96 protein-coding genes (2 of these 96 cut by a window edge) are annotated in these 115,343 nt (G+C 65.0%); 68 read left to right on the plus strand and 28 right to left on the minus strand.

The genetic code is table 11. The features are described 5' to 3' along the window. Both zapE and B0E47_RS12945 read right to left on the minus strand, forming a co-directional pair. Positions 1 to 629 carry the 5' portion of a cell division protein ZapE gene (gene zapE / locus B0E47_RS12940; protein WP_077514661.1) on the minus strand. Its footprint begins 490 nt before the window's first position, so 629 of the gene's 1,119 nt are visible here — the first part of the coding sequence; its start codon is at positions 627 to 629; its stop codon lies off the left edge, out of view. A gap of 7 nt (positions 630 to 636) precedes the next feature. After that, positions 637 to 1,326, minus strand: coding sequence for an alpha/beta fold hydrolase (locus B0E47_RS12945; RefSeq protein ID WP_077514662.1), 690 nt, complete (start codon positions 1,324 to 1,326; stop codon positions 637 to 639). Between the two features lie 60 nt (positions 1,327 to 1,386). Between B0E47_RS12945 and B0E47_RS12950 the strand changes: the two genes are divergently transcribed. Beyond that, positions 1,387 to 1,980 carry an ACP phosphodiesterase gene (locus B0E47_RS12950; protein WP_077514663.1) on the plus strand — a complete coding sequence of 198 codons (594 nt, stop codon included), beginning with the start codon at positions 1,387 to 1,389 and terminating at the stop codon, positions 1,978 to 1,980. Between the two features lie 119 nt (positions 1,981 to 2,099). On the opposite strand, the gene B0E47_RS12955 is transcribed toward B0E47_RS12950, so the two are convergent. After that, on the minus strand, positions 2,100 to 2,621 hold the full coding sequence (locus B0E47_RS12955) for a c-type cytochrome (RefSeq protein ID WP_077514792.1): 522 nt from the start codon (positions 2,619 to 2,621) through the stop codon (positions 2,100 to 2,102). Positions 2,622 to 3,095: 474 nt separating this feature from the next. On the opposite strand from B0E47_RS12955, the gene B0E47_RS12960 reads away from it, so the two are divergent. The 6 genes from B0E47_RS12960 (at position 3,096) to B0E47_RS12985 (ending at position 14,444) form a co-directional block, all read left to right on the plus strand. Continuing rightward, positions 3,096 to 4,313 (plus strand): efflux RND transporter periplasmic adaptor subunit, encoded by a 1,218-nt coding sequence (locus tag B0E47_RS12960; RefSeq protein WP_077514664.1) that lies wholly within the window; start codon positions 3,096 to 3,098, stop codon positions 4,311 to 4,313. A gap of 83 nt (positions 4,314 to 4,396) precedes the next feature. After that, positions 4,397 to 7,636, plus strand: a complete 3,240-nt coding sequence (locus B0E47_RS12965) for an efflux RND transporter permease subunit (protein ID WP_077514665.1) — start codon at positions 4,397 to 4,399, stop codon at positions 7,634 to 7,636. Positions 7,637 to 7,795: 159 nt separating this feature from the next. Then, positions 7,796 to 10,939, plus strand: coding sequence for an efflux RND transporter permease subunit (locus tag B0E47_RS12970; RefSeq protein ID WP_077514666.1), 3,144 nt, complete (start codon positions 7,796 to 7,798; stop codon positions 10,937 to 10,939). 144 nt (positions 10,940 to 11,083) lie between these two features. Then, the gene (locus B0E47_RS12975; protein ID WP_077514667.1) at positions 11,084 to 11,380 is read left to right on the plus strand and encodes a LysM peptidoglycan-binding domain-containing protein; all 297 of its coding nucleotides are present in this window, start codon (positions 11,084 to 11,086) and stop codon (positions 11,378 to 11,380) included. Between the two features lie 15 nt (positions 11,381 to 11,395). Next, positions 11,396 to 11,929 (plus strand): hypothetical protein, encoded by a 534-nt coding sequence (locus tag B0E47_RS12980; RefSeq protein WP_077514668.1) that lies wholly within the window; start codon positions 11,396 to 11,398, stop codon positions 11,927 to 11,929. A gap of 289 nt (positions 11,930 to 12,218) precedes the next feature. Beyond that, a complete protein-coding gene (locus B0E47_RS12985; protein WP_077514669.1) occupies positions 12,219 to 14,444 on the plus strand; it encodes an NADP-dependent isocitrate dehydrogenase in 2,226 nt (741 codons plus the stop codon). 27 nt (positions 14,445 to 14,471) lie between these two features. On the opposite strand, the gene B0E47_RS12990 is transcribed toward B0E47_RS12985, so the two are convergent. Next, on the minus strand, positions 14,472 to 15,416 hold the full coding sequence (locus tag B0E47_RS12990; RefSeq protein ID WP_077514670.1) for an aldo/keto reductase: 945 nt from the start codon (positions 15,414 to 15,416) through the stop codon (positions 14,472 to 14,474). 103 nt (positions 15,417 to 15,519) lie between these two features. Further along, the gene (locus tag B0E47_RS12995; protein WP_077514671.1) at positions 15,520 to 15,729 is read right to left on the minus strand and encodes a hypothetical protein; all 210 of its coding nucleotides are present in this window, start codon (positions 15,727 to 15,729) and stop codon (positions 15,520 to 15,522) included. A 120-nt stretch (positions 15,730 to 15,849) separates the two neighbouring features. Here B0E47_RS12995 and B0E47_RS13000 point away from each other — a divergent pair, with 120 nt between their 5' ends. The 4 genes from B0E47_RS13000 (at position 15,850) to B0E47_RS13015 (ending at position 19,626) form a co-directional block, all read left to right on the plus strand. Then, on the plus strand, positions 15,850 to 16,770 hold the full coding sequence (locus B0E47_RS13000; protein WP_077514672.1) for a LysR substrate-binding domain-containing protein: 921 nt from the start codon (positions 15,850 to 15,852) through the stop codon (positions 16,768 to 16,770). A 73-nt stretch (positions 16,771 to 16,843) separates the two neighbouring features. Beyond that, the gene (locus B0E47_RS13005; protein WP_077514673.1) at positions 16,844 to 17,956 is read left to right on the plus strand and encodes an S-(hydroxymethyl)glutathione dehydrogenase/class III alcohol dehydrogenase; all 1,113 of its coding nucleotides are present in this window, start codon (positions 16,844 to 16,846) and stop codon (positions 17,954 to 17,956) included. 244 nt (positions 17,957 to 18,200) lie between these two features. Continuing rightward, positions 18,201 to 19,058 (plus strand): class I SAM-dependent methyltransferase, encoded by an 858-nt coding sequence (locus tag B0E47_RS13010; protein WP_077514793.1) that lies wholly within the window; start codon positions 18,201 to 18,203, stop codon positions 19,056 to 19,058. A gap of 34 nt (positions 19,059 to 19,092) precedes the next feature. Next, the gene (locus B0E47_RS13015) at positions 19,093 to 19,626 is read left to right on the plus strand and encodes a pseudouridine synthase (protein ID WP_077514674.1); all 534 of its coding nucleotides are present in this window, start codon (positions 19,093 to 19,095) and stop codon (positions 19,624 to 19,626) included. Between the two features lie 83 nt (positions 19,627 to 19,709). On the opposite strand, the gene B0E47_RS13020 is transcribed toward B0E47_RS13015, so the two are convergent. Beyond that, the gene (locus tag B0E47_RS13020) at positions 19,710 to 20,507 is read right to left on the minus strand and encodes a TatD family hydrolase (protein WP_077514675.1); all 798 of its coding nucleotides are present in this window, start codon (positions 20,505 to 20,507) and stop codon (positions 19,710 to 19,712) included. Positions 20,508 to 20,950: 443 nt separating this feature from the next. Between B0E47_RS13020 and gspE the strand changes: the two genes are divergently transcribed. From gspE to B0E47_RS16925, 15 genes are all read left to right on the plus strand, one after another. After that, positions 20,951 to 22,684: a type II secretion system ATPase GspE gene (gene gspE, locus B0E47_RS13025; RefSeq protein WP_077514676.1), complete on the plus strand. Its 1,734-nt coding sequence runs from the start codon at positions 20,951 to 20,953 to the stop codon at positions 22,682 to 22,684. A gap of 141 nt (positions 22,685 to 22,825) precedes the next feature. Next, positions 22,826 to 24,043: a type II secretion system inner membrane protein GspF gene (gene gspF, locus B0E47_RS13030; protein WP_077514677.1), complete on the plus strand. Its 1,218-nt coding sequence runs from the start codon at positions 22,826 to 22,828 to the stop codon at positions 24,041 to 24,043. 118 nt (positions 24,044 to 24,161) lie between these two features. Further along, positions 24,162 to 24,581, plus strand: coding sequence for a type II secretion system major pseudopilin GspG (gene gspG, locus B0E47_RS13035; RefSeq protein WP_256363542.1), 420 nt, complete (start codon positions 24,162 to 24,164; stop codon positions 24,579 to 24,581). 83 nt (positions 24,582 to 24,664) lie between these two features. Then, a complete protein-coding gene (locus B0E47_RS13040) occupies positions 24,665 to 25,135 on the plus strand; it encodes a GspH/FimT family protein (RefSeq protein ID WP_077514795.1) in 471 nt (156 codons plus the stop codon). Between the two features lie 92 nt (positions 25,136 to 25,227). Then, positions 25,228 to 25,662 (plus strand): type II secretion system protein, encoded by a 435-nt coding sequence (locus B0E47_RS13045; protein ID WP_254422921.1) that lies wholly within the window; start codon positions 25,228 to 25,230, stop codon positions 25,660 to 25,662. After that, positions 25,659 to 26,318 carry a prepilin-type N-terminal cleavage/methylation domain-containing protein gene (locus tag B0E47_RS13050; protein WP_077514679.1) on the plus strand — a complete coding sequence of 220 codons (660 nt, stop codon included), beginning with the start codon at positions 25,659 to 25,661 and terminating at the stop codon, positions 26,316 to 26,318. Before B0E47_RS13045 ends, B0E47_RS13050 begins: the two co-directional genes overlap by 4 nt. A gap of 8 nt (positions 26,319 to 26,326) precedes the next feature. Then, positions 26,327 to 27,190 (plus strand): type II secretion system protein GspK, encoded by an 864-nt coding sequence (locus B0E47_RS13055; RefSeq protein WP_254422922.1) that lies wholly within the window; start codon positions 26,327 to 26,329, stop codon positions 27,188 to 27,190. Then, positions 27,187 to 28,347, plus strand: a complete 1,161-nt coding sequence (locus tag B0E47_RS13060; RefSeq protein WP_077514681.1) for a PilN domain-containing protein — start codon at positions 27,187 to 27,189, stop codon at positions 28,345 to 28,347. The genes B0E47_RS13055 and B0E47_RS13060 overlap by 4 nt, the downstream gene beginning before the upstream one ends. Beyond that, entirely contained in the window at positions 28,344 to 28,982 is a 639-nt protein-coding gene (gene gspM, locus B0E47_RS13065; protein ID WP_077514682.1) for a type II secretion system protein GspM, read from the plus strand. Before B0E47_RS13060 ends, gspM begins: the two co-directional genes overlap by 4 nt. Beyond that, entirely contained in the window at positions 28,979 to 29,704 is a 726-nt protein-coding gene (locus B0E47_RS13070) for a general secretion pathway protein GspN (protein WP_077514683.1), read from the plus strand. The genes gspM and B0E47_RS13070 overlap by 4 nt, the downstream gene beginning before the upstream one ends. Before the next feature lie 3 nt (positions 29,705 to 29,707). Then, positions 29,708 to 32,350, plus strand: a complete 2,643-nt coding sequence (gene gspD / locus B0E47_RS13075; RefSeq protein WP_077514684.1) for a type II secretion system secretin GspD — start codon at positions 29,708 to 29,710, stop codon at positions 32,348 to 32,350. Positions 32,351 to 32,416: 66 nt separating this feature from the next. After that, a complete protein-coding gene (gene hrpB / locus B0E47_RS13080; protein ID WP_077514685.1) occupies positions 32,417 to 35,089 on the plus strand; it encodes an ATP-dependent helicase HrpB in 2,673 nt (890 codons plus the stop codon). 211 nt (positions 35,090 to 35,300) lie between these two features. Further along, the gene (locus tag B0E47_RS17045) at positions 35,301 to 36,158 is read left to right on the plus strand and encodes a hypothetical protein (RefSeq protein ID WP_217318933.1); all 858 of its coding nucleotides are present in this window, start codon (positions 35,301 to 35,303) and stop codon (positions 36,156 to 36,158) included. A gap of 11 nt (positions 36,159 to 36,169) precedes the next feature. Further along, positions 36,170 to 36,664 (plus strand): RHS repeat-associated core domain-containing protein, encoded by a 495-nt coding sequence (locus tag B0E47_RS17050; protein WP_168171068.1) that lies wholly within the window; start codon positions 36,170 to 36,172, stop codon positions 36,662 to 36,664. Between the two features lie 5 nt (positions 36,665 to 36,669). Beyond that, positions 36,670 to 37,137 carry a hypothetical protein gene (locus B0E47_RS16925; RefSeq protein ID WP_139351462.1) on the plus strand — a complete coding sequence of 156 codons (468 nt, stop codon included), beginning with the start codon at positions 36,670 to 36,672 and terminating at the stop codon, positions 37,135 to 37,137. Between the two features lie 568 nt (positions 37,138 to 37,705). Here B0E47_RS16925 and B0E47_RS13095 read toward each other — a convergent pair. The 4 genes from B0E47_RS13095 to B0E47_RS13110 form a co-directional block, all read right to left on the minus strand. Beyond that, positions 37,706 to 38,413, minus strand: a complete 708-nt coding sequence (locus B0E47_RS13095; protein WP_077514688.1) for a transposase — start codon at positions 38,411 to 38,413, stop codon at positions 37,706 to 37,708. 206 nt (positions 38,414 to 38,619) lie between these two features. Beyond that, entirely contained in the window at positions 38,620 to 39,057 is a 438-nt protein-coding gene (locus B0E47_RS13100; RefSeq protein WP_077514689.1) for a universal stress protein, read from the minus strand. Between the two features lie 60 nt (positions 39,058 to 39,117). Then, positions 39,118 to 39,555 (minus strand): universal stress protein, encoded by a 438-nt coding sequence (locus B0E47_RS13105; RefSeq protein WP_077514690.1) that lies wholly within the window; start codon positions 39,553 to 39,555, stop codon positions 39,118 to 39,120. Positions 39,556 to 39,582: 27 nt separating this feature from the next. Beyond that, the gene (locus B0E47_RS13110) at positions 39,583 to 40,344 is read right to left on the minus strand and encodes a glucose 1-dehydrogenase (protein WP_077514691.1); all 762 of its coding nucleotides are present in this window, start codon (positions 40,342 to 40,344) and stop codon (positions 39,583 to 39,585) included. 222 nt (positions 40,345 to 40,566) lie between these two features. On the opposite strand from B0E47_RS13110, the gene B0E47_RS13115 reads away from it, so the two are divergent. The 7 genes from B0E47_RS13115 (at position 40,567) to fabB (ending at position 48,189) form a co-directional block, all read left to right on the plus strand. Beyond that, complete coding sequence (locus tag B0E47_RS13115) at positions 40,567 to 41,790, plus strand: NnrS family protein (protein WP_254422923.1); 1,224 nt, start codon at positions 40,567 to 40,569, stop codon at positions 41,788 to 41,790. Positions 41,791 to 41,922: 132 nt separating this feature from the next. Further along, complete coding sequence (nirK, locus tag B0E47_RS13120) at positions 41,923 to 43,443, plus strand: copper-containing nitrite reductase (protein WP_077514693.1); 1,521 nt, start codon at positions 41,923 to 41,925, stop codon at positions 43,441 to 43,443. Position 43,444: 1 nt separating this feature from the next. Beyond that, positions 43,445 to 44,206, plus strand: coding sequence for a formylglycine-generating enzyme family protein (locus tag B0E47_RS13125; protein WP_077514694.1), 762 nt, complete (start codon positions 43,445 to 43,447; stop codon positions 44,204 to 44,206). 10 nt (positions 44,207 to 44,216) lie between these two features. After that, positions 44,217 to 44,786, plus strand: a complete 570-nt coding sequence (locus B0E47_RS13130) for an SCO family protein (protein ID WP_077514695.1) — start codon at positions 44,217 to 44,219, stop codon at positions 44,784 to 44,786. Between the two features lie 187 nt (positions 44,787 to 44,973). Next, positions 44,974 to 46,230 (plus strand): alginate export family protein, encoded by a 1,257-nt coding sequence (locus tag B0E47_RS13135; protein ID WP_077514696.1) that lies wholly within the window; start codon positions 44,974 to 44,976, stop codon positions 46,228 to 46,230. A 233-nt stretch (positions 46,231 to 46,463) separates the two neighbouring features. After that, positions 46,464 to 46,979: a 3-hydroxyacyl-[acyl-carrier-protein] dehydratase FabA gene (fabA, locus tag B0E47_RS13140; RefSeq protein ID WP_077514697.1), complete on the plus strand. Its 516-nt coding sequence runs from the start codon at positions 46,464 to 46,466 to the stop codon at positions 46,977 to 46,979. A gap of 1 nt (position 46,980) precedes the next feature. Beyond that, complete coding sequence (fabB, locus tag B0E47_RS13145) at positions 46,981 to 48,189, plus strand: beta-ketoacyl-ACP synthase I (protein WP_077514698.1); 1,209 nt, start codon at positions 46,981 to 46,983, stop codon at positions 48,187 to 48,189. A gap of 24 nt (positions 48,190 to 48,213) precedes the next feature. Here fabB and B0E47_RS13150 read toward each other — a convergent pair whose 3' ends face one another. Both B0E47_RS13150 and B0E47_RS13155 read right to left on the minus strand, forming a co-directional pair. Beyond that, positions 48,214 to 48,651: a universal stress protein gene (locus B0E47_RS13150; protein ID WP_077514699.1), complete on the minus strand. Its 438-nt coding sequence runs from the start codon at positions 48,649 to 48,651 to the stop codon at positions 48,214 to 48,216. 161 nt (positions 48,652 to 48,812) lie between these two features. Beyond that, positions 48,813 to 49,919 (minus strand): pyridoxal-phosphate dependent enzyme, encoded by a 1,107-nt coding sequence (locus B0E47_RS13155; RefSeq protein ID WP_077514700.1) that lies wholly within the window; start codon positions 49,917 to 49,919, stop codon positions 48,813 to 48,815. A gap of 395 nt (positions 49,920 to 50,314) precedes the next feature. Here B0E47_RS13155 and B0E47_RS13160 point away from each other — a divergent pair, with 395 nt between their 5' ends. Further along, positions 50,315 to 50,752, plus strand: a complete 438-nt coding sequence (locus B0E47_RS13160; protein WP_077514796.1) for a hypothetical protein — start codon at positions 50,315 to 50,317, stop codon at positions 50,750 to 50,752. 26 nt (positions 50,753 to 50,778) lie between these two features. Then, positions 50,779 to 51,279, plus strand: a complete 501-nt coding sequence (gene tpx, locus B0E47_RS13165; RefSeq protein ID WP_077514701.1) for a thiol peroxidase — start codon at positions 50,779 to 50,781, stop codon at positions 51,277 to 51,279. A gap of 96 nt (positions 51,280 to 51,375) precedes the next feature. Here tpx and B0E47_RS13170 read toward each other — a convergent pair whose 3' ends face one another. After that, a complete protein-coding gene (locus B0E47_RS13170; protein ID WP_077514702.1) occupies positions 51,376 to 51,786 on the minus strand; it encodes a group III truncated hemoglobin in 411 nt (136 codons plus the stop codon). Between the two features lie 260 nt (positions 51,787 to 52,046). Here B0E47_RS13170 and fdxA point away from each other — a divergent pair, with 260 nt between their 5' ends. Then, a complete protein-coding gene (fdxA, locus tag B0E47_RS13175) occupies positions 52,047 to 52,382 on the plus strand; it encodes a ferredoxin FdxA (protein ID WP_077514703.1) in 336 nt (111 codons plus the stop codon). A 187-nt stretch (positions 52,383 to 52,569) separates the two neighbouring features. Further along, positions 52,570 to 54,870, plus strand: a complete 2,301-nt coding sequence (locus B0E47_RS13180; RefSeq protein WP_077514797.1) for a cbb3-type cytochrome c oxidase subunit I — start codon at positions 52,570 to 52,572, stop codon at positions 54,868 to 54,870. Positions 54,871 to 55,007: 137 nt separating this feature from the next. Here B0E47_RS13180 and gap read toward each other — a convergent pair whose 3' ends face one another. Continuing rightward, positions 55,008 to 56,009, minus strand: coding sequence for a type I glyceraldehyde-3-phosphate dehydrogenase (gene gap, locus B0E47_RS13185; protein ID WP_077514704.1), 1,002 nt, complete (start codon positions 56,007 to 56,009; stop codon positions 55,008 to 55,010). Positions 56,010 to 56,165: 156 nt separating this feature from the next. On the opposite strand from gap, the gene B0E47_RS13190 reads away from it, so the two are divergent. The 4 genes from B0E47_RS13190 (at position 56,166) to B0E47_RS13205 (ending at position 60,229) form a co-directional block, all read left to right on the plus strand. Beyond that, the gene (locus B0E47_RS13190; protein ID WP_077514705.1) at positions 56,166 to 57,002 is read left to right on the plus strand and encodes a S1/P1 nuclease; all 837 of its coding nucleotides are present in this window, start codon (positions 56,166 to 56,168) and stop codon (positions 57,000 to 57,002) included. Positions 57,003 to 57,042: 40 nt separating this feature from the next. Further along, positions 57,043 to 58,515 (plus strand): pyruvate kinase, encoded by a 1,473-nt coding sequence (gene pyk / locus B0E47_RS13195; protein ID WP_077514706.1) that lies wholly within the window; start codon positions 57,043 to 57,045, stop codon positions 58,513 to 58,515. Between the two features lie 124 nt (positions 58,516 to 58,639). Beyond that, on the plus strand, positions 58,640 to 59,080 hold the full coding sequence (locus B0E47_RS13200) for an energy transducer TonB (protein ID WP_077514798.1): 441 nt from the start codon (positions 58,640 to 58,642) through the stop codon (positions 59,078 to 59,080). Between the two features lie 144 nt (positions 59,081 to 59,224). After that, the gene (locus B0E47_RS13205) at positions 59,225 to 60,229 is read left to right on the plus strand and encodes a class I fructose-bisphosphate aldolase (protein ID WP_077514707.1); all 1,005 of its coding nucleotides are present in this window, start codon (positions 59,225 to 59,227) and stop codon (positions 60,227 to 60,229) included. A 114-nt stretch (positions 60,230 to 60,343) separates the two neighbouring features. Here B0E47_RS13205 and B0E47_RS13210 read toward each other — a convergent pair whose 3' ends face one another. Together B0E47_RS13210 and B0E47_RS13215 are read right to left on the minus strand one after the other, a co-directional pair. Next, positions 60,344 to 60,946: a porin family protein gene (locus tag B0E47_RS13210; RefSeq protein WP_077514708.1), complete on the minus strand. Its 603-nt coding sequence runs from the start codon at positions 60,944 to 60,946 to the stop codon at positions 60,344 to 60,346. A 208-nt stretch (positions 60,947 to 61,154) separates the two neighbouring features. After that, positions 61,155 to 61,820, minus strand: coding sequence for a porin family protein (locus B0E47_RS13215; protein WP_077514709.1), 666 nt, complete (start codon positions 61,818 to 61,820; stop codon positions 61,155 to 61,157). Positions 61,821 to 62,016: 196 nt separating this feature from the next. On the opposite strand from B0E47_RS13215, the gene tkt reads away from it, so the two are divergent. Further along, complete coding sequence (gene tkt, locus B0E47_RS13220; RefSeq protein ID WP_256363541.1) at positions 62,017 to 64,098, plus strand: transketolase; 2,082 nt, start codon at positions 62,017 to 62,019, stop codon at positions 64,096 to 64,098. A gap of 95 nt (positions 64,099 to 64,193) precedes the next feature. On the opposite strand, the gene B0E47_RS13225 is transcribed toward tkt, so the two are convergent. Then, entirely contained in the window at positions 64,194 to 64,832 is a 639-nt protein-coding gene (locus B0E47_RS13225; protein WP_077514711.1) for an HAD hydrolase-like protein, read from the minus strand. After that, a complete protein-coding gene (locus B0E47_RS13230) occupies positions 64,832 to 66,013 on the minus strand; it encodes a phosphoglycerate kinase (RefSeq protein ID WP_077514712.1) in 1,182 nt (393 codons plus the stop codon). Before B0E47_RS13230 ends, B0E47_RS13225 begins: the two co-directional genes overlap by 1 nt. 186 nt (positions 66,014 to 66,199) lie before the next feature. Here B0E47_RS13230 and maiA point away from each other — a divergent pair, with 186 nt between their 5' ends. Next, positions 66,200 to 66,874, plus strand: coding sequence for a maleylacetoacetate isomerase (gene maiA, locus B0E47_RS13235; protein ID WP_077514713.1), 675 nt, complete (start codon positions 66,200 to 66,202; stop codon positions 66,872 to 66,874). Positions 66,875 to 66,962: 88 nt separating this feature from the next. Here maiA and B0E47_RS13240 read toward each other — a convergent pair whose 3' ends face one another. Then, entirely contained in the window at positions 66,963 to 68,075 is a 1,113-nt protein-coding gene (locus B0E47_RS13240) for a PilT/PilU family type 4a pilus ATPase (RefSeq protein ID WP_077514714.1), read from the minus strand. A gap of 84 nt (positions 68,076 to 68,159) precedes the next feature. On the opposite strand from B0E47_RS13240, the gene B0E47_RS13245 reads away from it, so the two are divergent. The 5 genes from B0E47_RS13245 to glmS all read left to right on the plus strand — a co-directional run bounded on the left by B0E47_RS13245 (position 68,160) and on the right by glmS (position 73,437). After that, the gene (locus B0E47_RS13245) at positions 68,160 to 68,714 is read left to right on the plus strand and encodes a DUF4398 domain-containing protein (RefSeq protein WP_077514715.1); all 555 of its coding nucleotides are present in this window, start codon (positions 68,160 to 68,162) and stop codon (positions 68,712 to 68,714) included. Further along, positions 68,711 to 69,373 carry a hypothetical protein gene (locus B0E47_RS13250; protein ID WP_077514716.1) on the plus strand — a complete coding sequence of 221 codons (663 nt, stop codon included), beginning with the start codon at positions 68,711 to 68,713 and terminating at the stop codon, positions 69,371 to 69,373. Before B0E47_RS13245 ends, B0E47_RS13250 begins: the two co-directional genes overlap by 4 nt. 356 nt (positions 69,374 to 69,729) lie before the next feature. Beyond that, a complete protein-coding gene (locus tag B0E47_RS13255; RefSeq protein ID WP_077514717.1) occupies positions 69,730 to 69,957 on the plus strand; it encodes a YdcH family protein in 228 nt (75 codons plus the stop codon). A 163-nt stretch (positions 69,958 to 70,120) separates the two neighbouring features. Next, positions 70,121 to 71,491 (plus strand): pyridoxal-phosphate dependent enzyme, encoded by a 1,371-nt coding sequence (locus B0E47_RS13260; RefSeq protein WP_077514718.1) that lies wholly within the window; start codon positions 70,121 to 70,123, stop codon positions 71,489 to 71,491. A 116-nt stretch (positions 71,492 to 71,607) separates the two neighbouring features. Then, complete coding sequence (glmS, locus tag B0E47_RS13265) at positions 71,608 to 73,437, plus strand: glutamine--fructose-6-phosphate transaminase (isomerizing) (RefSeq protein ID WP_077514719.1); 1,830 nt, start codon at positions 71,608 to 71,610, stop codon at positions 73,435 to 73,437. Between the two features lie 88 nt (positions 73,438 to 73,525). Here glmS and B0E47_RS13270 read toward each other — a convergent pair whose 3' ends face one another. Further along, a complete protein-coding gene (locus B0E47_RS13270) occupies positions 73,526 to 76,099 on the minus strand; it encodes a TonB-dependent receptor (RefSeq protein WP_174566987.1) in 2,574 nt (857 codons plus the stop codon). Between the two features lie 48 nt (positions 76,100 to 76,147). After that, positions 76,148 to 78,166 carry a tetratricopeptide repeat-containing sulfotransferase family protein gene (locus B0E47_RS13275; RefSeq protein WP_077514721.1) on the minus strand — a complete coding sequence of 673 codons (2,019 nt, stop codon included), beginning with the start codon at positions 78,164 to 78,166 and terminating at the stop codon, positions 76,148 to 76,150. Positions 78,167 to 78,444: 278 nt separating this feature from the next. On the opposite strand from B0E47_RS13275, the gene B0E47_RS13280 reads away from it, so the two are divergent. The 3 genes from B0E47_RS13280 to B0E47_RS13290 are packed head-to-tail and all read left to right on the plus strand — an operon-like array spanning position 78,445 to position 82,962. Then, positions 78,445 to 79,515: an SRPBCC family protein gene (locus tag B0E47_RS13280; protein ID WP_077514722.1), complete on the plus strand. Its 1,071-nt coding sequence runs from the start codon at positions 78,445 to 78,447 to the stop codon at positions 79,513 to 79,515. Positions 79,516 to 79,564: 49 nt separating this feature from the next. After that, positions 79,565 to 80,878, plus strand: a complete 1,314-nt coding sequence (locus tag B0E47_RS13285; RefSeq protein WP_077514723.1) for an amino acid permease — start codon at positions 79,565 to 79,567, stop codon at positions 80,876 to 80,878. Positions 80,879 to 80,883: 5 nt separating this feature from the next. Next, positions 80,884 to 82,962, plus strand: a complete 2,079-nt coding sequence (locus B0E47_RS13290) for an FAD-dependent oxidoreductase (RefSeq protein ID WP_077514724.1) — start codon at positions 80,884 to 80,886, stop codon at positions 82,960 to 82,962. A 58-nt stretch (positions 82,963 to 83,020) separates the two neighbouring features. Here the strand turns inward: B0E47_RS13290 and B0E47_RS13295 are convergent, their stop codons facing one another. The 5 genes from B0E47_RS13295 to rfbB all read right to left on the minus strand — a co-directional run bounded on the left by B0E47_RS13295 (position 83,021) and on the right by rfbB (position 88,035). After that, the gene (locus B0E47_RS13295; RefSeq protein WP_077514725.1) at positions 83,021 to 84,433 is read right to left on the minus strand and encodes a mannose-1-phosphate guanylyltransferase/mannose-6-phosphate isomerase; all 1,413 of its coding nucleotides are present in this window, start codon (positions 84,431 to 84,433) and stop codon (positions 83,021 to 83,023) included. A 176-nt stretch (positions 84,434 to 84,609) separates the two neighbouring features. Continuing rightward, positions 84,610 to 85,530 carry a dTDP-4-dehydrorhamnose reductase gene (gene rfbD, locus B0E47_RS13300; protein ID WP_077514726.1) on the minus strand — a complete coding sequence of 307 codons (921 nt, stop codon included), beginning with the start codon at positions 85,528 to 85,530 and terminating at the stop codon, positions 84,610 to 84,612. Continuing rightward, entirely contained in the window at positions 85,527 to 86,084 is a 558-nt protein-coding gene (gene rfbC, locus B0E47_RS13305) for a dTDP-4-dehydrorhamnose 3,5-epimerase (protein ID WP_077514727.1), read from the minus strand. The genes rfbD and rfbC overlap by 4 nt, the downstream gene beginning before the upstream one ends. Further along, positions 86,081 to 86,968 carry a glucose-1-phosphate thymidylyltransferase RfbA gene (gene rfbA / locus B0E47_RS13310; protein WP_077514728.1) on the minus strand — a complete coding sequence of 296 codons (888 nt, stop codon included), beginning with the start codon at positions 86,966 to 86,968 and terminating at the stop codon, positions 86,081 to 86,083. Before rfbA ends, rfbC begins: the two co-directional genes overlap by 4 nt. Further along, entirely contained in the window at positions 86,965 to 88,035 is a 1,071-nt protein-coding gene (gene rfbB / locus B0E47_RS13315) for a dTDP-glucose 4,6-dehydratase (protein WP_077514799.1), read from the minus strand. The genes rfbA and rfbB overlap by 4 nt, the downstream gene beginning before the upstream one ends. 233 nt (positions 88,036 to 88,268) lie before the next feature. Here rfbB and B0E47_RS13320 point away from each other — a divergent pair, with 233 nt between their 5' ends. From B0E47_RS13320 to B0E47_RS13350, 7 genes are all read left to right on the plus strand, one after another. Then, a complete protein-coding gene (locus B0E47_RS13320; RefSeq protein ID WP_254422924.1) occupies positions 88,269 to 89,060 on the plus strand; it encodes an ABC transporter permease in 792 nt (263 codons plus the stop codon). Continuing rightward, positions 89,038 to 90,423, plus strand: a complete 1,386-nt coding sequence (locus B0E47_RS13325; protein WP_254422925.1) for an ABC transporter ATP-binding protein — start codon at positions 89,038 to 89,040, stop codon at positions 90,421 to 90,423. Before B0E47_RS13320 ends, B0E47_RS13325 begins: the two co-directional genes overlap by 23 nt. Continuing rightward, entirely contained in the window at positions 90,413 to 91,951 is a 1,539-nt protein-coding gene (locus B0E47_RS13330; protein WP_217318934.1) for a class I SAM-dependent methyltransferase, read from the plus strand. Before B0E47_RS13325 ends, B0E47_RS13330 begins: the two co-directional genes overlap by 11 nt. 85 nt (positions 91,952 to 92,036) lie before the next feature. Next, complete coding sequence (locus B0E47_RS13335) at positions 92,037 to 94,346, plus strand: glycosyltransferase family 2 protein (protein ID WP_077514801.1); 2,310 nt, start codon at positions 92,037 to 92,039, stop codon at positions 94,344 to 94,346. 71 nt (positions 94,347 to 94,417) lie between these two features. Beyond that, positions 94,418 to 95,077 carry a hypothetical protein gene (locus B0E47_RS13340; protein ID WP_139351463.1) on the plus strand — a complete coding sequence of 220 codons (660 nt, stop codon included), beginning with the start codon at positions 94,418 to 94,420 and terminating at the stop codon, positions 95,075 to 95,077. After that, positions 95,074 to 96,177 carry a GSCFA domain-containing protein gene (locus tag B0E47_RS13345; protein WP_077514732.1) on the plus strand — a complete coding sequence of 368 codons (1,104 nt, stop codon included), beginning with the start codon at positions 95,074 to 95,076 and terminating at the stop codon, positions 96,175 to 96,177. Before B0E47_RS13340 ends, B0E47_RS13345 begins: the two co-directional genes overlap by 4 nt. Further along, the gene (locus tag B0E47_RS13350; protein WP_077514733.1) at positions 96,167 to 97,201 is read left to right on the plus strand and encodes a phytanoyl-CoA dioxygenase family protein; all 1,035 of its coding nucleotides are present in this window, start codon (positions 96,167 to 96,169) and stop codon (positions 97,199 to 97,201) included. The genes B0E47_RS13345 and B0E47_RS13350 overlap by 11 nt, the downstream gene beginning before the upstream one ends. Positions 97,202 to 97,243: 42 nt before the next feature. On the opposite strand, the gene B0E47_RS13355 is transcribed toward B0E47_RS13350, so the two are convergent. Together B0E47_RS13355 and B0E47_RS13360 are read right to left on the minus strand one after the other, a co-directional pair. Continuing rightward, on the minus strand, positions 97,244 to 98,110 hold the full coding sequence (locus B0E47_RS13355) for a class I SAM-dependent methyltransferase (RefSeq protein ID WP_077514734.1): 867 nt from the start codon (positions 98,108 to 98,110) through the stop codon (positions 97,244 to 97,246). Then, positions 98,107 to 100,518, minus strand: coding sequence for a CmcI family methyltransferase (locus B0E47_RS13360; protein WP_077514735.1), 2,412 nt, complete (start codon positions 100,516 to 100,518; stop codon positions 98,107 to 98,109). The genes B0E47_RS13355 and B0E47_RS13360 overlap by 4 nt, the downstream gene beginning before the upstream one ends. Positions 100,519 to 100,792: 274 nt before the next feature. Between B0E47_RS13360 and B0E47_RS13365 the strand changes: the two genes are divergently transcribed. The 10 genes from B0E47_RS13365 to B0E47_RS13410 all read left to right on the plus strand — a co-directional run. After that, complete coding sequence (locus B0E47_RS13365) at positions 100,793 to 101,962, plus strand: PLP-dependent aspartate aminotransferase family protein (protein ID WP_077514736.1); 1,170 nt, start codon at positions 100,793 to 100,795, stop codon at positions 101,960 to 101,962. Between the two features lie 89 nt (positions 101,963 to 102,051). Then, complete coding sequence (locus B0E47_RS13370; RefSeq protein WP_254422926.1) at positions 102,052 to 103,419, plus strand: glycosyltransferase family 4 protein; 1,368 nt, start codon at positions 102,052 to 102,054, stop codon at positions 103,417 to 103,419. A 16-nt stretch (positions 103,420 to 103,435) separates the two neighbouring features. Beyond that, complete coding sequence (locus B0E47_RS13375; RefSeq protein ID WP_077514738.1) at positions 103,436 to 104,233, plus strand: ABC transporter permease; 798 nt, start codon at positions 103,436 to 103,438, stop codon at positions 104,231 to 104,233. After that, positions 104,230 to 105,456 carry an ABC transporter ATP-binding protein gene (locus B0E47_RS13380; protein ID WP_077514739.1) on the plus strand — a complete coding sequence of 409 codons (1,227 nt, stop codon included), beginning with the start codon at positions 104,230 to 104,232 and terminating at the stop codon, positions 105,454 to 105,456. Before B0E47_RS13375 ends, B0E47_RS13380 begins: the two co-directional genes overlap by 4 nt. Next, positions 105,453 to 106,976, plus strand: coding sequence for an FkbM family methyltransferase (locus B0E47_RS13385; protein ID WP_168171069.1), 1,524 nt, complete (start codon positions 105,453 to 105,455; stop codon positions 106,974 to 106,976). Before B0E47_RS13380 ends, B0E47_RS13385 begins: the two co-directional genes overlap by 4 nt. 49 nt (positions 106,977 to 107,025) lie before the next feature. Then, positions 107,026 to 110,469 carry a glycosyltransferase family 1 protein gene (locus B0E47_RS13390; protein WP_254422938.1) on the plus strand — a complete coding sequence of 1,148 codons (3,444 nt, stop codon included), beginning with the start codon at positions 107,026 to 107,028 and terminating at the stop codon, positions 110,467 to 110,469. Positions 110,470 to 110,589: 120 nt separating this feature from the next. Continuing rightward, positions 110,590 to 111,624 carry a GDP-mannose 4,6-dehydratase gene (gene gmd, locus B0E47_RS13395; protein WP_077514742.1) on the plus strand — a complete coding sequence of 345 codons (1,035 nt, stop codon included), beginning with the start codon at positions 110,590 to 110,592 and terminating at the stop codon, positions 111,622 to 111,624. A gap of 1 nt (position 111,625) precedes the next feature. Beyond that, the gene (locus B0E47_RS13400) at positions 111,626 to 112,519 is read left to right on the plus strand and encodes an NAD-dependent epimerase/dehydratase family protein (protein WP_217318935.1); all 894 of its coding nucleotides are present in this window, start codon (positions 111,626 to 111,628) and stop codon (positions 112,517 to 112,519) included. A 130-nt stretch (positions 112,520 to 112,649) separates the two neighbouring features. Then, on the plus strand, positions 112,650 to 115,187 hold the full coding sequence (locus B0E47_RS13405) for a phospholipid carrier-dependent glycosyltransferase (RefSeq protein ID WP_168171070.1): 2,538 nt from the start codon (positions 112,650 to 112,652) through the stop codon (positions 115,185 to 115,187). A gap of 10 nt (positions 115,188 to 115,197) precedes the next feature. Then, positions 115,198 to 115,343, plus strand: partial view of a phosphomannomutase gene (locus tag B0E47_RS13410; RefSeq protein WP_077514745.1) — the start only. It continues 1,198 nt past the right edge of the window; 146 of the gene's 1,344 nt are visible here — the first part of the coding sequence; the start codon lies at positions 115,198 to 115,200; the stop codon falls past the right edge of the window.

Here is a 115,343-nt window from a genome sequence, read left to right on the forward strand (position 1 = left end):
CAGTCGCGCGAAGAGGCCAGCTCGAGCACGTGGCAACGCTGCTCGATCAGCGCGATCGCAGGCAGGAAACGGGCGCGCTGCAGACCGTCCCGGTAGAGGTTGGCCGGCGCGGTGTTGGAGGTGGTGACCAGGCTCACGCCACGCTCGAACAGGGCCTCGAGCAGGTTGGCCAGGATCATCGCGTCGCCGATGTCGTTGACCAGGAACTCGTCCAGGCACAGCACCCGGCAGCGCGCGGCGATGCCGGCGGCCACCTCGACCAGCGGGCTCTCCCGCTCGCCCAGTTCGCGCAGGCTCGCGTGCACCTCGCCCATGAAACGATGGAAATGCCGGCGCAGCGCCACCCCGTGCGGCAGGCTGGCCACGAACAGATCCATCAGGAAGGTCTTGCCGCGGCCGACCGTGCCCCACAGGTACAACCCGGGTACCGCCGTGGACGGATCGTTGCCGAGCAGCGACTTCAGCCGGCCGAACAGGCCGTTCCCGCTGGCGGGTTCGACGCACAAGGCAGCATGCATGCGGTCGAACTCGGGCAGCAGTGCCAGCTGGGTCGGATCCGATTCCCAGCGGTGCGCGGTGACGCCTTCTTCGTAACGCGCGCTGGGCGCGAGGCATGGCGTTTCACTCATGGAGGGATCAGGCCTGGCGCGCCGGTGGCAGCCAGCCGCGCACGGCATGCTTGATCGCGCCACGCAGATCCATCAGCCGACGGTGGAAGAAGTGGCTGGTCTCGGGTATGCGCACCAGTTCGGGCTTGTGCTCCAGCGCGTCGACCCAGTCGAACACGGCCTGCGGCTCGACCACCTCGTCCGCCTCGCCCTGCACGATCAGCCACGGGCAAGTCGGCATCGCCACGGTGCTGAAGTCCCATCGCCCCACCGGTGGCGCGATGCTGATCAGCGCATCGACCCGCAACGGCACCGCCTGGGCGATGCTGACATAGCTGCCGAAGGAGAAGCCCGCCAGCCACAGCGCGTCGTGCGGGCGCACGCGACGCGCCCAGGCCACCACGGCGGCCAGGTCCTCGCGTTCGCCACGGCCCTTGTCGTAGCTGCCTTCGGAATTCCCGGCCTCGCGGAAATTGAAGCGCACGGTGTCCAGCCCGGATTCGCGCAGCGCACGCTCGGCCATGGTCACCACCTTGTTGTGCATGCTGCCGCCCTCGCTGGTCAGCGGGTGGCAGATCACGGCCACGCCGCGGCGCGCGTCGGTCGGCTCGGCGATGTCGGTGGTGACCTCCAGCTTGCCGACCGGCCCGGCGAGCATGAAACTGGCGGCAACGTCGGGAAAGCCGGCGGGGTCCGCAGGAAATTCGGTCACGTTCATGCAGAGGATGATAACCGCCGCGCACGTTCGCCGCCTGTGGCCACGTTTCGGGTCGCGCGGATGAACCATCTGGCGCACACCCTGCTTGCCGGTGACGACGAGGACTTGCGCCTGGGCGGCATGCTGGGCGATTTCGTGCGCGGCCGCCCCGATCCGGCGCTGTGGGCGCTGCGGGTGGTCGACGGCATCCGCCTGCATCGCGCCATCGATGTGTATACCGACACCCATCCCGAGGTGCTGGCGGCCAAGGCCAGCCTGCCGCCGCCGTACCGGCGCTACGCCGGGATTCTGCTCGACATGTGGTTCGATCACTGCCTTGCGCGGGACTTTTTGCGCTGGAGCGCGCGGCCGTTGCCGGAATATTCCGTGGCGCTGCGCGCCTTGCTGTGGCGCCAGGATGCCTTGCTGACGCCGGCGTTGCGGCGGTTTCGCGGGTACATGGAGGCCAACGACCTGCCGGCTGGCTATGCCGATCGCGCGGTGCTGGGGCGGGCGCTGGCCGGAATCGGCCAACGCCTTAGTCGGGCCAATCCGCTGGACTCGGCGTTGCCGGTGCTGGTGGCTCAGGAGGAAGAGCTGCAGCGGTGCTTCGAGGTGTTTTTTCCACAATTGCAGGGGTTTGTGCAGGAGTGGGTGAACCGCGCAGGGTCGTGAACCCTCTCCCCAACCCTCTCACCCACAAGGGGACTCCTTCGGTCGCCAGCGGGAGAGGGGGCAAACGAAAACGCCGCCCATGGGGCGGCGTTTGATGACAGCTTGTTGGATCAGGCGAATTACTTCGCCTGATCGACGATCCAGTGCACGGCGGCCTTGACCTGGTCTTCGGTGAGCGCCGGGTTGCCGCCCTTCGGTGGCATGAAGTTGCCGTCCGGGCCGTGGTAGCCCTCGGTGGCGTGCTTGATGAGGGTGTCGATGCCTTCCTTGATGCGCGGCCCCCACATCGCCTTGTCGCCCAGCTTCGGCGCGCCGGCGATGCCGGCGGTGTGGCAGCTGGTGCACAGGTGATCGTAGATTTCCTTGCCGTCGGTGGTGCCGCCGTAGGCGACCTGGGAAGCGGCAGCCTTGGCGGCGGCATCGGCCGCAGCCTGCATCGCGGCGCGGCCGGTATCGCCGGCGTAGACGGCGCCCGCCGGGGCGATCCGCTCGGCGACCTTCGCCGGCTGGTTGGGGTTGGTCTCCCTGGGCTCGTGGTTGTTGATGGCCAGGGCAGACAGCACCAGGATCACGGTCAACACCGCCAAGCCGCCGATCGTCAGCGAGAACTGGCGCAGGAAGCTCTGGTCGGACTTGCTAATGGAACCGCTCACGCACGTACTCCTGTCAGTGGGCGGGCCGGGCCGCCTGATTGCCTGTACTGTCACGCCGGACTGGCGAAATCGTCGCAGTGGGCAGGGTCGAACGCGTCGATGGGCCCCTGTCCTTGCCGCTGGCTGCCGGATCGCGCCGGCGCGCGCCGATGACCAGTCCGGTATTATAAACGAAGCGTGCGGCAAGTTTCAGGCTTGTCGCTTGTTTGCGTCGGCGGCGCTGGCCGGGAACATTGCGTCGTCAATCCGGTCTGGGTTGCATCGGGGGCAAAACCCTGCCATCGGTCATGGCCCACCCCTGTCAACCGGCATTGTTCAAAGGTGTTTAAGTGCCCCTATGCTTTGACCATGCGGGCGCGTTCGCTTGTGTGGTTCAGGGTGGAAGCAGTCAGATCGGTCGCTGCAGGTCGGGCGGCGTGTCCGGATGCTGTTTGAACGCAGGGTTCAATCCAGGAGTTTTGCATGTCGCGTTTTTGGAAGATCGCGTTGATCGTATTGGCCGTGGTCATACTGGCCATCGTCGGCATCCGCTTGCTGCACAAGCCGGCCGGCGCGGCATCGCAGGCCGGCGACGGCAAGGATGGCAATGCGCCGCCGGTGCCGGTCACCGTGGTACCGGTGGTGAAGCAGAACGTGCCGGTCTACCTGACCGCGCTGGGCACGGTGCAGGCGCTGAACACCGTGACGGTGATCCCGCAGGTGGGCGGCCAGCTGCTCAGCATCAACTTCAAGGAAGGGCAGCCGGTCGAGAAAGGCCAGGTGCTGGCCCAGATCGACCCGCGCAGCTTCCAGGCCAGTTACGACCAGGCGGTGAGCAAGCGCAACCAGGACCAGTCCCTGCTGGCTACCGCGCGCAGCAACTACCAGCGCTCGCAGGATCCCAAGTACAGCCAGTACGTGGCCAAGATCAACCTGGTCACGCAGAAGAACACAGTGGTCCAGTACGAGGCTGCGGTGGCGGCCGATGAAGCGGCGATCCGCGATGCCAAGGTGCAGCTCGATTACACCCAGATCCGCTCGCCGATCGACGGCCTGGCCGGTATCCGCGCGGTGGATCCGGGCAACGTGGTGACCACCTCCAGCGCCATCGTCACGCTGACCCAGCTGCATCCGATCAACGTGATGTTCACCTTGCCCGAGCAGAACCTCGACATGGTCCGTCGCGCCGCCCAGGTCCAGGCCCTGCAGGTCACGGCGCTGGATCGCGTCGATGCGCACCCGATCGCCAGTGGCGGCGTGCTCAAGGTCATCGATAACCAGATCGACACCACCACCGGCACGTTCCGGCTGAAGTCCGAGTTCAACAACGAGCACAATGAATTGTGGCCGGGCCAGTTCGTCAACGTGCAGTTGCTGGTCAGCACGGTCGACGGCGGCCTGGTGATCCCGGCGCAGGCGGTGCAGCGCGGGCCCGATGGCGACTACGTCTACCAGGTGCAGGGCGACAACACGGTCAAGATGCAGCCGATCGTGGTCGCCGGCGAAGTGGGCGACAGCCACGTGATGGTCGGCAGCGGCCTCAATGTCGGCGAGAGCGTGGTGACCGAAGGCCAGTTCCGGCTCAAGCCGGGCAGCAAGGTCAACCCGCTCAAGCCGGGCGAAGTGCCGGCCGCGCCGACCGCGGCGGAGCTGCAGAAGGCGAACAAGGACAGCAAGGGTGGCGGTCGTCGTCGCCACTGATGTCCGCGTGTCCCCGGCGCATGGCCGGGGCCCGCGCGCGGCATGATCGCGGCTGAGGCCGCTCCACCTCGTCACGGATAACCATGGGATTCTCCACCCTCTTCATACGCCGGCCGATCGCCACCTCGCTGCTGATGGTCGCGGTGCTGCTGCTCGGCATCCTCGGCTTCCGCCAGTTGCCGGTGTCGGCCTTGCCGGAGATCGAGGCGCCCAGCCTGGTGGTGACCACCCAGTACCCGGGCGCCAGCGCCACCACCATGGCGACCCTGATCACCACGCCGCTGGAACGCAACCTGGGGCAGATTTCCGGCCTCAGCATGATGAGTTCGGATTCCTCCGCCGGCCTGTCCACGATCATCCTGCAGTTCAACATGGGCCGCGACATCGACGTCGCGGCGCAGGACGTGCAGGCGGCGATCAACCAGGCCAAGGGCACGCTGCCCGGCAATCTGCCGTATCCGCCGGTGTACAACCGGGTCAACCCGGCCGATGCGCCAATCCTCACCCTGGCACTGCAGTCGGACAGCCGTCCGCTGCGCGACGTCAACGACCTGGCCGATTCGATCCTGGCGCAGAAGCTGTCGCAGGTGCAGGGCGTGGGCCTGGTCTCGATCGCCGGCAACGTGCGCCCGGCCGTACGCATCCAGGTCAACCCGGCGCAACTGGCCAACCTCGGCCTGACCATGGAGGACGTGCGCTCGGCGCTGACCCAGGCCAACGTCAACGCGCCCAAGGGCACGCTGAACGGCAAGACGCAGAGCTACTCGATCGGCACCAACGACCAGTTGGCCGATGCGCAGCAGTACCAGAGCACCATCATCAGCTACAAGAACAATGCGCCGGTGCGGCTCTCCGACGTGGCCAAGGTCGTCGACGGCGTCGAGAACGACCAGCTCGCCGCCTGGGCCAACGGCAAGCCGGCGGTGCTGCTGGACATCCGCCGCCAGCCCGGCGCCAATATCGTGCAGACGGTGGAGCAGATCCGCAACGTGCTGCCGGAGCTGCGCAGCGCGCTGCCGGCGGACGTGCACCTGGATGTGTTCGCCGACCGCACGGTGACCATCCGCGCCTCGGTGCATGATGTCGAGTTCACCCTGATCCTCACCGTGTTCCTGGTGGTCGGCGTGATCTTCGTGTTCCTGCGCCGATTGTGGGCCACGGTGATCCCGTCGGTCGCGGTGCCGCTGTCGCTGCTGGGCACGTTCGGCGTGATGTCGTTCACCGGCATGTCGCTGGACAATCTCTCGCTGATGGCGTTGACCGTGGCCACCGGTTTCGTGGTCGACGATGCGATCGTGATGATCGAGAACATCGTGCGCTACATCGAGCAGGGCAAGGACGGCAAGGAGGCCGCCGAGATCGGCGCGAAGGAAATCGGCTTCACCGTGCTGTCGCTGACCGTATCGCTGGTGGCGGTGTTCCTGCCGTTGCTGCTGATGCCCGGCGTCACCGGCCGCCTGTTCCACGAATTCGCCTGGGTCCTGACGATCGCGGTGACCATCTCGATGCTGGTGTCGCTGACGCTGACCCCGATGATGTGCGCCTACCTGCTCAAGCCCGACCAGTTGCCCGAGGGCGACGATGCGCACGAGCGCCACGCCGCGGCCGGCAAGCGCACCGTATGGTCGCGCACGGTCGGCGTGTACGAGCGCTCGCTTGACTGGGTGCTCGACCATCAGCGCCTGACCATGCTGGTGGCCGGCGCCGCGGTGGTGCTCACGGTGTTCCTGTACATCGCCATTCCCAAGGGCCTGCTGCCGGAGCAGGACACCGGCCTGATCACCGGCGTGGTGCAGGCGGACGACAACATCGCGTTCCCGCAGATGGAAGACCGCACCAAGGCGGTGGCCGAGGCGCTGCGTGCCGACCCGGCCGTGGCCGGTGTGGCCGCCTTCATCGGCGCCGGCACGATCAATCCCACGTTGAACCAGGGCCAGCTCAGCATCGTGCTGAAGGAGCGCGGCCAGCGCGACGGACTGGACAAATTGCTGCCGCGCCTGCAGAAGGCGGTGGCGAACATTCCGGGTGTGGCGCTGTACCTGAAACCGGTGCAGGACGTGACCCTGGACAGCACGGTGGCGGCCACCGAATACCAGTACTCGATGTCCGAGGTCGATTCGACCGAGCTGGCCAAGTACGCCGAGCAGATGACCCAGGCGATGCGCCAGCGGCCGGAACTGGCCGATGTCGACAACAACCTCGCCGACCGCGGCAATGCGCTCAAGCTCACCATCGATCGTGAAAAAGCCAGCCGCATGGGCGTGCCGGTGCAGACCATCGACGACACCTTGTACGACGCCTTCGGCCAGCGCCAGATCTCCACCATCTTCACCCAGCTCAACCAGTACCGCGTGGTGCTGGAAGTGGCGCCGGAATTCCGCAACAGCGTGGACCTGCTCAACAAGCTCACGGTACGCGGCAACGGCTCCGGCGCGCTGACCGGCAGCAACGCCACCAGCTTCGGCCAGGTGAAGTCGAGCAACTCGGCGACGCCCACCGGCATCGGCAGCACCGGCAACATCGGCATCGCGCTGGGCGGCGGCGGCACCATCCCACTGTCCTCGCTGGCCAGCGCCCAGGTCACCAGCGCGCCGCTGGTGGTCAGCCACCAGCAACAGCTGCCGTCGGTGACGCTGTCGTTCAACGTGGCGCCGGGCTATTCGCTGTCGGACGCGGTGGCGGCGATTCAGCAGGTCAACGCGCAGCTGAAGTTCCCGCCGCAGGTGCGCGGCGAGTTCGTCGGCAAGGCGGCCGAGTTCACTTCTTCGCTGGGCGACGAGGTCCTGCTTCTGCTGGCGGCGATCGTGGTGATCTACATCGTGCTGGGCGTGCTGTACGAGAGCTACATCCACCCGCTCACGATCATCTCCACGCTGCCGCCGGCCGGTGTCGGCGCACTGCTGGCGCTGATCATCTGCGGCATGAGCCTGTCGGTGGACGGCATCGTCGGCATCGTGCTGCTGATCGGCATCGTCAAGAAGAACGCGATCATGATGATCGACTTCGCGATCGAGGCGCGGCGCACCGGCCTGAACGCGCACGACGCGATCCGTCGCGCCTGCCTGCTGCGCTTCCGCCCGATCATGATGACCACGGCCGCGGCGATGCTCGGCGCACTGCCGCTGGCGCTGGGCAACGGCATCGGTTCCGAATTGCGCCGGCCGCTGGGCGTGGCCATTGTCGGCGGCCTGCTGCTGTCGCAGCTGGTGACCCTGTACACCACGCCGGTGATCTACCTGTACATGGAGCGCTTCTCCGAGTGGCTGGCGATGCGCCGCGAGCGGCGCGCCCTGGCCCACGCGCGGGCCGGCACCGCGGCGTGACCCGTTCGTGACGAGATTCAGGGCCCGTCCGGGCCATCGGGGCGGACTCGTCCCATGCCGGTCCGATCAACCTTTTTGCGACTTGCCCGTTGAGGGTGGGATGATCGGGTCGTGCCGCGCCCGGCGTGCCGATGTCTGCCTCACGGTGCCTTTCGATCCATGAATATTTCCGGTCCCTTCATACGCCGCCCGATCGGCACCTCGCTGCTGGCGATCGGACTCTTCGTCGGCGGCATGATCTGCTACTTCCTGCTCGGCGTGGCGGCGCTGCCGAACATGCAGTTCCCGGCGATCTTCGTGCAGGCCAGCCAGGCCGGCGCCGACGCCAGCACCATGGCCTCGACCGTGGCCGCGCCGCTGGAGCGGCACCTCGGCCAGGTGCCCGGCATCACGATGATGCGCTCGCACAGTTCCGAGGGCAGCACCTTCGTCTTCATGCTGTTCGATACCGGCACCGATCTGAATTCGTCCGCGCGCGACGTGCAGGCGGCGATCAACGCGGCCGTACCGGATCTGCCGAGCGGCCTCAACGGCGCGCCGAGTTACCAGAAGGCGAACCCGAACGATGACCCGATCATCGCCTTCGCGCTGACCTCCGATACGCAGTCGGCCGCCGACCTCTACAACGTCGCCGATTCGCTGCTGGCACAGCGGTTGCGCCAGCTGCCCGGCGTCTCGTCGGTGGACATCGCCGGCGCGGCGACCCCGGCGATCCGCGTCGACGTGAACCTGCGTGCGCTGAATGCGATGGGCATTTCGCCGGACGATCTGCGCAACGCGCTGACCGCGGCCAACGTGACCGCGCCGCAGGGCTTTCTCAGCAACGGCCAGACCCGCGTGGCGGTCGACGCCACCACCGCGCTGCACAATGCGGATGACTTCGCCAGGCTGGTGATCGCCAGCCGCAACGGCACGCCGGTGCGCTTGTCCGATGTGGCGCATGTCTACGCCGGCACCGAGGATGCCTACCAGGCTGCCTGGTTTCGCGGCAAGCCGGCGGTGCTGATGTACGTCTACAAGAAGTCCGATGCGAATGTCATCGCCACGGTGGACCTGGTCAGGGCGCAACTGCCGGAGTTGCGCGGCTTCCTGCAGCCGGGGACCGAGTTGACCCCGTTTTTCGACGGCACGCCGACCATCCGCGCCTCGCTGCACGAAGTGCAGGCGACCTTGCTGATCTCGCTGGCGATGGTGATCCTGACCATGGCCTTGTTCCTGCGCCGACTCGCACCGACCCTGATCGCGGCGGTAGCGGTGCCGCTGTCGCTGGCCGGCGCGTTCCTGGCGATGTACATCTTCGACTACACCTTGAACAACCTGACCCTGCTCGCGCTGGTGATCGCGATCGGCTTCGTGGTCGACGACGCGATCGTGGTGATCGAGAACATCATCCGCCACATCGACGACGGCATGGGCCGGATGCAGGCGACCCTCGCCGGCGCGCGCGAGATCGGTTTCACGATCGTCTCGATCACCGCGTCGCTGATCGCGGTGTTCATTCCGCTGCTGTTTGCCGGTGGCGTCACCGGCATGTTCATGCACGAGTTCGCGGTGACCCTGGTGGCGGCCATCGTCGTTTCGGCGGCGGTGTCGCTGACCCTCACGCCGGCGCTGTGCGGCCGCTTCCTCAGCGGTCATCGGGTACCTGCGCAAGCGTCGGCGCAACCCGCGAAAAGCCATGTGCTGGACCGCTTTCATGCCGGCATGCTGCGCGTCTACCGCAGGGCACTGGAGTTCTCGCTGCGCCACGCGCTGCTGTTCGCGCTGACCCCGCTGGCGCTGATCGTGGCCACTTTCTACCTGTTCACCGTGGTCAAGACCGGCCTGTTCCCGCAGCAGGACACCGGCCTGATCTGGGGCCGCGCCAGCTCCAGCGCCACCGTGTCGTTCGACGAGAGCAAGCAACGCCTCGAGCGGCTCACCGCGATGCTGATGGCCGATCCGGACGTGGCCAGCGTCGGCGCGCGCCTGGGCACCAGCCGGCAGGGCACCAGCGGATCGTTCAACATCGACCTGAAGACGCGCGCCGAGGGGCGCAAGGACGACACCTTTGCCGTGCTGGCCCGCCTCGCCGCGAAAGCCGCCAAGTACCCGGACCTGAACCTGCGCCTGCGCCCGGTCCAGGACCTGCCCAGCGCCGGCGGTGGCGGCACCAGTCAGGGCGCGCAATACCAGGTATCGCTGCAGGGCAACGACCTGGCCAGTCTGCAGTTGTGGCTGCCGCGGCTGGTCACCGAGTTGAAGAAGAACCGCCAGCTGCGCGATGTCGGCAGCGATGTCGACGAGGGCGGCCTGCGCCAGAACATCGTGATCGACCGCGACAAGGCCGCGCAGCTGGGCATTTCCGTCGGCGCAGTCGACGGCGCGCTGTATGACGCCTTCGGTCAGCGCCGCGTGTCGACCATCTATTCGGACATCAACCAGTACCAGGTGGTGGTCAACGCCCTGCCTGCGCAGACGGCCACGCCGGATTCGATCAACCGCATCTACGTGAAATCCAGCAACGGCACGATGGTCCCGATCACGGCCTTCACCCGCCAGGAGCCGGGCCTGGCTCCCTCGGAGATCACCCACGAGAACCAGTACACCACGATGGATCTCAGCTTCAATCTCGCGCCCGGCGTGAGCATGGGCCAGGCCTTGCAGATCATCCAGTCGACGGCCAGCAACATGCGCATGCCGGGCGACATCAAGCTCAATGTCGGCGCCGATTTCCGCCGCTTCCAGCAATCGCAGAGCGGCATGCTGTGGCTGGTGCTGGCTGCCGTGATCACGGTCTATATCGTGCTCGGCATGCTGTACGAAAACCTGATCCACCCGGTGACGATCCTCTCCACCCTGCCGGCTGCCGGTGTCGGCGCGCTGCTGGCGTTGTGGTTGACCGGTACCGAATTGTCGGTGGTGGCGCAAATTGCCCTGGTGTTGTTGATAGGCATCGTCAAGAAGAACGCGATCATGATGATCGACTTCGCCCTGGTCGCCCAGCGCGAGCACGGCAAGAACCCGCTGGACGCCGTGCGCGAAGCCTGCCTGGTGCGCTTCCGCCCGATCATGATGACCACCATGGTGGCGATCCTCGCCGCGCTGCCGATCGCGATCGGCCTCGGCGAAGGCAGCGAACTGCGCCGTCCCCTCGGCATCGCCCTGATCGGCGGCCTGCTGATCTCGCAAAGCCTCACCTTGCTGAGCACCCCGGCGCTGTACGTGGTGTTCTCGTGCCTCGCTGAGCGGAGGAAGGCGTGGAGCGCACGGCGGCACGCGGAGAAAGCGTTACGCCAGCGTCAGCGACTGCTGCAGACCTGACGCCGCCACGTCGCGTTGATCTCGTCTACTCATCGCGGCGTGCCCGAGGGTGTCGCCAAACTGAATAGTCTGATCAAGCACTCACAAGCCGTTAACCGGAGTCTGGTTATCACGGACCCTCGTTCCGGAACGGAGGTGCATGCGATGGGCAGTGATGACAACAAGCCGGATTTCTCGGATGTGCAGAGCCGTGTGACGTCCGCCGCATCGGGGGCGCCAGCCAGGGCGGATTTCGGCGACGTGCAGTCGCGAGTCAGCTCCACGGTCGACGAGACCACCACGTACACCGTCGCCGCCGGCGACAACCTGTCGAAGATCGCCAAACGCCTCTACGGCAATGCGAATGCGTGGAAGTCGATCTTCGACGCCAATCGGGATCAGCTGTCGGATCCGGATCGGATCAGGCCCGGTCAGATCCTGAAGATCCCGTCCAAATCCTGAAGCAGGAGACGACCCATGAAGAAAACACGCCAACCCCTGATGATGGCCGCCGCGCTGGCGGTCGCGCTGGCGCTGAGTGCCTGCGGCAAGAGCGGCGAGCCGGCCTCGCCGGTTCCGTCATCGCCTCCGCCGAGTGCTACCGCGATGGCGCCGCCGATGACGGCGCCGACCAGTCCGCCGACTTCCTCCACGGCCGCGATGCCCGCCAGCGGCGCCAGCGCGGCGGTGAGCTTCAGTTCGGTCGAGATCGGATCGAGTGTCGATGCGAACAACAAGATCCTTGCCAGCGGCACCAGCTTCGCGCCGAAAGACAGTGTCTACGCCTCGGTCGAGACCATGGGCACGGGTCACGCCACGCTGGCGGCGAAGTGGACCTACCAGGACGGCCAGACCGTGCACGAGGACAGCAAGATGCTCGATGCGATGGGTCCGCAGACCACCGCCTTCATGATCAGCAAGCCTGATGGCTTTCCCGCCGGCGACTACAAGGTCGAGATCTCGCTGGACGGTCAGCCGGTCGCCAGCAAGGATTTCTCGGTGAAGAAGTAGGCGGTCAGCCGTGCTGCGTTGAAACGGGAAGGGACGCGCTCGCCGCGTCCCTTTCGTTTGTGCAGGTCGTCGAGGCGGCGCGGGGGCACGACGGCATGAAGCGGGGATGGCGCTTTCCCCTGCTGGACGAAAACGCGACAATGGGGGGATTTCGCGAACGCTGATCGCGTTCAGCCCGGGCGCGGGGATCGGCGCCAGCGCACGCATGCGCTGGCGCGCGGCATCCGATCGGCCCGGACAAACAGCATCTACCCAGGGCCACGCGGCCGCAGAGAGGTTCACGCAGACCATGTCCACCCCGACCAAGATCATCTACACACTCACCGACGAAGCGCCGTACCTGGCCACGCAATCGTTGCTGCCGATCATCGCCGCGTTCACCGGCAGTGCCGGGGTCAAGGTGGAGACGCGCGACATCTCGCTGGCCGCCCGCATCATCGCGCTGTTCCCCGAACGGCTGCAGGAGAACCAGCGCCTCGCCGACGATCTCGCCGAGCTGGGCCAGCTGGCCACCACGCCGGAGGCGAACATCATCAAGCTGCCCAACATCAGTGCCTCGATGCCGCAGCTGAAGGCCGCGGTCAAGGAATTGCAGGGGCAGGGCTACGCGCTGCCGGATTATCCGGACGAGCCGAAAGATGAGGACGAGAAAAAGTTCAAGGCGCGCTACGACCGGGTCAAGGGCAGCGCCGTGAACCCGGTGCTGCGCGAGGGCAATTCCGATCGCCGCGCGCCGGTGTCGGTGAAGAACTATGCGCGCAAGCACCCGCACCGGATGGGCGCGTGGAGCAAGGATTCGAAAACCCACGTGGCGCACATGGACGGTGGCGATTTCTACGGCAGCGAAAAATCCACCGTGGTGGCGAAGGCCTGCAATGTCCGCATCGAATGGTTCGGCAAGGATGGCAGCCAGGTCGTGTTGAAGCCGAAGATCGCGTTGCAGGCGGGCGAGATCATCGACGCCGCGGTGATGAGCCGCAAGGCGCTGGCCACCTTCGTCGATGCGCAGATCGCGGATGCGAAGCGGCAGGGTGTGCTGTTCTCGCTGCATCTGAAGGCCACCATGATGAAGGTCTCCGACCCGATCATGTTCGGCGTGGTGGTGGGCGAGTTCTACCAGGACGTGCTGGCGAAGCACGCCGATGTGCTGAGGCAGGCCGGCTTCAATCCGAACAACGGCATCGGCGACCTGTACGCGCGCCTCGGCGCGCTGCCAGCGGATCAGCAGGCGGCGATCAAGGCCGATCTCGATGCGGAGTACGCGCAGCGCCCGGGCGTGGCGATGGTCAATTCGGACAAGGGCATCACCAACCTGCACGTGCCCAGCGACGTGATCGTCGACGCCTCGATGCCGGCGATGATCCGCGACTCCGGCAAGATGTGGAACGCCGAAGGCCAGCTGCAGGACATCAAGGCGCTGATTCCCGACCGCAGCTATGCCGGCGTGTACCAGGCCACCATCGACGACTGCAGGGCGCACGGCGCGTTCGACCCGGCGACCATGGGCAGCGTGCCGAACGTGGGCCTGATGGCGCAGGCGGCCGAGGAATACGGCTCGCACGACAAGACCTTCCAGATCGCCGGCGACGGCGTGGTCAAGGTGATCGACGAAGCGGGAACGGTGCTGCTGCAGCACGACGTCGAGGCCGGCGACATCTGGCGCATGTGCCAGACCAAGGATGCGCCGATCCAGGACTGGGTGAAGCTCGCGGTGAGCCGCGCGCGGCATACGCCGGCGGTCTTCTGGCTCGATCCGCAACGCGCGCACGACGCGCAGATCATCAGGAAGGTGGAGCGCTACCTCAAGGACTACGACATCAGCGGGCTGGACATCCGCATCATGGATCCGGTCGCCGCCACGAAGTTCTCGCTGCAGCGCATCCGCCAGGGCCTGGACACGATCTCGGTCACCGGCAACGTGCTGCGCGACTACCTCACCGACCTGTTCCCGATCATGGAACTGGGCACCAGCGCCAAGATGCTGTCGATCGTGCCACTGATGGCCGGCGGCGGCCTGTTCGAGACCGGCGCCGGCGGTTCGGCGCCCAAGCACGTGCAGCAGTTCCTCGAGGAGAACCACCTGCGCTGGGATTCGCTGGGCGAATTCCTGGCGCTGGCCGCGTCGCTGGAGCATCTGGGCAGTCGCCAGCAGAGCGTTGAACTGGAAGTGCTGGCCAGGACGCTGGACCAGGCCAACGGCAAGTTCCTCGACACCGACAAGTCGCCCTCGCGCAAGGTCGGCGAGCTGGACAACCGTGGCAGCCATTTCTACCTGGCGCTGTACTGGGCCCAGGCGCTGGCCGCGCAGGACGAGAGCGCCGCGCTGAAGTCGAAATTCGCCGCGGTGGCCGCGGCATTGACCCGCGACGAGGCGAAGATCGTCGAGGAACTGAACCGGGTTCAGGGCAAGCCGGTCGACATCGGCGGCTACTATCACCCGGATCTGTCCAAGGTCGGCAAGGTGATGCGCCCCAGCACCAGCCTCAACGCCGCACTGGCGCTGCTGTCGGCATGACGTGCCGTGTGCTGGATCTTGCCGGCGTCAGGCGCTGGCGAGATCCAGTGCGGCGATCTCGTCGACGCTCAGCGCCAGCGCCGTCGCGCCACAGAGTTCCCGCAGTTGCCCGGTGCTGGTGGCGCTGGCGATCGGCGCGCTGATCCCGGGCCGCGCCATCAGCCACGCCAGGGCCACCTGGGCCGGCGTGGCGGAGTGCGCCGCCGCGACATCATCCAGTACGGCGAGCACGCCCAAGCCGTGCGGGTCGAGATATTTCTTCACGCCGCCGCTTCGCGCCGGACTCTTGCCCAGGTCGGCCGTGCTGCGGTACTTGCCGCTGAGGAAACCGCTGGCCAGCGCGTAGTAGCTGATCACGCCGAGGTTCTCGCGCCGCGCCAGCGGCTCCAGTTCGGCTTCGTAATCCTTGCGGCTGACCAGGTTGTATTCGGGTTGCAGGCATTCGTAGCGTGGCAGGCCGTGCTGTTTCGACAGCGCCAGCGCGTCGGCCAGGCGGCCCGCAGCGAAGTTGGAGGCGCCGGTCACGCGGATCTTGCCCGCCTCGATCAGCCGGGCGAATTCACCCAAGGTTTCCGCCATCGGCACGCTGGCGTCGTCCTGGTGCGCAAAATAGAGATCGATGCAGTCGACCTGCAGGCGCTGCAGCGATCCGTCCACCGCCTGTCGGATGTTCATCGGCGACAAGCCGGGATGCTCGGCCCACTTGGCCACCTTGGTCGCGATCAGCACCTGTTCGCGCTTGCCGCTGCGCCGGAGCCACTTGCCGATGATGGTTTCCGATTCGCCGCCACGGTTGCCCGGCGCCCAGGCCGAGTAGACGTCGGCGGTATCGATCAGGTTGCCGCCGGCGTCGACGAAGGCATCGAGCAGGTCGAACGAACGCCTTTCGTCCACGTTCCAGCCGAACACGTTGCCGCCGAAGGCGAGTGGAGCGACGGAAAGCGCGGAGTTGCCGAGCTGACGCATGTGCATGAGGAACACCTGTGGCAATGGAAAGCCAAGAATGCACCCGGAAGCGAAAATTAGTCGTGACGCCAGCCATGTCGTGGCAAGCAGCGTCGCCCGGCGGCGAATCTCAGCGCGGTGCCGCCAGGCGCGGCCAGTGCAGCACACAATCCTTCGGTGGTTTGGCGCCGCCCTTCGCTGCGGGGACGGCGTTGGCGGTGGCGGTTTCGGCGGCTGTTTTCGTGGACGACGCGGGGCCGGCCTGGTCACGCCAGACCAGATCGTCCTTGTGCGCGAGATGGCCATGCAGGAACAGCAGATCTTTCCATAGTGAACTCATGGGAGACTCCTCGGGGAAGCCTGGTGAAGGGCTTTGTGACTTGGATAGAGCTCAAGGTACGCGTGTACCAAGTCGCTAAAAAGCGATATATTCGCAAGTCAGACTTGAGAGGAATTCAAGATGGGCAAGCTGCCCTTGGGTCTTCTGCAACAGTTCGTGCTGGTCGCCCGGCTGGGTAACCTGTCGCGTGCCGCGGCGCAGGCGAATCTGACCGTGAGCGCACTCAGCCACCAGATGCGCCAACTGGAGGAACGGTTGGAGCGACGCCTGTTCCAGCGGGGGCCGCGCGGAGTGACCCTGACCGTCGATGGCTGCAGTCTGCTGGAGGCGGTGGGCGAGCATTTCGACGGCATCGAGCATGCGCTGTCGCGCTACCACCAGCGTCGCCACGACGCGCTCACGCTCAGCGCCAGTCCCGGCATCATGTCGAGTTGGCTGGTGCCGCGACTGCCGCGGCTGGTCGCGGTGCATCCGGATCTGGAGCTCAGCCTGCAGTCGGGTTCGGCGTTGGTGGATTTCGAGCGCGAGCCGGTCGACGTGGGCTTGCGCTACGGCCGCGGCAATTGGCCCGGCCTGCACGGTGAACGCCTGTTCGGCGAATGGATCGCGCCGGTCGCCGCGCCGGCACTGGTGGCGCGGATGGAAGGCCTCGATCCGCACGACCTGTCGCGCTGGCCGCTGCTCGGGGAGCCGAGTCCCTCCACGCGCTGGAACGACTGGTTCGAGCGCACCGGCGGTACGCCACCGAAGCGCTACGTGGCGCAGTTCGACAGCCTCGATGCGCTGCGCCACGCGGCGCTGGAAGGCCTCGGCGTGGCGCTGGGGCGGATGGTGACGTCGAAGTCATTGATCGACGCCGGGCGGCTGCAGGTGCTGGGCGAAAACTACCTGGCGGTGAAGGAGGCGTACTGGCTGGTGTATCCGCCACGCTCGCAGGATCATCGCGGCCTGCAGCTGTTCCGCGAATGGCTGCTGGCCGAGGCGGACGACTATCGCCGGCAGATGTCGGCGTTTCGGCCCGGTGACACGGCGGTCGGCTGATGCGGTTTACCATGGGGGGCGGAGGGCATCAAGTTGCAACCTAATGCCCTCCGTCCCCCCAAGGAGTTGAACCATGAAGTCACGCGCCGCTGTTGCCTGGGAAGCAGGCAAGCCATTGTCGATCGAGCAGGTCGACGTCGCCGGGCCGAAGGCCGGCGAGGTGCTGGTGCGCATCGTCGCCACCGGTGTCTGCCATACCGATGCGTTCACCCTGTCCGGCGCCGATCCGGAAGGGATGTTCCCGGTGATCCTGGGTCATGAAGGCGGCGGCATCGTCGAGGAAGTCGGCGAGGGCGTCACCTCGCTGCAAGTCGGCGACCACGTGATTCCGCTATACACGCCCGAGTGCGGCGAGTGCGAGTACTGCCACTCCGGCAAGACCAACCTGTGCCAGAAGATCCGCGTGACCCAAGGCAAGGGCCTGATGCCCGACGGCACCTCGCGCTTCTCGCTCGACGGCAAGCCGCTGCTGCACTACATGGGCACCAGCACCTTCAGCGAATACACCGTGCTGCCGGAAATCTCGGTCGCGAAGATCAGCAAGGCCGCGCCGCTGGAAAAGGTCTGCCTGCTCGGCTGCGGCATCACCACCGGCATCGGCGCGGTGCTGAACACGGCGAAGGTCGAGCCGGGCGCCAGTGTGGCGGTGTTCGGCCTGGGCGGCATCGGCCTGTCGGTGGTGCAGGGCGCGGTGATGGCGAAGGCCGGGCGCATCGTGGTGGTCGACACCAACCCGACGAAATTCGAGATGGCGAAGCTGCTCGGCGCCACCGATTGCATCAATCCGAGGGACTACCCGGACACGCCGATCCAGCAGGTGATCGTCGAGCTCACCGGTGGCGGCGTGGACTATTCGTTCGAGTGCATCGGCAACGTCCACGTGATGCGCGCGGCGCTGGAGTGCTGCCACAAGGGCTGGGGCGAGTCGATCATCATCGGCGTGGCAGGTGCGGGCCAGGAGATCAGCACGCGGCCGTTCCAGCTGGTCACCGGTCGCGTGTGGCGCGGTTCCGCCTTCGGCGGGGTCAAGGGCCGCTCGCAGCTGCCGGGTTACGTCGAGCGCTACCTGGCCGGCGAGATCCGGATCGACGAGATGATCACCGAGGTGCTGCCGCTGGAGCGCATCAACGAGGCGTTCCAGCTGATGCACGAAGGCAAGGTGATCCGCTCGGTGATCCACTACTGAGTCTGGCGTCCGCGTAGAATGAACACGGGACGCAGGGCATCGGGCCACGGTTCGGTGCCCTGCGTCCCGTCGTGCATTTACCGCGCTTGCACATCTTTTCCGGGATATTGCGCTGGGTCTGGATGGCCTGACGGCCAGGGAGTCAATGATGAACCATGCGATCGCCGCCACCGGTATCGGCAGCCAGCGTCCACGGCGCGTGCTGGTCGTCGCGCTGCTTGCCCTCGGGCTGGCCGTGTCCAACATGGCCATGGCGCAGGCCACGCCGGCTGCATCGGCCGAGCCGGATCAGCCGACCAATGCGCTGGTGCCACCGACCAGCGCCAGCGATTTCACCGCCTCGCAACTGGACGATGTGCTGGCCGGCAACTGGCGCCTGCCAGCCAACAGCGCGCGCGACGTCTACCGTCACCCCAAGGCGACCCTGCAGTTCTTCGGGGTGCGGCCGGATCAGACGATCGTCGAGATCACCCCCGGTGGCGGCTGGTACAGCGAAATCCTGGCGCCGCTGCTCAACGACAACGGCCACTACGTCGCCGCCGTGGCCGCACCGAAGAACGGCGACGAGGCCCGTCGCGACGACAGCACATTGCAGCGCAAGTTTGCCGCCGACCCCGCCCACTACGGCCATGCGCAGATCGTCCAGTTCGATCCACACGCGCCCGTGTTCGGTGCGCCAGGTTCGGTCGACATGGTGCTGACCTTCCGCAACGTGCACAACTGGGTCATGGCCGATACCGCGCCGGCGATGTTCAAGGCGTTCTTTGCCGTGCTGCGGCCCGGCGGCGTGCTTGGCGTGGTCGATCACCGCGCGGCGGACGACACCACGCTGGCGGCGACAAAGGGCAGCGGCTACCTGCCGACCAGCTATGTGATGAAGCTCGCCACGGACGCGGGCTTCGTGCTGGATGGCAGCAGCGAGATCAATGCCAACCCGAAAGACACCAGGGATCATCCCAAGGGCGTCTGGACGCTGCCACCGACCCTGTCCCTGGGCGACAAGGATCGCGCGAAATACCTGGCGATCGGGGAGTCGGATCGGATGACGTTGCGCTTCGTCAAGCCGGCGGCGCCCGCTTCGATGGGGGACGGAGGACATTAAGTAGCTGCTTAATGTCCTCCGTCCCCGTACCGGCATGCTGATCGCGTTGAACAAACCCTGGGGCGTGCTGTGCCAATTCACCGATCCGCAGGGTCGCCCCACGCTCGCTGACTTCGTCGTGCAAAAGGACGTCTATGCGGCTGGACGGCTGGATCGGGACAGCGAGGGCTTGCTGCTGCTGACCGACGACGGTGCGCTGGCGCATCGCCTGACCGATCCGCGCCACAAGCAGGCCAAGACATATCTCGCCCAGGTCGAGGGTTGCATCGGTGAGGCGGCCTTGCAGGCGTTGCGCCGCGGGGTGACGCTGAATGACGGCCCGACCCTGCCAGCCGAAGCCAGCGTCGTCGGCGAACCGGAGTGGTTGTGGCCACGCGACCCGCCGGTGCGCTTCCGCAAGGCGATCCCCACCAGCTGGCTCAGCCTCACCCTGCACGAAGGGCGCAACCGCCAGGTGCGCCGGATGACCGCCGCCGTGGGCTTCCCGACGCTGCGCCTGATCCGGGTACGGATCGGGGAGCATCGGCTGGATGGGCTGGCTCCCGGCGAAACCCGTTCCCTCGCGTAGGAGCCCGCTCGCGGGCGATGCTCTTTTCGCGGGATTAGGGATTCGCAGGGTCAAGATCAAAAGCATCGCCCGCGAGCGGGCTCCTACGTGTGCCGGGGCAGTCTGAAAAATGCTTCGGCGGTGGCGGTGCTGTTGGCTGCCGTGACCTGCGCATGCTCGCCGCGATCGCGCGCGATCTCTTCGCAGATATGCCGCAGGTACATCGGCTCGTTGCGCCGATGCGACGGCGCTGGCCGTACCGTGCGCGGCAGCAGATAGGGGGCGTCGGTCTCGAGCATCAACCGGTTTGCCGGGATTTCGCGCACCAGCTCGCGCAGATGGGCGCCGCGGCGTTCGTCGCAGATCCAGCCGGTGATGCCGATGTGGCAATCCAGTGCCAGATAATCGCGCAGCGCCTCGCCGGTATCGGTGAAGCAGTGCACCACCATCGCCGGCACCTTGTCGCGATAGAGCTTCAACAATTCCAGGAAGTCATGATGTGCGTCGCGTTGATGCAGGAACAGCGGTTTCTGCACATCCACCGCGGTCTGCAACTGCCGTTCGAATACCTGCAACTGCACCTCACGCGGCGAATAGTTGCGGTTGTAGTCGAGTCCGGTTTCGCCGACCGCGCGAACCGCGGGATCCTGCGCCAGCTCGCGCAGCCGCGCATCGGTGGCGTCGTCGTAATCCACCGCGTGGTGCGGATGCACGCCGGCAGTGGCGAACAGCGTGCCGGCGTGCGCCTTGGCCAGCGCCAGCGCATGCTCGCTGCCGTCGCGTGAGGCACCGGTCACGATCATTTTGTCCACGCCATGCGCAAGCGCCCGCGCAAGCACGGCGTCGAAATCGTGCCGGAACGATTCGTGGGTCAGATTGGCGCCGATGTCGAGCAGTTGCATGGGGGAGTCGTTCTTGCGGGAAACTGGCGAATTGTGACAGAGCGGCCGACAGCGACGAACGCTGTTGCCTCGGGCCGCACCTCCGAGCGGGGCAAGCAGGGCAGGCCACGGATGGGTGCCTCGGGATCTTGCCGCCGGCTTTCCGCATCGGGATCAGGCAGCTGCGTGCCGGAAGCCCTGCGGTTCCGTCGGGGCCGCCGAATCCCGCATGGCGCGACCACGATCATGCCGGCGGCAGGGATCGGGCAATTTTCCTAGTCTGCCGGTGTCCAACCCGAAGGGCGAAGCATTCATAATGAGCGTTCGTCGCGGGCCGGTTCCGTGAACGGGGCCCATGTGATGTTGCTGGCGGTGTTCGCTTGTCGCCGACCGGATGTGATAACTATGGGACTTGTCGTTTTGCCGCGTGGCATCGACGACGTACGCAGCGAGCGGGGTGGAGGATGTCGGCAGCCATTGAGCCGGCGGTCAGCGGGTCAGGCCTGGCGGGAGACGACCGTGAAGCGGAAGTCTGCGCGTGGTTGGTCGCGCGTGGTCGCCTGAAGGACAGTGACCTGAGCCGTGCGCGGCGCCTGCACGAAGAGTCGACCGAGGGCACGCTGACCACGCTGATGGCGCGGCTGGGGCTGGTGTCCGAGCGCGACCTGGCCGAAGCCTGGGCGGAATTGCTGCAGGTGCCGCTGCTGGCTGCGCGCGACGCGCCGGAGCTGCCGCCGGCCGATCTTGAACTTTCGCTGCGCTTCCTCAAGCAACAGCACGTGGTGCCGGTGCGCGACGAGAAGGACGGGCTGGCGCTGCTGGTGGCCGATCCGGCCGATCCGTATCCGCGGCAGGCGGTCGAGCTGGCCGCGGGCCGACCAGTCGCCCTGCGCGTCGGCCTGCGCTCGGAAATCGATGGCCTGATCGAGCGCTACTACGGCAGCGGCCGTTCGGCGATGGGCACCATCGTGGAGAACCTGGACGGCAGCGCCGCCGAGGAAGACGACGTCGAGCACCTGCGCGACCTCGCCTCCGAGGCGCCGGTGATCCGCCTGGTCAACCTGATCCTGCAACGCGCCGTGGAACAGCGTGCCTCGGATGTGCATATCGAGCCGTTCGAGAACCACCTGAAGGTGCGTTACCGCATCGATGGCGTGCTGCACGAGGTCGAAGCACCGCCGTCGTCGTCGACCGCCGCGGTGATCTCGCGCGTGAAGATCATGGCGCGCCTCAACATCGCCGAGCGCCGCCTGCCGCAGGACGGTCGCATCCAGCTGCGCGTGCAGGGCAAGGAACTCGACTTGCGTGTGTCCACCGTGCCGACCAGCTTCGGCGAATCGGTGGTGATGCGTATCCTCGACCGCGAGTCGATCGTGTTCGACTTTGCCTCGCTCGGCTTCACCGACAGCTTCCAGTCGCGCTTCGTGGAGGTGCTGAACCGGCCGCACGGCATCCTGCTGGTCACCGGCCCCACCGGCTCGGGCAAGACCACCACGTTGTATACCGCGCTGTCGCAGATCAACACGCCGGACGTGAAGATCATCACCGTCGAGGATCCGGTCGAGTACCAGATCGAAGGCATCAACCAGATCCAGGTGAAGCCGCAGATCGGGCTGGATTTTGCCGGCGCGCTGCGCTCGATCGTGCGCCAGGATCCGGACGTGATCATGATCGGCGAAATGCGCGATCTGGAGACCTGCCGCATCGCGATCCAGTCCGCGCTCACCGGCCATCTGGTGTTGTCCACCCTGCATACCAATTCCGCTGCCGGCGGCATCACCCGCCTGCTCGACATGGGCGTGGAGGATTACCTGCTCGGCTCCACCGTCAACGGCATCCTGGCGCAGCGGCTGGTGCGCCGGCTCGATCCCGAAACCGCGATCCGCTATGAGGCGCTGCCCGAGGTGGTCGCGCAGTTCGAGCTGGAAAAATACACCGACGAACGCCCGATCAGGCTGTGGAAGCCGGGCAGCAGTGCCGCCAATCCCAGCGGCTATCGCGGTCGCCGCGCGATCATGGAATTCCTCACCATGAGCGAGGCGCTGCGCCGGCTGCTGATGCAGCACGCCAACGAAAGCGACATCGAGAAGCAGGCCCGCAGCGAAGGCATGCGCACCATGTACGAGGACGGCATCGCCAAGGCCGTCGCCGGCATCACCACGCTGGAGGAGGTGTTGCGTGTCACGCAGGAAGGCTGAGAATCGGGAATCGGGAATGGAGAATCGGAAAGGCGGTTCTTCGCCAACCCGTAGGGCAGTGCGCGTCCATTTCCCATTCCCGACGACTGCCAGAAAGTCCCCTTGCGGGATTCTCCATTCCCGGCTCGCGGAGCGAGCCCCGTGAGCCAGTTCAGCTACAAGGCCGTCAGCGACACCGGCGAGACGCTGCAGGGCCAGATGGAAGCGGCCAGCGTCGAGGAAGTGATCGGTCGACTGCAGGATCAGGGCCACACCCCGCTGGAAGCGCGGCCGGCGGATGGTGCGGCGAGCGGCAGCGGCCTGGCTGCACTGTTCAAGCGTGGTCCGTTCACTGGCGACCAGCTGGCCCAGTTCACTCACCAGCTGGCGACCCTGCTCGGCGCCGGCCAGCCGCTGGACCGCGCGCTGACCATCCTGCTGGAACTGCCTGACGGGGAACCGGCGAAGAAGCTGATCGAGCGCGTGCGCGATCGCGTGCGCGGCGGCACTACGCTTTCCTCAGCGCTGGACGAGGAGCATGGCGTGTTTCCCAAGCTCTACGTGAGCCTGGTGCGTGCCGGCGAGGCCGGCGGCTCGCTGGAAGGCACCCTGCGCCGGCTGGCCGACTACCTCGAGCGCTCGCAGGCCCTGCGCGGCAGCATCGTCAACGCGCTGATCTATCCGGCGTTCCTGATGGTGGGTGTGTTCGGTTCGCTGATCTTGTTGCTCGCCTATGTCGTGCCGCAATTCGTGCCGATCTTCCAGGACATGCAGGTGCCGATCCCGTGGATCACCCAGGCCGTGCTGGCGCTGGGCAATGTCCTGCAGGCCTGGTGGTGGCTGATCGCCGTGCTGGCGATCGGCGGCATCCTGGGCTGGCGTGCACGCCTGCGTGATCCGCAGGCGCGGCTGGCCTGGCACACCCGCCTGCTCGGGCTGCGCGTGGTCGGCCCGTTGGTGCTGAAGGTGGAGACCGCGCGCATCGCGCGCACGCTTGGCACCTTGCTCAAGAACGGCGTGCCGTTGCTGAGCTCGCTGACCATCGCGCGCCAGGTCACCGGCAACCTTGCGCTGGATGCGGCGCTGGCCTCGGCACACGAACAGGTCAAGGGCGGCGCCGGGCTCGGCTTCGCCCTGGGCCAGGCCAGACTGTTCCCGCGCCTCGCGCTGCAGATGGTGCAGGTCGGCGAGGAAGCCGGCCAGCTCGACGGCATGCTGCTGAAGGTGGCCGATACGTTCGAACTCGAGTCGCGCCGCACGATCGATCGTCTGCTGGCGGCGCTGGTGCCGACGCTGACCATCGTGATGACCGTGCTGGTGGGCGTCATCATGGCGGCGATCCTGCTGCCGCTGCTTACCCTGACCAGCAGTATTCAATGAGTTGACTGGAGAGATTGTGATGAAGATGTTGATGGGATTCGGGATTCGGGATTCGGGATTTGAAAGAGCGCGAGCGGATGGTCGGCGCGTGCGCGCCTTTCCGAATCCCGAATCCCGAATTCCGAATCCCGGGCGCGCGCAGCGCGCCAGCGGCTTCACCCTGCTGGAAATGCTCGCGGTGATTGCCTTGATCGGCATCATTGCGGTGGCGGTAATCACCAAGGTCATCCCCAGCTTCGACAAGGGCAAGTACAAAACCGGCAAGATCCAGCTGAACACGCTGTCGCAGGACATCGACAACTACGTGCTGGACAACGGCTCGCCACCGCAGCAGCTGCAGGACCTCGTGACGAAGCCGGTCAGTGCGCCGAACTGGCAGGGTCCGTACGCCAAGGAATCGCAATTGAAGGATCCCTACGGGCATGACTTCGGCTACCAGTACCCCGGCCAGCACGGCAAGTACGACCTGATCTTCTACGGCGAAGACGGCAAGCCGGGTGGCGACGGACTCAATGCGGATGCGGGCAATTGGCAGTGAGAACGGGATTCGGGATTCGGGATTCGGGATTCGCGAAAGCGACCAGCCGGCGTCTGCGCGCCTTCCCGAATCCCGAATCCCGAATCCCCAATCCCCGGCGCGCGAAGCGCGCCAACGGCTTCACCTTGCTGGAGCTGCTGGTCGTCATCGTGCTGATCGGGCTGGCGGCGGTGGCCGTGTCCATATCGGTGACCCAGGGTCTGGCCAGTGCGCGGGTGCGCGCGGCCAGCAGCGAACTGGCCGGTGCGCTGCGGGCGACCCGCGCGCAGGCCATCGTGCGCGGGCAGGAACAGGTCTTCGACGTGGACACGCGGGCGAACAGCTACGACGGCGCGAAGCACCGCAACGTGGCGCTGCCCAGGGGCCTGCAGGCCAGCATCACCAGCGCGAAGGAGGATCGACCCAACGACCACACCGGGCGCATCCGCTTCTTCCCCGATGGCAGCTCCACCGGCGGCCGCATCACCCTCAAGGCCGGCCGGCGCGAGTGGCATGTCAACGTGTCCTGGCTCACCGGCGACGTGCGCGTCGTCGATACGGTGGCGTCGAGATGAAGGCGGGGAATGGGAAGTGGGAAACGGGAAATGGCAAGGGCTTGCCAGCGCCATGCTTTTCCGATTCCCGACGACTGCCAGGAAGTCCCCTTGTGGGATTCCCGATTTTCCATTCCCGGCATCAAGGCGGCTTCACCCTGCTGGAGGTGATCGCCGCCATCATGCTGCTGGCGATCGCATTCGCCGCCCTGATGCAGGTCGCCGGCGGCTCGATCCGGCTCAGCCAGAATGCGAGTGAGCACAGCGAGGCGGCGTTGTGGGCACGCAGCCTGCTTGATACGGCGTTCACCACCGAGCCGGTCAAGGCGGGCACGACATCGGGGCGCTTCGACCAGCGCTACAGCTGGCAGCTGCAAGTGACTCCCTGGCGTCCTGCCGATGCCGCGCCGAATACGCCACTGCAGTTATACCAGCTGGACCTCGAGGTGATGTGGGGAGCGTCAGTCCACCCGCATTCGGCGCACTTCCGCACCTTGCGGCTGGCTTCGGCAACTCCTGGCGTCGGCAACGCGCAGGTATCGCGATGAAGCGCGCCGCGGGCTTCACCTTGCTGGAGGTCCTCGCCACGCTGGTGCTGCTCGCCCTGCTGCTGGTGGGCGTGTATTCGGGCATCGCCAGCGCCAGTCACAGCGTACGCTCCGGCACGGCCGTGATCGGGCGCATCGACCAGATGCGTTCGGCACAGCAGTTTCTGCGCCGCGAGCTGGCGCAGAGCGTGACCGCGCCGATCGGCCGCACCGACCGTGGCGAGCCGATCTATTTCGAGGGCAGCGCGCACGAGATGCGTTATGTCGCACCACTGCCCGGCTATCTGGGCATGCTCGGACCGCAACTTCAGCAGTTGCAACTGGTCGACGATGGTCACGGTGGCCAGCGCCTGGAGCTGCGCCTGGCGCTGTTGCCGCCGGACGGCCAATCGCCGCAACCGCTTGGCGAGCCGCAGGTGCTGTTCGATCACATCAAGGACGGCAGCTTCAGCTATCGGGGTATCGATGGGCAGGGCGCGCCGGTGCCGTGGTCGCCGGCCTGGGCCGACGGCCGGATGCTGCCCCTGCTGGTGCGCATCGAATTGCAGTCGCAGGGGCGCGACAGCTGGCCGCGGCTCGACGTGCCGTTGCGGGTCAATCCAGTCCAGTCCGGCGGACTGTTGCGGATGGGTCTGCCCGGGCGCGCGCAGTTATGAGGCGGTGCGTGCCGCCAGCGCGTGCCGGCCAGCGCGGGGTTGCCCTGCTGCTGGTGCTGTGGGCGTGCACCTTGCTGGCGATCCTGCTGGGCGGCTATGCCGCGATGGCGCGTACCGAGGGCTTGCAGGCGCGTTTCCAGTTCGCCCAGACCCAGGCGCATTACGCCGCCGAGGCGGGCCTGATGCGCGCGATCTACGGCCTGCAGGATCCACGCCTGAAGCAGCGCTGGATCGGCGACGGCCGCGGCTACACCTTCAAGTACGACCAGGCCACCGTGGTGGTGCACGCGACCGACGAGGGCGGCAAGGTCGATCTCAACACCGACACGCCCGACGTTCTGCGAGCGCTGTTCCGGGCCGCCGGGCTGCCCGCGGACCAGGCCAGTCAACTCGCCGACCGCGTGATCGACTGGCGCAACGCCCCGATCATCGCCGATGCGGCGGACAGCCAGCGGGCGGCGTATGCCGCCGCCGGCCGCCATTACGGCCCGCGCCACGGTCCGTTCGCCACGATCGAGGAGGCGCAGATGGTGCTGGGCATGACGCCGGCGCTGTACCGGCGCATCGCGCCGGTGCTGACGATCTGGGCGGGCAACACCAGCCCGGACCCGAACACCGCGCCGCCGCTTGCGCTGCAGGCGATTCCCGGGATGACGGCGCAGCAACTGGCGACGATCCGCGCCACGCGCCTGAAAAACGCGAATGATCCGAGTCTGGCTCTCAACAACGGAACAACGCATAGTATCCAGTCCGAGGCCACCCTGGCTGACGGGACGCGCGCCGTGCTGAACGCGACGGTTCGCATGCAGCCGGGCCTGGCTGGGGTGAAGCCTTACGCCGTATTGCGCTGGCAGGAGGGGAAGCAGGAATGAGTACGGCGATGCAGTCGCTGCGGCCGTGGTGGGATCGTGTACGCCGCGGTTGGCGCGGTTCGCCGATGCCGGCGTTCCTCGCCTGGTGGGGTGGCGAGTTGCGTGCGCTGCTGCCGCCGCCCTGGCGTGACTGGTTCGGTGTTGGCGCGGACTGGTACCTGCTGCAGGCGGCGGGCGAACGCTGGATACTGCGTCGCCGTGGTCGCGCCGAACCCCTGGCGGCCTGGGACGAGGCTGCCGCGGACGCGCCGGCGCCGGCCTTCCACGCGGCGCTGAAGCACGTCGACCCCGCGGATCTGCGCGTGGCGCTGTTGCTGCCGGCGGCCATCGTGCTGCGGCGTACGCTGCTGCTGCCGCTGGCGGCACGCGACAACCTGCACCAGGTGGTCGGGTTCGAGATGGATCGGCAGACCCCGTTCGGCGTGGCGCAGGTTTATTACGCCGTGCGCGAGATCGGCGTGACGGCGGCGGCCGGGCGTTGCCAGGTCGAACTGGTGGCGGCCACCCGCGCCGCGCTCGATCCACTGCTGGCTCGCGTGCGCGCGCAAGGCATCTCGATCGATGCGGTCGATGTGGCGCAGGCCGATGATCGTCTCGGCGTGAACCTGTTGCCGCCGGAACAGATGCCGCACCGGGCGCACCCGCGGCGGCGCCTCAACCTGATCGTGGCCGCCGTGGCGGTGCTGTTGCTGGTGCTGGTCTGCGGCGAGTGGCTGCACAACCGCGAGGTGGCCCTCACCGGCATGCAGGCCGAGGTGGCCGGCATGCGCGGCGATGCCCAGCAGGTAGCCGCGCTGCGCCAGCAACTGCAGGACAACGCCGGTGCCGCCGGTTTCCTGGCGAAGCGCAAGAAAGATACCGTCAGCATGCTGAGCATCCTTGAGGACACCACCGCACGCTTGCCGGACGGCACCTGGCTGGAGCGCTTCAGCGTCGACAACACCGGCCAGATCGGCATGCAGGGGCAGAGCCAGCAGGCGGCGAAGCTGCTCGATGCGCTGAAGGATTCGCGGCTGATCACCGATGCCGGCTTCCAGGGCAGCATCCAGCCTGATCAGGCCACCGGCAAGGAGCGCTTCTATCTGACCGCCAGGGTGAAGCAGCCGGCCACCGGCAGGCCCGCGCCGGCCACCGCCGACACGGCGGGTGCGCCATGAAGATGAGCGCACTGAAGCCGCGCGAGAGCCGCATCGCCGCGATCCTGTTGCTGTTGCTGGCCTTGTTGCTGGCCTATTTCGTGCTGCTGCACTGGTGGTTCGTGGCGCCGCTGGAGCAGATTCGCGGCGAAATGTCCCAGTTGCGCGACACCCACAGCCGCTACGCCGCGGCGATCGCGGAGAAGCCGGCACTGCAGCAGCGTCTGGCGGCGCTGGGTGCCGGCCAGGCCGCCAGCGATGCCTTCCTCGCCGCCGACGATCCGAACAATGCGGCGGCCGACCTGATGCAGCAGGTGGTCGACGTGGTCGGCCGCAGCCCCCAGGGCGGACGTTGCGTGGTGAGCCAGAAGATGCCGCTGCCGGCGCCGCAGACACCACCCGGCGAGCCCTATCGCAAGGCCGCGGTAAGCATCAGCCTGAGCTGCGACATCGAGCCGCTGGCGGCCGTGCTGCAGGCGCTGGAGCAGGGCACGCCCTACCTGTTCGTCGACGATCTCAGCATTTACCGCAACCCGGTAGCGGTGCAGCGCGAGCAGGGTGCGCCGCTGGAAGTGCAGTTCACCCTGTCCGGCTATGTGCGCCCGTCCGCCACCCAGTCGGCGAACCCGCCGACCGACGCGGGGGAGTCGCCATGAACGCCTCCCACCAACGTCGGTTGACTCCGCTGCTCGGTGGCATCGCCGTGGTGCTCGGCGTGCTGTTGTTGCTGCTGCTGGGCGGGGTGGGACGTGGCGTGCACTGGAAGGCTGCACGTGCACTGCCGCCGTTGCCGGCGGCGGGGAACAGCGCCGACCTGCCGCGGCCCATACCACTGCAGGAGTTCAGCCTGGTGTGGCAGAAGCCGCTGTTCAATCCGGATCGCAAGCCGATGGCGCACGCCGCCGCGGGCGGCAGCAACCTGGGCGATCTGGAACTGACCGGCATCATCATCACCCCCGACCTGCGCATGGCCCTGCTGCACGACAAGAAAGGCGACAAGGAGATCCGCCTGCACCAGGGGGCCAGCCTGCCCGACGGCAGCGTGACCCTGGTCGAGGTGCACCAGCGTTCGGCGCTGTTCGATTCAGCGGCCGGCCGCACCGAGCTGAAGTTGCCGGCCGGGGCGCCGATCGACCAGCCCAAGGGCGGGCCCGGCGATCCGCGCGACCGGCAGCCGCCGGCACCTGGTGCCGCGATGATGCAGGTGCAGCCCGAAGGCGCGGGGCGAACAAAGTTCGATGCCGGCCCCGGGCGCGCCCGGGGGGTGACGCCGGCCGAGTTGGACCATCCACCTGAATCGGCCCTCGAACGGCTGCGCCGAAGTATCCAGCAACGTCGTGCAGAACGCGCTGCCGCGTCCCACGAAGGAGAGCATTGATCCATGGTCCGCCTATCCAACTCGCGCGTCCTGCGCACCATCATCCTGGCCGGCTTCGTCTGGCTCGCCGGCTGCGCCAGCCTGCCGCAGCCGCACGACGACGGCGCCCTGCAGCGCGAGGCCATGGCCGGTACGCACAACCCGGTGCCGGCACCGCTGCCGTTGAACCGGGATCTGGACAACAGCAGCACGCCGGTGCCGCCCAAGGCCAGCATCAGCGAGGGCAGCGGCCGCTTCGTGCGACCCATCGCCCTGGCCACGCCGCACAAGACCGCCAGCGGCAGCAATGCGGTGACCTTCAACTTCGAGAACCAGCCGGTGCAGGCGGTGGTCAAGGCCATCCTGGGCGATCTGCTGAAGGAGAACTACACCATCGTGCCGGGCGTGGAGGGCAACATCTCCTTCTCCACCTCCCAGCCGGTGGAACAGGATCAGGCGCTGCCGATCCTGGAGACCCTGCTCAGCTGGACCCACAACGCCCTGGTCAGGCGCGCGGGCGGTTACGTGGTGCTGCCGGAAAAGGATGCCGTCTCCGGCAACCTCGTGCCCAGCCTCGGCGCCGCCGCACCCGCGGGCGGGCTGCAGGCGCGGTTGTTCCCGCTGCGCTACATCTCGGCCACCGAGATGCAGAAGTTGATCAAGCCGTTCGTGCGCAAGGACGCGGTGCTGCTGGTCGACCCGTCGCGCAACCTGCTGGTGCTTGCCGGTACGCCGCAGGAGCTGGTCGATGATGAGCGCATGGTGCGCACCTTTGACGTGGACTGGCTGCGCGGCACCTCGGTGGGCGTGTTCAACCTGCAGTACGCCAAGGTCGGCGAGTTGATGCCCAAGCTGGACGCCTTGTTCGGCGAACACGGCAGCACCCCGCTGGCGGGCATGCTGCGCTTCATCCCGATCGAGCGGACCAATGCGCTGGTGGTGATCAGCACCCAGCCCGATTACCTGAGCGAAGTGGGCGACTGGATCGGCAAGATCGACGCCGGCGGCGGCAACCAGCCGCAGCTGTTCGTGTACGACGTGCGCAACCTGAAAGCCTCCGACCTGGCCAGGTACCTGGCGCAGATCTATACCAATGGCGCCGGCAGTGGCGGCGACAACGGCGGCCAGGTCGGGCCGGGCCTCGGCAGCGCCACGCTGGGCAGTGCCGACAATGCCAATGCCACCAGCATGGGCAGCACCGCAGGGGGTTTCGGCAATACCGGCACCGGCCTCGGTTCGTCCGGTGCCGGCGGTCTGAACGGCAGTTCGGGCAGTGGGTTCGGCAGCGGCGGTCTGAGCCGCGACGGCAGCAGCACCGGCACCGGCATGGGCGGGACCGCATCGGGCGGCACCTCGTCGGCATTTGGCAGCAGCGGCCAGGGCAGTAGCGCCGGCGACCAGCAATATGCGTCCAGCGACGGCAGCGTGCGGATCAGCTCGGTCGACAGCAACAATCAATTGCTGATCCGGGCCCGGCCGTCGCAATGGGAAGAGATCAAGAGCGCCATCAACAAGCTCGACAGCGTGCCGCTGCAGGTGCAGATCGAAACGCGCATCCTCGAGGTCAAGCTCACCGGGCAGTTCCAGTTCGGCGTGCAGTGGTATCTGCAGGGCCTGTCCGGGAGCACCAGCAGCACCGACAGCAGCGGCAATCCGGTGATCACGCCGGGGCATCCGACCAACCCGCGCCAGATCGCCCTGGGCCAGGGCGGCAACGCCTACGGTGGCGAGCCGTTCTTCTACTCCTTCCTCAACAACAATCTGCAGGTGGCGGTGCGGGCGATGGAGACCAGCGGCAACACCAAGACGCTGTCGGCCCCGTCGATGGTGGTGATGAACAACCAGCCGGCAACCATCCAGGTCGGCGACCGCATCCCGATCAATCAGACCAGCGTGAACACCGGACTGGGTTCGACCACCAGCTACAACGAGGTGCAATACCTGGATACCGGCGTGATCCTGAAAGTGCAGCCGCGGATCAATCCAGGTGGCCTGGTGTACATGAATGTCAGCCAGCAGGTGAGCCAGCGCGACGCATCGCAGCCGATCGTCAACGGCAACCCGTCCATCTCGCAGCGCCAGCTCAGCACGCAGGTGGCGGTGCAGAGCGGGCAGACCGTGCTGCTCGGCGGTCTGATCCAGCAGGACGAAGGCAACACCGACACGGGCATACCCGGCCTCAACCGGATTCCCTTCATCGGCCGCCTGTTCGGCAGCACCAACCGCAACCGCGACCGCACCGAGCTGATCGTGCTGATCACGCCGCGCATCATCCGCGGCAGCGAGGACGCGCGGCAGATCACCGACGACTACCAGGCCAAGTTCGAGTCATTGGCGCCGCTGCGTCGCGGCAACGAATCGGCAGCGTCGCCCGCGACTGCCGCCGCGACCACCTTCCCGGTGGCGGAGACCGCGCCGGCGCCGATGACGACTGTCAGCTGGCCACAGCAACTGCAGCAACACGCCGAGTCCGCGCTGCAGCATGGCGACTATGCCACCGCGCAGGATCTGGCGATGCAGTCGTGGGAGCAGGGCACGCGGCACGGCGAGCTGTGCGAGCGCAACTGGCAGGTGGTGCTGGATGCGCGCAAGCACAGCGGCAAGCTGGGCAGCGTCGAGGCGGCGCGCAGCCAGCAGGCGGCGTGTCTGAAGCCCGTGACCCAGTAGGAATTTCGACGACGACGGGCCCGTGCGGGCCCGTCGTTTCGACGGCAGCCGTTATCATCTGCACGGATGACTGTCGCCATCCCCGTGCTTCCGCCCAGCTTCCCGATCACCGACGTCTTGCCGGACATCCTGGCCGCGCTGGCCGCACGGCCGCGGCTGGTGCTGGAGGCGCCACCCGGCGCCGGCAAGACCACCCAGGTGCCGCTGGCCCTGCTCGATGCACCGTGGCTGGCCGGGCAGAAGATCGTGATGCTGGAGCCACGCCGCATCGCGGCGCGTGCCGCCGCGCAGTTCATGGCGCAGCAACTCGGCGAGCCGGTGGGCCGGACCGTCGGTTACCGCATCCGCTTCGAGTCGCAGGTGAGCGCGGCAACGCGGATCGAGGTGGTCACCGAAGGCATCCTGACCCGGTTGATCCAGGCCGATCCCGAGCTTACCGGCGTGGGCGCGATCATCTTCGACGAATTCCACGAACGGCATCTGGCCGGCGATCTCGGCGCGGCGCTCGCGCTCGACGTGCAGGCCACCCTGCGCCCCGAGCTGCGCCTGCTGCTGATGTCCGCCACGCTGGATGGCGAACGCATCGCGGCATGGCTGGACGCTCCGCGCATCAGCAGTCCCGGCCGCAGTTTTCCGGTGCGCATCGAGCATCCGCCGGCACGTGCGCAGGAAAGCCTCGAACACCAGCTCGCCCGCGTCGTGCACCAGGCCCTTGAGGAAACCGGCGGCGACGTGCTGGCGTTCCTGCCGGGGCGGCGTGAGATCGCGCGGGCGCAGGCGGTATTGGCGCAGACACTCCCCTCTCCCACCGGGAGAGGGGCCGGGGGGGAGGGTACGTCCGGAGCACGCCACCTCGCTCCGCCCGCACCCTCACCCGCCCCTGAAGGGGCACCCTCTCACCCGCGAGGGGACTCCCTGACGGTCGCCGGGGGGAGAGGGGATCGGATCGAGATCGTGCCGCTGCACGGCGAGCTGTCGCTGGCCGAGCAGCAGGCCGCGCTCGCGCCGGGCGAGCCGGGCACCCGCCGCATCGTGCTGGCCACCAACGTGGCCGAATCCAGCATCACCTTGCCCGGCATTCGCGCGGTGATCGACAGCGGCCTGGCGCGCGAGCCGCGCTTCGATCCCAACTCCGGTTTCACCCGACTCGAAACGGTCACGATCTCGCAGGCCTCGGCCGATCAGCGCGCGGGTCGCGCCGGGCGCGTGGCCGCCGGCACCGCCTATCGCCTGTGGCCGCAAAGCCGGCGACTGGAAAGCGCGCGCGGCGCGGAAATCAACCAGGCCGAGTTGTCCGGCCTGGCACTGGAGCTCGCGGCCTGGGGCGTCGTCGCGGACAGCAACGTCGGACTTGCCTGGCTCGATCCGCCGCCTGCCGGTGCGTTGGCGCAGGCGCGCGAATTGCTGCGGGCGCTCGGTGCGCTGGCCGACGATGGCCGCATCACCGCGCTGGGCCGACGCATGCTCGACCTCGGCGCCACACCACGGCTCGGCGCCGCCGCATTGCGTGCGCCCGAACCACGCCGCGCGCTGGTCGCCGACCTGCTCGCCCTGATGGAGGCGCGCTCGCCCTTGCGCGGCGCCCACGCACGTAGCGATGATTTCCGTGCGCGCGTGGCGGCCCTGCATGCCTGGCGCGACCGCCGCGGTGACTCGTCGCGTGGCGAGGCCGACAGCGGTGCGCTGGCTGCCATCGAGCAGGCCGGCAAGGGCTGGCGCCGACGTCTGGACGTCCGTAGTCCAGCCAGCGGCGTGCCCGACAGTCACACCGTCGGCGACCTGCTGGCGCACGCCTTTCCCGATCGCATCGCCCACCGCGACGACACCAATCCGCTGCGCTACACGCTTGCCAACGGCCGCGGCGCGCGCCTGCATGAAAACACCGCCCTGCTCGGCGAACCCTGGCTGGTGGTGCTGGACCTGCGCCTGGAGGACCGCGACAGCCTGGTGTTCGCGGCCGCACCGCTGGACCCGCGCACGCTCGAACGCGACTTCCCGGCGCAATTCACCCGCGAGCGCACGCTGCGCTGGAACGACCAGCGCGGCGCCGCCGAAGCTTTCGACGAGGAGCGCTTCGGCGCCATTGTGCTAACCCGCCGCAGCGTGCCGGTGAAGGCGGAAGACGCGCTGCCGGCCATGCTCGCCGCGATCCGCGCGCGCGGCCTCGGCGTGTTGCCGTGGAGCGACCACGCGCAGCGCCTGCGCACGCGCATGCAGGCCTTGCGCGCGTGGATGCCCGAGCTTGAGCTGCCGGATTTGTCCGACACGTCGCTGCTGGTCACGCTCGATGCGTGGCTGGCGCCAACCCTGGACGGCAAGCATCGCCTCGATGCCTTGCGCGCAGAAGAGCTGTCGCAGGCACTGTCCGCGTTGTTCGACTACGACCAGCGCCAACTGCTCGACACGCAGGTGCCCGAACAACTTGTCGTACCAAGCGGCCAGTCGCGCCGGCTCGAATACGCCGGCGCCGAAGCTCCCGTGTTGGCGGTCAAGCTGCAGGAACTGTTCGGCCTGGCCGACACCCCCCGCGTGGGTGGCGGCCGCATCCCCGTCACCCTGCACCTGCTGTCGCCCGCCGGCCGTCCAATCCAGGTCACCCAGGACCTGCGCGGCTTCTGGGAACGCACCTATCCCGAGGTGAAGAAGGAGCTGAAGGGCCGCTACCCGCGGCACCCGTGGCCCGACGATCCGTGGACGGCGACGCCGACGCATCGGGCGAAGCCGCGGGGGCGGCATTGAGCTGCGTATGCGGCATGAGCGGTCAGGGCATGATTCAATGGCCCGGGTTTCCGGTTGCTGTTCAGATCGTCGGTAAATGTCGTACCCACAATCGTGCGAGTCGTCCCGTGTCCTCTGACCCTTGTCCTGCTGAGCTTACGGTCTGGCCGCCTCATCGTCTGTCGGCAAGGGCCGGTCACGCGAGTCGGAAAGCGCACTCTGACCCTGAGGTTTGGTAGCCAGCACGACGGTGCTGTTCCCGCCGCCGACCCCCGCCAGCATCACCATACCCGCGACCAGCAGCGGCACGGTCGTGGTGAGCTGGGCGGCCAGCGCCACCGCGACCAGCTACACCTTGCAGCACGCGGATTACGGCGTCACCGGATGGAGCAACGTCTACAGCGGCAGTGCCACCAGCTATACCCAGCACGAAACGGTCACGGGGGCCTGGATCTATCAAGTTCAGGCGTGCAACGCGAGCGGCTGCAGCGCGTTCCTGGTCAGCAGTGGCGGCACGCTGGTGACCATCCCGCCGGCCAGCACACCCAGTTTGAGCGTGCCGGCCAGCAACCACAGTGGCAGCTATGCCGTCAGTTGGGGCAGTGTCGGCGGAGCGACCAGCTATCCGCTGCAGGAGCAGGTGAACGGCGGCGGCTGGAGCACGATCCAGAGCAGCAGCGCCACCAGTCTGGCGATCGGCGGCAAGGGCAACGGCAGTTATGGCTATCGCGTCCAGGCCTGCAACGTCGGCGGCTGTGGTCCGTGGAGTGCCACAGGCACGGTTGCTGTGACCCTGCCGCCCGCTCCACCGTCAACCGTCACCGCACCGTCCTATGTCCACGGCGTCACCTACTACGTGACCTGGTCGGCCAGCGCCGGCGCCACCTCGTACAACGTGCAGAAGACGAACTACAGCCTCGGCACCACGACCATCGTCGCCACGACCTCGGCGACCAGCGCCACGATGCCGGGCCCGCGCTCCAGCGAGTCCCTGCTCTATGCGGTCCAGGCCTGCAGTGCCGCTGGCTGTTCAGCGTTCACGAACGCGGGGAACGGCACCCAGACCGATCCGCCCGGGCCGATCCAATGAGGAGCATGGACATGGATATCCAGACAGGCTCAACGACGACGGGCAACGCGCTGAAGCGGCTGCTATGGCTGCTGGTCATGTTGGGCGGAGTTGCCCATGCCGGTACGGTGACCTATGTCTACACCGACCCGCAGGGCACGCCGCTGGCCGAGGCGGATGCCAGCGGCAACATCACGGCGACGTTCGACTATGCGCCGTACGGGAGTCAGGCGCTGGGGGCGCCGCCGAGCGGGCCGGGGTATACCGGGCATGTGAATGATCCGGAGACCGGGTTGGTGTACATGCAGGCGCGGTATTACGATCCGGCGGTGGGTCGGTTTTTGAGTGTGGATCCGGCGGGGATGGGACCAGGTAATGTGTTCAGCTTTAATCGTTATGATTATGTTAACAATAATCCGATAGTCAATGTTGATCCTGACGGTGGAACATGCAAGTCGACGGGTGTGGGGGGGCCTACACCTGCACAGTTGATGACAATGCTGGGAAATTCAGTCCTTAAGAATTAAGGGCTGTGAACAAAGCTTACACTGCCGCTGTAAATAGGTTGGTGGCTCATTCCGGAAGAACCGTGACTGTCTCAGTAGATGGAAAAAAATTTGAGGCTAACGCAGGTAAAGTTGCCAACGCGTTGATCGGGGCAAAGATATTGACTAGCAACGCGAATGGGCCTGCTGACGCAAAAGGAACCGAAGATAGCCGCGCCAGTACTTATGGAGGTGGCTTCGATTCGCGCAATGGAGTCCTGGATTATCAACCACAGACGACGATCTATCGAAATGCGATCGAATATGATAGAGCTAGAAAGAGCTTAAGCATCTCTGCTGATTTGTCTCGTACATTTATACATGAGGGCATTCATATGCTGCCTGATGAAACTGTTCTATACAATCTGTATTACAATCATCCGGCTAAGTATATGCATGATCACCAGCATTCATTTAATAACGCGTCTTCCCAACTCTTTGATGACCACAAATGACGAATTTCGCTAAGCATGCAGTACCAGTTGTAATTTTGCTAATTTTATCATCGACATCTGTTGTGAATGCCGGTAGTCGAAGTCGAGGCTATGTTTATGACGGCGCAGGTGTGGGCGATTCTAGGGCAATTGTCATCAACGTGGCGACGAAATTTGTTAGCGTCCAAAGCAAATCGCGTGCGAATCTCGATGATACGTCGTCCGAGGTCGCTGGAGAATTTAGGGATTGCGGAAATAGAGATTATTATTGCATGACAGGTCCTTTGAATGTAGCGATACCAAAGACAAACGTTGGTAGCAAATGGGCGTTTGCTGGCATATTTTGCAAATCGAACTTGGGACGCCATGGTGATGTTTACCAGATAACGTGTATTTCAAGAACGCAGAGGATAAAGACTATTTTGGTATATTCAGATTTGCACGGAATCTTGTCATTCAAAAACACGCCGATTGGCGGGTCCGCGCTGTTCAAACTACGGGGCGATCGTGGGCTATTTCGGCGTTTCTGAGGATTCCCAGGCAAATTGAGGGCCGCCGCAAATGGGACGGAGGCAATTAAGATGTGCCATCAGTCGTGCGGTGGTTGTGATGGCGGCGAGATAGGTCGTCCTCGCGGCCTTACGGCAACCGGGCGACCCAGGGCCTTCTCAACCATGGTCTGGAACTTGGTATCGCCAAGAGCGCGCTCCTGCTGAAGGTGGGCGCGGATTCGCTGGGGGTCGTCGTCGCTGACACCATCATGCAACCACGTACGGTAGGCTGCTGCGCGCACGACGGCATCGTGGTCAAGTTCCAGATAGATGGAGTGGGGCGTCACAAGCCGATCTTTCAACAGCCCCAAGTTGGCGTGAACACTGGACCAGCGGTGCTGTTCCGGACGTTCTGCCATCGCAGCCCTGACCGGGTTGAGCTCGATGTAGCGATAGACGGTCATCACATAGCGTTCGGTGTCGACCAGACAGGACTTGAATCGCCCTTGCCAGAGCGTGCCGCTCCGACCGTGACGTCGATTGAAGGCCTGCACGTAGCATTGTCCGGTGTTGCGCATGGCTTGGGACAGGGCGTCCGGTTGTGTCGAGGTCAGAAGCAAATGAATGTGGTTGCCCATGAACACATACGCATGGATTGCGATGTCATGCGCGTCTGCGGCATCGCAGAGCAGGTCGTAGTAGTGTCGGCGGTCGACATCGTCAACGAAGTTGGCGCATCGATTCACCCCGCGTTGGATGACATGGAGCGGGGTGCCTGGTAGTTCGAGGCGGGAGCGACGCGGCATGTCTCCATAGTGGCGCGCATCGATTGACGATCCAGTAAGGGGAGGAAGAAGTACTGGTAGGCGGGTCGCGATGCGTTGCGTGGCTTAATTGCCTCCGTCCCCTTAGGGTTCCCTGGTGTGCGCTGCCACCGTCCGCATGAAGTGGCCGGCGATGGCTCACCCGGTCGCGGCCCGGTGTGGCGTGTTGACTGCAACTACCGTGTCCTTCAACGACAGACCAGCACCGGCACATCGGCCAGCAGCAGTGTCTTCTGCGTCACGCTGCCCAGCAACAGCTTCTCGATGCCGCGCCGGCCATGCGTCGCCATCACGATCGCGTCGCAGTGGTACTTCGAGACAGCGGCGGCAATCGCGCATTCGGGGCGACTGTCGATCTCGTGACTCCCCACGCAGGCAACCCCGGCGGCCTCTGCGCGCCGCCGCACTTCGGCCAGAACGCGTTCGGCGCTGGCCACCGCGCGCTCGATGTACATCGTCTCGTTGGCCTGGGCGACCGCCGCGAAATACGTCACCGCCGGAAATGGTGGCAACACGTGCAGCGCATGGACGCGGGCGCCCAGTGCGGCGGCCAGCGCGATGCCGAGGTCGACCGCGCGCTGCGATCGCTCGGACCCGTCGACGGGCAGCAGGATGTGCTTGAACATGAGTGTCTCCTGAGATTACGTCGCGACGTTCGAACGCCGCGGATGCCGGCGGACGCCGGCTCAACGGCAGACCAGCACGGGGATCTCGCTTTCCAGCAGCACCTTGTGCACCTCGCTGCCCAGCAGCAGCCGGGTGAAGCCACGCCAGCCGTGCGTTGCCATCACCACCAGATCGCAATGCTGCTCGCGAGCCGCGGTGATGATGGCTTCGTGCGGCTGGTCATCGAGCACGTAGCTGCTGGCGCACTCGATGCCGGCCTCGGCAGCCATGCGCTGTACTTCGGCGAGGTACTGGCCGGCGCGCACGGTGGCGTCCCGGGCATAGGTGATCTCGGTGGCCGCCAGCATCTCGGCCATGTAGGCAATGGTGTGATACGGCGCAATCACATGCAGGGCGTACACCCGCGCGCCGCTGGTCCCGGCCAACTCGATGCCGAGCTTTGCCGCGCGCAGCGACAGGTCGGAGCCGTCAGTAGACAGAAGGATGTGCTTGAACATGGCTGGTTTCCCGACAGGGATGAATACTCAGCGACAGGTGTAGCCGCCATCGATGACCAGCTCGCTGCCGGTCATGAACTTTGACTCGTCCGAGGCGAGGTAGACCACGCCCCAGGCGATGTCGTCCGGTTCGCCTATGTGGCCGAGCGGATGCAGCGCGCCGACTTCGCGTCGATGCTGCTGCACGTCGCCGCCCATCGTGGCGAGGTGCTGTTCCACCAGCGGCGTCCAGATGAAGCCGGGGTGGATCGAGTTGACCCGGATGCGGTCGGCCGCATAGATCAGCGCATCGGTCTTGCTCATCAGTCGCACCGCGCCCTTGGACGCATGGTAGGGCGGCAGATCCGGCGCGCCGACCAGGCCGTAGATCGACGACAGGTTGATGATGCTGCCAGCGCCGGCCGCGCGCAGCGGCGCGATCGCATGCTTGGTGCAGAAGAACACGCCCTTCACGTTGACCGCCTGCACCCGGTCCCACTCGGCTTCGGTGAGCTCGTGCGTGGGCTTGTTCGCCCCGGCGATGCCGGCGTTGTTGACCAGGATGTCCAGCCGTCCAAACGCTGCCACCGTGCCCGTGATCGCCGCTGCCACTTCGGCCTCCGCCGACACGTCGGCGTGGAAGTAGCGGGCGTTGTCGCCAAGCTGCGCGGCCAGCTTCCGGCCGATGTCGTCGTGCAGGTCGACGATGGCCACCTGCGCGCCGGACTCGATCATGCGCACGACGCAGGCGGCGCCGATGCCCACCGCGCCGCCGGTCACCAGTGCCACCTTGCCACTCAGCCTGCCCATGGTCGTGTCTCCCGTGCGGATGGGTGCAGCGTGCGCGACGCGTCGCGGATCGGTGTTGACCGGGGTCAATTGAACGCCACGTTGCGTCGGCGAGCAGCACCGTTCTGCGCTGCCGCGGCAACTGATGCATGTCATGGCCGCCACCCCGTCAATCTGCCAACATGACGAATCGTTCTCATTCGAGTTGCACTCGCCATGCCCGCGCCGCAATCCGACATCGATATGCCATCGCCCCTCGCGGATATTCCCCGCCTGCTCGCCTCCGCCCCGCACCGACCGCTGTTCCTGGCCGGGACCATCGCGGTGCTGCTCAGCATGACGTGGTGGGCGGTGGAACTGACCTGGATGCGCTTTGGGCTGGCCGGCTGGCCGCAGCCGACGATTCCGCCGGGCTGGGCGCACGCGATGCTGATCCAGTACGGCCTGTTTCCGTTGTTCATGTTCGGCTTCCTGATGACCACGTTTCCGCGCTGGCTGGGGCGCCCGGACCTGCCACGCACGCGATTCCTGCCGGTGGCCGGCTGCATTTTCGGGGGGTATGTGCTGGCGAATGTCGGGCTGCTCGACCTGGCGTGGTTGCTGAAGCTGGGCATCGCGCTGATGCTGGTCGGTTACCTGGTGGGCGTGTGGACGCTGGGTGGGGTGTTGCGTGCCTCAGTGGCCGAGCGCAAGGGCCATGCGCGTTCCTGCCTGGCGGCGTTGTGCCTGGGCACGTTGGGGCTGGCGATCTTCCTGGCGTATCTGTTCGGTGCGCCGGCGGACTGTGCGCTGCTGGCGATCCACATCGGCACGTTCGGGTTGCTGTTGCCGATCTACTTCTCGGTGATGCACCGCATGCTGCCGTTCTTCACCGGCAACATGGTGAAGGGCTATGCGGTGATCCGGCCGGACTGGAGCATGCCGGTGGTGTGGGTGCTGTTGCTGGCGCACCTGCTGCTGACCTGGCGCGGGATGCTCGGCTGGTTGTACCTGGTCGATGTGCCGCTGGCGCTGGTGTTTGCGTGGCATGCGTTGAGTTGGCGGCCGTGGCAGGCGATGCATCCGGGCCTGCTGGTGGTGCTGCACCTCGCGTTTGCCTGGCTGCCGGTGGCGTTCGTCCTGTTCGCGATCCAGGACGTGGTGTACGCCAGCAGCGGGCATCTGGTGCTGGGCCGCGCGCCGCTGCACGCGCTGGGCATCGGCTTCTTCGGCTCGATGCTGGTGGCGATGGTGACGCGGGTGACCCAGGGTCACTCGGGCCGGCCGCTGCAGATGGGCAAGGTGGCGTGGCTGTGTTTTGCGCTGCTGCAGGTGGTGGCGCTGCTGCGCATCCGCGCCGAGTTCGGTGGCGATGTCTATCTGTGGCTGGTGATCGCGGCCTATGGCTGGCTGCTGGCATTCCTGCCGTGGGTACTGCGTTCGGCGTGGATCTACCTGACCCCGCGCGCCGACGGCAAGCCCGGCTGATACGCCGCGGCGCAAAACATGCGGCACGCTGACGCAGTGCGCGGTTATCGCGGCATGGCTTGACGCGGATCAAGAAGGGGTTGCCTCCAGCGGTCATCCTGCCTCCAGGAACCCCCCCACCTGGAGCCGCTCATGTTGCGTCCGTTGTCCACCGTTGTTGCCGCCCTCGCCGCATGTGCGCTGGCGGCGTGCTCTGGCAAGCCCGCGCCGACGGCGGCAGGTACGGCCGGCAGCCCCACCACGTCGCAATCCGTCGCTTCCGAGCGCGGCGACTTCGGGCCGCCGCAGGGCGAGCCGATCCACGCGGTGCTGACCAGCCCGCCGCACGTACCGCCACCGATCCATCGCAACTATCCGGCCAAGGTCATCGTGGAGCTGGAAGTGATCGAGAAGGAGATGCCGATCTCCGAAGGCGTCAGCTACACGTTCTGGACCTTCGGCGGCACCGTGCCGGGCAGCTTCATCCGCGTACGCCAGGGCGACACGGTGGAGTTCCACCTGAAGAACAACCCCAACGACAAGATGCCGCACAACATCGACCTGCACGGCGTTACCGGCCCGGGTGGCGGCGCGGCCTCGAGCTTCACTGCGCCGGGGCATGAATCGCAGTTCACCTTCAAGGCGCTCAACCAGGGCATCTACGTCTACCACTGCGCCACTGCGCCGGTCGGCATGCACATCGCCAACGGCATGTACGGCCTGATCCTGGTCGAGCCACCGGAGGGCCTGAGCCCGGTCGATCACGAGTACTACGTGATGCAGGGCGACTTCTATACCATCGGCAAATATCGCGAGAAGGGCCACCAGCCGTTCGACATGGAGAAGGCGATCGACGAGCGCCCGACCTATGTACTGTTCAACGGCAGGGAAGGCTCGATCACCGGCGACAACGCGCTGACCGCCAAGACCAACCAGAAGGTGCGTCTGTTCGTGGGCAACGGCGGCCCCAACCTGATCTCCAGCTTCCACGTGATCGGCGAGATCTTCGACAAGGTGCAGCCCGAGGGTGGCACGCATCCACAGGAGAACGTGCAGACCACGCTGATCCCATCCGGCGGTGCCGCGATCGTGGAGTTCCACACCGACGTGCCGGGTAGCTACGTACTGGTCGATCACTCGATCTTCCGAGCCTTCAACAAAGGTGCGCTGGGCATCCTGAAAGTGGACGGCCTGGAGAACAAGGCGGTCTATTCGGGCAAGGAAGTGGACTCGGTCTACCTGGGCGATCGTGCCGGCGGCAATCTGCAGGCCGTGACCACCGCAGCCACGGCACACGCTGCCGGCACGCTGACCAAGGAAGACCAGATCGCCGCCGGCAAGCAACTGTTTGCCGGCACCTGCTCGGTCTGCCACCAGGCCAACGGCGAAGGCCTGCCGAATGTGTTTCCGCCGCTGGCGAAGTCCGATCTGCTCGCCGCCGATCCGAAGCGCGCCATGACCATCGTGACGCACGGCCTGACCGGCAAGATCGCCGTCAACGGCCGTGAATACGATTCGGTGATGCCGCCGATGTCGCAGCTGACCGACGACGAGGTGGCCAACATCCTGACCTACGTGCTGAACAGCTGGGGCAATCCCGGTGGCCAGTTCAGCAAGGACGAGGTGGCCAAGGCACGCGCGGCGGCGACACCCGCGCCGGCAGCGGCACACTGAGATGCGTGCATCGGCACTCGCCTGTCTTGGCCTGCTGCTGGCACTTCCGGCGGTGGCGGCGGATTACGTCGCCCTGCCGGGAGGGCGTTTCACCAGCGTGTTGCCGGCTGACGGCAAGGCGGCCGCGGCGCAGGTCGCGCCATTCCGCCTGCGTACCGAGCTGGTCACCAATGCCGAGTTCCTGGCGTTCGTGAAAACCCACCCACGATGGCGGCGTGACAAGGTTGCACCCATCCTTGCCGATGCGCGTTACCTCACGCACTGGGCCAGCGTCGATGTCCTGGGCGAGCAGGCCCTGCCACGGCAACCGGTAACCCGGGTCAGCTGGTTTGCCGCCGAGGCTTACTGCGAAAGCGAGCAGGCGCGCCTGCCGAGCTGGTACGAATGGGAGTTCGCCGCCGCGGCCGATGCCACCCGCCGCGATGCGCGTGCCGACCCTGCCTGGCGCGAAAGCATCCTGGGCTGGTACTCGCGGCCCTCCAGCACGGCATTGCCGCAGATCGGCGGTGTCGCCAACGTCTACGGCGTGCGCGACATCAATGGCCTGGTATGGGAATGGGTCGACGACTTCAATGCATTGATGGTCGCCAGCGACAGCCGCGACCAAGGTGATCCGGACCTGCTGAAGTTCTGCGGTGCCGGCGCACTCAGCATGCAGCAGAAGGAAAACTACGCGGTGCTGATGCGCATCGCGATGCTGTCCGCGCTGAAGGCTGCCGACACCACCAACAACATGGGCTTCCGCTGCGCGAAGCCCGATTGAGGAATCTACGATGAAACGCCTGCTGTCATTTCTCGCGATGCTCCTGCTGCTGGGCGGCAATGCCCATGCGACCCAGCCGTTGCCGGGCGATTCGGTCTATCAGCTGCCGGTGCAGCTGACCGGCCAGGACGGCCGGCAGCAGATGCTGTCGGCACGCCGCGGCCGGCCGCAGCTGGTGACGATGTTCTACACCTCGTGCCAGATGGTCTGCCCGCTGATCATCGACAGCATGCGGCTGACCCGCAATGCGCTGGATCCGGCGGTGCGTTCGCGGATCGACCTGCTCGCGGTGAGCTTCGATCCGGCGAAGGACGACGTGGCCGCGCTGCGCAACTACGCCGACAGGCGCAAGCTCGATCCGCGCATCTGGACGCTGGCCCGCGCCGAGCCGGCGCAGGTGCGGCAGCTGTCCGGCCTGCTCGGGTTGCAGTACCGGCGATTGCCGGACGGCGAATTCAACCACAGCAGCGAACTGGTGCTGCTCGACGCGGACGGGCGCATCGCGGCGCGCACCACGGTGATCGGGCGGCTCGACCCGTCATTCGTCAAGGCTGTCGACGCGCTGGCCAGGGGCCCCTGACATCTGCCGTCAAATGGATGCCCGGACGTCCATTGGCATGCGAGACGCCGCCTTCATGGCGGCGTTTTCGCGAGCGTGGACGCGGCGTGTTGTCACAGCCGCGGCTTTCATGCATCGGAATTGACCGCGGTCAATCGCGAGTCGCCGTTGCCTGTGCAGGATGCGCGCATCCACCAAGGGGAACGCGATGAATGCAAGCTATCGGATGCTCCGTGCCGCCTGTGTGCTGGGGTTGGCCGTTTCGCCCTGGACGCACGCCGGCGGTGTCGACAGCACGGTGCCGGCAGGCGCTGACAGTACGCCGCTGCAACTGGAATGGGACACCCGCCTGCGCCAGGAGCAGGTCGATGACGATGCGTTCAGTCGCGACGCCAGCGCCGACACCTTGCGCCTGCGACTCGGCCTGCGTTCGACGTTTGGCGAGGGCTGGAGCGCCTTTGTCGAAGGCGCCGGCGTAGCCAGTGCCGGCGATCGCTACAACAGCGGGGCGAATGGCCGCACCCAATATCCGGCGATCACCGATCCGCGTGGCGGCGAACTCAACCAGGCCTGGCTGCGCTGGCAGGGCACGACGTTCAGCGCCACTCTGGGCCGTCAGCGGCTTCAGCTGGACAATCAGCGCTGGCTCGGCAACAGCGGCTGGCGCCAGTTCGAGCAGACTTACGATGCGATCGCGCTGCAATGGCAACCGGCGAGCGACTGGACCGTGCACTACGACTGGCTCGGGCGCGTGCATAGGGTCGCCGGCCCCGACGCGACCAGTCCGCTGGCTCGTGAACGCAAGCTCGACACCAGCCTGTTCAACGTCGGCTATGTGCATGGAGCGCAAAGCTGGGTGGGCTATGCCTACCTCCACGAGGATCGCGACGTGCGAGCGGCCTCCACCGCGACCTACGGCCTGCGCTGGTCCGGCAGCTACGTCGAACGCGGCACCGGTCCGGGCTGGTCGGCGGAGTTTGCGCGGCAGTCCGATTACGCCGACAACCCGGCCAGCTATACAGTCAACTACTGGCTGCTGGAACCCGCCTGGACGCTTCACGGGATCACCGCCAGGCTGGGTTGGGAATATCTTGGCAGCGACGGTCGGCATGCCTTGCAGACGCCGCTGGCTACCTTGCACGCATTCAATGGATGGGACGACCAATTCAATGTCACCCCGCTCGGAGGGCTGGAAGATCGCTACCTGGGTGCGTCGGGCCCGCTCGGTCGAGGCCCCGTTGCCAGCAAGCTCGCCTGGGCCGTCACGTACCACGATTACCGGGCCGCGCGCGGCGGGCGCTACGGCAGTGAATGGGATGCTTCGCTGGCCTTCCCGCTGCCGCGCGGGCTGACCGGCCTGTTCAAGGTAGCGAGTTACCAGGCCGATGGATTTGGCCGCGACAGCGCCAAGCTGTGGCTCCAGCTGGAATGGAAGGGACAGCAGCCGATGATGTCCCCGCCTTGAGCAGCCGGACCGGATGCGCAGAGTGACGTCAGGTGCGTTTCGGTGTCGTCGATCCATGTCGATTTCACGTCGTGCACTTGTCGGAGCATGTACGATGGGAAGACGTATCGCACGCTTCGCTTGCATGCAATGACGGGCAGCGCTTGTCCGTTGGCGCGGCTGGCGATCGACGTCAAGGCCACAGCCCGGCACCCCATGCACACTCCGCGACTTTCTCACCTGGTGGATTTTCGATGACGCGTCCCTCCTCGTTCGATTACGAACAATTGCGTGCCTGCGGCCGCGGCGAGCTTTTCGGCGACGGCAATGCCCGCCTTCCTTCGCCACCGATGCTGATGTTCGACCGCATCACGCGGATATCCGAGGAAGGCGGCAGCCACGGCAAGGGCCTGATCCATGCCGAGCTGGATATCCGTCCGGACCTGTGGTTTTTCGATTGCCACTTCATCGGCGACCCGGTGATGCCCGGTTGCCTGGGCCTGGATGCGATGTGGCAGCTCAGCGGCTTCTTCCTGCCCTGGCTGGGCGAGCCCGGTGCCGGCCGTGCGCTGGGCGTGGGCAATGTGAAGTTTTCCGGCCAGGTGAAGCCGACGGCGAAGCTGGTGCGCTACGAGATCGACATCCGTCGCGTGATCCGCGGCAAGCTGCGCCTGGTCATCGCCGACGGCAAGACCTTCGTCGACGACCGCCTGATCTACGAGGCCAGCGACATGCGCGTGGGCCTGTTCCAGTCGACCGAGGGTTTCTGAGATGCGTCGAGTCGTAGTGACGGGGATGGGGATCGTGTCGTGCCTGGGCAACACCGTGGCGAGCGTGACGGCGGCGCTGCGTGACGGCCACAGTGGCATCCGCGAGGTTCCCGAGTATCGCGAGTTGGGTCTGCGCAGCCACGTCGCCGGCGTGCCGGAGATCGATCTGGATGCGGCGATCGATCGCAAGCTGAAGCGCTTCATGGGCGATGCCGCGGCCTATGCCTATGTATCGATGCGCGACGCCATCGCCGACGCGGGCCTCACCCCCGAACAAGTGCGCAACCCGCGAACCGGCGCGATTGCCGGTTCCGGCGGCGGCTCGCCGCGCTGGCAGATCGAGACCGGCGACCTGCTGCGCAACAAGGGCGTGCGCAAGATCGGTCCGTACATGGTCCCGCGCACGATGTGCTCGACGGTGTCGGCGACCCTGGCCACGACCTTCGGCCTGCTCGGCCTGAGCTATTCGATTTCCGCCGCCTGCGCCACCTCGGCGCATTGCATCGGCGCCGCCGCCGACCTGATCCGCCACGGCGCGCAGGATGTGATGTTTGCCGGCGGTGCGGAGGAAGTGCACTGGGGCATGACCGCGCAGTTCGATGCGATGGGTGCACTGTCCAGCGCCTGCAACGACCACCCGGCCTCGGCATCGCGCCCTTACGATGCCGAGCGCGACGGCTTCGTGATCGCCGGCGGTGGTGGCATGCTGGTGCTGGAGGAATACGAACACGCCAAGGCGCGCGGTGCCCAGATTCATGCCGAGCTGGTCGGCTACGGCGTCACCTCCGACGGCGCCGAAATGGTCGCGCCCTCGGGCGAAGGTGCGGTGCGCTGCATGCGCATGGCGATGGCGAACGTCGTCGGCCCGATCGACTACGTCAACACCCACGGTACCGCTACGCCGCTGGGCGACATCATCGAACTCAATGCGCTGCGCGAGGTGTTCGGCGATGCGGTACCGCCGCTGTCCTCGACCAAGGCGCTCACCGGCCACTCGCTGGGCGCGGCCAGCGTGCACGAGGCGATCTACAGCTTGCTGATGCTCAAGCACGGCTTCGTCGCCGGTTCGGCCCACATCACCACGCTGGACCCGCGCGCCGAAGGCTTCCCGATCGTGCGCAAGAGCCGTCCGGAAAAGCTGGCCACGGTGATGTCGAACAGCTTCGGCTTCGGCGGCACCAACGGCAGCCTGGTGTTTGCCGGAGTGTGAGGCCGCCGGTGCGGTGCGTGCCGCTCAGTGACACACCAGCACCGGCACCTCGCCTTCGAGCAGCACTTTTTGCGTTTCGCTGCCGAGCAGCAACCGCGACAGGCCGCGGCGTCCGTGCGACGCCATCACCACCAGATCACAGCCCTTCTCGCGACATGTGCGCAGGATGATTTCGTGGGGTCGCTCGGCAATCTCATGGTTGCCGCTGTACTTGACCCCGGCCGACCCGGCCAACTGCTTCACCTGTGCCAGGTATTCGTTGGCCAGCGCAATCGACTCCTCGATGTAGGTCGGCTCGGCGGCAGCCAGTGCCTCGGACATGTAGACGAGCGCCTGGAACGTTGGCACCACATGCAAGGCATGGACCTCCGCGCCACACTTCTGTGCCAGCTCGATGCCGATCCTGGCGGCGCGCATCGAAAGCTCGGAGCCGTCGATCGGAAGCAGGATGTGTTTGAACATGATTCTCTCCAGGTGCGTGATCGTTCGGTGCCAGCCACTACCGAAAGTGTCCGCCAGATCGCAGCTCCTGCCGCCAGACTGGGTGCGTTCGGATCGTTGATGCCCGCCTTGGTGCTGAATGGATCGGGTACACAGGGTCGACAGTGAGCACTCGGCCGGGATCATGCAAGTCCGGGCCAACTGCCGGTGACCAGGCTGGCCCGCAGTACCGCGTCCCACGGCGCGAGATCGATCTGGTGGCTGGCCAGCCAGTCGCGATCGAACAGGGTCTGCGCGTAGCGTTCGCCGCGGTCGCACAGCAGGCTCACGATGCTGCCGCGTTCGCCGCGCGCACGCATCGAGGCGGCCAGTTGCAGGCAGGCGACCAGGTTGGTGCCGGACGAGCCGCCGTAGCGATGGCCAAGCAGTTCCTCCAGCAGCCACGCGGCGGCGATCGACGCGGCATCTGCGACCTCGCTGACATGGTCGACCACGTCGAAGATGAAACCCGGTTCGACGCGTGGCCGGCCGATGCCCTCGATCAGGGTCGGCTGGCTGGCCACGGCGTGGAGGTCGCGACTGTGCCAGCCATGCACGTAACCGCTGCCGGCTGGCTCGGCCACGCACAATTTTGTCTGCAGCCGGCGGTAGCGCAGGTAACGGCCGATGGTGGCCGAGGTGCCGCCGGTGCCGGCGCCGCAGACGATCCATGCCGGCTCCGGATGCGCCTCCAGCGCCAGCTGGCCGATGATCGACTCGGCGATATTGTTGTTGCCACGCCAGTCGGTGGCCCGTTCGGCGAGGCCGAACTGGTCGAGGTGGCAGGCGCCGCGTGCGGCGTGTTCGGCCGCGCGCGCGTGCACCTGCCCGGGGTCGTCGACCAGGTCGCACGTGCCGCCCAGCGCCTGCACGCTGCGGATCTTGCCCGGCGCGGTGCATGCCGGCATCACCGCCGTGAACGACAGGCCGAGCAGGCGCGCGAACCACGCTTCCGAGATCGCCGTGCTGCCGGAGGATGCGTCCACCACCGCCTGTCCACGGTGGAGGTGGCCATTGCACAGCGCGTACAGGTACAGCGAGCGGGCGAGGCGGTGCTTGAGGCTGCCGCTGGGGTGCGCGGCTTCGTCCTTGAAATAGAAGTCGATGTCGTGGAAGCCCGGGAAATTCAGCTTCAGCAGGTGGGTATCGGCCGAGCGGGCAGCCTCCTGCGCCAGGCAGGCCAGCGCGCCATTGACCCATTCGCGCCCGGCGTCGCGTTCGGGTCGCGTGGTGCGGACGACGGTTTGCATGGGAGCCACCTCGAGGTAGGGGTGCTGTCGCGCGAGCAGCGAAAAGCGGGTGGATCCATGGGCGAGGGCGTCCGTGGACCCCGGGGTACCAGCATGCTGACGGGCGGATCCTGTCATGACTCTGACCCAGGTCAGCGTCGGACGCCTGGAGGCGGCGCGAATTGTCGCAGGGCGGTTGCTGGTGCCGGCGTTATCCGAAACCCCGTCAGGACAAGTGCATCGCCCGCGAGCGGGGGCATGTGTGTCGCAGGAGCCCGCTCGCGGGCGATGCGCTTGCCCTGGTTGAGACACGGCGCCGATCAGGAGGCGGCGTGCCTCCGTGATTGATGCAGGTCATGGCCGCAGCCGGTGATGCGGCGGATATTGGCGGCACCGCATGGTTTCATGGTCTTCACATGGCTGACTGGTATCCGTGGATCGTCCTGCTGCACCTGGCCTGCGCCATCGTGTTCGTGGGCGCGGTGGCGTTCGAGGTGATCGTGCTGGAGTCGTTGCACAGGCATTTCGACATCGTCACCGTGCAGCGCATCGAACAGGTGGTGATGGCGCGCGTGCGCCAGTACATGCCGGTGGTGGTGATCCTGCTGTTCGTCAGCGGCGGCATGCTGTTCGACATCCGCTGCGGTGGTTTCACCTGCGTGGGTTCACGTTTTGGCAACTGGCTGTTGCTCAAAGTAGTGCTGGCGTTCGGCGTGCTGGGCGTGTTCGTCAACGCGATGTGGGCGATGCGGCATGGCAAGATGGACGTCTGCCGCTTCAAGCACACCCATCGCATCGTGCTCGCGCTGATGGTCGGTATCGTGTTCCTGGCCAAGACCATGTTCTACTTGTAGCCACCTTTCCAGACGGGAGTTCCAGCATGTCCAGCGTCACGTTCAAGGGTCAGCCGATCAGCGTTGATGGTCGTTTTCCCGCCGTGGGTTCGGCCGCCCCGGCGTTTGCGCTGGTCGCGGGCGATCTGTCCGACGCCACGCTGTCCAGCTTTGCCGGCAAGCGCAAAGTGCTCAATATCTTCCCCAGCGTCGATACGCCGACTTGCGCGGCGTCGGTGCGCCATTTCAACGAATCGGCCAGCAAGCTCGACAATGCCGTGGTGCTGTGCATCTCGGCCGACCTCCCGTTCGCGCAGGCGCGCTTCTGCGGCGCCGAGGGTCTGCAGAACGTGGTCAACCTGTCGCTGATGCGCGGTCGCCAGTTCCTCAACGATTACGGCGTGGCGATAGCCGAGGGCCCGCTGGCCGGGCTGGCCGCGCGCGCCGTGGTGGTGCTGGACGACCACGACAAGGTGATCCACGCCGAGCTGGTCAGCGAGATCGCCCACGAGCCGAACTACGATGCGGCGCTGAAAGCACTGGGCTGAAGCCAGCCAAACCCCGTAGGAGCCCACTCGCGGGCGATGCCTTTGCTCTTGCGAATCCCGATTCCCGTGAGAAGAGCATCGCCCGCGAGCGGGCTCCTACGGTTTTGCGACGCTCACGATCGGCACGCCGAACGGCTGCGCCTGCGGATGCAGGCCAAGCCCATACTTCAGGCTGCGGCCGATGCGTTGCGCGTACTCCAGCATCCGGCCGGCGTGGACCTCGTCCAGTTCCTCGTCGCAGGTTTCGCTCCACAGCGCCAGCCAGCGATCGAAATGCTCGGCCCGGATCGGGTGCGGTCGATGCGCCGCCATCGGGTTGCCACGGTAGCTGCCTGTACGCAATGCCACCGAAGCCCAGAACGAGGTGAGCAACTGCTTGTGTTCGTCCCAGTCGTGCACGGCCGCGTTGAAGACCGGGCCGATCTGCGGATCCCGCCGTACCTTCTCGTAGAAATGGTCGACCAGGGTGGCAATCGCCGCCTCGTCGAAAGTTGCAGCTGGGTTCATGCGAGGTTGGTCACCGGCATCACGGGGGAAATGATCAGGACGCACTCCGTCATCATGACGGGATGCGTCGTCGTATCGTCGGAGTTTACCCGCTCGGTTTGCGCATGGTGCCGCGTTCCGCGTCGGGTCTCGAGACGGGGCTTGGGCATTGTGTGGTAACGGCTGCCCTGCGGCACTGATCTGGGTCATTGCCGCGTTTCCGGCACTGAGGGAGACTGCAATACGGACTGCGCCGATCCGCCCGAGCGCAAGGAGAGCCGATGACTCACGTCGTCACCGACAACTGCATCAACTGCAAGCACACCGATTGCGTCGAGGTGTGCCCGGTCGACTGTTTTCACGCGGGTCCGAATTTCCTGGTGATCGATCCCGACGAGTGCATCGACTGCACGCTGTGCGTGGAGGAGTGCCCGGTGGGTGCGATCTTTCCCGAACTGGATGTGCCGGCGGGCCAGGAGATCTTCATGGCGATCAATGCCGAGCTCGCGCCGCAATGGCCGGTGTTGACCAGCAAGATCGCTGCGATGGAAGATGCGGCGAAGTGGGATGGTGTGCCGAACAAGTTGCCGCTGCTCAAGCGCCGGCTCGACGAGTGAGCTGAGCTGCCGGCCGGGCGCTGCGCGGTAAAGACGAACAGGGGTCGGATAGTGGCGGTTCGGAGCGGGATGGCCGGGTTGTCGCCGATGGGATGGAGCGCCGATGGAGCGGCGTGAAGCACGTTCGATCAGCGGGCTTTCGACCTGTCTGAAACTCGTACTCATTCGCCACACCGGGGAGAACACCATGAACGACGCGGCACAACCCTTGACCGATGACGATACGGCACTGTCTCCATGGTGGTTGCGCACGATCGCGATCGTCATGCTGCTCGGCTTCGCCGGTTTGCTCGCCATCACCTTGCTGGCCTACCGCAACGCGCCACCGATTCCCGCGCAGGTGGTGGATGCCCAGGGCAGCAGCCTGTTCAGCGGCGACGATATCCGCAAGGGCCAGGCGGTCTTTCTCAAATACGGCCTGATGGACAACGGCAGCATCTGGGGGCACGGCGCGTATCTCGGGCCGGATTACTCGGCTGAGGCCCTGCATCGCCTGGGCGAGGACACCGCCACTGCCATGGCCACGCGGCAATTTGCCAGGCCACTCGCCGAGCTGGACGCGCAGCAGCAGGCCGCGGTGCATGCCGCTACGGCGGTGGTGCTGAAGACCAACCGCTACGACGCGCAAACCGACGTGCTGCAATTGACCGCGCCGGAGGCGGCGGCCTATCGCCAGCAGATCGGCTACTGGACGGACTACTTCAAGGATCCGACCAGAAATGGCGGACTCAAGCCCGACCTGATCACCGACCCGACCGAGTTGCATCAGTTCACCGCCTTCGTCACCTGGGCGGCATGGGCTTCGGTGGCCAAGCGACCCGGCACGGAGGCTTCGTACACCAACAATTTTCCGTACGACCCCAGCGTCGGCAACGTGGCCACGCCCAATGCCCTGCTGTGGAGTGCGCTGAGCCTGCTGGTGCTGCTGGCCGGCATCGCCACCGTGCTGCTGGCGTTCGGCAAGTTCGACTACCTGGGCTGGATCAGCCGCGGGCATCAAATGCATCCGCAGGTGCTGCCGGGGCAGTCCAGCGCAGGCCAGCGCGCGCTGGTGAAGTTCTTCGTGGTGGTGACCCTGCTGTTCCTGATGCAGGCACTGGTCGGCGGCGGCGTGGCGCACTTCCGCGCCGACCCGGGCAGCTTCTACGGCTTCCAGCTGGAGAACATCTTCCCCAGCAACCTGTTGCGCACCTGGCATCTGCAGACCGCGATCTTCTGGATTGCCACCGCCTATGTCGCCGCCGCGCTGTTCCTGGGGCGTTCGCTGCGCAGCGACGAGCCGCGCTGGCTGGCCGGCTGGATCCATCTGCTGTTCGCCGCCTTCGTGGTGGTGATCGGCGGCAGCCTCCTCGGCGTGTGGGCCGGCGTCGCGCAGAAACTCGGTACCTGGTGGTTCTGGCTGGGCGACCAGGGCTGGGAATATCTGGAACTGGGGCGGATCTGGCAGTACCTGCTGGTGGTCGGCCTGCTGGTGTGGTTTGCGATCCTGTGGTGCCTGGCGCGTCCGCGCGCGGTCGCCAACGTCGCGGCGCGGCCGCTGGCGAAGATGTTCCTGTTCGCGGCGATCGCGATCCCGGTGTTCTACGTGCCGGCGTTGTTCTTCGGTGCCGAGACCAACTACACCGTGGTCGACACCTGGCGCTTCTGGATCATCCATCTGTGGGTCGAAGGTTTCTTCGAGTTCTTCGCCACCACCGTGGTCGCGCTGACCTTCTACCAGCTGGGGCTGGCGCATCGCAATGTGGCGCTGCGGGTGATCTACCTCGACGCGATCCTGTATTTCCTGGGTGGCCTGATCGGCACCGGGCATCACTGGTATTTCAGCGGCCAGAGCAATTTCAACATGGCCATGTCGGCGATGTTCTCGGTACTCGAAGTGGTGCCGCTGACCCTGCTCACGCTGGATGCCTGGGATTTCGTCAACGCCACCAAGGGCAAGGTCGACGTCGACGGCAAGCCGACCCGGGTGCCGCACAAGTGGACGTTCTACTTCCTGATGTCGGTGGGTTTCTGGAACTTCGTCGGAGCCGGCATGTTCGGCTTCTTCATCAACCTGCCGATCGTCAGCTACTACGAGGTGGGCACCCAGATCACGCCGACCCACGGTCACGCCGCGCTGATGGGCGTGTTCGGCATGCTGGCGCTGGCGCTGATGGTGTTCGTGCTGCGCCAGACCAGCAGCGACGAGCGCTGGCCCGGGATCGAGAAGTACGTCAAGGTCGGGTTCTGGGGCACCAATATCGGGTTGGCGATGATGTTGCTGATGAGCCTGTTCCCCAGCGGCGTGCTGCAGCTGTGGGACGTGGTGCAGCACGGCTACTGGCATGCGCGCAGCATCGACTACATGAGCATGCCGCGTTCGCACCTGATCGAGTGGCTGCGCCTGCCCGGCGACCTGGTCTTCATCATCTTCGGCGCGATTCCGCTGGTGATCGCCTCGTTCAAGGGCTGGCTCGGCGTGCGCGCGGCGGCGCGGGCGGAACGCTGAGCGGGTCCCGGGCATGAAAAACCCGCGTCGACGGAGGTCGACGCGGGTATTCAGAACAGAGGCATCGCCCGCGAGCGGGCTCCTACGAATGCCGTGGCGGGAGCCCGCTTGCGGGCGATGCTCCTTGCCGCGGCAATTTACCTGGCGATCACGCGCACCATTTCCAGGCACTTGTTCGAGTAGCCCCACTCGTTGTCGTACCAGCTGACCAGCTTGACGAACGTGTCATCGAGCGCGATGCCGGCGTCGGCGTCGAAGATCGAGGTGCGTGCGTCGCCGCGGAAATCGGTGGCGACGACCTTGTCCGTGGTGTAGCCGAGGATGCCCTTCAGCGCGCCTTCGCTCTGCGCCTTCATCTCGGCGCAGATCTCGGCGTAGGTGGCGGGCTTCTCCAGCTCGACGGTGAGGTCTACCACCGACACGTCCGAGGTCGGCACGCGGAAGCTCATGCCGGTGAGCTTCTTGTTGAGCTCGGGGATCACCACGCCGACCGCCTTGGCCGCGCCGGTGGAGGACGGGATGATGTTCTCCAGGATGCCGCGACCGCCGCGCCAGTCCTTGTTGCTCGGACCGTCGACGGTTTTCTGGGTGGCGGTGGCGGCGTGCACGGTGGTCATCAGGCCGCGCTTGATGCCCCACTTGTCGTGCATCACCTTGGCGATCGGCGCCAGGCAGTTGGTGGTGCAGCTGGCGTTGGAGATGATCGCCTCGCCCTTGTAGGTCTTGTCGTTGACGCCATAGACGAACATCGGCGTGTCGTCCTTCGACGGCGCCGACAGCATCACCTTCTTCGCGCCCGCGTCCAGATGCTTCTGCGCGGTTTCCTTGGTCAGGAACAGACCGGTGGATTCGATCACCACGTCGGCATTCACTTCGTTCCACTTCAGATTGGCCGGATCGCGCTCCTGGGTCAGGCGGATGCGCTTGCCGTTGACCACCAGCTGGCCGCCCTCGATCTTCACCTCGCCCCTGAAGCGGCCATGCACCGAGTCGTAGCTCAGCATGTAGGCCAGGTAGTCCGGTTCGAGCAGGTCGTTGATGGCAACGATCTCGATGTCGTTGGCGAAGTTCTGCACGGCTGCGCGCAGCACGTTGCGACCGATGCGGCCGAAGCCGTTGATGCCGACCTTGATGGTCATGAGGGAGCGTCCTCCGATGGGAATGGTGCGTGGGTGGTTGGCAGGCGCAAACCCGCCGTCCGATGTTCCAACCCCGCAATTTTACAATGAAAGCGCCTCGGCCGCCCGCACACTGCGACGCTATGGCAGACTGACGTCTTTGCGCCGGAGCACGCCATGATCAAGTTGGGCCCATCTCTTGCGGCCGCCGTGTTGCTGTTTTCGGTCACGACGCTGGCGCAGGCATGGGGCCCACTCGGCCACAGCGTGGTTGCGGAACTGGCGCAGCAGCACCTGAGCCCCGCCGCTGAAGCCGAGGTGGAGCGCCTGCTGGCGCCGGAGCACACCAAATCGCTGGCCGACATCGCCAACTGGCCCGACCAGATGCAGGACGATCCGGCCATGGCGACCCTGTGGAAGCAGACGCGCAGCCAGCATTACATCAACTTCCACGGTGGCAGCGACTGCGATTACGTGCCGCCGCGCGACTGCAGCGATGGCCGCTGCGTGGTGGCGGCGCTGGAGTATTACGTCGGTGTGCTGGGCGACCGCGGCAAGCCGGACAGCGTGCGTCGCCAGGCGCTGAAGTTCGTGGTCCATTTCGTCGGCGACATCCACCAGCCGCTGCACGCCGGCTATCGCGACGACAAGGGCGGCAACACCTATCAGGTGCAGTTCGACGGCAAGGGCACCAACCTGCACAAGATCTGGGACTCGCGCATGTTGTACACGCGCAACCTGGATTGGCAGGGCTACGCGCAGCGGCTCGACTCGGGCGTACCGGTGACCCTGCCGCCGCCCATCGCGCCGCTGGACAATTCCTATGCGCAATGGGCCGAGGAGTCCTGCCGGATCACGGCCGAGCCCGGCTTCTATCCCGACAATCACCAGATCGGTGCGGCCTACGTTGCGACCTGGCTGCCGCTGGCCGACACGCGCCTGCGCGAGGCTGGCCGTCGCCTCGCCGAGGTGCTCAACCTTGCGCTTGCACCCGCGCCGGATACGCACGACTGAACCCGGCCCCTCAACCCGAAACCTCGCTCCCGGTTACCGCATGACTACCCAGCCACCGATTCGCCGCACCAAGATCGTCGCCACGCTCGGACCCGCCAGCGATGCCCCCGGCATGCTCGAAAAGCTGATTGCCGAAGGCGTCGATGTGGTCCGCCTCAACCTCTCGCATGGCCAGCCGGACGACCATCGCGCACGCGCCAACGCGGTGCGCGCCGCCTCGGCCGCGGCGGGCCGCGAAGTGGGCGTGCTGGCCGACCTGCAGGGCCCGAAGATCCGTATCGAGACCTTCGCCAACGGGCCGGTCGAGCTCATCGAAGGCGCGTCCTTCGTGCTCGATTGCCGCCCCGACGTGCCACCCGGCGATGCCGGCCGCGTCGGGGTCAGCTACTACGGCCTGCCCGGTGACGTGACTACCGGCGACGTGCTGCTGCTGGACGATGGCCTGGTGGCGCTGACCGTGCGCGAAGTGGTCGGCAGCGAGGTGCGTTGCCAGGTTCTGGTCGGCGGCAAGCTGTCCAATCGCAAGGGACTCAACCGGCAGGGCGGCGGACTTTCGGTCACGGCGCTGTCCGACAAGGACAAGGCCGACATCAAGCTCGCCGCCGAAATCGGCGCGGATTTCCTCGCGGTGTCCTTCGTGCGTTCGGCCGAGGACATGCATCAGGCGCGTCGCCTGCTGAAGGAGGCCGGCGGTCGCGCCGCGCTGGTGGCCAAGATCGAACGCGCCGACGCGATTCCGGTGCTGGGCGAGATCATCGATGCGTCCGACGTGGTGATGGTGGCGCGTGGCGACCTCGGCGTGGAGATCGGCGATGCCGAATTGCCCGGCCTGCAGAAGAAGATCATCCGCGAGTCGGTGCAGCGCAACCGCGCGGTGATCACCGCCACGCAGATGCTGCAGTCGATGGTGCGCTCGCCAATTCCCACCCGCGCGGAGGTGCTCGACGTGGCCAATGCGGTGATCGACGGCACCGACGCGGTGATGCTGTCGGAGGAAACCGCCGCCGGCGCGCACCCGGACAAGGCGGTGGCGGCGATGCGCCGGATCTGCCTCGGCGCCGAACGCCAGTTCGAGCCGAAGGAGGATCTTTCGGCCGGCGGTCATCGACTCGATCGTACCGACCAGGCGATTGCGTTGGCGGCGATGATGCTGGCCGGCGAGCTTGGCGTGCGTGCGATCGTGGCACTGACCGAGTCCGGTGCCACCGCGCAATGGCTGTCGCGTTATCGCACGGCCGTGCCGATCTATGCGCTGTCGCCGCTGGCCGATGCACGCCGCCGCATGCTGCTGCTGCGCGACGTGCAGCCGGTGGCGTTCACCCATGGCGCACAGAGTTCGGCAGCCAATTCGCTCGCCGCGATCCAGCAGCTGTTCGCCCAGGGGCGCCTTGCCGAGGGCGACCGCGTAGTGCTGACCCATGGCGATCACGTGGGCCAGGGCGGCGGCACCAATACGCTGAAACTGCTTTCGGTCGGTGCCGACGGCATGGTGGAGAGCCTGCGCAACCTCTGAGCCGGGACCTCAGTCGTCGAGACGACCGTAAAGGCCGGCGGGCCTGCCTGCCCTGCGAAACGCGGTTCGTTGACAGGCAGGGCGGTTACACTTCGAGTCAGTCGTGTTCTGCAAGGAGATCGCCATGAAGATCATGTTCCGTCCGCTGCGTCAGGGCCTGCTGCTGGCGTTGGCACTGGGTTTTGTCGCGCCCGTGCTGGCCCAGACGACCAGGATCGACCCGCAGAACCTCTACCGCTACTGGATCCTGCTCAATACCAAGGTGCAGATGGATGCGCCCAATACCGGCCTGAACCTGGACAAGCCCGGCTGCGTGGCGGTGACCTATACGGTGGGCTCCGATGGCGTGCCGCTGGATGTGCAGGTCGCCAAGGTGGTGCCCAAGAGCGATCTTGGCCCGATGGCGCGGAGCGCGGTGGCCAATTTCCGCTATGGCCCGTCGCTGAACAACAAGGATCACCAGCCCGTCGCCACCTACTATGTCGTGCCGTTCAACTCGCCGAAGGATCCGGCGGAGCAAAAGCAGCTGATGGCACCTTGCCAGCTGCCAGGCTACGTCAACTGAGCCGCTTCGGAGCGGTTCGAGGCGCTGCCTTGACGCGTGTCGTGGCCAATCTGGCCTATAATCCGCCTTTTGAACCACGCCGCTTCGACCCGAGGCGGCGCCCACCATGTGCGGCCGGGCAACGCCCCCGCGAGCGGAGTCATCATGAGCATTGAAGATCTCGAAAGCGTCGCCCTGGCGATGGTCGCGCCCGGCAAGGGCATCATCGCGATCGACGAGTCGACCAACACCATCAAGAAGCGCTTCGAGGCCGTCGGCATCGAGAACACCGAGGAAAACCGCCGCGCCTACCGCGAGCTGCTGCTGACCACGCCGGGCCTGAACGAGCACATCTCCGGTGCGATCCTGTACGACGAGACGATCCGCCAGTCCACCCGGGACGGCGTGCCGTTCACCCAGGTCATGAAGAAGCTCGGCATCATCCCCGGCATCAAGGTCGACAAGGGCCCGCAGCCGCTGGCCGGCTTCCCCGGCGACGTGGTCACCGAGGGCCTCGACGGCCTGCGCGAGCGCCTGCAGGAATACGCCAAGCTCGGTGCCCAGTTCGCCAAGTGGCGCGCGGTGATCAACATCACCGAAGAGAACCCCAGTTCCACCGCGATCGAGGCGAACTGCCACGTGCTGGCCCGTTACGCCGCGCTGTGTCAGGAAGCCGGCCTGGTGCCGATGGTCGAGCCTGAAGTGATCATGGACGGCGACCACAGCATCGAAGTCAGCTACGAAGTGCACGAAGCGGTGCTGCGCAGCCTGTTCAACGCGCTGTACGAGCAGAACGTGATGCTGGAAGGCACCATCCTGAAGATCAGCATGGTCATTCCGGGCAAGGACTCGGACGAGCAGGTCGATGTCGAGGAAGTGGCCGAAGCCACCGTGCGCGTGCTGAAGTCCACAGTGCCGGCCTCGCTGCCGGGCATCGTGTTCCTCTCCGGCGGGCAGACCGACGAGCAGTCCACCGCGCATCTCAACGCGATGAACCAGATCGGGCCGCATCCATGGCCGCTATCGTTCTCCTACGGCCGCGCCATGCAGCAGGCGGCGTTGCACCTGTGGGCGAAGGACATGAAGGCGAACTACGCCGAAGCGCAGAAGGTGGTGCATGCGCGCGCCAGGGACAACGGCCTGGCCGCGCTGGGGCAGTGGAACGGCTGAGCCTGTGGCGGCACCCGCAGGAGCCCGCTCGCGGGTAATGCTCCTGCCGTACCACAAACAAAGAGGGCGCCCGTGGGCGCCCTCTTTGCGTTCTGCCGGAATCTCAACCGGATATCAGAAACGATACTCGGCGCTGGCCGAGACCATGTCGGTGCTCAGATCGATGTTCTGTTTCTTGGCGTTGAAGTAGTCGTAGTTCAATCCGACGCTGAGGTTCGGGGTGACGTTGTAGCCCACGCCGGCACCACCGTACCAGCTGTTGTCGTCCAGGCCCTTGCGCACCGGATTCACGTCGTTGCTGAGGCCGTGGCCAGTCCAGCTGTACAGGCCCGCGCGACCGCTGAGGTACCAGTTCTGGCTGAGGTTGAGGTGGGCATTGGCGCCAGCGGTCCAGCCATGCAACTGCGACTTGTTGTCCGCCACGACCGGCTGGCTGTTGAAGATGTTCTTGGCGTGGATGTTGCCCAGGTCGTTGTAGCCCACCTCGGCGCCGAGCGAGAAGTTCGGCGCCAGCGACCAGCGGTAACCGCCATTCAGCGCGTAACCGGTGTCATGGCCGTTGTCGTACGGGCCATGGTTGATCGCGGTGCGGCCGACATTGCCGTTGATGAACCAGCCACCGTTGTCGGCTGGCGCACTCTGCGCAAACACGGCGGGAACGGCCAGCAGGCCGGCGGTGGAGAAGGCGAGGGCAAGCAGGGACTTTTTCATTTTCATAGTGATGCTCCGGTTGTCATGGCAGTCGGCCCGAAAGGGGGAGTGGCCGCTGCTGCAGGTGCGCTGCCCAAGTCAGGCGGCGACACTTGTACCCTTAGATTGGGCGCTCGCAGGAAGATTCAATACCGATGAGTTCAGTATTAAGCCAGGGTTAATCCAACGCAAGGCGATGGCGCGGGGGCCTGCTCCGCGCCATCTGTTCCCGGCTTCAGAAGCGATACTCGGCGGTCAGCGACGCGGTATCGGTGGACAGGTCGATGTGATCCTTCTTCGCGTGGAAGTAGTCGTACGACAGGCCCAGGCCGAAATGGTCGCTGAAGTCGTAGCCCACGCCGGCGCCCCCGTAATAGCTGACTCTGTCCAGATCGTGGCGGTTGATGTCCTGGTTGCTGTAGCCGTGGCCCTTCCAGCCATACACGCCGGCGCGGCCGCTGATGTACAGCCCCTGCCACACGTTGATCTTGCCGTTCACGCCGGCCGTCCAGCCGCGCAGGGCATTGCGCTGCGAGGTCAGGTTGACGTCGTTGCTGTTGAAGGCGTTCTTCAGCTTGAAGTTGCCCAGGTCGTTGTAGCCGATATCGACGCCCAGCCCCATATCCTGCCCCACTTTCCAGCGGTAGCCGCCGTCAATCGCATAGGTGGTCGGATGGTCGTTGTACGGACCCTTGTTCACATGCGCCTGGCCGACACTGCCGTCGATGAACCAGTTGCCGCTGCCGACCGGCTGGTTCGGCTGATAGTTGCCGCCGCTGGGCCGGGTGCTGCTGGCTGTGCTGTCCGGTGTTGCGGATGCCGGAGCTGCGTCCTGCGCCAAGGCGGGCAGGGCCAGCAGGCTGGTGGAGGCGAGTGCAAAGGCAAGCAAGGTCTTTTTCATGGGGATTCTCTCCTTCTTGTAGACAACGAACCGTCGGGCACTTGGGGACGTGCACAGACGGCGGCGCGCGGAAGCCACGCGCCGGCCATTGAACGAATTCCAGCCTGAAGCTCGGCGGTATCCACGCCGGAGAAATTAAGGGTGAGTTAATTGGCCGCGCACTATTCGCGCGCATCGAAAGAGGAATGCCGATGAAATGCTCGGGGCGACAGCACCCCGTCGGATCGGCGACAATCGGCGTTTTGCCCAGCCTCTCGGAGATCTGTCGATGACCACCCGCCGCGAACTCGCCAATGCCGTGCGAGCCCTTGCCATGGACGCCGTGGAAGCGGCCAAGTCAGGTCATCCAGGCATGCCGATGGGCATGGCCGACATCGCCGAGGTGCTGTGGAACGACTTCCTGCACTTCAATCCTGCCAATCCGAAGTGGTTCAACCGTGACCGCTTCGTGCTCTCCAACGGTCACGGCTCGATGCTGCAGTACGCGCTGCTGCACCTGACCGGCTTCGACCTGCCGATGGATCAGCTCAAGCGCTTCCGTCAGCTGCATTCGAAGACCGCCGGCCATCCGGAGGCCAGCGAAACGCCGGGAGTGGAAACCACCACCGGCCCGCTCGGCCAGGGTCTCGCCAATGCGGTCGGCTTCGCGCTGGCCGAGAAAGTGCTGGCGGCGCACTTCAATCGTGACGGTCACGACGTGGTCGATCATCACACCTACGTCTTCCTTGGCGACGGCTGCCTGATGGAAGGCATTTCGCACGAAGTCGCCTCGCTGGCCGGCACCTGGCAGCTGGGCAAGCTGGTGGCGATCTACGACGACAACGGCATCTCGATCGACGGCGAAGTGCACGGCTGGTTCACCGACGACACGCCCGCGCGCTTCGAGGCGTATGGCTGGAACGTGATCCGCGGCGTGGACGGCCATGACGCCGAGGCGGTGACGAAGGCGATTGCCGCCGCCACCGCGCAGGGCGACAAGCCCACGCTGATCTGCGCGAAAACCATTATCGGCTTCGGCGCGCCGAACAAGCAGGGCAAGGAAGAGAGCCACGGCGCCGCGCTGGGCAAGGACGAGATTGTCGCTGCTCGTGCGCAACTCGGCTGGAACTACGCGCCGTTCGAGATCCCGGCCGAGATCTACGCTGGTTGGAATCACAAGAAGGCGGGTGCCGAACACGAGCAGGTCTGGAACGACGCGTTCGCGAAATACGCTGCGGCGCATCCGGAACTGGCCAGCGAATTCAAGCGCCGCCTCGCGGGCGAATTGCCAGCCGATTGGGCCGCGAAGTCGCAGGCGTATATCGCCAAGCTGCAGGCGGAAGGTCCGGAAGTCGCTACGCGCAAGGCCTCGCAGATGACGCTGGATGCTTTCGGTCCGTTGCTGCCGGAGCTGATCGGCGGTTCGGCCGATCTGGCCGGCTCTAATCTCACCAAGTGGAAGGGCAGCCTCGATGCCGCCACCGGCAACAGCGCGGACGGCAAGGGCAACTACGTCTATTACGGTGTGCGCGAGTTCGGCATGACCGCGATCGCCAACGGCGTGGCCCTGCACGGCGGCTTCATCCCGTACGACGCGACCTTCCTGGTGTTCTCCGACTACGCACGCAACGCGGTGCGCATGAGCGCGCTGATTCCGGCGCACGCGATCCACGTCTACACGCACGATTCGATCGGCCTGGGCGAGGACGGCCCGACCCATCAGCCGGTCGAACACATGGCCAGTCTGCGCTACATCCCGAACAATCAGCTATGGCGCCCGTGCGACGCGGTGGAATCGGCCGCGTCGTGGAAGGCGGCGATCGAGCGCAGGGGCGCACCGTCGTGCCTGATCTTCTCGCGGCAGAATCTCAAGCATCAGCAGCGCAGCGAGCAGCAGGTCGCCGACATCTTGCGCGGCGGCTATGTGTTGTCCGACCCGCTGGACACGAAGTTCCAGGCGATCCTGATCGCCACCGGCTCCGAAGTGGAGCTGGCGATGGAGGCTGCACGTGCGTTGGCGCAGCAAGGCGTCGCCGCCCGCGTGGTATCGATGCCGTGCACCGAGGTGTTCGACGCGCAGCCGCTGGAATACCGCGAAGGCGTGCTGCCCGGTTGGTGCCGCGCCCGCGTGGCGGTGGAAGCAGCAACGGCGGACTTCTGGTGCAAGTACGTGGGCCTGGACGGCGAGGTGGTCGGCATGACCACGTTCGGTGCCTCGGCGCCGGCGCCGCAGCTGTTCGAGCACTTCGGCTTCACCGTAGCGCACGTAGTCGATGCGGTGAAACGCGTCGTCCGTTGAACCTCCCGTAGGAGCCCGCTGGCGGGCGATGCTTTTCCGCAAGTCGCCAAGAGCATCGCCCGCCAGCGGGCTCCTACGGGGAATGGCCGACTGGCTCAGGTGAGCAGCAGTGTGGCCAGCTCGTCCGGCGTCGCCGCGATGGCATGGGCGCTGGCCTGCTCCAGCTCCGCACGACTGCCGAAACCCCACAGCACGCCAATGCCGCGCACATGGTTGGCCACCGCGCCATCGATGTCGAAGTGGCGGTCGCCGATCATCACCGCATCGGCCGGTGCGCAATCGAAATCCACCAGCGCCTCGGCGATCATCGAGGCTTTCTCGCTGTGCGCGCTGTCCGGGTGCGGGCCGTACAGGCGCGGGAACGCCGCGCCGAACGGCAGGTGGGCGATGATCGGCGCGGCGTGCCGGTGCGGCTTGCTGGTGACCACGGCGAGTTGATGACCGGCAGCGAGCAGTTGCCCGATCAATGTCTCGATACCCGGATAGACCTCGTGTTCCTGCCAGCCCAGCGTGTTGAAGCGCTCGTGGTAGTACTTGACGGCGGCTTCGATCCGCTCGGCATCGTTGTCCAGCAGCGGGGCGAAGCTGTGCCGCAGTGGCGGGCCGATCCAGCGGCGCAACTCCTCGTGCGGCGGCGCCGGTACGTCAAGCCGTGCCAGCGCGTGTTTCACGCAGGCGGTGATGCCGTGTTCGGAATCGATCAGGGTGCCGTCGAGGTCGAACAGGCAAAGCATTACTTCGCGGCTCGCGCCTTCAGCGCGGTTACCGCCGGCAGTTCCTTGCCTTCGAGGAATTCCAGGAAGGCGCCGCCGCCGGTGGAGATGTAGGAGACCTGGTTGGCGATGCCGTACTTGTCGACCGCGGCCAGCGTGTCGCCGCCGCCGGCGATCGAGAATGCATTCGACGCGGCGATCGCGCGCGCAAGCGTCTCGGTGCCCTTGCCGAACGCATCGAACTCGAACACGCCGACCGGACCGTTCCACACCACGGTGCCGGCCTTGGCGATCATGGTGGCGTAGTTCTGCGCAGTCGCCGGCCCGATGTCGAGGATCATTTCGTCGTCGCCGACCTGGTCAACCGCCTTCACGGTGGCCGGCGCCTGCGCCGAGAACGACGGCGCCACCACCACGTCGACCGGCATCGGCAGGGCGACGCCGCGACGCCTGGCGTCCGCGATCACGCGGCGGGCGACGTCGAGCAGGTCGGCCTCGACCAGCGAGTTGCCGACCGAATGCCCCATCGCGGCGATGAAGGTATTGGCGATGCCGCCGCCCAGGATCAGCTGGTCGACGCGGCCGAGCAGGTTGTCCAGCAGCGAGAGCTTGGTCGACACCTTGGAACCGGCGACGATGGCCAGCAACGGGTGCGCCGGATGCTCCAGCGCCTTGCCCAGCGCATCCAGTTCGGCGCAGAGCAGCGGGCCGGCGGCGGCGATCGGAGCGTATTTGATCACGCCATGGGTGGACGCCTGCGCGCGATGCGCGGTGCCGAACGCGTCCATCACGAAGATGTCGCACAGCGCCGCATACTTCTTCGCCAGCGCCTCGTCGTCCTTGCCCTCGCCGACATTCATGCGGCAGTTTTCCAGCAGCACCACTTCGCCGGGCGCGACCTCGACGCCATCGAGGTAATCGGCGACCAGCCGCACCGGCGCGCCCAGCCGGGCGGCAAGCCATGCGGCGACCGGCGCCAACGAGGACCCCGCGTCGAACTGGCCTTCCTTCGGTCGCCCCAGGTGCGACATCACCAGCACCCGTGCGCCGGCATCGCGCGCTGCGGCGATCGTGGGCAGAGCGGCATCGAGACGCTGGGCGGAGGTGATCTGGCCGCGGTCGTCGAACGGCACGTTCAGATCCTCGCGGATCAGTACGCGCTTGCCGCGCAGATCAAGCTCACTCATGCGGATGACGGACACGGCGGAACTCCGGTGAAAGGTGGACAAACAGGCCCGCGACAGGCCGCAACCGTCTATTGTCCGGTGGGCGCGTTGCCGATGCAAACACCGGCGGCCGGCGGAATGTCGCAGGCCGCGCGGCCAGGAGCGATGCGCAGCCTGCGCCACTGTGGCTACACTGCGTGTGTCCATGCAGGGGGAAGGCTTATGGCAACCGGGTTGGTGCTCTACAGCTACTGGCGTTCAAGCGCGGCGTATCGCGTGCGCATCGCGCTGAATCTGAAGGGCCTGAGTTACGAGATACGCCCGGTCCATCTGGTGCGCAACGGGGGCGAGCAGCATGCAGCGGAATACAGCGCGCTGAATCCCCTGGAAGCCGTGCCATGCCTGCTCGATGGCGATCGGGTGATCACCCAGTCGCTGGCGATCATGGAATACCTGGACGAGATGCACCCGGAGCTGGAGACGGCTTTGCTGCCGGTCGATGCGCGCGGACGCGCGCAGGTGCGTGCCCTGGCGATGGCGGTGACCTGCGATATCCACCCGCTGGGCAACCTGCGCGTGATGCAGCAACTCGAAGCGGAGTTCGGCGCCAGCGAGGAGCAGCGTGCGGCGTGGTCGCGACACTGGATCGGCGTGGGCTTCAAGGCGATCGAGGCGATGCTGGTCGACAGCGCGGCCACCGGCCGCTACTGCCATGGTGAGACGCCGAGCATGGCCGACGCATGCCTGATACCGCAGGTCTACAACGCCCTGCGCTGGAAGCTGCCGATGGACGACTACCCGACCATCGCGCGCCTTTATCGCGCCTGCAATGAGCTGGAGGCGTTCCAGATAGCTGCGCCGGAAGCGCAGCCGGATGCGCCGCAAAGCGAGAAGTGAGTAAAGAGGAGTGAGAAGCGAGAGAGAGCAGGGTGAGGCGGGTTGTGCCTTCTCTCACTCCTCACTCCTCTCCTTTCACTCCTCGCTCTCAGAACCCCATCCCGTACGGGTCGTTGCCGGCCAGTGCCTCGTTGCTGTTGCCGCCTTCGGCCAGCCGGATCTTCAGCGCCAGGCCGTCGCGCGAGTCGGACTTGTTGAGCACTTCTTCCAGGTCCACCCGGCCTTCCTTGTACAGCTTGTAAAGCGACTGGTCGAAGGTTTGCATGCCTTCCTGCAGGCTGCGATCCATCGCCTCCTTGATCTCGTGGGTCTGGCCGCGGCGGATCATGTCGCGGATCAGCGGCGTGTTCAGCAGCACTTCGGCGGCGGGAATGCGCCGGCCGTCCTTGCCGATGACCAGGCGCTGGCTGATCACCGCGCGCAGGTTCAGCGCCAGGTTCATCAGCACGTTCTTGTGCGCCGATTCGGGGAAGAAGTTGAGGATGCGTTCCAGCGTCTGGTCGGCATTGTTCGAGTGCAGGGTCGCCAGGCACAGGTGACCGGTCTCGGAGAACGCGATCGCCGCCTCCATCGTGTCGGTATCGCGGATCTCGCCGATCATGATCACGTCCGGCGCCTCGCGCATCGCATTCTTCAACGCCTCGTGGTAGCTGTGGGTATCCAGCCCCACCTCGCGCTGATTGACGATCGACTTCTTGTGCCGGTGCAGGTATTCGATCGGATCCTCGATGGTGAGGATGTGGCCGGGCGAGTGGGTATTGCGCTGGTCGATCATTGCCGCCAGCGTGGTCGATTTGCCCGAACCGGTGGCGCCGACCACCAGGATCAGCCCGCGCGGCTCCATGATCAGCTCGCGGAAGATGCTGGGCAGCTGCAGTTGATCAATGCTGGGGATCTCGCTCTTGATCGCGCGGATCACCATGCCCACTTCGCCGCGCTGCTTGAACACGTTGATGCGGAAACGGCCGGCTTCCTTCACCGCCAGCGCCATGTTCAGCTCGAGATTGCGTTCGAACTGGGGTACCTGGCCCTCGTCCATCAGCGAATAGGCGATCTTCTTGACCATGCCGCTGGGCAGGCCGGTGTTGCCCAGCGGGTACAGCTTGCCCTCGACCTTGATGTTTACCGGGGCGCCGGTGGACAGGAACATGTCCGACGCGCCCTTGTCTACCATAAGCTTGAGGAAGTAGCCGATGTCCACGTTTTACCCCTGGGTTCCCGATATGCATTGCAATGACGGATTATGCCTGTCCACAATACGCTGCGACACACCATGAGGACTGTGATGTACTTCTTTTCCCCACTGGCCGGATTCCCGGGCCGTTTCCGCGCGGCGACAGCTGCGCTGGCATTGACTCTGGCGCTCACCGGCTGCGCCACCGTGCCGCCGCCCAACGACGCGATGAACCTGGCGCAAAACCAGCTGCAGGCGGCACGCGATGCGGGCGCGGCGGATTATGCGCCGGTCGACCTGGGATTCGCGCAGGACAAGTTCCAGCAGGCGCAGGCGTCGATGGCGGATCGCAAGTTTGCCGACGCGGCCAGCCTGGCCGAGGAATCCAGTGCCGATGCCGAGCTGGCCAGTGCCAAGGCCAAGCTGGGTGCCGCCCGCGCCCAGATGCAGAGCAAGTTGCAGGAGAACACCCGCTTGCGCCAGGAAGGTGAACAACTGGCGGCCCGCCAGCAGCAGATGGAGCAGGCGGCACCGGCGCCGGCACCCGAGTCATCGACGGCGGCACCGGTGCAGGACATGCCGGCGCCCTCGGCGTCGGTCCTGTCCGCGCCCGACGACAATCCGCAGCCCGCCTCGAGTACCAGTACCCAGGGAGGCCAGCCATGAAGCGCCTTGGCAACATGCTTGCGGCCGCCGCACTGGCGTTGGCCATGATCGGCGCCGCACACGCGCGGCAGGACGACATCGACATCAACCGCCTCAACGGCAGCCTGGACCAGCTGTCCAACGACCCTACCCTGGGCCATTACGCCCTGTCGGAGCAGGCGCGCGCGCGCGATGCGATCACCCGGCTGACCCAGGCCGGCCGGCGCGAGCGGCCGCACGCCCTGTATCTGGCGGAACGCCGCGTGGACCTGGCCAAGACCGCGGCGCAGTTGCAGGACGCCCAGATAAAGCTCAACCAGCTTGATCGAGAACACGACCAGATCCAGCTCGCCAACAGCCAGCGCGAGGCCGAGATGGCGCGGCTGGAACTGGCGCGCCAGCGATTGCAGAACCAGCTGGCGCAGGAAGAAGCGGCGCGCCTGCAACAGCAGGGGCTGGAATATTCGCAGGCCGCCGATCAGGCCCGTGCCGAGGCGGAGCGGGCCAACAAGCTGGCCGCGGCGCAGAGCAAGGTGGCGCGGGCGGCCCGCCGCGAGGCAGCGCTGGCCGCGCAGGCGGCCAAGGCCATGCGTGCGCAGATGGAGGACGGCAGCGCCGCTCCCGCATCGGCCCCGGTCGAGAAGAAAAAGCCCGTCAAAAAACATCACGACCAGCACTGAAGCCGGACCCGGGCGGCGGTTTGGCGAGGCTGCCGACCGCACCCGGATACGACTTTGCGGCGATCCGGTCGAACGCATGCAAAATACTGTTTTGACAGGTATTTAATGCGCACGTCGCGGTGCCGTCGGGCGCCCGGCGACAGGCTTGCACCGGCTTGGTCGGCGGAGTAGGGTCGAAGCACCGGGAGGCACCTACGCCATCCGGGTCAGTGACCTGAATCATGCGCCCATCCCACGTTCACATCCCCACCTGCGATCCGGTTGACCGGCGCGGGTCGTGGGTGTGTGCATGCATTCAACCGTCGGCGGATCGTCGCCTTGGTGGCGCCGCCCGTTCACTCGCAGGAGGTCGGATCATGTTTGAAAACCAGCAGCGTGATGATGTCGAGGCATTGATGAAGGCGGACACCGAATTCCGCCGGCTTTACCAGCACCACCGGGAGCTCGACAGCAAGGTGCACGACGCCGATATCGGCGTATTGCCGATCGACGATGTCACCCTTTCCAGCATGAAGAAGGAAAAATTGCTGGCCAAGGCGCGCCTCGAGCGCATGTGGGCCGATCGGGCGCATCACATCCACTGAACCTTTCTGATTCGCTAGCGCGGCCTCGGGGCCTTCCCTCGTCATCGGGATGGCTGCCGGGGCTGCTGCGTTTCCGGTGCCTGCCCGGACAGCTCGGTTATCATGGGGATTCTGCGGGACTGCGGCACCGCGCCGAAGCCGCCACTCATGCCACGGAGCCCTCATGACGGTTCACCAGAGCGTCCTCGAGCTGATCGGACACACCCCGATGGTGCGCGCGCAGCGCCTCGATACCGGGTCGTGCGAGCTGTTCCTCAAGCTCGAGAGCGCCAACCCCGGCGGCTCGATCAAGGACCGCATCGGCCTGTCGATGATCGAGGGCGCCGAGAAGGATGGCCGCATCCGCCCGGGCGACATCCTGGTCGAAGGCACCGCCGGCAACACCGGCCTGGGCCTGGCCCTGGTCGCGCAGCAGAAAGGCTACCGCCTGATCCTGGTGGTGCCGGACAAGATGAGCCGCGAGAAGATCTTCAACCTCAAGGCGATGGGCGCCGAGGTGGTGCTGACCCGCTCCGACGTGGCCAAGGGTCATCCCGAGTATTACCAGGACATGGCCGAGCGGATCGCCCGCGAAACACCTGGTGCGTACTTCATCAACCAGTTCGGCAACCCGGACAACCCGGCCGCGCACATCGCCACCACCGGCCCGGAGATCCTCGAACAGATGGACGGCAAGGTCGATGCCGTGGTGGTCGGTTGCGGTTCGTCCGGCACGCTGAGCGGCCTGTCGAAGTTCTTCGCCGAGCACTCGCCGCAGACCGAACTGGTGCTGGCCGATCCGGTCGGCTCGATCCTGGCGCAGTACATCAACGAGGGCACGCTCTCGACCAAGTCCGCCAGCTGGATGGTCGAAGGCATCGGCGAGGATTTCCTGCCTTCGATCAGCGACTTCACCCGGGTCAAGAAGGCCTATGCGATCTCCGACAAGGAGAGCTTCCTCACTGCGCGCGAGCTGCTGGCGAAGGAGGGCGTGCTGGGCGGTTCGTCCACCGGCACCCTGGTCGCCGCGGCGCTGCGGTATTGCCACGAACAGACCGCGTCGAAGCGCGTGGTGACCCTGGTCTGCGACACCGGCAACAAGTACCTGTCCAAGCTGTACAACGACTACTGGATGCTCGACAACGGCTTCATCGAGCGCGAGCAGCACGGCGACCTGCGCGACCTGCTGCTGCGCCCGTTCTCCCAGCGCGACACCGTGGTGGTCGGTCCGAACGAGTTGCTGATCACCGCCTACAACCGCATGAAGCTGTACGACGTGTCGCAGTTGCCGGTGATGGATGGTCGCAAGCTGGTCGGCATCGTCGACGAATCCGACGTGCTGCTGCACGTGCATGCCGACGAGTCGCGCTTCCGCGACCCGGTGTCCACCGCCATGATCGCCGACCTGCACCGGCTCGACGTGCGCTCGCCAATCGAATCGCTGCTGCCGGTGTTCGAGCGCGGCCACGTGGCGATCGTGGTCGACGGCGACGACTTTCTCGGCCTGATCACCCGCATCGACCTGTTGAACTGGCTGCGCCGCAAGGTGAATTGAACGATCGTTCGCGGTAGCGGGGCTGCCGCGAAAGCCTGCCGCAAGGCGTCCATCGGAACATGTTCGCCCGTGCCCGGGCGGACCCGCGCCCCACATCCAACCAGGGAAGTTCAGTCATGTGTGGAATTGTCGCCGCTGTCGCCCAACGCGATGTCGCGCCGCTGCTGATCGTCGGCCTGAAGGCGCTCGAGTATCGCGGCTATGACTCCTCCGGTCTTGCGGTGCTGGATCGCCGCGCGATCCGGCGCGTGCGCGCCAAGGGCAAGGTGCGCGAGATGGAGGCGCTGTATCTGGCCGATCCGTTCCCCGGCGGCACCGGCATCGCGCACACGCGCTGGGCCACCCATGGCGTGCCGAGCGAGGCGAACGCGCATCCGCACGTCGCCGGCCGGGTCTCGATCGTGCACAACGGCATCATCGAAAACTACGCCGGCCTGCGCGCCGAACTGCAGGCGCAGGGGCACGAGTTCAGCTCTGAGACCGACACCGAGGTGATGGCGGCACTCATCGACCGACGCTACGTGCCCGGGGTGAGCCTGCGCGAGGCGGTGCTGGCTACCGTGCGCGAGCTGGAGGGGGCCTATGCGATCGCGGTGATCAGCGCCGACGAACCCGATCGCGTGATCGGCGCGCGCCGCGGTGCACCGCTGCTGGTCGGCATCGGCATCGGCGAGAACTTCCTCGGTTCCGACGCGCAGGCGCTGATCCAGGTCACCAACAAGATGCTCTATCTCGACGAGGACGACGTGGTCGAGATCACCCGCGACAGCGTGCAGGTGTTCGGTCTCGACGGCAAGCCGGTCGAGCGCGCCGTGCACGAAAGCGAGTTGTCCACCGACGCGGTCGAACGCGGCGAATACCGCCACTACATGCAGAAGGAAATCTTCGAGCAGCCGCGCGCGGTGGCCGACACGCTGGAAGCGCGCATCGGCGCGCGCGGCGTGCTGCCGAACATCTTCGGCATCGACAGCGAGGCGCTGCTCAAGGCCACCCGCGGCGTGCACATCATCGCCTGCGGCACCAGCTACCACGCCGGCCTGGTGGCCAAGTACTGGATCGAGGAATTCGCGCGATTGCCGGTGAGCGTCGAGGTGGCCAGCGAATACCGCTATCGCGAGACGGTGGTGCCGCCGGACACGCTGTTCCTGGCGATCTCGCAGTCCGGCGAAACCGCCGACACGCTGGCGGCGCTGCGCGAATCGCGCCGCCGCGGCTACCTCGGCACGCTGGTGATCTGCAACTCGCCCGAATCCTCGCTGGTGCGCGAATCGGATCTCAAGCTGATGACCCGCGCCGGCCCCGAGATCGGCGTGGCCTCGACCAAGGCATTCACCACCCAGTTGGCAGGCCTCGCGCTGCTGGCGCTGGAACTGGCGCACCGCAACGGGCTGAAGCCGGAGCGCTATGCGGCGCTTTGCGCCGAACTGCAGTGCCTGCCGCGGGCGATCGAGAATGCCTTGAAGCTGGAGCCGGCGATCATCGAGCTGGCCGGCGATTTCATCCATCGCCAGCACGCCCTGTTCCTGGGCCGTGGCGCGCACTATCCGGTGGCGTTGGAGGGCTCGCTCAAGCTCAAGGAAATCTCCTACATCCACGCCGAGGCGTATCCGGCCGGCGAGCTCAAGCACGGTCCGCTAGCCCTGGTCGACGAGGACATGCCGGTGGTGGCGGTCGCGCCGAACGGCCCGCTGCTGGACAAGCTGAAATCCAACCTGCAGGAAGTGCGCGCCCGCGGCGGCCGCCTGATCGTGTTCGCCGACGGCGCCGCCGGCCTGGACGACATGGGCGAGCAGGGCGTCACCTTGCGCGTCGAATCCGGCGGCAACTTCATCGCCCCGGCGGTGTTCACCGTGCCCTTGCAGCTGCTCGCCTACCACGTCGCGGTGCTGCGCGGCACCGACGTCGACCAGCCGCGCAACCTGGCCAAGTCGGTGACGGTGGAATAGGGCCGGGCAAGCGAAGTCTGCCATCGGCAGACGTGTTCGCCAACGAAAGGCCCCGGTTTGCGCCGGGGCCTTTCGTTCGTTTCAGTGGCTAGAAATCCTGCTTGAAGCTGATGCCGAAGGTACGCGGCTGGCTGAAGCCGGTATAGACCTGTCCATTCGGATACACGGCCGACCCGTAACCCGTGGTGGGGTCGTAATGCGCTGCGCAGATGGTCACGCCGCACTCGCTGAACTTGTACTGCGCTGCACGCTTGTCGAACGCGTTGTCGAGGTAGATCTTCACTGTCCAGTTGTCTTTCTGGATACCGGCGGAAAGGTCGAGCGAGTTGTAGGCAGGCAGATCGCCGAGCAGGCCGCTTTCGATGGTTCGCAGGTCGGTCGTGCGTTCTCCCACATGCACGAAAGCCGCCTGCACGAAGCCGTCGTTGCTGCCAAGATTGAAGGAGTAACGCGCAATCAGGTTGCCCTTGAAGCGCGGGGTGATCGGAAGCCGCGAGCCGGTGGGTGCCTGTGGTCCGTCTTCGCCGGTGGACGGGTTGAGCGTGCCTGCCGGGCAGTCGGTGGACGGATTGCCACTGGCGTCGATGAAGCCGCAATACGGCGCGGTCAGCTTGGCGTTGTAGAAGGCCACGCCGGCACTGAGGTTGAGGTTGTAGCTGGCCTGCCAGTTGAGCTGCGATTCCAGTCCGGTGATGCGCGCGGAGTTGGCGTTCTTGATGATGGTCAGGCCGTTGGGGCCAAGCACGTTGAACTGGAAATGGTTCCAGGTTTCGCGAAACACCGCGCCGTTGAATGACAGCCGGTTGTCGAACCACGTGGTCTTCCAGCCAAGTTCGAGGTTGGTCAGGAAGTCGGGCTGGTAGGGCGGTATTGCGGCAATGCGGTTGATGCCGCCGGGACGAAAGCCCTTGGACCGGGTGAGGTAGAGCATCTTGCTGGGCGTGATGTTCCAGGTCAGATTGAACTTGCTGAGCGAGCCGGTTTGACGCACCGATTTGTTGAAGTCAAGGCATGGGGCGCCTTCGAACGGTTGCGGCGAAACGCAGCCGGCTTGGCCGTAAGCCGAATTCGGCGAAAAGCCCGAACTGAAGCCGTAGTAGCCGTACAGATTGTTGCGGGTGCGAAAATAGCGATCACCCACGGTGCCGGTAAGTACGTCGGGGATGAAATCCCAGGACAGTTCGCCAAAGACCGATTCGTCGTGGTCGTAGCGCATCTGCTTGGTCAGCCAGATCGTGTTCGGCCAGCCGGGCACGGCCAGCGAGTCGGCCAGGCCGTTGATCTGGTAGTCCTGCATGATGTCGTGTTTCTGCTTCTGCCAGAACGCGCCGGCGACCAGCCGCAGCCGATCGTCACTGGGCGACGCGATGCGCAACTCGTGGCTGCTGATGGTGTAGTGATCGCGGTCGGTGATGAACTCGGACGGATTGATCAGCGCGCCGCTGTTGTCGTAGATATAGTTGCCATAGGTGTAGGGCAACTGGTCGTACCAGAAGGAATAGTCGTTGTAGTCGGTCTGCTCTTCCTGGTTGCGCTTGAGATGGGCGTAGGTGTAGGTCAGGTCGAAGTTGCCGATCTTGCCCTGCACGGTCAGCGCGCCCTGCCACCAGCGGTCGTCGACGCGCTCCGGGTAGAAGTGGGTCACCGCCAGGTCGCCAACCATCGGATCGCTGGCAAAGGTGCCGTGCGAAATCGTCTGCTGCCCCATCAGGGTCGGGCTGATCGACCAGTTGTCGTTGAGGTCGACCTTCAGCGCTGCGCGGGCACCGTTGGTGTTGACGTCGTTGTAGTCCTTCTTGGCGTGGCCGAAGCACTGGTTGCTCGAGCTGGGCGCATTGTTGGCGCTGGGTACGCAGCCGGGGGCGTTGCTGACGGTGATGCCGGACACCGGGAAGGTGCGCGAGCCGGCCACGTTGTCGATGTAGCCGGCGTCGTGTTCGTGCCAGCCGACCAGACGGATCGCCGCGCTCTTGCTGAGCGGGATGTTGAGCATGCCGTCGAAAGTCTCGCCGATGCCGCCGTGGGCGACCTTGTCGGTGCTGATCTGGTAATTGGCGGCGAAGGCGCTGGGATCCGGCTTGTTGGTGATGATGCGCAAGGCACCCGCCTCGGCGCTGGCGCCATAAAGCGTGCCCTGCGGGCCGGCCAGCACCTCGATCCGCGCGATGTCGTACATGTGGATGTCGAGCGGGCCCTGGATCGTGGTCACCGGCTGGTCGTCGAGGTACACGCCCACGCTCGGCTGCGAGCCGGAGTGGTTGGTATTGCCGCCGCTGGCCACGCCACGCATGTAGATCGAGGCGAAACCGGGCCCGGTGGCGATGCCGCCGCCGCCCTGCTGGAAGGTGACGCTGGGCAGGTAGTTCACGTAATCCTTGAAGCTCTGCACCTGCAGTGCCTGGAGCTGATCCGATGCCAGCACGCTGATGCTGATCGGCACCTTCTGCAAGTCCTCGGTGCGCTTCTGCGCGGTCACGGTGACCACGCCTAGCGTCGTGGTCTTCTGCTTTGCGGTCGGCGTGGTGGTCGGGTTCGCCGGTTGTCCGGTGTCCTGGGCGAGCGCCGGCGCAGCCATGGCGAAACAGATGGCCGCCGCAAGCGGCAGGCGGATCAATCGCAGCGGTTGCGTCCTGACACCGAGTTCGGATCTTTTTTCGTGCATGGTTACTCCCCTTTCAAGTTCACGACAATCCAGCGGAAACGGCGGCGCCTACCCCGGATCGGGCGCGCCCGGATAACTCTCCAGCGCCGACCCCAGGGCCGACTTCAACGGCCCCAGCCAGGGCGCGTAATGCTGCCAGTGATCCACCCCGTCCCGGTAGATCGGCTGGCGCACCTGTTCCGAACTGGCGGTGCGCACCGGCCGCGCATTCTCGAAGAAGCGCAGGCAGGACTCCTCGAACGGCAGCCCGCAGTGATCGAGCAGCCGACGCACCTCGGCCTCGGTATCCTCGACCATGTGCTCGTAGATCACCCGGTGGATGCGACCGGGCAGCACCTCGTCGAAGTGCGCCATCAGCGCCACGTAATCGCGGTAATAGCGCCCGATGTCCTCCAGGCTGTAGCTGAAACCCTGGCCACGGGCAAAGTGCTGCTTGAAGATGGAGAAGCCGCAGGCCAGCGGATGCCGGCGCGCGTCGATGATGGTCGCGTTCGGCAGCATCAGGTGGATCAGCCCGATGTGCATGAAGTTGTTCGGCATCTTGTCGATGAACAAGGGCGCCGCGGTCTTGCGCTGGATCCGGGTGTGCGCGAGATAGCGTTCGCCCAGTTCGTGCAGTGCATCGGCATCCAGCGCCGCGAGCACCTGGTGGTACGGCATGGCGCCGTCCTCGTCGCCCTGCGCGCGCAGCATGCGCGTGATCGAGGTGACCTCGGGCAACTCCATCGTGCCCTCCACCTGGCTGTGGCTGGACAGGATCTGCTCGATCAGGGTGGAGCCGGAACGCGGCAGGCCGACGATGAAGATGGGGTCGCGCGCCCGGTTGCCCGTGCCGGCGCGCGCGGCAAAGAATCCTGCGCTGTACTGCTGGCGGATATGCTGCGCGCGCGCATGCGTGTCGTCGGCGCTGTAATGCAGTTGCGCGCGGCGGATGGCATTGCCCTGTGCATAGTGTTCGAAAGACGATGCGTATTCGGCCGCGTCCTCGAGCGCCTTGCCGATGGCGAATTCCAGATGCAGGCGATCCTCGTCCGACAGCTCGATGCGCGCCAGTTGCGCGGACATCAGCGCGAGATCGGCCCCGCTGAAGCGGAACGTCTTGAGGTTGGCCAGGCTCCACCACACCTCGCCGAACGAGGGCTGCAATTCGAGGCTGCGCCGGTAGGCGGCGATCGCACGGTCGGTGTGGCCGGCAGTCTTCAATGCGTGGCCGTAGCTCATCCAGACCTTGGGGTTGCCCGGATAGCGCTGCAGCAGGTCGGCATAGATGGCGATCGCCGGTTCGTAGTCGCCGGTGCGGCACAGCACCACTGCCTTGATGTTGCGATAACCGGGATGGTCCGGGTCGACCGCCAGCAGTCGCTCGATTTCCACCAGCGCCGCGCCGGGCTGGTTGCTGCGATGCAGGACCAGCGCGTAGTTCTGGCGTGCGGCATGGAAGCTGGGCGCGAGCTCCAGGCAGCGGGCGAGCAGGTTCAGGGCGTCCTCGTTGCGACCCACCCGGGCGGCGACTTCGGCGAACATGCGGATCGCGGCGACATCGGTGGGCGCCTGTTTCAGGTGTTCGCGCAGCAGGGCCTCGGCCTGCGGGATCCGATCCTCGGCGAGCGCCACGGCGGCGTCCATCAAATGTGGATCGTGCGTGGAATAGCGCACGTGATTGGCGTAGGCGGCATCCGCCTCCTCCTGTTCGCCGGCCGCCATCAGATGGTCGCCGAGCGCACGCCAGGCCTGCGGCAGGTCGGGCTTCAGCGTCACCGCGCGGCGCAGCGCGTCGATCGCTTCCTGGCCGCGCCCCGCGCGTCCGAGCGCCGCGCCCACGTCGACGTGGAGCAGGGCCCATTTCGGCTGGCTGCGCGCCAGCGGGATCAGGATATCGAGTGCACCCTGCGGATCGCCCTGCAGCGATCGCGCGATGGCCAGCAGCCGCAAGGCGGCCGGGTGTCCTTCGGCTACCTGCAGGATTTCGTCGAGTTGCTCGATCGCCTGTGCCGGGTCGGTTTCCAGCAGGCGCCCGGCATGCGCCAGCGCCTGGTCCAGGGTACCCGTCGCCGACACCTGGCTCATGACCGGGTTCGCCGTGGCAGGATGGCCGTCCGCGGCGAGTCAAATTCCGCGCGACGCAGCAAGAACTCAACGCATGGCATCGGCGACGGCGGCTCCTCAGGAGGATCGCCCCAATCTACATCCGAACATGGCCGGGTGATAGTGGGCGCGATCACGAGGCCGCCACCGTGCCGCCCACGCAGGACGGAATCGGGCATACACTGGTCGGAACGCGCAGAGCCTGCGGATGGTGTCGAAGACCGCTGTCGCGTCCATTCCATCCAGGGGTCGAATCCGTCATGCCTGATGACACGATAGCCAAGGAGCTCAACCGCGCGCGTGCCTTGCCGGCGCGCTATTACGCGGGCGAGGCGATGCTGGCGATGGAGCAGCGTGCGGTGTTCGCGCGCAGCTGGCAGCTGGTGGCACACCGGGAAGAACTGGCCGGGCCGGGCGACCACGTGATCGAGCAGATCGGCGGCGTGCCGCTGCTGCTGGTGCGCGGACAGGACGGCGTGCTGCGCGCCTTTCCCAATGTCTGCCGCCACCGTGCCGGGCCGCTGGCGCTGTGCAACGGCAAGGGCGCACGGGCGCTGCACTGCAAGTACCACGGCTGGACCTACACCCTCGAAGGCCAGCTGCGCAGCGCGCCGGAAATGCAGGATGCCTGCGATTTCCGGGTCGAGGACATCCGCCTGCCGCCGCTGCGCGTGCACGAGTGGCAGGGGCTGGTATTCGTGGCGCTGGACGAGGAGGTGCCGCCGTTCGACGAGGTCTATGCCGGCATTGCCGAGCGCATCGCGCCGATCGACCTGGCGGCGATGCGCTACCTGCGCCGCGACACCTACGACATCGACTGCAACTGGAAGGTCTACGTCGACAACTTCCTCGAGGGCTACCACCTGCCGCACGTGCACCCGGGCCTGTCGAAGGTGCTCGACTACCGCGCCTACGATACCGAGTTGTTCGCCTGGCATTCGCTGCAGTCCTCGCCGCTGCGCAACAGCAGCGACATCTACGGCGACGGCGAGGCGTTCTACTACTTCATCTATCCCAACGTGATGCTCAACATCATGCCGGGCCGACTGCAGACCAACCGCATCCTGCCGCTGGGCCCGGGCCGCTGCCGCATCGTGTTCGACTACTACTACGCGCAGGATGCCAAGGCGCAGGCACGCATGGACGCCGACCGCAGCTTCAGCGACGAAGTGCAGAACGAGGACATCGGGATCTGCGAGGCGGTGCAGCGCGGGCTGGCCTCCGGTGCCTACACGCCCGGCCGGCTGTGTCCGAAGCGCGAGGGCGGCGTGTGGCATTTCCAGAACCTGCTGCGGGCGGCGTACGCCGGCCCCGCCGGCGAGTCCGCATGAGCGTGTGCCGCCCGCTTCTGCGTCCGCTGAACTGACCGGCAGGGCCGCCATGCGTGATCGCAGCCGGATCGGCTTCTGGACCTGCACCGCGCTGGTGGTCGGCAACGTGATCGGGATGGGCATCTTCCTGCTGCCGTCCTCGCTGGCGCCGTATGGTTTCAACGCGCTGATCGGCTGGGGCATCACCCTGTTCGGCTGTCTCACCCTGGCGCGGGTGTTCGCGCATCTTTCGGCCGCGCTGCCGGGCGCCGATGGTCCCTACGGCTATGTTCGCGAGACGCTCGGCGAACTGCCGGCCTACATGTCGATGTGGGCGTACTGGGTCTCGCTGTGGCTGACCAACGCGGCGCTGGCCACCGGCGTGGTCGGCTACCTGACCGTGGTGATGCCGGGGCTCGATGTGGTCCCGCCGGTGTGGTTCGCGCTGGCGCTGGTGTGGATGTTCGTGCTGGTCAACCTGTTCGGCGTACGCACTGGTGGCGTGGTGCAGATCGTCACCACCACGCTGAAGCTGCTGCCGATGCTGGCGATCGCGCTGCTCGGCGGCTGGGTGCTGCTGACTTCGCCGGGCAGTTACGTGGCGCATCCGCCGACCACGCCGGTGACGTTCGCCGGCGTGATGGCCGCCTCCACCATCGCGCTGTTCGCGATGCTCGGCATCGAGTCGGCCAGCATTCCGGCCAGCCGCGTAAATGATCCCGGTCGCACCATTCCGCGCGCCACCATGGCCGGTGCCGTGCTGGTCGCGCTGATCTACGTCGTCGTCTCGACCGTGCCGCTACTGTTGCTGCGGCAGGACGTGCTGGCCAACGCCAGCGCGCCGTTTGCCTTGCTGATGGACCGCTTCGGTCGCGCCGGCTTCGGTCGCTGGCTGGCGCTGTTCGTGGTGATCAGCGGACTGGGCGCATTGAACGGCTGGACCCTGCTGGCCGGCCAGCTGACCCGCACCATGGCCGACAACGGCGTGCTGCCGCCGCTGTTCACCCGCGGCAACCGCCATGGCGCCCCGGCGATCGCGCTGCTGATCACCGGGGTGCTGGCTTCGGTGATGGTGTGGATGAGCTACAGCCGCTCGCTGGTGGCCGCGTTCACCTTCCTCACCCGCGTGGTGACTGCCGCCAACCTGCCGTTGTACCTGTGCTGCGCGCTGGCGCTGGCGGTGTTGTGGCGGCGCGGCACGCCGGGCTGCAGCGGGCGCCGCGTGCTGCTGGTGGCCGGCGTCGGCGTGGCCTATGTGGTGTTCGCCTTCGTCGGCATCGGCGGCGAGCCGTTCGTGTATGCGGTGGGCCTGATCGCCGCCGGCCTGCCGCTGTATGTCTTCATGCGACTGCGCCGCAAGCCGGCCGCTCCCCTCGAGGCCTGAGCACGATGCGCGATCCCCGCTACGACCTCCTGTTCACCCCGCTGAAGATCGGCCCGGTCACCGCGAAGAACCGCTTCTTCCAGGTGCCGCATTGCAACGGCATGGGCCATGCGATGCCGCTGGCGCACGCGGCGATGCGCGAGGTGAAGGCCGAGGGCGGCTGGGCGGTGGTCTCCACCGAGGAATGCGAGATCCACCCCAGCGGCGACCTCACTCCGTACGTGGAAGCGCGGCTGTGGGACGACCGCGACATCCCCGCGCTGGCGCTGATGTGCGATAAGGTGCACGCGCACGGCGCGCTGGCCGCGCTGGAGCTCACCCACAACGGCCCCACCGCGTCCAACCTGTATTCGCGCGAAGTACTGATTGCGCCGTCGCACCAGCCGTCCAAATACGGCTATCCGTCGCAGGCGCGGGCGATGACCAGGCACGACATCCGCGAATACCGCCGCTGGCATCGCGAGGCGGCGATCCGCGGCCGCCGCGCCGGCATGGACATCATCTACGTCTATGCCGCGCACGACCTGTCGCTGGCGATGCACTTCCTGCAGCGCCGGCGCAACCAGCGCAGCGACGAATACGGTGGCTCGCTGGAAAACCGCGTGCGGCTGCTGCGCGAAGTGTTGCAAGACACCAAGGATGCCGTCGGCGACACCTGTGCGGTGGCGCTGCGTTTCGCCACCGAGGAATTGCTGGGCCCCGGCGGCGTCGAGCTGGCCGAGGCGAAGGAGATCGTCGCCATGCTGGCCGAGCTGCCCGACCTGTGGGACGTGAACCTCGCCGCCTGGTACAACGACTCGGTGCCCTCGCGCTTCGCCGCCGAAGGTGCGCAGGAGCCGTTCATCGACTTCGTGAAAAAGACCACCAGCAAGCCGGTGGTCGGCGTGGGCCGCTTCACCTCGCCCGACACCATGGTCTCGCAGCTCAAGCGCGGCGTGCTGGACATGATCGGTTGTGCGCGGCCATCCATTGCCGATCCGTTCCTGCCGAGGAAGATCGAGGAAGGGCGCAGCGACGACATCCGCGAATGCATCGGCTGCAACATCTGCGTTTCCGGCGACATGACCATCTCGCCGATCCGCTGCACGCAGAACCCGACCATGGGCGAGGAATGGCGAAAGGGCTGGCACCCCGAACGCATCGCGCCGAAGCGCTCGGCCAGCCGCGTGCTGGTGGTGGGCGCAGGTCCTGCGGGATTGGAGGCCGCCCGCGCGCTGGGCCAGCGCGGTTACGAGGTGAACCTGGCCGAGGCACGCAAGGAACTGGGTGGACGTGTCACCCGCGAAGCGCGCATGCCGGGCCTGGCCGAATGGGCGCGCGTGCGCGACTGGCGCGTTGGCCAGATCAACAAGCTCGCGAATGTGGCCGTCTATCTCGATTCGGCATTGACCGCGCAGGACGTGCTCGACTTCGGCGCCGAACACGTGGTGCTCGCCACCGGCTGCCACTGGCGCCGCGACGGCTACGGCCGCAGCCACGGCGCCGCCATCGACGGCTTCACCGGCGGCGCGCGCATCTACACGCCGGACGACCTGATGGACGGCCGTTTGCCGGAAGGCCGCGTGGCGGTGTTCGACGACGACGGTTTCTACTACGCCAGCGTCGCCGCCGAGCTGCTGCGCCAGCGTGGCTGCGACGTGGTCTACGTGACGCCGGAAGACAGCATCGCGCCGTGGAGCCAGCACACCCTGGACTACCGGCATATCCGCAAACGCATGGCCGAACTCGGCATCGAGGCGCTGGTGTCGCACGACATCAGCGCATTCCGCGGCAGCACGCTGAGCCTGGAAAACGTCTGGGATCACCGGCAGCGCGAACAGCCCTGCGATGCTGTGGTCACCATTACCGCGCGGCTGCCGCACGATGCGCTGTATCAGGACCTGCTGCTGCGCGAAGCCGAATGGGCCGACGCCGGCATCCGTTCACTGCGCTGCATCGGCGACGCCGAAGCGCCCGGCCTGATCGCGCATGCGGTGTATGCAGGGCATCGGCATGCGCGCGAGCTGGAGGAGCCTGCCGCGGGCGAGGTGGCTTTCAAGAGGCATTTTCATACCGCCGAGGCGGGGGACTTGTTGCGTGGATGAAGGGGCGGAGGTAGCTAAACGCGAATTACTTTCATAGACCGCAGATGCCCAGCATCATTCAGACGCGCCCATAAACATCGTCGTAGCGCACGATGTCGTCTTCGCCCAGATAACTGCCGGACTGCACCTCGATCAGTTCCAGCGCGACCTTGCCGGGATTGCGCAGGCGGTGCTTGCTGCCCAGCGGGATGTAGGTGCTCTGGTTTTCGCCGAGCAGGAACACCTTGTCGTCGCAGGTGACTTCGGCGGTGCCGGAGACCACGATCCAGTGCTCGGCACGGTGATGGTGCTTCTGCAGGCTCAGGGAAGCGCCCGGCTTGACCACGATGCGCTTGACCTGGAAGCGCTCGCCTTCTTCCAGCGAGTCGTAGTTGCCCCACGGCCGGTAGACCATGCGGTGCAAAGAGTGTTCGCTGCGGCCGGCGGCCTTCAGTTGTTCGACGATCTTCTTCACGTCCTGCGCAGCGTCGCGATGTGCAACCAGGGTGGCGTCCGGGGTGGTCACCACGATCAGGTCGTCGACGCCGACGGTGGCGAGCAGGTGGCGATCGTGTGAGCGCAGCAGCGAGTTGCGGGTGTCCACCGGCATGGTGTCGCCTTCGCGCAGGTTGCCGTCGGCGTCCTTGCCGCCGCTGAGCCACAGTGCCGACCACGAGCCGATGTCGCTCCACGCGCAGCTGACCGGGATGACCGCGGCGCGCTGCGTCTTTTCCATCACCGCGTAGTCGATCGAGTCGTCGGGCACCCTGGCGAACGCGTCGCGATCGACGCGCACGAAATCCAGATCGGTGCTGGCCTTTGCATGCGCCTCGCGCACGGCGGCCAGCATCACGGGGGCGTGGGCGGCGAGCTCTTCCAGATAACGCGAGGCCTGGAACAGGAACATGCCGGAGTTCCAGTCGTAGCTGCCATCGGCGAGATAGGATTCGGCGGTGGCCTGGTCGGGTTTCTCGACGAACTGACCGACCCGGAAACCGTGGTTGTCGATCGCTTCGGCGTGACGGATGTAGCCAAAGCCGGTTTCCGCGCGATCCGGGCGCACGCCAAACGTGACCAACCAGCCCTTTTCGGCCAGTGGCCACGCCTGCTGCACGGCTTCGACGAAGGCGGCCTGGTCACCGATCAGGTGGTCGGCCGGCAACACCAGCAGGATCGCCTCGGGATCACGCTGCAGTGCCTGCAGCGCTCCCAGCGCGATCGCCGGCGCGGTATTGCGTGCCAGTGGTTCGAGCACGATGGTGGCGCCCTCGATGCCAGCTTCCAGCAACTGATCGGCAGCGAGGAATCGATGGTCTTCGCTGGCCACCACGATTGGCGCGGCCACCTCCGGCAACTGCCGGGTGCGCGCGACGGTCTGCTGGAACAGCGTGCCCCGGCCAGCCAGCGCCAGGAATTGCTTGGGCAGGTTCTTGCGCGACACCGGCCACAACCGCGTGCCACTGCCGCCGCTGAGGATGAGGGGGATCAACATGTCGTTCCGCAGGTTGCCATGGAGAGAATCCACAAGATTGTGAGCCAAACAGGCCATCCGTGTCTGCCCGGGGCCATGTGCCTCGAACGACCGGTAGGAGCCCGCTCGCGGGCGATGCTCCTGCTTTGATCTTTCATCGAGGCATCAGAGCAGGAGCATCGCCCGCGAGCGGGCTCCTACGTTGATGGTGGGACAAGGTGGGTGATCACCTGGCCCAGTCCGTCGCGCCAGTCGGGTAGCGGGAAATCGAAGGTCTGCTGGAATTCGCGATTGTCCAGCAGCGACCAGGCCGGTCGCTGCGCCGGCGTCGGGTAATCGGCAGTGGTGATCGGCAGCACCCGCGGCGCACGGGCGAGCAGTCCGCGCGCGACGGCCTGCGCGAAGATTGCGCTGGCGAAGCCATGCCAACTGGTGGCGCCACTGGCGACCAGATGGTGTGTGCCATTCAGCGACGCGCGCTGCGTCGGGTCGGCGTGCTGCCAGCGAGCGAGGGCAGCCAGGCTGGCTTCGACGATCAGGCTGGTGTCGGTCGGCGCACCGTGCTGGTCGGCCACCACGCGTAGTTCCTCGCGTTCGGCGCCCAGGCGCAGTATGGTGCGCAGAAAATTGCTGCCGTGCGCGGCATAGACCCAGGCGGTGCGAAAGGTCAGATGCTTCGCGCCGCTGTCCTGCAGCGCCTGTTCGCCCGCCAGCTTGCTGCGGCCGTAGGCACCGAGCGGCGCGGTGGGCGCATCCACCGCATAGGGTTGCGATTGGCGGCCGTCAAATACGTAATCGGTGGAGTAGTGGAGCATCAGCGCGTCGTGCGCCGCCGCCCAGTGGCCGAGCATGCCGACGGCGTCGCGATTGACAAGGTTGGCCAGCGCCTGTTCCTGCTCGGCACGATCGACCGCGGTGTAGGCGGCGGCGTTGACGATCAGGTCCGGCTGGATGCGGTCGAGCGTGGCGGCCAGACTGGCCGGATTGGCCAGATCGACGGTTGCCCCATGCGCGCCATCGCGGCTGGCGGCGACCAGGTTGCCGCTGGCGGCGAGGCCGCCATGTTCGAGAAACGTTCGGCCCAGTTGGCCATTGGCGCCCAGCAGCAGGATGTTCACGGCACGAAGACCGGCAGCCGCCCGGGATCCACGTCCTGCAATAGTGGCGTCTTGCCGTCCTTGTCCGACAACAGCGGTGCGCTGATCGGCCAGTCGATACCGAGCGCCGCGTCGTTCCAGCGGATGCCGGCGTCGGCCTTCGGGTCGTACAGCGCCGTGCACTGGTAGCTGAAGGTGGCGAAGTCGGAGACCACGCAGAAGCCGTGTGCAAAGCCTTCCGGCACCCAGAAATGGCGATGGTTGTCGGCCGTCAGCATCACGCCGATGGAGCGGCCGAACGTGGGCGAGCCGCGGCGGATGTCCACCGCCACGTCGTAGACCTCGCCCTCGAGCACGCTGACCAGCTTGCCCTGCGGGTTCGGCCACTGGTAGTGCAGGCCGCGCAGCACGCCGCGCGCCGAGCGCGACACGTTGGACTGCACGAAGCGGTGGTCGACACCGGCCTCGCGATACTTCGCCTCGTTGTAGCTCTCGTAGAAGAAGCCGCGGGCATCGCCGAACACCTGCGGCTCCAGGATCAGCGCGCCGGGCAGGGCGGTCTCGATCACCTTCATCGGGCGTGCCCCTCGCGCACCAGGTTCTGCAAGTACTGGCCGTAGCCGGTCTTGGCCAGCGGCTCGGCCAGGCGCAGCAACTGCTCGTCGTCGATCCAGCCGTTGAAGTGGGCGATCTCTTCCGGACAGCACACTTTCAGGCCCTGCCGATTCTCGATCGTCTGGATGTAGTTGCCCGCTTCCATCAGCGATTCGTGCGTGCCGGTGTCAAGCCAGGCGAAGCCGCGGCCCAGTTGCTCCAGGTGCAGCGAGCCGTCGTCTAGATAGCAGCGGTTGAGATCGGTGATTTCCAGTTCGCCACGGGGCGAGGGCTTCAGCGCCGCGGCGTAATCGCACACGCGGGCATCGTAGAAATACAGGCCGGTGACGGCGTAGTGGGACTTGGGCTGCGCGGGCTTTTCCTCCAGTCCGATCACCTTGCCGCTGGCGTCGAACTCGGCTACGCCGTAGCGCTCGGGATCCTTCACCCAGTAGCCGAACACGGTCGCCCCATGCTCGCGGGCGGCGGCGCGCTTGAGTCGTTCGGTGAAGCCGTGGCCGTAATAGATGTTGTCCCCCAGCACCAGGCAGCTGGGCTTGCCGTCGACGAAGTCGCGGCCGATGGTGAAGGCCTGGGCGAGGCCGTCCGGCGACGGTTGCACCGCGTAGCGGATATCGATGCCCCACTGCGAACCGTCGCCGAGCAGACGCAGGAACATGTCCTGCTCGTGCGGGGTATTGATCAGCAACACCTCGCGGATGCCGGCCAGCATCAGGGTGGCCAGCGGGTAGTAGACCATCGGTTTGTCGTACACCGGCAGCAACTGCTTGCTGATCGCGCGGGTGATCGGATGCAGCCGGGTGCCGGAACCGCCGGCGAGGATGATGCCTTTCTGGGTACTCATGATCCGAGCCGCTCCATGCGATAGCTGCCGTCGAGCACGCGTTTTACCCACGGCTGGTGGGCGAGATACCAGTCCACCGTCTGCGCGATACCCGATTCGAAAGTCTGCGACGGCTTCCAGCCCAGTTCGCCCTGCAGCTTGCCGGAGTCGATCGCGTAACGGCGATCATGGCCGGGGCGATCCTTCACGTAGCTGATCAGCGATTCGCGCGGCTTGCCGCCTGCCAGCGGCTGGCTAGCGTCGAGCAGGGCGCAGATCGTCTTCACCACCGCGATGTTCTCGCGCTCGGCATTGCCGCCCACGTTGTAGGTTTCGCCGACGCGGCCAGCCTCCAGTACGCGGCGGATCGCACTGCAGTGATCGCCCACGAACAGCCAGTCGCGTATGTTCTTCCCGTCGCCGTAGACCGGCAGCGATTCGCCGGCCAGCGCTTTCTGGATCACCAGCGGGATGAGTTTTTCGGGGAATTGGTACGGCCCGTAGTTGTTCGAGCAGTTGGTGGTCAGCACCGGCAGGCCGTAGGTGTGGTGGAACGCACGCACCAGGTGATCGGAGGCAGCCTTCGACGCGGAGTAGGGCGAGTTCGGCGCGTATGGCGTGGTCTCGGTGAACTTGCCCTCGGCGCCCAGCGAGCCGTAGACCTCGTCGGTCGATACATGCAGGAAGCGGAAGCCGTCGCGGGCGGCGCCCTCGAGGCTGCGCCAGTAGTCGCGGGCGCTTTCGAGCAGGGCCAGCGTGCCGACCACGTTGGTCTGCACGAACTCGGCCGGGCCGTCGATCGAGCGGTCCACGTGCGATTCGGCGGCGAAATTGACGATGGCGTCCGGCCGGTGTTCGGCCAGCAGCCTGGCCACCAGCGTCCGGTCGCCGATATCGCCGTGAACGAAATGATGGCGGTCGTTGCCATGCAACGATGCCAGTGTGTCCGGGTTGCCGGCGTAGGTGAGCTTGTCCAGGTTGATGACCCGCAGGCCGTCGGTGATCGCCTGCAGTACGAAATTGGCGCCGATGAAACCGGCTCCGCCGGTGACCAGTACTGGATGGATGTGATTGGATGGGCTGTTCATTGCACCTTCTTTGGTGTCATATGGACGGACATTCGGGCGCGAATGGTGCGTCTGCGGCTGGTATGGTTTGACCGGAGCAGCCAGGCCAGCGTCCGGCGGAACAAGCACATAGTTTGCCATTGAATGATGGCGGAGTTGGGGAGCAGGCAGATGGTTACAGGCGGCTGGTCGGCGACGCTTCGGGGTCTGGCGATATTCGGGCAAGGTGCAGGATAAGGATGGAAGCAGCAAACATGTCGCTGTCGAGGCGCATCTGGGCAAGGCGGGACGTATTCTGGGAACTTGCCAAGCGCGATGTGGCCGGGCGCTACAGCGGGTCGTTCCTCGGCCTGCTGTGGTCGTTCTTCAACCCGTTGCTGATGCTGGCCGTGTATACGCTGGCCTTCCGCGTATTCCTGGGCATGCGCTGGCCGAACATGGCGTCGGGGATCGATTTTTCGCTGATGATCTTCTGCGGGATGATCGTGCACTCGCTGCTGAGCGAGTGCCTTGTGCGTGCGCCGACCGTGATCGTCTCGCAGAGCAACCTGGTCAAGCGGGTGGTGTTCCCGCTGGCCATCCTGCCTTGCGTGATGGTGGCCTCGTCTCTTTTCAACGCCTTTCTCAGCCTGGTGGTATTGCTGATTTTCGTGCTGCTTTCCAAGCACGCCTTGCATCCCACCGTGTTGTATCTGCCCGTGCTGTATGCGCCCTACGTGCTGTTGCTGTGTGGCGTGAGCTGGTTGATGGCCTCGCTGGGCGTGTTCATTCGCGATGTCACCCAGGTTGCAGGGGTGATTTCGACCATGCTGATGTTCCTGAGTCCGGTGTTCTACCCGGCGTCGAATCTGAAGGAGCCGTACCGTGACTGGATCGTGTTCAATCCACTGACCACGATGATCGAACAGACACGTCAGCTCGTGCTGTTCGGACAGCCACCGGACTGGCATGCGCTCGGCCTGTATACACTGGCGGCGCTGGCCGTGCTGCTGTTCGGCTATTTCTGGTTTCAGCGCACTCGGGATGGGTTTGCCGATGTCCTCTGAGTCGGTTCCGACCCTGGCAGTGCCGAATACCGAAGCCGTGATCGAGGTCCGCGGGCTCGGCAAGTGCTATCAGCTCTACGACAAGCCGGTACATCGGATGCTGCAAAGCCTGATTGGCGGCAGGCAGCGCTTCTATCGCGAATTCTGGGCATTGCGCGGGATCGATTTCGAGGTTCGGCGTGGCGAGACGCTGGGCATCGTCGGCCGCAACGGCGCCGGCAAGTCGACCTTGCTCCAGCTCATCGCCGGCACGCTCAGGCCCAGTGAGGGCCGTACTGCCGTCCATGGTCGGGTAGCTGCCCTGCTCGAGCTCGGCAGTGGCTTCAATCCCGAATTCACCGGTCGCCAGAACGTATATCTGAATGCCTCGATCCTCGGCCTGAGCCGCAGCGAGGTCGATGCGCGTATCGACGACATCCTTGCCTATGCCGAGATCGGTGATTTTGTCGACCAGCCGGTGCGTAGCTATTCTACCGGCATGGTGATGCGCCTGGCCTTCGCCGTGGTGACGCACGTGGACGCGGATATCCTGATCATCGACGAGGCACTGGCCGTGGGCGATGCCTTCTTCATGCAGAAGTGCATGCGCTATCTGCGCGAATTCCGAAAGCGCGGCACCATGCTTTTCGTCAGTCACGACGGTGGCGCGGTGACCAGCCTGTGCGAGCGGGCGATCTGGCTGGAGCGCGGCCGCGTGCAGCGCATCGGCAATGCGCGTACGGTGATGGAGGCTTATATCGAGGCCTCCGTGATCGAACGCCAGGGCGGGGCAAGCGCGCGCGGACCAACACGGCTTCACAAGGCGCGCGAAATGCTTCCCGCTCAGGTGGATTCGCGGCAGGAGCTGATGGACCGCTCGACTCTGCGCAACGATCTCCGGGTCTTTCCATTCAAGCCAGATATCGAAGGGTTCGGAGAATGCAAGGCGCAAATCACGCACGTGGCGTTTCGCAACGAAAGCGGGAATGCGGTGGCGATGGTCGTGGCCGGCGAATGCGCGACGCTGGAAATCGATCTTCTCGCAGAGGGTGCGATCGACAACGTCATCGTGGGCTTCTACGTGAAGGATCGGCTTGGCCAGCTACTGTTTGGCGACAACACGGTGCTCTGCCACGAAGGCGACTTCGCGGTCACTCCCGGTGAAACACTGCATGCCAGTTTCCGCTTTGTCATGCCGCGATTACTTCCGGGCGACTATTTCGTCGCGGCCGGCCTGGCCGAAGGAACCCAGGAGCAGCACGTGATCCAGCACTGGCTGCACGAAGCGTTACGATTCACGGCAATAGGCGGCACTCTTGCTTCGGGATTGATCGGCATACCCATGCTCGATGTACGACTGGAACGGGCAGCACATGAACCGTAATTTTCACCTCGAAAACCATTCGTTGGTGTTGATGCGGCCACGCATCGTGCCGCCCTTCGGCTGGGTCGGCCATATCCCGTTCGCCTATCTTGTCGTCGACCTTCTGCGGCCACGCTGCCTGGTGGAGCTCGGCACCCATTCGGGCAATTCCTACATGGCGTTCTGTCAGGCGGTGCGCGCGCTGGAATTGTCTTGCCGGTGCACGGCAGTGGATGCCTGGCAAGGCGATGAACATGCCCTGCATTACGGAGAGCAGGTCTATCGGTCGCTTCGCTCTCGGCATGACCCGCTATATGGCGATTTTTCCCGATTGCTGCGCGCCAGCTTCGACGGTGCCGTGGGGCAGTTCGAGGACGGCAGCATCGACCTGCTGCACATCGACGGACTGCACACGTACGACGCGGTGCGCCACGACTTCAAAAGCTGGCTGCCGAAGCTCAGCGATCGTGCCGTGGTGCTGTTGCACGACACGAGCGAGCGCGAACGCGGTTTCGGCGTCGACAGATTCTTCGGGGAGCTGTCGAGCCGGTACGCCTGTTTCGACTTCAGGCACAGCCACGGTCTGGGCGTGGTGGCTGTGGGTTCGCAGTTGCCGGCGGCATTCTCGGCCTTCATGCGGGAGGCCGGCGATTCGCCTGAAGCGATGCGCGGCTTTTTCGAAGCGCTGGCCGGCACCTTGGTGGATGGCGACGACCGGCCGACGACGGCGGTCACCGAACCACAGCCGGTGGTCTGCCAGCTGTTCTATCGGGGGCGGGACGAGGCCTACGACGAAAGCCGCATGATCTCCCAGCCGGTCGATGCCACCGACGATACGGTGGACCTGCAGTTCCGTTTGCCGGTGGGCATTCGTCCGGATTACCTGCGGTTCGATCCGGCCGACTTCCCCGGGATCTACGGTTTGAAGCGGGTCATGCTGCAGGAGGGAGCCGATTCGCACGTGAAAGAGTTACCGCAGTTGCCCGGTCGACTGGGTCATGTCAACGGCGAATGGGTGGATGCTGCCGGCATGCATACCCTGCGGTTGGTCAGTTTTGATGGCGATCCGAATGTGGAGTTCGAGATCGGCAGTGCTCTTGCAGAAGTGGTCGGCGACGACGGCTTGCAAATCACCATCCGCGTCGATTACGAACTGGTGGTTTCCGATCCCGCGTTGCATCGTCTGCTGGAACAACAGGCTGCCGTCAGCATGCGTCGGTATGCGCGCGCACGAGTGGATGTGCAGAACCTGTCCCAGGCGTTCTCGCAGCAACGGGGCGAGATGCAGGGCCTGGCCCAGGCGTTCTCGCAGCAACGGGGTGAGATGCAGAGCCTGGCCCAGGCGTTCTCGCAGCAACGGGGCGAGGTGCAGAATCTGTCCCAGGCGGTCTCGCAGCAGCGGGACGAGGTGCAGAGCCTGACCCATGCATTCTCGCAACAGCGAGAGGAAGTGACGCTCGCCCTGCAGCAGCTCCAGCAGGGTATCAATCTGCTGGCAAGGCGTGGCTTCTGGCCTCGGCTGAGGAGGTTCATCAAGCGTGGGCAGTGAGCAGCGGAGCCTATCTTCCATGTATCCATCGCTGTGGCACGGCCTGTGTAGCGCCCTGGGCCGCTGGCGTCGGCGGTTGCGTGGCATGTCGCTGGCTCTGCAGCCACTCGACCAATTGGAGCCGGCGGCGGGCCGACCGGGTTGGTGGCAGGCCAGCGGCAACGATCCGAAGTTTGCATGCATAGCCGGGGGCTTTCCCCTGAAAGCGGGCTGGTACCGCCTTTCGATCGAGCTGGAGGACATCGATGGTGACTGGCTGGAGCCGATGCTCTACATGGACTACGGCTACGGTATGCACGAAACCTGGTCCCTGTACCTGGGTTTCGTGCGACGCGGTGCGCGGCGTCATGTTGGTGTGGTGTTGTTCCCGTTCGCCGTCCAGCGGCTGCGCTTCGACCCCGCCAGTGCTCCATGCAGGTTCCGGGTGGAGGGCTTCGGACTCAGGCGGATCGGCCGCATCGGGGCCGCCTGGCGCATGCTGCGCGCGGTGGCGAAGAGCCGCGTGACGCAAGGTTCCGGTCATCGCGAACTGATGCTGGATGCCTGGCGCAAGCTGCGGGGGCTGGGCGGTCGCCACGCCTTCGCGTCGTGGTTGCATGAACAATATGTTGCCCATGGCAACATCAAGGCGCCGACCTACGAGCGCTGGCTGAATTTGTATGACCAGTCCCGCGTGTCGTCCGAAATGTCCCCGGACTCGCTGGTCTCTATCCTGCTGCCCACTTTCAACACTCCCGAGAAATGGCTGCGGCGTTGCCTGGACAGTGTGCTTGCGCAGACCTATCCACACTGGGAATTGTGCATATGCGACGACGCGTCCACCCTGCCGCAGGTACGCGAGGTGCTGGAGCACTACGCCGCGCACGATTCGCGGATCCGCATCATCTGGCGCGAGAGCAACGGCCATATTTCGGCAGCGTCGAACAGCGCGCTGGCCATTGCCCAGGGCGATTGGATCGCCTTGCTCGACCACGACGACGAATTGCATCCGGTGGCGCTGGCCACGGTCATCGGGGCATGGCGGCGTCATCCGCAATGGCAGTTCGTCTACACGGACGAGGACAAGATCAACGCCGATGGGCAGCGCTATGATCCCTACTTCAAACCCGACTGGAATCCCGACCTGTTGCTCGGGCAGAACTGTGTCAGCCATCTGGGCGTCTATTCGCGGGCGCTGGTGAATGCTGTAGGCGGTTTCCGCCAAGGGCTGGAAGGCAGCCAGGATTGGGATCTGGCGCTGCGCTGTAGCGAGCGGCTGGCACCGGAGCAGATTGGACATGTGCCGGTGGTGCTCTACCACTGGCGGGCGATTGCGGGATCGACCGCACAGGGCGTGGGCGAGAAATGCTACGCCCACGAAGCCGGTCGCCGTGCGCTGCAAGGGCATCTCGAGCGGACCGGCGTGGCGGCCGAAGTGCTCGAGATCGACGGCATGATGGGTGCATTCCGCGTCCGTTACCCTACGCCCACATCGCCGCCGTCGATCAGCATCATCGTGCCGACCCGGGATCGGCTGGACCTGTTGCGCCGGTGCGTGGAATCGATTCTGGAGCGGACGACGTATCCGCGCTACGAGATCCTCGTCGTGGACAACCAGTCCGTCGAGCCGGAGTCGCTTGCGTATCTCTCCAGTTTCAATGATCACCCGAAGGTGCGGGTGCGCAAGCACGATCAGCCGTTCAACTACTCGAGCATCAATAACGATGCCGTGGGCGGTTGCCGCGGCGAGTTGATCTGCCTGCTCAATAATGACGTCGAGGTGATCACTCCGGACTGGCTGGAGGAGCTGGCGAGTCAGGCGCTCCGCCCACGTGTGGGTGCCGTGGGAGCCATGCTGTACTACCCCGACGACACCATCCAGCATGCCGGTGTGGTGACCGGGGTACACGGCGTGGCGGCGCATCCTTACTCCGGCATGCCGCGCGGCTTCCCGGGACAGATGGCGCGGGCAAGGCTGGTGCAGGGCATGAGTGCAGTCACCGCCGCCTGCCTGATGGTGCGGCGTGAGGTCTATCTCGAAGCGGGTGGTCTGGACACCGATTTGCAGGTCGCCTTCAACGACATCGATTTCTGCCTGCGGCTGAGGCAGCTTGGCTATACCAACATATGGACGCCATTTGCCGAGCTTTACCATCACGAATCTGCGTCGCGCGGACATGAAGACACGACGGAGAAATGGACGCGTTTCATGGGTGAAGTGGAGTTCATGAAGCGTCGATGGGGCAGTCAGCTGGAATGGGATCCCGCTTACAATCCCAACCTCACGCTTTCTGGCGAACCGTTTGAGTTGGCTTTTCCCCCGCGCGAGTGGTGCTTTTTATCGAGCGCACCTTTCATCGTGAAGGACGTCAACGGTCCGGAGGAAATACGCCAGTCACAGACTTCGGTGGCGTAATGTTCACTTCAAAGCAACAACCGGGTGCGTGCGACCCACTGCTGTGCATCGGCCACAGCCATGTCGCCTGCGTGGCACAGGCCGCCGTGAAACTGGAGGTCCCGCTGCAGGCAATGAACTTCTGGGAGATGCCCCGGGCGATTCTGCGCGAGGACGGTGTGCCGCGTTTATCGTTGGACATCGAGCTGCGACTGCGTCGACATCCTGGGCCGTTGTTCTCGCTGATGGGCGGCGCAGCCCACGGCGTCCTCGGCATGCTGGTGCATCCGCGCCGCTTCGATTTCGTGCTGCCCGCTCAACCGGATCTGTCGCTCGATCCGCTCGCCGAGATCCTGCCGGTGCTGGCGGTCCGGGGCATGCTTGAATCACTGATGACAGACTATCTGGCACTGATGACGCAATTGCGCCAGTTCTGTACCGGGGCGCTGTTCCATGTCGAACCGCCGCCGCCGTATGCCGATGCAGGGCGTATGCATGCCGACATCCCGTGGCCGCTGTATCCCGGGATGTGCCATGAAATCTCGCCAGCCCCGTTCCGCCTCAAGCTATGGCGGCTGCACACGCAAATACTCGATGACTGGTGCCGCGCGAATGACACGAAGTTGTTGCGCTGTCCGGCCGAAGCGATGGATGCCGACGGGTTCATGCGTGAAGCCTTTTACGGTGACGGCGCTCACGCCAACGTGGCTTATGGCGAACTGGTTCTGCAGCAGATGAAGGGCCTGGCATGAGCCATCCCTACAAGAACATTCCCGACGTACAGCGATGGAGCCGCGCGATGGCCTATCGCACCAGCGCCGACATCGACCCCGTGACACCGCCGCCGTTCCGAATCGGCGTGGATGCGCGCGTGGTCACGGCGGGTAGCTGTTTCGCACAGCATGTTGCCCGCCACCTGCGCGAGCAGGGGCAGGCGTGCTTCGAAACCGAGCCGGCGCATCCACTGCTGCCGGATGAACTGGCGGCTGCCTTCAACTACGGCATCTACGCGGCGCGCTACGGCAACATCTATACCGCCCGCCAATTGCTCCAGCTGTGGCATCGCGTCACTGGCGCCTTCGAGCCGGCCGACGACATGTGGGCGTGGTCGGAGGGTTGGTACGACCCGTTTCGTCCGACCATCCAGCCCGGCGGCTTCGCTTCGTTGCGCGAATACCGTGAGGATCGCCGCCAGCATTTCGCGGCCGTGCGGCGCGCCTTCACCGAGATGGACGTGTTCGTCTTTACCCTTGGCCTCACCGAGTGCTGGGTCTCGCGCGAGGATGGTGCCGTCTATCCGTTGTGCCCCGGTGTCGCGGCCGGTGAGTTCGACGCTGGAAAGCACAGGCTGTACAATTTTTCTGCGGATGAGGTGACGGCCGACCTGCGTGCGTTCATTGGCGAGGTGCGTCAGGTCAACCCGCGTCTGCGGGTGATCCTCACCGTATCCCCCGTGCCGCTGGCGGCGACCGCAGAACCGCAGCACGTGCTTACTGCGACCACCTATTCCAAGGCGGTGTTGCGGGTGGCGGCGGAACAGGCGTGCAGGCTGCCGGACGTGTACTATTTTCCGTCCTACGAAATCGTCAATGCGGCGGGCCCGGCCTATTTTGCCGAGGATCGCCGCTCAGTCAGCGAGCAGGGAGTGCGTCACGTGATGTCGCTGTTCTTCCGTCACCTGATGGAAAGGCCGGACGCGGGACTGCTCGCATCGCCGGCGCCGGCGGGCGATGACTTCCTGCGGCAGGCTCAGGCCGTGGTGGACACGCTTTGCGACGAACAGCGGCTCGATCCGTCGCCCATTACCCAACCCCCGGAACACGACCGGCTGGAGGGCCGCGATGACCACTGATGCGCTGCTGGACGACGGCCTCATGCGTGCCCACGAACTGATGCGCCAACGTCGCTTCGGCGAAGCGATCGACTGGCTTGCCGATCTTTGTCGCCAGTATCGGGATGACCGGCTGGAACGGCTGCTTGCGTTGTGTCGCTACCGCAGTTTTGTCGAGCAGCCGCCACACTCGGACGTGCCCGACCCATGGCACGCCGGAGTGCCCGACCCGTTCGCCGATGTGGCAGGGGTGCCAGAGATCTCGGCCAGCCAGCTCAACGCCGCGACGCTTGCCGCAGGCATCCACCATCACGGCGCGCTGCTGGTGCGCGGACTGCTGGAGGAGCCTGCGGCACTGCAGTTGGCCGATGGCATCAGGGCGGCGCTTGATGCTTGCACGGCGTGGCACGACAAAGGTGAGGGCGAGTTCGACGGCAGCTGGTATTCGCGCCTGCCGCTGCAGGATGGCTGCGAACTGGCCCAAGCCCGACCTTGGGTCGAGAGCGCGGGGGGCGTGTGGCTGGCCGATTCGCCGCGCATGCTGCATGAGCTCACGGATCTGTTCGACGTACGCGGACTCGTCGATGTTATCGCCGGCTATTTCGGCGAGCGACCGATGATGTCGGTGGGCAAATCCACGCTGCGCTGCGTGCCGGGCACGCAGGGCGAGGCGGACTGGCACCAGGACGGCGCTTTCATGGGCGCCGACATCCGCAGCGTGAACCTCTGGCTCAGCCTTTCGCACTGCGGGCATGACGCCTCGGGACTGGAATTCCTGCCGCGTCGACTTTCACGCGTGCTGCCCACCGGCAGTCACGGCGCGCACTTCGGCTGGTCGGTCGGGCCCGGTATGGTCGAAATCGCAGCCGAAGGCATGGCCACGGTCAGCCCCGTGTTCGCACCGGGCGACGCGCTCTTGTTTGACCACTACTTCCTGCATCGCACCGGTGTCCCGACGGCGATTGCGAAGGACCGCTACGCGATCGAATCGTGGTTCTTCGCACCTTCCGCGTACCCCACCCAGCAGGTTCCGCTGCGCCTGTGAGCGGGCCCGGCAGTCAGCCGGACGAGGCGGCGGGTTGTGCAGTCAGTCGCGCTCCAGTTCGTCGATCCGCACGCGTTGTGCCTCGATCACTCCGCGCGCGCGAGCGAGCGCTTCGGTGCGCCGGCTCAGGCAAGTTTCGGTTCGGGTCAGGATGGCGCGCAGGTGCATGCCGTCGGCTTCCAATGCCATGCAGGCTTCCAGCAGGTAGTCGGCGCTGAAGAATCCGTCGATCAATGCCTGGAGCGCGGGGGTCATCCGCGCCGCCGGCACCAGGATGCCGAGGCCGTTGAAGAACGGCAGCTTGCGGAAGGTGAAATAGGTTTCGACGCTGGCGATATAGTCCTCAATGGCGGTGAGCACCCCATTGCGCGGGCCGCCTTCGTGCAAGGCGTTGGCCAGCACACCGTTCATGCCATCTTCGATCAGTTCCGGTACGCCCGGCAGCATGCCGCGATAGGCGTAGGGATGTTTCTGCGAAGCTTCCAGATCATCCGGGTTGTAGTACATGTCGCGCCGGGCATACGGCCAGGCCACGTCATGCGAAATGATGATTGGCGGCGGCAGGCCGGTCTGCTCGGCGCGTGCATGCAGCAAGTTCAGCTCGGTGTAGACGGTAGCCCAGTTGTGGTCGCCGTCGATCAGCACTACATCCGGCGTTTCCAACTGCGGAATGGCCGCCACGCTCTTCAACGGCAGATAGCGGTACTCGGCCGGGCCGAACTGCGCCAGCACCTCGTGCAGGCCGGGTTGTGGCGCCGGATCGATGATGTCGGCCTGGGCGCCCGTGGCGCGGCAGTAGGTGAGGATGTTGCTGGTATTCCAGCCACGATCCGCGCCGATCTCCATGAGGCGGCGCGGTTGCGCGATTTCGATCAGCGGGTGGATGTAGCGTTGCCAGAAACGATTCATTGAGCGTGCTCCAGGGGCGCGTGCCAGGCAGGTACGAGGTCGTCCAGCGTGGCGTCGTAGTTGGTGGCAGTCACCGTGCCGCCGATCTTGCGCAGGAAGCCCGACGGACAAGCACTGATCAATTGCCGGTTCCAACTGCGATCGATCGCGAACGACGGATCGCCGCTGATGAATTCGCGAATGACCTGCAGGTACTGATGGGTCGAATAACCCAGCCAAGGTTGTCCGAACAAGGTACCCAGGCAGACCAGCCAGGAGCGGTACGAGACGAGCGCACCCCAGGCCTGCAGCGTCGCCGACGTGAACGCGGCGTCCGGGTCTGCGGCGTGCAGGACCAGCACGGCCTCTGCGCTGCCGGCCCAGTGTCGCGCCGTGGCGAGGATGTGCGGATTGTCAGGTGAGCCATGCAGCGTGGTGACTCGGGCGGTGGAGGGCCTTGCGATGGCAACTGCCGCTGGATCCACATGCAGGATGCGTGCAGCCGGGTTCTCCGTGGCCAGCAGCGCGCTGTCGATGAAGGCGACCAGGCCGGTTTCGGCGCCCACCATGGCGATGGCATCAGGCTTGAGCTGGTGGATGATCTGCTGTAGGCCCACCAGGTCGGCTGGCGCCACGCCAGTCGGTTGGCCCAGCCAGGTGACGTCGCGCTGCAACCCGCATTCGGCGTATACCGACTGCAGGTAGCTCTGCGCACCATCGTCGAAGTGCAGCGCCATCTGGCCAGGCCGGATCCGGTCGGTGACGCCGAGGCGCATCGGCAGCAGCGTGCGCTGGCGCACGCCCGTGGCGAACTCCGAATGCATGCCGCCGCGAAAGTCCAGACGGGAGCGATGCACCCCGGCGAAATCGTTGCCTCGCAGCGTGCGGTAGGCGTTGGCGTAGGAGCGTACGCGCGAATCTTTTTCGGCATCGTCCACGTTGGTCGTGGTGCCGTCGTGAAACTGGTGGAAACTTGCCTCGCCGATCAGCGACACCAGCGGGCCGGTAGCCGCCTCGCTGGCACGTCGCCACAGATCGAGGTTGGCGAAACCGCCACCAGCCTGATCGAACGCCTCGTCGAAACCGCCGATGCGATCGAACAGCGCAGTAGGCAGCATCAGGCAGTTGCTTTCGCTGAGCCCGTCGAACCAAGGCTCGGGATTTTCGCCGATCGGCGCACCGATCCGGAACAGGTCGTAACCGTTGCCCGGCCAGCGGATGCGTTCGAACAGCTGGTTCTCCAGCTCGCGGGTATAGCCGGCCAGCGCCAGCCAGCGCTGATCCCCGCCGATGAACCAATGGCGCAGCGCGACCACGGCGGCCGGATCCTCTCGCCATGCCAGTCGTGCCTGCTCGAATACGCCCGGCGTGAGCAGGTGGGCGCCATCGATCATCACCGCCAGGTACTTGCCGCGCGCCTGCAGCGCGGCCTCGTTCAGCGCCGCGCAGGGCGAAGCGAGCAGCCGGCTCGGGCGAACCAGGCGGAACTGCGGGCCGAACGAGGCGACCCAATCCGCATCCAGCGGCGGCTGCGAGCCGTTGTCGATGCACAGCACCTCGTAGTCCAGATCGCCCGCGCCGTGCTGGTAGTCGCTGCGCAGCGAGGTCAGCGTGCGCTCCGCCTCGCGCCGCATGTTGTAAAAATTGACGGTCACCGACAGCGTCACCGGCGCGCCGACAGGATCGCGCCGGAGCGGTTCCGGCAAGCGCGCCGCGGATGCGGAGGCAGGCCCGTTGGCGATGCGCACGCTGAACGGGCTGCCCAGCAGCCGCGCCCCCCCTTCGGCCAGGCGCAGCTCCAGTCGGTGCAGGTGGCTGTCACGAAGCGAGTCGGGCACGGCCAGGTCGAAACCGCAGCAGCCATCGCCTTGGTACAGCTCGGCGATGTCGGCGCGCCATTGGCTGGTCGGGAAGCGGAGCAGCTCGCGCTCGCCTTCGTGCAGGGACAGCTCGACCGGGCGGGCGCTGCCGTCGCGCCAGCGCACCCAGCCGCGGATGCGCTGCGGGCCGCATTGATCCAGCGAGCCTTCCAATTGCGCCGTGCTGATCGGCAGCGGCAGGATGTCGACCGCCGCTTGCGGCAGTTCGGTGGCGGGCGGCCCGCTGCTCAGCGGGCTGCCCAGCAGGGGCTGTACCTGTTCGCCGTCCACGGCGACCACCGACAGCAAGGTATCGGGCGGCGGCGGCGGATCCAGCGTGATGGCGAATGCACAATGACCGTCGCGCTTGCCGGCGGCGGCCAGATCGGCGCGGAACAGGCCTGCCTCACCGCTGCCCAGCAGGGCCTGGCCGGATCGGATCTCGACGCGAACCGGCCCCGAATCGCCGTCGCCCAGCCACGCCCAGCCATGCACGGTGTGGTTCGAGATGCCGTCCACGACCCCCTCCAGCAACCGGGAAGGCGAGGGAGCGGTGGGGCTGTTCGTCATCAGAGCGTCTCGTGTGGCTATCGACAACCTGCCGACGGCGAGCGGGGGCCCGCGGCGTGCGGCGGGAAAGGACAAAGATCGCGTGTCCGCCCGCAATGTGCAATACGCTGGCGCATGTCACGGCCAGGCGAGGCATGCCAGAGGGAGTTGAAGGCAGTTGCGCCGTGGCGGCCCGGCTGAACGACCTGGCCGCCACGGTTCAGCATGAGGGAGCATGACGAGTAGAATGGACGCTTTGCCAGCTATGTCTCAGCCTGCGGAACCGCGAGTCACCATGAATAAACCCAGCAAAGCCACCAACCGCGGTCTTGGCACCCGCGCCATCCATGCCGGCCAGCACCCCGACCCGAGCACCGGCGCGATCATGACGCCGATCTACGCCACCTCCACCTACGTGCAGGAGAGCCCGGGCAAGCACAAGGGCTACGAGTATTCGCGCACGCAGAACCCCACGCGGATGGCCTACGAGCGCTGCGTGGCCGATCTTGAAGGTGGCTTGGCGGGCTTCGCGTTCGCCTCTGGCCTGGCCGCGGCGGCGACCGTGCTGGACCTGCTCGATTCGGGCAGCCATGTCATTGCGATGGACGACCTCTACGGTGGCACCTACCGCCTGTTCGAAAAAGTGCGCCGGCGTTCGGCCGGGCTGGATTTCAGCTTTCTTGATCTGAATGACGCCGACGCCATGAAGGCGGCGCTCAAGCCGAACACGCGGATGATCTGGGCGGAGACGCCGACCAACCCGATGTTGAAACTGGTCGATCTGGCCAAGGTCGCGGCGTTCGCGAAGAAGCACGGCCTGATCCTGGTGGTCGACAACACATTCTGCTCGCCGATGATCCAGCGTCCGCTGGAATACGGTGCGGACCTGGTGCTGCATTCGGCCACCAAGTACCTCAACGGCCATTCCGACATGGTCGGCGGCATCGTCGTCGCCCGCAGCAAGGAACTGGCCGAGCAAATGGGCTTCCTGCAGAACTCGGTCGGCGCCGTGGCCGGCCCGTTCGACGCTTTCCTCGCGATGCGCGGCCTGAAGACCTTGCACCTGCGCATGAAGGCGCATTGCGAAAGCGCACTGGAACTGGCGAAGTGGCTGGAAAAGCATCCGGCCGTGGAGCGGGTGATTTATCCGGGTCTCAAGAGCCATCCGCAGCATGGCCTGGCGAAGCGCCAGATGGATGGTTTTGGCGGCATCATCAGCATTGAGGTGAAGGGTGGCCTGAAAAAGGCCCGACGCATGCTGGAACGCTGTGAGCTGTTCGCGCTGGCCGAATCGCTCGGCGGCGTCGAGAGCCTGATCGAACACCCGGCGATCATGACCCACGCCTCGGTGCCGGCGGCCAACCGCAAGCGGCTGGGGATCAGCGATGGGTTGATTCGCCTGTCCGTGGGCGTGGAGGATCTTGTCGATCTTCGTGCGGAGCTGACATACGCCTTGGGCAATTGATCCATGGCGTGCATGTATACGAACGCCGGTATATCGATCGGAGGACTGCGATGAGCGTCGCCGGCAAACCCCGGAGAAGCGTCGGACTCATGCTGCTCAACTTGTCGGCCTGGATTCGCGGACAGCCCTGGTTGAAGGAAATCTATCGCCATTTCCCCCAACCGTTGCGCAACAAGGTGTCCGAAAAGCTCGCTTCGCGCGCCAGTACGCAGATCAAGTTTCGACGGACACCGAAGTGGGGAGGCGGCACGCGGTTACCTGCTTCTCCAGGCGGGGTGGCAGTGCGTCGCCACGAGTTCGGTGCCGCGGCCGGTGTGAACGTGTTTGCCTATGCGCGCGGACAGTCCGGGCTCGGCGAGAGCGCGCGCCTGTACGTGCGTGCCTTGCTGGCTGAAGGCTACCCCGTGGCTGTGCACAACATCGATATCGATATACCGCATGGCATGGACGACACCAGCCTGGATGAGCATATCTGCACCGCCACGCCATACGGTGTCAACTTGGTATTCGTCAATCCCGACTACCTTGACGACGCCATCGCGAACATTGGGCGCGAACGTCTTGCCGGCCGTCATACCATGGCCTGTTGGTTCTGGGAACTGGAGAAATTTCCGGAGGAGTGGCTGCCGGCATTGCGGGTGGTCGATGAAATCATGGTCTCGTCGGGTTTCATCGGCGAAGTGATCGGGTCAATCACGGACAAGCCCCTCCTGCACGTGCCGTTGCCGGTTGGCGACGTGGATGACAGCGGCTTGACGCGCATGGATTTTGGTCTGGAAGACGATACCTTCATCTTTCTCAACAGCTTCGATTTCAACTCCTTCCTGACCCGAAAGAATCCGTTTGCCGTGATCAAGGCGTTCCAGCGTGCCTTTGCTGACGGCCGGCCGGATGTGCGGCTGCTGATCAAGTCCAGCAATGGCCATCGCCATCCCGACAAATTGCGTGAGCTGTTGAACGCAGCGGCGAGTGACAGGCGCATCCTGGTTCGCGACGAAGTCATCGATCGCAATGATGTGCAGGCGCTGCAGCGATGTGCGGATGCGTACGTCTCATTGCATCATGCCGAAGGCTTCGGGCTCGGGCTTGCCGAATGCATGCGCCAGGGCAAACCGGTGATCGCCACAGCGTGGTCCGGCAACATGGAATTCATGACACCCGAAAACAGTTGCCTGGTCGATTATCGACTGGTGCCGGTGGGTGAAGGAGAGTATCTCCATCACGTCGGCCAGCGCTGGGCCGATCCGGACATAGACCACGCCGCGGCATACATGCGCCGGTTGGCTGATGACCGTGAATTTGCGGCAAGGATCGGCGCGCAGGCGGCGTTTGACATTCGCGACAAGCTCTCGCCACATACGGCGGCAGAGCGCATCATTCACCGGCTGGAGGCGTTATCGGCGTCTTCTGGCGCATTCGATGCTGCGGGTACTGGTTCGGTCACTGGCACCACATAAAAAAGGTACGCGCTTCATGAAGGAAATCCTGGCGGCGATATGGAGTTATCGCCATTTCATCGTTTCGTCGATCAAGAACGATCTGCGTGCGCGATTTGCGCGCAGCAAGCTTGGCGCCCTCTGGATGATCCTGCAGCCTCTGGCGCAGGTCGCCATCTACGCGTTGGTGATGGCGCGCATCATGGCGGCCAAGCTGCCGGGTATCGACAATCGCTATGCATACGTGATCTATCTGATGGCTGGCATGATCGCCTGGTCGTTGTTTGCCGAGGTGGTGACCCGATCGATGGCCATGTTCGTCGATAGCGGCAATCTGATGAAGAAGATGGCATTCCCGCGTGTTTGCCTGCCCATTATCATTGGCGGCTCATGTTTGGTGAATAATCTGCTTTTGCTCCTGACAGCAGCGGGTTTATTTCTGGTGCTCGGCCAGCCGCTGAGTCTGGCGATGCTGTGGTTGCCAGTGCTGATTGGCATCAATCTGGCATTTGCCCTCGGTATCGGTCTGATCCTTGGCGTTCTGAATGTTTTCGTCAGGGATGTGGCCCAGGTAATGACCGTGGTGCTGCAGTTGTGGTTCTGGTTCACCCCAATCGTCTATATGGCAAGCATTCTTCCGGATGGTTTGCGCGCGGTGCTGGAATTCAACCCGATGATGCACATGGCCGTCGCCTTCCAGGACGTCCTTCTTTATCGGCGTATACCTCACGACATCCTCGGGTTGGGCATCATCGCAGTGGCAGCGATTATTTTGTTGCTGTTTTCCTTGACTTTGTTCAGGCGCGCGTCGCCGGAAATGGTGGATGTGCTGTGAGCAAACCGCTTCTAGCCGTACATGGACTTGGCAAAGCCTTTCGTGATTACCGATCTGAATGGGGTCGATTTGCAGGGTGGTTCGGCTTTCATGCCCGGGTAAAATCCGAGACTTGGGTGCTTCGCGATATTTCGTTAAGTGTTGCTCCCGGTGAGTCCATTGGTATTGTCGGTCAGAATGGTGCAGGCAAGAGCACGTTGCTCAAGCTGATTACTGGCACGCTGCAGCCTACAAAGGGGACTGTGGCGGTCAATGGCCGCATTGCGGCCATTCTTGAGCTTGGGATGGGGTTCAGTCCCGAACTCAGCGGACGCGAGAATGTCTACCATTCGGCAGGGCTTATGGGTTTTTCCCGTCAGGCTATTGACAGTGTCATCGGCGATATCGAGACATTTGCCGAGATCGGCGAATACTTCGATGAACCCGCCCGCACGTATTCCACCGGCATGCAGATGCGCGTGGCATTCTCCGTCGCGACTGCATTCAGGCCGGATATTCTCATTGTCGATGAGGCGTTATCGGTCGGTGATAGCTATTTCCAGCACAAGTGCTTCAAGCGGATTCGCGAGTTTCGCGAGCTGGGTACCAGCCTCCTGATTGTTTCGCATGATGCGGGTGCCGTGCAGAACCTGTGCGATCGTGCGCTGCTGCTTGAGGGCGGTGCATTGATCAAGGATGGGGACCCCGCCGAGGTCATGGATCTGTACAACGCTTTGATTGCCGAGCGCGAGAACAGCACAGTCAAGGTTACGGAGCACCAGAGTGGTAGAAAGCAGACGATTTCCGGTACCGGTGAAGCGCGTGTCGAAGAAATCCAACTATTGAACAGCGATGGGCAACCGATTGAGTTTGCCGGTGTCGGGGAATCAGTTACGTTACGGGTTGCAGTGGCGACCACCGTTGATGTGCCACGTCTGGTATTGGGTTACATGATCAAGGATCGATTGGGTCAGCCAGTATTCGGCACCAATACTCACTTCACGGGACAGGCCATTGAACTGGTCAAGGCTGGCCAGCAGATCGAGTTTCGCATTGCGTTTCCGATGAATTTCGGTCCGGGCAGCTATTCGATCTCGACAGCACTCGTCAGCACAGATACCCATCTGGTCAATAACTACGAATGGCGCGACCTGGCGCTTGTCTTTACCGTTTCCAACATGAGTCACGCGAAATTCATCGGATCAGCCTGGGTCCCACCCGATATCAGGATCGAAATGTCGTGACCAACGTTTCCTATGCCCAGAACTATGAAGACGTAATGTTGCTCCGTGCGCTAGGCGGAGTCAGGCGTGGCTTCTACATTGATGTCGGTGCGCAGGATCCGGTCAACGATTCGGTGACCAAGATGTTCTACGAGCAAGGCTGGCATGGTATCAACATCGAGCCGGTTTCGCACTGGTATGAGCGCCTGCTGGTCGACCGTCCGCATGACATCAATCTGCAGCTTGCCGTGTCCGATGCGCCTGGTCAGTTGCATTTGTTCGAAGTGGTGGACAGTGGCCTTTCGACAACTGATCCTGAGTTTGCCCAGCGACATGCGCAGGCGGGATTCGGCATTCGCGAGTCGAATGTCGCCTGCGTCACTCTTGACCATATTTGTGAGATACATGGGGTCACGGATGTCCATTTCCTCAAGATTGATTGTGAGGGAGCAGAAGCTGCCGCTTTGCGCGGTATATCGCTTGAGCGGATACGCCCATGGATTATCCTCGTGGAGGCTACCGAGCCGAATAGCCAGAAGCCGGCCTATACCGAATGGGAGCCACTGCTCATCCAACGGGGCTATCAGTTTGCATATGCCGACGGTCTGAACCGGTTCTATGTGCCGGACGAGCATGCCGAGCTGCTCGGAGCCTTTGCTTATCCTCCCAATGTTTTTGACAAATTCATCCGGGCCCCTGAAGCAGCGGCCCATGAGCATCTGCGCGAGGCGCAAGGTCGCCTGGCGATTGCCATTGATGCGCAGAACATGGCGCATTTGCATGCAGAAAACGAGCGCCGCGAAGCGGCCTTGGTCGAATTGAGGCGGGTATTGGACGAGCGCGATTGCGAGCTGACCCAATCCCACAATGCGCTGACCCATGTCAGCGATGAGCTGACCCAATCCCACGATGCGCTGGTCCAAGTCAACGATGAGCTGGTCCAAGTCAACGATGAGCTGGCCCAAGTCAAGGATGAACTGGCCCAAGTCAAGGATGAACTGGCCCAAGGTAACGAAAGGATGCGGTATAGCGCCGATGAAGTCTTGCGACTGCACGCAGAAAGCAACTTGCGGGTTCCTGAAATCGATCGCTTGCGGCATGAGCTTGCGGTCAGCGATCAGGAAGTCGGTCGGCTGCACTATGCGGTCGAGGCTCGCAATCAGGAAATCGGGCGATTGAACGAGACACTCCAGGCAGCCCATGGAAGTACATCCTGGCGTATCACGGCTCCGTTGCGAGCAATGGGCCGGGCGATGCATGTCCTGCGACGCGCCGGTCGCGGTTCGATTTATCAGATAGTTCGATGGCCGGCACGCCTTGTCCGTCCGATATTGCGCAAGGTCGTGCAATGGTCGTGGTTGAGGTCGCCCGTGGTTGCCATTGCGGGGCATGACTCGCGGGTTGTGGCGAAAGCACGCCTGTTCCTTTTCGGCGTGCCACCTTCGGCACCGGCACAGGGGGCGATACTTCCCGAAGCGCCACTGACACGCACCGCCATGGCTGTGCTTGAACTGGTCAACCAAGTTCGCAAGCAGAAATAGTCGGGTCCGCTTTCATAAACATCCAGATGGAGAATGGATTTTGCATATCGTGCTAGACCTGCAGGCGTGTCAGTCCCCGGGTGGCCGCCGTCGCGGGATTGGTCGCTATTCACTGGCGCTGGCCAAGGCCATGGCCGCGAATCCGCGCGGCCATGACGTCACCGTGTTACTCAATACGGCGATGAGCGAATCGATCGAATACTTGCGTGCCGAGTTCGACGGACTGTTGCCGCAGGAGCGACTGATAACCTGGGATGCCGTGGCACCCACGGCGTACATGGATCCCGCCAACACGTTCAGGAGAAAGGCTTCCGAGACTTTGCGATTGCAGGTCCTGCGACAGCTGAAACCCGATATCGTGCATGTGGCCAGCATGATCGAAGGGTTTGCCGAGGAACTGGTAGCCACAGTTCCGGAAGCAGGGGAAGCTTATTCGAACGCTGCCACGCTGTACGACCTGATCCCGCTGGTACACCCGGAGAAATATCTGTTCGACTCCCGTGCCCGGCAGTGGTACATGGAGAAGATCGAATATCTCCGTCGCGCGGAAGTACTGCTCGGCATATCCCGATTCACCTGTGATGAGGCTCAAGAGCTGTTGTCGATCCCGAGGGAGCGCCTGACCGATATCTCAGGGGCTGCCGATGCCATCTTCAAGCCCATTGCTGGCGCAGAAGGTTTTCGACAGGAATTGATGCGCAGATATGGTCTGCTCAAGCCTTTCGTGATGTACGCGGGTGGATTCGATCCAAGGAAGAACATTGGTGCATTGATCCAGGCATTTGCGTTGCTGCCCCGCGCGGTGCGTCAAGCCCATCAATTGGCCATTGTCGGAGGAGCGCCAGAGTCAGCGCGGCTCGAATTGATTGCCCTCATGACGAAGGCTGGCGTCGCCGCCAATGAAGTGGTGTTCACCGGGTACGTGCCGGACAGCGATCTGGTCAAGCTGTACAACCTCTGTGCGCTATATGTTTTTCCCTCGTTGCAGGAAGGCTTCGGGCTGCCTGCGCTGGAAGCGATGTCCAGTGGGGCTATCGTCATCGGGTCCAATACCTCCAGTTTGCCGGAGGTCATCGGGCATCCGGGTTCATTGTTCGACCCTAGCCGCCCCCAGGCCATTGCTGACAAAATCGTTGAAGCGATAACGGATGAGCCGTTTCGCGAAAATCTTCGTGTTCATGGCCTCAAGCAGCCATTGAAGTTTTCCTGGTGGGAATCGGCACGGCGTGCCATGGAAGCGTTCGAGGCTGCGGTAGAGCGGCGCCAACCGACAGCGGCTATCGTCGTCCCGAAGCAGCGTGATTCCGTTGCGTTCCTCCCGGCGCCTAGATCGACCGCTACCGGCCAAGGTATTGAGTCCGCTGTGGTCTATGCTGATAGTGATTGTGATGGCGTCTCCTCGAAGCGTTCACTTTCACGTTTTCGAGACGAGCGACAGCGATATGACCGGGTGGTCATCGAGCTGGCCAACCATCCCTACTGCGCCAAGACCCTTGCACTCGCCGTGGATGGTGCGAGCGATATCCTGTTGCGCGAGCGGACCTTTGGTGCCGCGCTGCACAGGCTTGCCGCGGAAAAGTCGGGGCGTGAACTGGTTGTTTCACTGCTCTATCGGTCCGGTGGATATGGCGCGCTGCGAGCAGCTATCGATGCGGACTTTTCCGCCAGCATTCTGGGTAACTGGGTAAGAGCGAGGAGTTTGTCCACGCTGGGTCAGTGTCAGTTGCTTGCGAGCAACGATCCGGGTGCCGATGCCATGGAGCGTGTCGGATGGAACTGGCGGGATCGCATACGCAACATTGCCGTGGAGATGACAGCGAGTGACGGGAATGCGGATGCCTCGGCACAGGATTGGACCCGGGTGGCCATGGCAATTTCCCGGAATGTTCTGACGCCGGTGGGCGGTCCGCAATGGCTTGTCGATATCTCGCAACTCACGGTTTCGGACGCAGGCACCGGCATCCAGCGTGTGGTACGTCATGTACTTGACGAGCTGTTCGTGACGCCACCGCCCGGGTACCGCGTCGAGCCCATCTACCTGGACAAGGATGGGGTTTTTCATTACGCGCGAAGTTACTGTGCCCGCCGTTATTTCCCGGGGGAGACGCTGCCAGCGGATGAGGTAGTCGAATTCTCCAGTGCAGATGTCTACCTCGGGCTGGACCTGGGTGCACATCTTGTTCCGCAGTACCTCGACCTTTTCCGGGAAATGCGTTATCGCGGGATAAAGCAGCATTTCGTGGTCTATGATTTGCTGCCTATCCTGCGTCCCGATTGTTTCAGGCCCGAGTTGCTGCCTACGTTCCGTTCCTGGTACGAGGCAGTGTCGGAACTGGCGGACAGCATCGTGTGCATTTCCCGCGCCGTTGCCGACGAGTTCGAAACCTGGCTCTATCAGTCCATGCCGGCGCGCCAGCGCCCTCTGGCCATTGGTTACTTCCACCTGGGCGCCGATATCGCGAAAGCAGGTGCAGGCGATGGGTCCGACGTGCATGTCCATCCGCAACTGGCTGGACTTGGTGAGCACCCGACCTTCCTCATGGTGGGTACGATCGAGCCGCGCAAAGGGCATGCGCAGACACTGGAAGCATTTGAACGACTCTGGCAACAGGGCGTAGAAGCCAATTTGTTGATTATCGGGCGCGCCGGCTGGCTGAGCGACCATGTCATGCAGCGCCTGCGCGAGCATCCGCAGCAGGGCAAGCAGTTGTTCTGGTTCGACGCCGCCGATGACAACCTCTTGCTGGCGGCCTACCACCGTGCCTCCGCGATGCTGATGGCGTCGGAGGGCGAGGGTTTTGGTCTGCCATTGATCGAGGCGGCGCATCATGGCCTGCCTCTGATCACCCGTGATCTGCCTGTTTTCAGGGAAATCGTCGGTGAGCACGGCTATTACTTTACCGGTTACGGTGCCGAAAGCCTGGCCGGCGCATTGACTGCCTGGCTGGCTCTCGATGCGCAAGGAAATGCGCCGCAGCCAGCCGGTATGCGCTGGCAAACCTGGAGCGAATCCACCGCCCAGTTGATCGACGTGGTGAGTCGAGGGCACTGGGTGCATACATGGATGCCAAGGCCGTTGTATCGCCACAAGGCCAGCGACCACAGATTCCAGACCGACGTCGGCAAGTTGGTGCGTGGCCGCATGGAGTCGAGAGGTGTTGCCGGGCTGCTATTATGTGGACCCTCTGTACCGATGCTGGCGGGGCATTACCGAGTGTTTTTGTCTGGCGGTTGGCGCGAGCATTCAGGTCGCGTACGGCTGGATATCGCCAGTGAGTCAGGGGCACAGGTTCATGCCCGGGCTGAATTTGGCTCCGAATATTCGTCTGCAGATGGATGCTTGGTGGAATTGGAGCTGGATCTGAGTGTGGACGCAGAGGATCTGGCCATCCGTGTTGAGGTGGATGCGGGTACGGACTTGTGGATCGACGAGTTGGTGATAAGCCCCTGGGCGAATTTGCCTCTGCCTGATATCTCGCCGACCACGGGTTAGATGCGCGACATCGGTTGCATGGAGGTCGAGGGCATGGCATATGCCGCCGAAGCCAACCGATCATCCGGCCAGTTGAACTGAAATTATCTGAGGATATTTGTTTTGAACAGCAATACGGATATGAAAACTGCCTTGATCACCGGCATTACTGGTCAGGATGGCGCCTATCTCGCGCAGTTGCTCCTGGACAAGGGCTACCGCGTCTACGGCACCTACCGACGCACCAGCTCGGTCAATTTCTGGCGCATCGAAGAGCTGGGTATCGATCAGCACCCCAACCTGTCGCTGATGGAGTACGACCTCACCGATCTCGGATCGAGCATCCGATTGATCGAGACGACCGGTGTAGGTGAGGTCTACAACCTCGCGGCACAGAGCTTCGTTGGTGTTTCCTTCGACCAGCCGATCACTACTGGCCACATCACCGGCATCGGTGCGGTACACATGCTTGAAGCCATCCGCACGGTGAATCGGAATATCCGTTTTTATCAGGCTTCGACCTCGGAGATGTTCGGCAAGGTGCAGGCCGTGCCGCAAACCGAGACCACCCCGTTCTATCCACGCAGCCCCTATGGCGTGGCCAAGCTCTACGCGCACTGGATGACGGTCAACTATCGTGAGTCCTACGGCATCTTCGGCAGCAGCGGCATCCTGTTCAACCACGAATCGCCGCTGCGTGGCCGCGAATTCGTGACGCGCAAGATCACCGATGCAGTAGCCAAGATCACCCTGGGCAAGCTCGATGTGCTGGAGCTGGGCAACCTGGATGCCAAGCGTGACTGGGGCTACGCGAAGGAATACGTGGAGGGTATGTGGCGCATGCTGCAGGTGGACGAACCGGATACCTACGTGCTGGCGACCAACCGCACGGAAACCGTGCGCGATTTTGTCAGCATGGCATTCAAGGCGGCCGGTATCGATATCGCGTGGCAGGGTGAGGGAGAAGCCGAGCGCGGCCTGGATGCTGCCAGCGGAAAAGTCCGGGTCAGCATCAATCCGCGCTTCTATCGTCCGGCGGAAGTCGAGCTGCTGATCGGCGATCCCGACAAGGCACGCCGCAAGCTGGGTTGGGAGGCGAAGACCACGTTGGAAGAGCTTTGCCGCATGATGGTGACTGCTGACATCAGCCGCAACGAGCGCGGGGCGTCGTTCTGACGTGGTTCGACCACGCGCATTGCTGACCGGTCGCAATGGGTTCACGGGCCGTTATGTGGCTCGTGAACTTGAAGCTGCCGGATACGAGGTCGTCGGCCTGAGCGACCGCCAGGACCCCGCGGATACAGGCTCGATTACCGCCAACCTGCTCGATCGCGAAGCAGTGCATGCAGCCGTTGCCGCAGTGCAGCCGGATGTGGTGTTGCATCTGGCGGCGATATCATTCGTTGCCCACGGCGATGTGGACGAGATCTATCGCGTCAATGTCGTGGGCACGCGCAACCTGCTTGATGCCCTGGCATCTGCGCCGAAATTGCCGCGACTGGTGGTGCTGGCCAGTAGCGCCAATGTCTACGGAAACGCGGATGTCGAACCGATCACCGAGGCCACGCCGCTGGCGCCGGAAAATGATTATGCGGTGAGCAAGTGCGCCATGGAGTACATGGCCCGACTGTGGATGGGCAAGTTGCCCATCGTCATCACCCGCCCGTTCAACTACACCGGCGTGGGGCAAGCCGAGCAGTTCCTGATTCCCAAGATCGTGGCCCACTTCCGTCGCGGTGAAAGAGTCATCGAACTTGGCAATACGCAAGTCGTGCGGGATTTTGGTGATGTACGTGATGTGGCCGCGATATATGCGGGCCTGGTTCGTTCCCAACCGATCAATGGCATCTTCAACATCTGTACGGGCATCGGTCACTCCCTTGGCGATGTACTGAACATGATGTGCGAGATCGCGGGTTACAGGATGGAAGTCCGCGTGAATCCGCAGTTTGTACGGGCGAACGAGGTGGCGCGACTGATCGGCTCCAATGCTGGCATTCATCGTGTGCTGGGGGCGGTTACAGCCAGATCCTTGCGGGAAACGTTGGCATGGATGTATGCCGGCGATTGATCATGAACAGCGATGGACCCGGCATGTCGTATCGGCGGAAGTTTGAAGTGTGTTTCGTGCGGGTCCCGCAGTGGTGAAAGGGGGTGATATGGGTCGGACAGTTGGGGAGGCCAATGGCCTGATCGATCGCGTGCTCGAATGGGTCGTTGTCTGGGTGCTGCTTGCCAGTGGGCTGGGTTTGGCGGCCACGCTCGCGCACCACTTTCTCGCGCCGCAGGTATGCATTGCCACCACACTCCTGACAGTGATCTATGCGCGGTGTACTCGGGGGCGTGGATCCCTGTACACGTTGTCTGGCGTAAAACCGAAGCACATGATCCTGCTGATCCTGGTCTGCCTGTTTTTCAGGTTGCCGGCTTTCAACCATGTGCAAGGTGGGCAGGATGAGGGGGTGTACGTCAACATGGCCAACTACATCGAGCGCACCGGAAGTCTTGTCATATGGGACACGCCGCTTGAGCAGCTGCAGGGTACGTCTTTCGTCGAACGTTACCTTGCCGAGAACCGTAACTTGAGCACAGATCCCGCATCTCTAAATGCGGGATCCTATTTGGGTGGCGTCTACACCCGCAGTCCCACCGGGGATGGCCTCTATTTCCAGTTCTACCATTTATTCCCGATATGGATGGCACTTGCTGCTGGAGTCTTCGGCACTACATTCGCAGTGTATGCATTGACGTTGTTTGCACTGCTTTCCGTGGTGTTCTTGTACCGTTTGACGTTAGTGCTAACCGGATCATCGCGGGCTGCATTGATTGCGGGGTTGCTGCTGGCACTCAATCCACTGCATGCCTTCTTTTCTAAATTTCCGGTCACTGAGGTGCCTACATTGGCATTCTCATTGATAGGGTTCACCTATCTCGCGCTATTCTGGCGTGCCGAGGATGGCTCGCGCCATCGACGCTGGTTGCTGCTGTCGATGCTCAGCTTTGGCGCCCTGTTCATGACCCGCATCAGCGGCTTCATGTACGTCCCGTTCCTGATCGTTGTGGCGGTGGTGAGTGCCGCCAATGATGCGGATCGCATGCGCCGGAAATACATGCAGTTTTGGGTGCTGGGTGTGGTTGCGCTATATGCCGTTTCGGTGGCCTATGGATTGCGCTGGTCGCATCAGTACGCATTGGATATTTACCGTGCCTCCTTCGGACGCGTCTTCCCTTCTCACTGGCAGGTCGGTGTGGCTGCTCTGGTGGTGGTGGCACTGATGGCCTGGTCTGGTCTGGTCGCCTTGGCACAAACAGGCATGCGTCCCCGTATCGACAGGTTTATCGTCGTGCCATTGCGCCGCGCCGTCGCACCGATTGTCCTGATCAGTCTTGCGTTGGGAATTTACAAGATCTATCAACTGGGTTGGACGGCTCACTATCAAGGCGATGGATGGCTGGATACGCAGTGGGGGTTGGCGGGCAGCCACTGGCGGGCCGTGAAGGCCAGTAGTCTGGCGGCATTTTTCGTCTACACAGGGCCACTGTTGCCGTTGGCATTTCTTGGCCTTGTCCTGCGGCGCCAGCGTGAGCCGCGCATCGAATTTCTGCGGTTGTTCTCGGCAGGGTTCTTTGTCTATATCGTGCTCTTGCAATGGACCATCCCCTATGGGCCTTACTATGCGCGCTACCTGCTAAGCGAGGCCGTTCCATACATGTTGTTGTTCACCGTGGCGGCATGGGCGTGCATGCCAAGGAACGGTGTTCGTCGCATCCTGAATGCGGCTCTGGCAATCACCCTGATCTACAGCGTCACGGCAACTGCGGGTCAGTTGGGAAAGAATGAAAGCGAAGGGGTATATCAGTCGCTGGCGCAGCTGTTGGCGCCCGTCGACAAGGGCGACATCATCCTGCTGGATACGCTGGCAGCTGGTGCACCGGATAACAATCAGCTCAAGACACCGATTGTGTATACCTTTGGCCTTACCGCAGTCACGGTCAGCGGGGGCAGCCTTGCCGATCATGCATACATTGCCGCATTGAATGCACGCTACGACGAAGTATTCATGATCTCGCAGTCGGCTACGGTTCCCACAGGCTATGAATCGATGGGAAGCACCCGGTTTCGGGTCGAAACATATGAATGGAACCACGCCTTCCCGCATAAGCTGTCCGTAAGCGAAGATGCTCGTCTGTACCTCTATCGTCTGGTCAGGCCGATCTTTCCGTTTGGGCATCCGGAAAGTTTCAAAGCGCCTGGGGCCTGGAACGAGTGGCTTACGAGTGGCTGGAGCGACCCGGAAGCCGGAGGCGTATGGAGCAGTGGGGCGCATGCCGAGATCACCATTGACCCACGGCAGCTATCGCATGTAGTGCAAGGCGTTCGTCTAAATTTCGAGGTGTATGGCCTGGTGACGGCGGGACACCCACACCAGCGTATTCAGGTGAGTGTGAACGGTATGGCCGCAGGTACGCATGATGTGGTTTATCCGAACAATCTGATACGGTTCGATGTAGTAGTCCCGGCCACCGATATGGTTTCATCAAACGCGATTCGTATCGCTTTTGATCTTCCCGATGCTGTGTCCCCTCAGTCTATCGGCATCAATAAGGATCCGCGCGTGCTTGGCATCCAAATGCGGATGTTGACAGCATCGCCACTCGATCCGGTCAGCCAGTTGTCGTCGGCACCAGCCGCTGGGGCCGTCGCACCGGTCGCACCAGATAAACACAAATTGCATTGAGAACGGACACATGCTCAAGTGTTTCAAGGCTTACGACATACGCGGTCGCGTACCCGATGACCTCAATGAGGACATCGCCTATCGGATCGGCCGTGCCTACGCCGAAATTCTGAAACCGCGCGAAGTCGTGGTCGGCCAGGATGTGCGCCTCGACAG

Origin of the sequence: Rhodanobacter sp. B05 (assembly GCF_002001085.1) — a bacterium.
Taxonomy (GTDB): Bacteria; Pseudomonadota; Gammaproteobacteria; order Xanthomonadales; family Rhodanobacteraceae; genus Rhodanobacter.

Excerpts from the sequence above, each read along its gene's own strand:
- B0E47_RS12945 (WP_077514662.1), bottom strand. The coding sequence starts at position 1,326 with ATGAACGTGACCGAATTTCCTGCGGACCCCGCCGGCTTTCCCGACGTT.
- B0E47_RS12950 (WP_077514663.1), top strand. The coding sequence starts at position 1,387 with ATGAACCATCTGGCGCACACCCTGCTTGCCGGTGACGACGAGGACTTG.
- B0E47_RS12960 (WP_077514664.1), top strand. The coding sequence starts at position 3,096 with ATGTCGCGTTTTTGGAAGATCGCGTTGATCGTATTGGCCGTGGTCATA.
- B0E47_RS12965 (WP_077514665.1), top strand. The coding sequence starts at position 4,397 with ATGGGATTCTCCACCCTCTTCATACGCCGGCCGATCGCCACCTCGCTG.
- B0E47_RS12970 (WP_077514666.1), top strand. The coding sequence starts at position 7,796 with ATGAATATTTCCGGTCCCTTCATACGCCGCCCGATCGGCACCTCGCTG.
- B0E47_RS12975 (WP_077514667.1), top strand. The coding sequence starts at position 11,084 with ATGGGCAGTGATGACAACAAGCCGGATTTCTCGGATGTGCAGAGCCGT.
- B0E47_RS12980 (WP_077514668.1), top strand. The coding sequence starts at position 11,396 with ATGAAGAAAACACGCCAACCCCTGATGATGGCCGCCGCGCTGGCGGTC.
- B0E47_RS12985 (WP_077514669.1), top strand. The coding sequence starts at position 12,219 with ATGTCCACCCCGACCAAGATCATCTACACACTCACCGACGAAGCGCCG.
- B0E47_RS12990 (WP_077514670.1), bottom strand. The coding sequence starts at position 15,416 with ATGCACATGCGTCAGCTCGGCAACTCCGCGCTTTCCGTCGCTCCACTC.
- B0E47_RS12995 (WP_077514671.1), bottom strand. The coding sequence starts at position 15,729 with ATGAGTTCACTATGGAAAGATCTGCTGTTCCTGCATGGCCATCTCGCG.
- B0E47_RS13000 (WP_077514672.1), top strand. The coding sequence starts at position 15,850 with ATGGGCAAGCTGCCCTTGGGTCTTCTGCAACAGTTCGTGCTGGTCGCC.
- B0E47_RS13005 (WP_077514673.1), top strand. The coding sequence starts at position 16,844 with ATGAAGTCACGCGCCGCTGTTGCCTGGGAAGCAGGCAAGCCATTGTCG.
- B0E47_RS13010 (WP_077514793.1), top strand. The coding sequence starts at position 18,201 with ATGGCCATGGCGCAGGCCACGCCGGCTGCATCGGCCGAGCCGGATCAG.
- B0E47_RS13015 (WP_077514674.1), top strand. The coding sequence starts at position 19,093 with ATGCTGATCGCGTTGAACAAACCCTGGGGCGTGCTGTGCCAATTCACC.
- B0E47_RS13020 (WP_077514675.1), bottom strand. The coding sequence starts at position 20,507 with ATGCAACTGCTCGACATCGGCGCCAATCTGACCCACGAATCGTTCCGG.
- gspE (WP_077514676.1), top strand. The coding sequence starts at position 20,951 with ATGTCGGCAGCCATTGAGCCGGCGGTCAGCGGGTCAGGCCTGGCGGGA.
- B0E47_RS13050 (WP_077514679.1), top strand. The coding sequence starts at position 25,659 with ATGAAGCGCGCCGCGGGCTTCACCTTGCTGGAGGTCCTCGCCACGCTG.
- B0E47_RS13060 (WP_077514681.1), top strand. The coding sequence starts at position 27,187 with ATGAGTACGGCGATGCAGTCGCTGCGGCCGTGGTGGGATCGTGTACGC.
- gspM (WP_077514682.1), top strand. The coding sequence starts at position 28,344 with ATGAAGATGAGCGCACTGAAGCCGCGCGAGAGCCGCATCGCCGCGATC.
- B0E47_RS13070 (WP_077514683.1), top strand. The coding sequence starts at position 28,979 with ATGAACGCCTCCCACCAACGTCGGTTGACTCCGCTGCTCGGTGGCATC.
- gspD (WP_077514684.1), top strand. The coding sequence starts at position 29,708 with ATGGTCCGCCTATCCAACTCGCGCGTCCTGCGCACCATCATCCTGGCC.
- hrpB (WP_077514685.1), top strand. The coding sequence starts at position 32,417 with ATGACTGTCGCCATCCCCGTGCTTCCGCCCAGCTTCCCGATCACCGAC.
- B0E47_RS17050 (WP_168171068.1), top strand. The coding sequence starts at position 36,170 with ATGGATATCCAGACAGGCTCAACGACGACGGGCAACGCGCTGAAGCGG.
- B0E47_RS13095 (WP_077514688.1), bottom strand. The coding sequence starts at position 38,413 with ATGCCGCGTCGCTCCCGCCTCGAACTACCAGGCACCCCGCTCCATGTC.
- B0E47_RS13100 (WP_077514689.1), bottom strand. The coding sequence starts at position 39,057 with ATGTTCAAGCACATCCTGCTGCCCGTCGACGGGTCCGAGCGATCGCAG.
- B0E47_RS13105 (WP_077514690.1), bottom strand. The coding sequence starts at position 39,555 with ATGTTCAAGCACATCCTTCTGTCTACTGACGGCTCCGACCTGTCGCTG.
- B0E47_RS13110 (WP_077514691.1), bottom strand. The coding sequence starts at position 40,344 with ATGGGCAGGCTGAGTGGCAAGGTGGCACTGGTGACCGGCGGCGCGGTG.
- B0E47_RS13115 (WP_254422923.1), top strand. The coding sequence starts at position 40,567 with ATGCCATCGCCCCTCGCGGATATTCCCCGCCTGCTCGCCTCCGCCCCG.
- nirK (WP_077514693.1), top strand. The coding sequence starts at position 41,923 with ATGTTGCGTCCGTTGTCCACCGTTGTTGCCGCCCTCGCCGCATGTGCG.
- B0E47_RS13125 (WP_077514694.1), top strand. The coding sequence starts at position 43,445 with ATGCGTGCATCGGCACTCGCCTGTCTTGGCCTGCTGCTGGCACTTCCG.
- B0E47_RS13130 (WP_077514695.1), top strand. The coding sequence starts at position 44,217 with ATGAAACGCCTGCTGTCATTTCTCGCGATGCTCCTGCTGCTGGGCGGC.
- B0E47_RS13135 (WP_077514696.1), top strand. The coding sequence starts at position 44,974 with ATGAATGCAAGCTATCGGATGCTCCGTGCCGCCTGTGTGCTGGGGTTG.
- fabA (WP_077514697.1), top strand. The coding sequence starts at position 46,464 with ATGACGCGTCCCTCCTCGTTCGATTACGAACAATTGCGTGCCTGCGGC.
- fabB (WP_077514698.1), top strand. The coding sequence starts at position 46,981 with ATGCGTCGAGTCGTAGTGACGGGGATGGGGATCGTGTCGTGCCTGGGC.
- B0E47_RS13150 (WP_077514699.1), bottom strand. The coding sequence starts at position 48,651 with ATGTTCAAACACATCCTGCTTCCGATCGACGGCTCCGAGCTTTCGATG.
- B0E47_RS13155 (WP_077514700.1), bottom strand. The coding sequence starts at position 49,919 with ATGCAAACCGTCGTCCGCACCACGCGACCCGAACGCGACGCCGGGCGC.
- B0E47_RS13160 (WP_077514796.1), top strand. The coding sequence starts at position 50,315 with ATGGCTGACTGGTATCCGTGGATCGTCCTGCTGCACCTGGCCTGCGCC.
- tpx (WP_077514701.1), top strand. The coding sequence starts at position 50,779 with ATGTCCAGCGTCACGTTCAAGGGTCAGCCGATCAGCGTTGATGGTCGT.
- B0E47_RS13170 (WP_077514702.1), bottom strand. The coding sequence starts at position 51,786 with ATGAACCCAGCTGCAACTTTCGACGAGGCGGCGATTGCCACCCTGGTC.
- fdxA (WP_077514703.1), top strand. The coding sequence starts at position 52,047 with ATGACTCACGTCGTCACCGACAACTGCATCAACTGCAAGCACACCGAT.
- B0E47_RS13180 (WP_077514797.1), top strand. The coding sequence starts at position 52,570 with ATGAACGACGCGGCACAACCCTTGACCGATGACGATACGGCACTGTCT.
- gap (WP_077514704.1), bottom strand. The coding sequence starts at position 56,009 with ATGACCATCAAGGTCGGCATCAACGGCTTCGGCCGCATCGGTCGCAAC.
- B0E47_RS13190 (WP_077514705.1), top strand. The coding sequence starts at position 56,166 with ATGATCAAGTTGGGCCCATCTCTTGCGGCCGCCGTGTTGCTGTTTTCG.
- pyk (WP_077514706.1), top strand. The coding sequence starts at position 57,043 with ATGACTACCCAGCCACCGATTCGCCGCACCAAGATCGTCGCCACGCTC.
- B0E47_RS13200 (WP_077514798.1), top strand. The coding sequence starts at position 58,640 with ATGAAGATCATGTTCCGTCCGCTGCGTCAGGGCCTGCTGCTGGCGTTG.
- B0E47_RS13205 (WP_077514707.1), top strand. The coding sequence starts at position 59,225 with ATGAGCATTGAAGATCTCGAAAGCGTCGCCCTGGCGATGGTCGCGCCC.
- B0E47_RS13210 (WP_077514708.1), bottom strand. The coding sequence starts at position 60,946 with ATGAAAATGAAAAAGTCCCTGCTTGCCCTCGCCTTCTCCACCGCCGGC.
- B0E47_RS13215 (WP_077514709.1), bottom strand. The coding sequence starts at position 61,820 with ATGAAAAAGACCTTGCTTGCCTTTGCACTCGCCTCCACCAGCCTGCTG.
- tkt (WP_256363541.1), top strand. The coding sequence starts at position 62,017 with ATGCTCGGGGCGACAGCACCCCGTCGGATCGGCGACAATCGGCGTTTT.
- B0E47_RS13225 (WP_077514711.1), bottom strand. The coding sequence starts at position 64,832 with ATGCTTTGCCTGTTCGACCTCGACGGCACCCTGATCGATTCCGAACAC.
- maiA (WP_077514713.1), top strand. The coding sequence starts at position 66,200 with ATGGCAACCGGGTTGGTGCTCTACAGCTACTGGCGTTCAAGCGCGGCG.
- B0E47_RS13245 (WP_077514715.1), top strand. The coding sequence starts at position 68,160 with ATGTACTTCTTTTCCCCACTGGCCGGATTCCCGGGCCGTTTCCGCGCG.
- B0E47_RS13250 (WP_077514716.1), top strand. The coding sequence starts at position 68,711 with ATGAAGCGCCTTGGCAACATGCTTGCGGCCGCCGCACTGGCGTTGGCC.
- B0E47_RS13255 (WP_077514717.1), top strand. The coding sequence starts at position 69,730 with ATGTTTGAAAACCAGCAGCGTGATGATGTCGAGGCATTGATGAAGGCG.
- B0E47_RS13260 (WP_077514718.1), top strand. The coding sequence starts at position 70,121 with ATGACGGTTCACCAGAGCGTCCTCGAGCTGATCGGACACACCCCGATG.
- glmS (WP_077514719.1), top strand. The coding sequence starts at position 71,608 with ATGTGTGGAATTGTCGCCGCTGTCGCCCAACGCGATGTCGCGCCGCTG.
- B0E47_RS13270 (WP_174566987.1), bottom strand. The coding sequence starts at position 76,099 with ATGCACGAAAAAAGATCCGAACTCGGTGTCAGGACGCAACCGCTGCGA.
- B0E47_RS13275 (WP_077514721.1), bottom strand. The coding sequence starts at position 78,166 with ATGAGCCAGGTGTCGGCGACGGGTACCCTGGACCAGGCGCTGGCGCAT.
- B0E47_RS13280 (WP_077514722.1), top strand. The coding sequence starts at position 78,445 with ATGCCTGATGACACGATAGCCAAGGAGCTCAACCGCGCGCGTGCCTTG.
- B0E47_RS13285 (WP_077514723.1), top strand. The coding sequence starts at position 79,565 with ATGCGTGATCGCAGCCGGATCGGCTTCTGGACCTGCACCGCGCTGGTG.
- B0E47_RS13290 (WP_077514724.1), top strand. The coding sequence starts at position 80,884 with ATGCGCGATCCCCGCTACGACCTCCTGTTCACCCCGCTGAAGATCGGC.
- B0E47_RS13295 (WP_077514725.1), bottom strand. The coding sequence starts at position 84,433 with ATGTTGATCCCCCTCATCCTCAGCGGCGGCAGTGGCACGCGGTTGTGG.
- rfbC (WP_077514727.1), bottom strand. The coding sequence starts at position 86,084 with ATGAAGGTGATCGAGACCGCCCTGCCCGGCGCGCTGATCCTGGAGCCG.
- rfbA (WP_077514728.1), bottom strand. The coding sequence starts at position 86,968 with ATGAGTACCCAGAAAGGCATCATCCTCGCCGGCGGTTCCGGCACCCGG.
- rfbB (WP_077514799.1), bottom strand. The coding sequence starts at position 88,035 with ATGAACAGCCCATCCAATCACATCCATCCAGTACTGGTCACCGGCGGA.
- B0E47_RS13320 (WP_254422924.1), top strand. The coding sequence starts at position 88,269 with ATGTCGCTGTCGAGGCGCATCTGGGCAAGGCGGGACGTATTCTGGGAA.
- B0E47_RS13325 (WP_254422925.1), top strand. The coding sequence starts at position 89,038 with ATGGGTTTGCCGATGTCCTCTGAGTCGGTTCCGACCCTGGCAGTGCCG.
- B0E47_RS13330 (WP_217318934.1), top strand. The coding sequence starts at position 90,413 with ATGAACCGTAATTTTCACCTCGAAAACCATTCGTTGGTGTTGATGCGG.
- B0E47_RS13335 (WP_077514801.1), top strand. The coding sequence starts at position 92,037 with ATGTCGCTGGCTCTGCAGCCACTCGACCAATTGGAGCCGGCGGCGGGC.
- B0E47_RS13345 (WP_077514732.1), top strand. The coding sequence starts at position 95,074 with ATGAGCCATCCCTACAAGAACATTCCCGACGTACAGCGATGGAGCCGC.
- B0E47_RS13350 (WP_077514733.1), top strand. The coding sequence starts at position 96,167 with ATGACCACTGATGCGCTGCTGGACGACGGCCTCATGCGTGCCCACGAA.
- B0E47_RS13355 (WP_077514734.1), bottom strand. The coding sequence starts at position 98,110 with ATGAATCGTTTCTGGCAACGCTACATCCACCCGCTGATCGAAATCGCG.
- B0E47_RS13360 (WP_077514735.1), bottom strand. The coding sequence starts at position 100,518 with ATGACGAACAGCCCCACCGCTCCCTCGCCTTCCCGGTTGCTGGAGGGG.
- B0E47_RS13365 (WP_077514736.1), top strand. The coding sequence starts at position 100,793 with ATGAATAAACCCAGCAAAGCCACCAACCGCGGTCTTGGCACCCGCGCC.
- B0E47_RS13370 (WP_254422926.1), top strand. The coding sequence starts at position 102,052 with ATGCTGCTCAACTTGTCGGCCTGGATTCGCGGACAGCCCTGGTTGAAG.
- B0E47_RS13375 (WP_077514738.1), top strand. The coding sequence starts at position 103,436 with ATGAAGGAAATCCTGGCGGCGATATGGAGTTATCGCCATTTCATCGTT.
- gmd (WP_077514742.1), top strand. The coding sequence starts at position 110,590 with ATGAAAACTGCCTTGATCACCGGCATTACTGGTCAGGATGGCGCCTAT.